At 44.5% G+C, this 115343-nt stretch carries 95 protein-coding genes, 2 pseudogenes and 1 riboswitch (1 of these 98 running past the window's edge); of the genes and pseudogenes, 21 read left to right on the top strand and 76 right to left on the bottom strand.

The genetic code is table 11. The features are described 5' to 3' along the window. From HFE01_RS22490 to HFE01_RS22480, 3 genes are all read right to left on the bottom strand, one after another. Positions 1–4246 carry the 5' end (the start) of a non-ribosomal peptide synthetase gene (locus HFE01_RS22490; protein WP_167438527.1) on the bottom strand. It extends 11510 nt beyond the left edge of the window, so the window shows 4246 of its 15756 coding nt (coding positions 1–4246); the start codon lies at positions 4244–4246; its stop codon lies beyond the left edge, outside the window. A gap of 81 nt (positions 4247–4327) precedes the next feature. Next, complete coding sequence (fabD, locus tag HFE01_RS22485; RefSeq protein WP_167438526.1) at positions 4328–5539, bottom strand: ACP S-malonyltransferase; 1212 nt, start codon at positions 5537–5539, stop codon at positions 4328–4330. Between the two features lie 798 nt (positions 5540–6337). Beyond that, positions 6338–7357 (bottom strand): WXG100 family type VII secretion target, encoded by a 1020-nt coding sequence (locus tag HFE01_RS22480; RefSeq protein WP_167438525.1) that lies wholly within the window; start codon positions 7355–7357, stop codon positions 6338–6340. 198 nt (positions 7358–7555) lie between these two features. On the opposite strand from HFE01_RS22480, the gene HFE01_RS22475 reads away from it, so the two are divergent. Both HFE01_RS22475 and HFE01_RS22470 read left to right on the top strand, forming a co-directional pair. Further along, entirely contained in the window at positions 7556–8338 is a 783-nt protein-coding gene (locus tag HFE01_RS22475) for a Cof-type HAD-IIB family hydrolase (protein ID WP_025364129.1), read from the top strand. A gap of 90 nt (positions 8339–8428) precedes the next feature. Beyond that, positions 8429–9217: a formate/nitrite transporter family protein gene (locus HFE01_RS22470; RefSeq protein ID WP_016819917.1), complete on the top strand. Its 789-nt coding sequence runs from the start codon at positions 8429–8431 to the stop codon at positions 9215–9217. 89 nt (positions 9218–9306) lie between these two features. Here HFE01_RS22470 and HFE01_RS22465 read toward each other — a convergent pair whose 3' ends face one another. From HFE01_RS22465 to HFE01_RS22335, 28 genes are all read right to left on the bottom strand, one after another. Continuing rightward, positions 9307–9552 (bottom strand): HPr family phosphocarrier protein, encoded by a 246-nt coding sequence (locus tag HFE01_RS22465; RefSeq protein WP_016819915.1) that lies wholly within the window; start codon positions 9550–9552, stop codon positions 9307–9309. A gap of 92 nt (positions 9553–9644) precedes the next feature. Beyond that, entirely contained in the window at positions 9645–10502 is an 858-nt protein-coding gene (locus HFE01_RS27710; protein ID WP_167438524.1) for a DL-endopeptidase inhibitor IseA family protein, read from the bottom strand. 111 nt (positions 10503–10613) lie between these two features. Continuing rightward, a complete protein-coding gene (locus HFE01_RS22455; protein ID WP_013369600.1) occupies positions 10614–10847 on the bottom strand; it encodes a hypothetical protein in 234 nt (77 codons plus the stop codon). A 175-nt stretch (positions 10848–11022) separates the two neighbouring features. Continuing rightward, complete coding sequence (locus HFE01_RS22450) at positions 11023–12888, bottom strand: rhamnogalacturonan lyase (RefSeq protein ID WP_481856255.1); 1866 nt, start codon at positions 12886–12888, stop codon at positions 11023–11025. Between the two features lie 156 nt (positions 12889–13044). Then, positions 13045–13602: an SLOG family protein gene (locus HFE01_RS22445; RefSeq protein WP_025364125.1), complete on the bottom strand. Its 558-nt coding sequence runs from the start codon at positions 13600–13602 to the stop codon at positions 13045–13047. A gap of 145 nt (positions 13603–13747) precedes the next feature. Then, the gene (locus HFE01_RS22440; RefSeq protein WP_025364124.1) at positions 13748–14089 is read right to left on the bottom strand and encodes an iron-sulfur cluster biosynthesis family protein; all 342 of its coding nucleotides are present in this window, start codon (positions 14087–14089) and stop codon (positions 13748–13750) included. 482 nt (positions 14090–14571) lie between these two features. Further along, complete coding sequence (locus tag HFE01_RS22435; RefSeq protein ID WP_025364123.1) at positions 14572–15021, bottom strand: hypothetical protein; 450 nt, start codon at positions 15019–15021, stop codon at positions 14572–14574. Between the two features lie 35 nt (positions 15022–15056). Then, positions 15057–15365, bottom strand: a complete 309-nt coding sequence (locus tag HFE01_RS22430; protein WP_225164846.1) for a hypothetical protein — start codon at positions 15363–15365, stop codon at positions 15057–15059. Positions 15366–16732: 1367 nt separating this feature from the next. Beyond that, on the bottom strand, positions 16733–17221 hold the full coding sequence (locus tag HFE01_RS22425) for a hypothetical protein (RefSeq protein WP_025364121.1): 489 nt from the start codon (positions 17219–17221) through the stop codon (positions 16733–16735). A 100-nt stretch (positions 17222–17321) separates the two neighbouring features. Beyond that, positions 17322–18020: an S-layer homology domain-containing protein gene (locus tag HFE01_RS22420; RefSeq protein ID WP_243208235.1), complete on the bottom strand. Its 699-nt coding sequence runs from the start codon at positions 18018–18020 to the stop codon at positions 17322–17324. Between the two features lie 274 nt (positions 18021–18294). Further along, positions 18295–19812, bottom strand: a complete 1518-nt coding sequence (locus HFE01_RS22415) for a glycoside hydrolase family 30 protein (protein ID WP_107734973.1) — start codon at positions 19810–19812, stop codon at positions 18295–18297. 188 nt (positions 19813–20000) lie between these two features. Then, complete coding sequence (locus HFE01_RS22410) at positions 20001–22730, bottom strand: beta-glucosidase (protein WP_107734974.1); 2730 nt, start codon at positions 22728–22730, stop codon at positions 20001–20003. Between the two features lie 497 nt (positions 22731–23227). Then, positions 23228–24211: a Gfo/Idh/MocA family protein gene (locus tag HFE01_RS22405; RefSeq protein ID WP_017426283.1), complete on the bottom strand. Its 984-nt coding sequence runs from the start codon at positions 24209–24211 to the stop codon at positions 23228–23230. A 193-nt stretch (positions 24212–24404) separates the two neighbouring features. Further along, the gene (locus HFE01_RS22400; protein ID WP_107734975.1) at positions 24405–24899 is read right to left on the bottom strand and encodes a GNAT family N-acetyltransferase; all 495 of its coding nucleotides are present in this window, start codon (positions 24897–24899) and stop codon (positions 24405–24407) included. A gap of 229 nt (positions 24900–25128) precedes the next feature. Further along, positions 25129–30096, bottom strand: a complete 4968-nt coding sequence (locus HFE01_RS22395; protein ID WP_107734976.1) for a DUF4132 domain-containing protein — start codon at positions 30094–30096, stop codon at positions 25129–25131. Between the two features lie 15 nt (positions 30097–30111). Further along, positions 30112–30531 (bottom strand): hypothetical protein, encoded by a 420-nt coding sequence (locus HFE01_RS22390; RefSeq protein WP_107734977.1) that lies wholly within the window; start codon positions 30529–30531, stop codon positions 30112–30114. A 468-nt stretch (positions 30532–30999) separates the two neighbouring features. After that, positions 31000–31857: a MetQ/NlpA family ABC transporter substrate-binding protein gene (locus HFE01_RS22385; protein WP_167438523.1), complete on the bottom strand. Its 858-nt coding sequence runs from the start codon at positions 31855–31857 to the stop codon at positions 31000–31002. Between the two features lie 271 nt (positions 31858–32128). Further along, complete coding sequence (locus HFE01_RS22380; protein ID WP_016819897.1) at positions 32129–32800, bottom strand: methionine ABC transporter permease; 672 nt, start codon at positions 32798–32800, stop codon at positions 32129–32131. Continuing rightward, positions 32793–33518: a methionine ABC transporter ATP-binding protein gene (locus tag HFE01_RS22375; protein WP_107734978.1), complete on the bottom strand. Its 726-nt coding sequence runs from the start codon at positions 33516–33518 to the stop codon at positions 32793–32795. The genes HFE01_RS22380 and HFE01_RS22375 overlap by 8 nt, the downstream gene beginning before the upstream one ends. Before the next feature lie 139 nt (positions 33519–33657). Further along, entirely contained in the window at positions 33658–34449 is a 792-nt protein-coding gene (locus tag HFE01_RS22370) for an energy-coupling factor transporter transmembrane component T family protein (protein WP_107734979.1), read from the bottom strand. After that, positions 34424–35908 carry an ABC transporter ATP-binding protein gene (locus HFE01_RS22365; protein WP_107734980.1) on the bottom strand — a complete coding sequence of 495 codons (1485 nt, stop codon included), beginning with the start codon at positions 35906–35908 and terminating at the stop codon, positions 34424–34426. Before HFE01_RS22365 ends, HFE01_RS22370 begins: the two co-directional genes overlap by 26 nt. Continuing rightward, positions 35908–36504 (bottom strand): ECF transporter S component, encoded by a 597-nt coding sequence (locus HFE01_RS22360; RefSeq protein ID WP_016819893.1) that lies wholly within the window; start codon positions 36502–36504, stop codon positions 35908–35910. Before HFE01_RS22360 ends, HFE01_RS22365 begins: the two co-directional genes overlap by 1 nt. A 217-nt stretch (positions 36505–36721) precedes the next feature. Next, positions 36722–36859 (bottom strand): hypothetical protein, encoded by a 138-nt coding sequence (locus HFE01_RS27780; RefSeq protein ID WP_481856254.1) that lies wholly within the window; start codon positions 36857–36859, stop codon positions 36722–36724. Positions 36860–36960: 101 nt separating this feature from the next. Then, the gene (locus tag HFE01_RS22355) at positions 36961–37758 is read right to left on the bottom strand and encodes a TatD family hydrolase (protein ID WP_107734981.1); all 798 of its coding nucleotides are present in this window, start codon (positions 37756–37758) and stop codon (positions 36961–36963) included. 20 nt (positions 37759–37778) lie between these two features. Beyond that, entirely contained in the window at positions 37779–40388 is a 2610-nt protein-coding gene (locus tag HFE01_RS22350; RefSeq protein ID WP_167438522.1) for a polynucleotide kinase-phosphatase, read from the bottom strand. Continuing rightward, entirely contained in the window at positions 40385–41824 is a 1440-nt protein-coding gene (locus HFE01_RS22345; RefSeq protein ID WP_044787132.1) for a 3' terminal RNA ribose 2'-O-methyltransferase Hen1, read from the bottom strand. Before HFE01_RS22345 ends, HFE01_RS22350 begins: the two co-directional genes overlap by 4 nt. 21 nt (positions 41825–41845) lie before the next feature. Next, positions 41846–42664 carry a nucleotidyltransferase domain-containing protein gene (locus tag HFE01_RS22340; RefSeq protein ID WP_044787133.1) on the bottom strand — a complete coding sequence of 273 codons (819 nt, stop codon included), beginning with the start codon at positions 42662–42664 and terminating at the stop codon, positions 41846–41848. 19 nt (positions 42665–42683) lie between these two features. Next, positions 42684–44252, bottom strand: a complete 1569-nt coding sequence (locus HFE01_RS22335) for a limonene hydroxylase (RefSeq protein ID WP_167438521.1) — start codon at positions 44250–44252, stop codon at positions 42684–42686. Between the two features lie 198 nt (positions 44253–44450). Between HFE01_RS22335 and HFE01_RS22330 the strand changes: the two genes are divergently transcribed. Together HFE01_RS22330 and HFE01_RS22325 are read left to right on the top strand one after the other, a co-directional pair. Continuing rightward, positions 44451–45776 (top strand): helix-turn-helix transcriptional regulator, encoded by a 1326-nt coding sequence (locus HFE01_RS22330; protein ID WP_038978103.1) that lies wholly within the window; start codon positions 44451–44453, stop codon positions 45774–45776. Continuing rightward, on the top strand, positions 45751–46551 hold the full coding sequence (locus tag HFE01_RS22325) for a WYL domain-containing protein (protein WP_167438520.1): 801 nt from the start codon (positions 45751–45753) through the stop codon (positions 46549–46551). Before HFE01_RS22330 ends, HFE01_RS22325 begins: the two co-directional genes overlap by 26 nt. A 159-nt stretch (positions 46552–46710) precedes the next feature. Here HFE01_RS22325 and HFE01_RS22320 read toward each other — a convergent pair whose 3' ends face one another. The 11 genes from HFE01_RS22320 to HFE01_RS27110 form a co-directional block, all read right to left on the bottom strand. Next, a complete protein-coding gene (locus HFE01_RS22320) occupies positions 46711–47688 on the bottom strand; it encodes an aldo/keto reductase (protein WP_167438519.1) in 978 nt (325 codons plus the stop codon). A gap of 137 nt (positions 47689–47825) precedes the next feature. Beyond that, a complete protein-coding gene (locus tag HFE01_RS22315) occupies positions 47826–48584 on the bottom strand; it encodes a TraX family protein (protein ID WP_102998723.1) in 759 nt (252 codons plus the stop codon). A 46-nt stretch (positions 48585–48630) separates the two neighbouring features. Next, positions 48631–49410, bottom strand: a complete 780-nt coding sequence (locus HFE01_RS22310) for a LytR/AlgR family response regulator transcription factor (RefSeq protein WP_117288407.1) — start codon at positions 49408–49410, stop codon at positions 48631–48633. Next, positions 49407–50753 carry a sensor histidine kinase gene (locus tag HFE01_RS22305; protein WP_243208234.1) on the bottom strand — a complete coding sequence of 449 codons (1347 nt, stop codon included), beginning with the start codon at positions 50751–50753 and terminating at the stop codon, positions 49407–49409. Before HFE01_RS22305 ends, HFE01_RS22310 begins: the two co-directional genes overlap by 4 nt. A gap of 120 nt (positions 50754–50873) precedes the next feature. Then, the gene (locus HFE01_RS22300) at positions 50874–51470 is read right to left on the bottom strand and encodes an accessory gene regulator AgrB (protein ID WP_242210537.1); all 597 of its coding nucleotides are present in this window, start codon (positions 51468–51470) and stop codon (positions 50874–50876) included. Between the two features lie 9 nt (positions 51471–51479). Then, a complete protein-coding gene (locus HFE01_RS22295; protein ID WP_167438518.1) occupies positions 51480–53273 on the bottom strand; it encodes an ABC transporter ATP-binding protein in 1794 nt (597 codons plus the stop codon). A gap of 14 nt (positions 53274–53287) precedes the next feature. Further along, the gene (locus tag HFE01_RS22290) at positions 53288–53845 is read right to left on the bottom strand and encodes a DUF5823 family protein (protein ID WP_016819877.1); all 558 of its coding nucleotides are present in this window, start codon (positions 53843–53845) and stop codon (positions 53288–53290) included. A gap of 15 nt (positions 53846–53860) precedes the next feature. Beyond that, positions 53861–55132, bottom strand: a complete 1272-nt coding sequence (locus HFE01_RS22285; protein WP_167438517.1) for a lanthionine synthetase C family protein — start codon at positions 55130–55132, stop codon at positions 53861–53863. A gap of 10 nt (positions 55133–55142) precedes the next feature. Then, entirely contained in the window at positions 55143–58226 is a 3084-nt protein-coding gene (locus HFE01_RS22280) for a lantibiotic dehydratase (RefSeq protein ID WP_167438516.1), read from the bottom strand. 4 nt (positions 58227–58230) lie between these two features. Further along, positions 58231–59172, bottom strand: a complete 942-nt coding sequence (locus HFE01_RS22275) for a S8 family serine peptidase (protein WP_243208233.1) — start codon at positions 59170–59172, stop codon at positions 58231–58233. Positions 59173–59238: 66 nt separating this feature from the next. Further along, a complete protein-coding gene (locus tag HFE01_RS27110; protein WP_080561132.1) occupies positions 59239–59400 on the bottom strand; it encodes an epilancin family lantibiotic in 162 nt (53 codons plus the stop codon). Positions 59401–59646: 246 nt separating this feature from the next. Here HFE01_RS27110 and HFE01_RS22270 point away from each other — a divergent pair, with 246 nt between their 5' ends. Then, positions 59647–59862, top strand: coding sequence for a hypothetical protein (locus tag HFE01_RS22270; RefSeq protein ID WP_016819873.1), 216 nt, complete (start codon positions 59647–59649; stop codon positions 59860–59862). Beyond that, entirely contained in the window at positions 59859–60005 is a 147-nt protein-coding gene (locus HFE01_RS27105; protein ID WP_169050236.1) for a hypothetical protein, read from the top strand. Before HFE01_RS22270 ends, HFE01_RS27105 begins: the two co-directional genes overlap by 4 nt. Before the next feature lie 145 nt (positions 60006–60150). Here HFE01_RS27105 and cysK read toward each other — a convergent pair whose 3' ends face one another. Further along, the gene (gene cysK / locus HFE01_RS22265; RefSeq protein WP_117288403.1) at positions 60151–61074 is read right to left on the bottom strand and encodes a cysteine synthase A; all 924 of its coding nucleotides are present in this window, start codon (positions 61072–61074) and stop codon (positions 60151–60153) included. Positions 61075–61290: 216 nt separating this feature from the next. On the opposite strand from cysK, the gene HFE01_RS22260 reads away from it, so the two are divergent. Continuing rightward, complete coding sequence (locus HFE01_RS22260; protein WP_016819870.1) at positions 61291–62499, top strand: MFS transporter; 1209 nt, start codon at positions 61291–61293, stop codon at positions 62497–62499. Between the two features lie 73 nt (positions 62500–62572). On the opposite strand, the gene HFE01_RS22255 is transcribed toward HFE01_RS22260, so the two are convergent. The 3 genes from HFE01_RS22255 to HFE01_RS22245 all read right to left on the bottom strand — a co-directional run bounded on the left by HFE01_RS22255 (position 62573) and on the right by HFE01_RS22245 (position 65495). After that, complete coding sequence (locus HFE01_RS22255) at positions 62573–63571, bottom strand: glycosyltransferase (RefSeq protein WP_019686235.1); 999 nt, start codon at positions 63569–63571, stop codon at positions 62573–62575. A 55-nt stretch (positions 63572–63626) separates the two neighbouring features. Continuing rightward, entirely contained in the window at positions 63627–64664 is a 1038-nt protein-coding gene (locus HFE01_RS22250; RefSeq protein ID WP_181955935.1) for a phosphotransferase family protein, read from the bottom strand. A 138-nt stretch (positions 64665–64802) separates the two neighbouring features. Then, positions 64803–65495, bottom strand: coding sequence for a pectate lyase (locus tag HFE01_RS22245; protein WP_016819868.1), 693 nt, complete (start codon positions 65493–65495; stop codon positions 64803–64805). Between the two features lie 564 nt (positions 65496–66059). Here HFE01_RS22245 and HFE01_RS22240 point away from each other — a divergent pair. Continuing rightward, a complete protein-coding gene (locus HFE01_RS22240; protein ID WP_016819867.1) occupies positions 66060–66632 on the top strand; it encodes a shikimate kinase in 573 nt (190 codons plus the stop codon). 100 nt (positions 66633–66732) lie between these two features. Here HFE01_RS22240 and aroD read toward each other — a convergent pair whose 3' ends face one another. The 3 genes from aroD to HFE01_RS22225 form a co-directional block, all read right to left on the bottom strand. Next, a complete protein-coding gene (gene aroD / locus HFE01_RS22235) occupies positions 66733–67497 on the bottom strand; it encodes a type I 3-dehydroquinate dehydratase (RefSeq protein WP_167438515.1) in 765 nt (254 codons plus the stop codon). 103 nt (positions 67498–67600) lie between these two features. Next, positions 67601–68860, bottom strand: a complete 1260-nt coding sequence (locus tag HFE01_RS22230; protein WP_243208232.1) for an MFS transporter — start codon at positions 68858–68860, stop codon at positions 67601–67603. Positions 68861–68992: 132 nt separating this feature from the next. Further along, entirely contained in the window at positions 68993–69904 is a 912-nt protein-coding gene (locus HFE01_RS22225; RefSeq protein ID WP_016819864.1) for a LysR family transcriptional regulator, read from the bottom strand. A gap of 216 nt (positions 69905–70120) precedes the next feature. On the opposite strand from HFE01_RS22225, the gene HFE01_RS22220 reads away from it, so the two are divergent. Beyond that, positions 70121–71311, top strand: coding sequence for an MFS transporter (locus HFE01_RS22220; protein WP_016819863.1), 1191 nt, complete (start codon positions 70121–70123; stop codon positions 71309–71311). A gap of 27 nt (positions 71312–71338) precedes the next feature. Then, positions 71339–72229 (top strand): shikimate dehydrogenase, encoded by an 891-nt coding sequence (locus HFE01_RS22215; RefSeq protein ID WP_044787142.1) that lies wholly within the window; start codon positions 71339–71341, stop codon positions 72227–72229. Positions 72230–72321: 92 nt separating this feature from the next. On the opposite strand, the gene HFE01_RS22210 is transcribed toward HFE01_RS22215, so the two are convergent. The 12 genes from HFE01_RS22210 to desA all read right to left on the bottom strand — a co-directional run bounded on the left by HFE01_RS22210 (position 72322) and on the right by desA (position 85128). Further along, positions 72322–73548: an RtcB family protein gene (locus HFE01_RS22210; protein ID WP_167438513.1), complete on the bottom strand. Its 1227-nt coding sequence runs from the start codon at positions 73546–73548 to the stop codon at positions 72322–72324. Positions 73549–73818: 270 nt separating this feature from the next. Further along, positions 73819–75252: a purple acid phosphatase family protein gene (locus tag HFE01_RS22205; protein ID WP_167438512.1), complete on the bottom strand. Its 1434-nt coding sequence runs from the start codon at positions 75250–75252 to the stop codon at positions 73819–73821. A gap of 185 nt (positions 75253–75437) precedes the next feature. Then, positions 75438–76646: a M20 family metallopeptidase gene (locus HFE01_RS22200; RefSeq protein WP_167438511.1), complete on the bottom strand. Its 1209-nt coding sequence runs from the start codon at positions 76644–76646 to the stop codon at positions 75438–75440. Positions 76647–76714: 68 nt separating this feature from the next. Then, on the bottom strand, positions 76715–77602 hold the full coding sequence (locus tag HFE01_RS22195) for a MetQ/NlpA family ABC transporter substrate-binding protein (RefSeq protein ID WP_016819858.1): 888 nt from the start codon (positions 77600–77602) through the stop codon (positions 76715–76717). 43 nt (positions 77603–77645) lie between these two features. Then, positions 77646–78308 carry a methionine ABC transporter permease gene (locus HFE01_RS22190; protein WP_016819857.1) on the bottom strand — a complete coding sequence of 221 codons (663 nt, stop codon included), beginning with the start codon at positions 78306–78308 and terminating at the stop codon, positions 77646–77648. After that, positions 78298–79323 (bottom strand): methionine ABC transporter ATP-binding protein, encoded by a 1026-nt coding sequence (locus HFE01_RS22185; protein ID WP_167438510.1) that lies wholly within the window; start codon positions 79321–79323, stop codon positions 78298–78300. Before HFE01_RS22185 ends, HFE01_RS22190 begins: the two co-directional genes overlap by 11 nt. 331 nt (positions 79324–79654) lie before the next feature. After that, positions 79655–80656: a Gfo/Idh/MocA family protein gene (locus HFE01_RS22180; RefSeq protein WP_016819855.1), complete on the bottom strand. Its 1002-nt coding sequence runs from the start codon at positions 80654–80656 to the stop codon at positions 79655–79657. Between the two features lie 191 nt (positions 80657–80847). Further along, a complete protein-coding gene (locus HFE01_RS22175) occupies positions 80848–81489 on the bottom strand; it encodes a deoxynucleoside kinase (RefSeq protein ID WP_017426248.1) in 642 nt (213 codons plus the stop codon). Further along, positions 81489–82109, bottom strand: coding sequence for a deoxynucleoside kinase (locus HFE01_RS22170; protein ID WP_016819853.1), 621 nt, complete (start codon positions 82107–82109; stop codon positions 81489–81491). The genes HFE01_RS22175 and HFE01_RS22170 overlap by 1 nt, the downstream gene beginning before the upstream one ends. A gap of 167 nt (positions 82110–82276) precedes the next feature. Then, positions 82277–82876 (bottom strand): response regulator transcription factor, encoded by a 600-nt coding sequence (locus tag HFE01_RS22165; protein ID WP_017426246.1) that lies wholly within the window; start codon positions 82874–82876, stop codon positions 82277–82279. Then, a complete protein-coding gene (locus HFE01_RS22160; RefSeq protein WP_016819851.1) occupies positions 82873–84006 on the bottom strand; it encodes a sensor histidine kinase in 1134 nt (377 codons plus the stop codon). The genes HFE01_RS22165 and HFE01_RS22160 overlap by 4 nt, the downstream gene beginning before the upstream one ends. Positions 84007–84066: 60 nt before the next feature. Next, complete coding sequence (gene desA / locus HFE01_RS22155) at positions 84067–85128, bottom strand: Delta(5) desaturase DesA (RefSeq protein WP_167438509.1); 1062 nt, start codon at positions 85126–85128, stop codon at positions 84067–84069. Between the two features lie 212 nt (positions 85129–85340). After that, a riboswitch (ZMP/ZTP riboswitch) is annotated at positions 85341–85424 on the top strand. Positions 85425–85537: 113 nt separating this feature from the next. On the opposite strand from desA, the gene HFE01_RS22150 reads away from it, so the two are divergent. The 3 genes from HFE01_RS22150 to HFE01_RS22140 all read left to right on the top strand — a co-directional run bounded on the left by HFE01_RS22150 (position 85538) and on the right by HFE01_RS22140 (position 88761). Continuing rightward, a complete protein-coding gene (locus tag HFE01_RS22150; RefSeq protein WP_167438508.1) occupies positions 85538–86404 on the top strand; it encodes a bifunctional 5,10-methylenetetrahydrofolate dehydrogenase/5,10-methenyltetrahydrofolate cyclohydrolase in 867 nt (288 codons plus the stop codon). Beyond that, positions 86401–87039, top strand: a complete 639-nt coding sequence (locus HFE01_RS22145; protein ID WP_167438507.1) for a cyclodeaminase/cyclohydrolase family protein — start codon at positions 86401–86403, stop codon at positions 87037–87039. The genes HFE01_RS22150 and HFE01_RS22145 overlap by 4 nt, the downstream gene beginning before the upstream one ends. A 219-nt stretch (positions 87040–87258) precedes the next feature. After that, a complete protein-coding gene (locus tag HFE01_RS22140; protein WP_167438506.1) occupies positions 87259–88761 on the top strand; it encodes a stalk domain-containing protein in 1503 nt (500 codons plus the stop codon). Positions 88762–88879: 118 nt separating this feature from the next. Here the strand turns inward: HFE01_RS22140 and HFE01_RS22135 are convergent, their stop codons facing one another. Continuing rightward, a complete protein-coding gene (locus HFE01_RS22135) occupies positions 88880–89872 on the bottom strand; it encodes an ABC transporter substrate-binding protein (protein ID WP_167438505.1) in 993 nt (330 codons plus the stop codon). Between the two features lie 191 nt (positions 89873–90063). Continuing rightward, positions 90064–90456: a winged helix-turn-helix transcriptional regulator gene (locus HFE01_RS22130; RefSeq protein WP_167438504.1), complete on the bottom strand. Its 393-nt coding sequence runs from the start codon at positions 90454–90456 to the stop codon at positions 90064–90066. A gap of 142 nt (positions 90457–90598) precedes the next feature. Between HFE01_RS22130 and HFE01_RS22125 the strand changes: the two genes are divergently transcribed. Next, positions 90599–91273, top strand: coding sequence for an NAD(P)H-dependent oxidoreductase (locus tag HFE01_RS22125; protein ID WP_167438503.1), 675 nt, complete (start codon positions 90599–90601; stop codon positions 91271–91273). Between the two features lie 112 nt (positions 91274–91385). Here the strand turns inward: HFE01_RS22125 and HFE01_RS22120 are convergent, their stop codons facing one another. The 3 genes and pseudogenes from HFE01_RS22120 to HFE01_RS22110 form a co-directional block, all read right to left on the bottom strand. After that, on the bottom strand, positions 91386–94253 hold the full coding sequence (locus HFE01_RS22120; protein WP_167438502.1) for an S-layer homology domain-containing protein: 2868 nt from the start codon (positions 94251–94253) through the stop codon (positions 91386–91388). 421 nt (positions 94254–94674) lie between these two features. Further along, the gene (locus tag HFE01_RS22115; RefSeq protein ID WP_167438501.1) at positions 94675–95382 is read right to left on the bottom strand and encodes a hypothetical protein; all 708 of its coding nucleotides are present in this window, start codon (positions 95380–95382) and stop codon (positions 94675–94677) included. A gap of 116 nt (positions 95383–95498) precedes the next feature. After that, positions 95499–95893 (bottom strand): annotated as a pseudogene (locus HFE01_RS22110) (MerR family transcriptional regulator). Positions 95894–96153: 260 nt separating this feature from the next. Between HFE01_RS22110 and HFE01_RS22105 the strand changes: the two are divergent. Beyond that, positions 96154–97194: an NAD(P)-dependent alcohol dehydrogenase gene (locus HFE01_RS22105; protein WP_167438500.1), complete on the top strand. Its 1041-nt coding sequence runs from the start codon at positions 96154–96156 to the stop codon at positions 97192–97194. 213 nt (positions 97195–97407) lie between these two features. Here the strand turns inward: HFE01_RS22105 and HFE01_RS22100 are convergent, their stop codons facing one another. After that, positions 97408–98790 (bottom strand): amino acid permease, encoded by a 1383-nt coding sequence (locus tag HFE01_RS22100; RefSeq protein ID WP_019686214.1) that lies wholly within the window; start codon positions 98788–98790, stop codon positions 97408–97410. 487 nt (positions 98791–99277) lie between these two features. On the opposite strand from HFE01_RS22100, the gene HFE01_RS22095 reads away from it, so the two are divergent. Continuing rightward, positions 99278–100042: an SDR family oxidoreductase gene (locus HFE01_RS22095; protein ID WP_064962559.1), complete on the top strand. Its 765-nt coding sequence runs from the start codon at positions 99278–99280 to the stop codon at positions 100040–100042. Between the two features lie 109 nt (positions 100043–100151). Here HFE01_RS22095 and HFE01_RS22090 read toward each other — a convergent pair whose 3' ends face one another. Both HFE01_RS22090 and HFE01_RS22085 read right to left on the bottom strand, forming a co-directional pair. After that, positions 100152–101630, bottom strand: a complete 1479-nt coding sequence (locus HFE01_RS22090; protein ID WP_167438499.1) for a protein adenylyltransferase SelO — start codon at positions 101628–101630, stop codon at positions 100152–100154. A gap of 109 nt (positions 101631–101739) precedes the next feature. Beyond that, complete coding sequence (locus HFE01_RS22085; RefSeq protein ID WP_013369536.1) at positions 101740–102189, bottom strand: VOC family protein; 450 nt, start codon at positions 102187–102189, stop codon at positions 101740–101742. A 124-nt stretch (positions 102190–102313) separates the two neighbouring features. Here HFE01_RS22085 and HFE01_RS22080 point away from each other — a divergent pair, with 124 nt between their 5' ends. After that, entirely contained in the window at positions 102314–103252 is a 939-nt protein-coding gene (locus HFE01_RS22080) for a helix-turn-helix transcriptional regulator (RefSeq protein WP_040102084.1), read from the top strand. Between the two features lie 91 nt (positions 103253–103343). Here HFE01_RS22080 and HFE01_RS22075 read toward each other — a convergent pair whose 3' ends face one another. From HFE01_RS22075 to HFE01_RS22065, 3 genes are all read right to left on the bottom strand, one after another. After that, the gene (locus tag HFE01_RS22075) at positions 103344–103724 is read right to left on the bottom strand and encodes a hypothetical protein (protein ID WP_230493825.1); all 381 of its coding nucleotides are present in this window, start codon (positions 103722–103724) and stop codon (positions 103344–103346) included. Positions 103725–103865: 141 nt separating this feature from the next. Then, a complete protein-coding gene (gnpA, locus tag HFE01_RS22070; protein WP_167438498.1) occupies positions 103866–106040 on the bottom strand; it encodes a 1,3-beta-galactosyl-N-acetylhexosamine phosphorylase in 2175 nt (724 codons plus the stop codon). A gap of 12 nt (positions 106041–106052) precedes the next feature. Continuing rightward, positions 106053–107072, bottom strand: a complete 1020-nt coding sequence (locus tag HFE01_RS22065; protein ID WP_167438497.1) for a glycoside hydrolase family 88/105 protein — start codon at positions 107070–107072, stop codon at positions 106053–106055. A 252-nt stretch (positions 107073–107324) separates the two neighbouring features. Here HFE01_RS22065 and HFE01_RS22060 point away from each other — a divergent pair, with 252 nt between their 5' ends. Then, entirely contained in the window at positions 107325–108266 is a 942-nt protein-coding gene (locus HFE01_RS22060; RefSeq protein WP_167438496.1) for an AraC family transcriptional regulator, read from the top strand. Positions 108267–108408: 142 nt separating this feature from the next. Here HFE01_RS22060 and HFE01_RS22055 read toward each other — a convergent pair whose 3' ends face one another. From HFE01_RS22055 to HFE01_RS22040, 4 genes and pseudogenes are all read right to left on the bottom strand, one after another. Continuing rightward, positions 108409–108822, bottom strand: coding sequence for an amidohydrolase family protein (locus HFE01_RS22055; RefSeq protein WP_231124534.1), 414 nt, complete (start codon positions 108820–108822; stop codon positions 108409–108411). 89 nt (positions 108823–108911) lie between these two features. Then, positions 108912–109481, bottom strand: a complete 570-nt coding sequence (locus tag HFE01_RS22050; protein ID WP_167438495.1) for an SF0329 family protein — start codon at positions 109479–109481, stop codon at positions 108912–108914. A gap of 53 nt (positions 109482–109534) precedes the next feature. After that, on the bottom strand, positions 109535–110524 hold the full coding sequence (locus HFE01_RS22045; protein WP_045244193.1) for a tRNA dihydrouridine synthase: 990 nt from the start codon (positions 110522–110524) through the stop codon (positions 109535–109537). A 378-nt stretch (positions 110525–110902) separates the two neighbouring features. Next, a pseudogene (locus tag HFE01_RS22040) lies at positions 110903–111016 on the bottom strand (N-6 DNA methylase); the annotation flags it as partial. 632 nt (positions 111017–111648) lie between these two features. On the opposite strand from HFE01_RS22040, the gene HFE01_RS22035 reads away from it, so the two are divergent. The 3 genes from HFE01_RS22035 to HFE01_RS22025 form a co-directional block, all read left to right on the top strand. Continuing rightward, positions 111649–112251: a zinc metalloprotease gene (locus HFE01_RS22035; RefSeq protein WP_107735008.1), complete on the top strand. Its 603-nt coding sequence runs from the start codon at positions 111649–111651 to the stop codon at positions 112249–112251. 21 nt (positions 112252–112272) lie between these two features. After that, the gene (locus HFE01_RS22030; protein ID WP_107735009.1) at positions 112273–112914 is read left to right on the top strand and encodes a hypothetical protein; all 642 of its coding nucleotides are present in this window, start codon (positions 112273–112275) and stop codon (positions 112912–112914) included. A gap of 536 nt (positions 112915–113450) precedes the next feature. Then, positions 113451–115343, top strand: a 1893-nt coding sequence (locus HFE01_RS22025; RefSeq protein ID WP_221421534.1) for a contractile injection system protein, VgrG/Pvc8 family, incomplete at its 3' end; no start/stop codon positions are given.

Raw genomic sequence — 115343 nt, 5'->3', positions numbered from 1 at the left:
ACTCGGACGAAGGCTTTGCAGCAACCGTATTTTCCGGATTGACTTCTGTCCGATCATCGACCGTATTTAGAGCATCCGCAGCCGCAACTGATTGGGTGGTATATGTCAAATCTGAAATAAACGTTGTTAGACGATCCAGGTTTGTGACACTTTCAAAAAAGTGGTTCATGGGAACATCCACATTAAATTGTTCTCTAATTTCTTTTTGAACTTGAACTAGCATAATTGAATCCAAGCCCATTTCTAGAAAATGCATCTGCTCATCCAGTTGTTCCACCGTAAAACCAGAAACTTTACTGATTACATCTTTTAATACTTTGGAAATCTTCGCTGTGTAGTCGATCTGATCTGTAGCTTGCAGCTCTTTTGGATACGCGGACTCCATACGTCTCTCCTCCCTGCCTACGTTACTTATCTGCACTACTTTTGGAGTAAACCAGCAACGATTTCGTTCAAAAGGGTACAAAGGCAGCGACTGGATTATTTTGATCTCATCCGCATAAAGCGCTTGCCACGGAATAGCCATACCTTTGACATACAGTTCACCCAATTGACGTAGAGCGTGAATATCTGTATGTGCACTTGCTCTGATAGCTGTAATCAATCGACCTACCGTATCATCTTTTTCCCGTTTATGATCAACGCTCTGTTTATGAGAACCTATATACATATCAGGTACATTCTCTTGTTGGTTCCCGGAAGTCCATCGCTCCAACTTGTGTAATAAATCTTCTAAGCTGGAAGTGATAACTGCTAATTTATGTTCCATATGAGCTCTGCCGATATGTGTGGTATAGCACATCTGCTCCAAGGAAACCGCTGGATTTAGGCGTAAATAGTCCACATATTCCTCAACCAAATGATGCAGGCTTCGCTCATTTTTTGCAGAAACCGTAAAAAGATGAACACCATCCGGCGTGTTTACAGATTCCTCATGTGTTCGCGTTTCTATAAACTCCTCCATAACAACATGAGCATTGGTTCCACTGAAACCAAAAGAACTTACTCCGCAGCGAAGTGGGGCATCATTTGAACTTAAATCGGCTACTTCTGTTGTCAAATAAAACGGCGACAATTCAAAATTAATACGGGAACTAGGTTTCTTAAAATGAACCAACGGAGGATTCTTCCTCGTTTGCAGCATCAGAACTGCTTTAATAAGACTGGATATTCCTGCTGCTTCAAATAAGTGACCAATATTGGGTTTGACGGAACCGATTGCACAAAATTGTTTTTTGTCCGTATATTTTTCAAAAGCTTGTGTCAATCCCGCAATCTCAATAGGGTCCCCCAGTTTAGTTCCCGTTCCATGGGCTTCGATAAATGACAGAGTTTCCGGGTGAATAGCCGCATCATTCCAAGCCGCCTCCACCACTTCTGCCTGTGCGGAAGGACTAGGCGCAGTAATTCCTACCGTTGTACCATCCTGATTCACCGCACTTCCTTTTATTACTGCATAAATACGGTCTCCGTCTTGCAAAGCTTGATCGAGAGGCTTCAACAGAACCGCTGCAACCCCTTCTCCTACACCTGTTCCATCCGCTTCCGCATCAAAGGTACGAGCTCTGTAATTTGGCGATTCCATATCTAGTCCCAGCTTCACTGGTAATAGCATCGTTCGGATTCCTCCGGCAATCGCCATCTTGCAATCCCCTGTCGCTAACGCCTTGCAAGCCATATGAATCGCGACAAGTGAAGAGGAGCACGCCGTATCCACTGTTACTGCTGGACCTTTTAAATTAAGAAAGTAAGAAATTCGACTTGCCAGCACTGACGGTAAATTTCCAACAATATACTGGTGAAATTTGTCCGGTTCTCCTTTAGAGAGCATCCGCTCATAATCGTAGCCCACTTTTGAGAAGCCGACGTAAACTCCTACCTTTTGTCCATGAATCCGATCTCCTGCATAACCCCCATCTTCAAGTGCATGCCATGCGGTCTGAAGGAACAATCTCTGATTAGGGTCCATATAGCTAGCTTCCACAGGACTCAGCTTGAAGAACGCATAATCAAATTTATCAATTTCTTCTAGGAAGCCGCCTTCTATAAACTCTTCTTCTCCCTTCCTTTGATCCACAACTGATAAATAATCGATGGCGTCTTGCTTACGTTGAGAGCCTAAGTTCCCGATACAGTCATCGCCTTGGACAATATGATCCCAATACTGTGACACAGATGAAGAACCAGGTAAGTCCAAAGAGAGCCCAATAATAGCCACGTCCTTGCTATGATTGTGATCCGTATCATCCGTAGGAATATGCTGTTGTTCAGAATCAGTAGGGCTCGCTAAAAATTCTGCCAAGTGAGCTATTGAGGGATGATCAAACAAATCGGTAACTGCAAGCTTAATCCCCAGCTGATTTTCAATTTTGTCTGTAATCTGAACCAGTTGTAGGGAATTGGCTCCTAAATCAAAATAGCTGTCTCTCGTATCAACCTCTTCCCTAAGTAATACCTCGCAGCAAATATCGTGAAGTACTTTTTCGATCTCAAACGAAAGTGTAGGCAATTTTTGATTTTTGTTTTCTTGCTCCATAATCCCTTTTAAAACTAATGAAGTCTCCTGATAATGTCCCGCTTCATACTGAGCCGCAAGCTTATACCTCTGCAACTTTCCACTAGTCGTTTTGGGCATTTGCTTAATAGGTATAATATCGTGAACCGCCCATCCTCCATGACGATACAAATGTTTTTTTAATTGAGTTGCAATTGGAGAAAATTTTCCTATCGTCTTTTTGGATACGACAAATACCACAATTTCCTCTGATTCCATCCCATTAACACGAACTCCACACGCCGCCACACGATTAAGTTCGACTCCTTCTACTTCCTCAGCGATACGCTCGATGTCATGAGGGTAAACGTTCTGTCCATTTACAAATATGATATCCTTTGCTCTCCCTGTGACGACTAATTGACCTTCACGGAAGAACCCCAGATCGCCAGTTCTCACCCATCCGTCTAGCGTCAAAAGTTTGGATGTCGAATTCTCGTTGTTATAGTATCCCTTTGTAACATTTTCACCTTTGATTTGTATATGCCCAATAACGCGATCTGCGACTTCCTCATCCTCGTCATTGCATATTCTGATTTCACAATAATCTAACGACTGACCGACTACAACAAATGGCAGAGCATTATGAAAAGTCTTGTCTACCTCCAAGACAAACTCTCCAATGTTTAAGTGCTTACGATCAACATAAACGGTTATATAGTCAGCATCAATTGGCGGGATAGCAACTCCAACCGATGCTTCTGCTAAACCATATGATGCTCGCATACTCGTTCTTTTTAATCCAAAAGGAGCTAATGTCTCAAGAAATGCGTCACATAATTCAGTAGAGATAGGTTCAGCACCATTGATGATGGTACGGATCTTGGACAGATTCCAGTTCATTGCTTTTTCGGGTTTGTAAAATTGCATGAAATACTTATATCCAAAGTTCGGCGAGGATATAATGCTTACTTGATGTTCACTAGCTTTTTTTATCCAAAGTACTGGCTGACGAATGAACAGCGAAGTCGGCATAATGTACTGATTCACTCCAGCAACTAATGGGGTAATATGATTGTAAATTAAACCCATATCATGGGTTAGAGGCATCCACTGCAAGAACGAATCTTGCTCTGTGACGACCGTCCTATTTATAATTCCACTTGTGTTATGAATGAGATTATGATGTGTAAGGATGACTCCCTTAGGATCACCTGTGGAACCGGAGGAAAACTGAATAAATGCTATATCCTCCAATTGAGGGGTGTGTATCTTTGCAAAGGATTGCTTAGGTTGTTCATGGTCTTGAAGAAGTAATTGATGACGATGGCGGATATTTTCGAATAGATTATTCTGATTGGTTTTCAGGGTATATTTCTCAAGGTCTTTTAATATTTTAGGCTCAATGAGTAAAAAAGGATCGTTAAGAACATCCCAGATTTTAAAAAGCTTCATTCTATGCTCATCATTGTTACCGATGCTGACAGGTACCGGGATCATACCACCAAGAATGCAAGCCCAAAACGCTTTCACAAAATGACGATTATTTTCTATTTGAAATACGATTTCCTGTCCCTGCTTCACTCCTGCATTCTGAAGATTCTCCAGAAACGCTAGAGCTTCCCAATATAAATCTTTATAAGTAAGTGTTGTTTCGTTTTGATCCGACTCAATAAAGGTTATAAATTTATGGTCACTCTTTCCCCGTTCTGTAATAACATCAACCAGGGTTTTGAACCTATTTGTATACATGCTATTCCCCCCGTATATCGTAAGATTTATTAGCTTCCAGTTAATAAATTTACAATTTCCAACATCATTGATGAATCTTATTTAGATCATATTAAGAATCGTCTGTTGTTCTTGCTCGGGCACTTGCTTGGTAGTGAGAATAGTACGAATGAGCTCTAACACCTCTGTATTAACCGCATTATAAACGGTGTCATTTTTATGATTTTGAAGTTGATTGATCCTATTTCGGATCTGCTGACTAGGGTAAACAACTCCCTCCATATGTTGTTTGTAATCCCCGTTTCGATTTCGTGCAATAAGCGCTGCTGCAAAGCCTTCCTCCAGACGCTCAAGTGTAAATTTGCGTGTAGTTTGCTGCTTACTTAGCCACTTGTCCGCTTCTTTTAAAGAAGAACTGGTATTAATAGAAAAAGTAGAGATACTAGGATATCTTTCTTTCATTAGCTGTCCAAGTACTTTTCTCGGACCTAATTCTAGCGCAACAGTAATACCGTTCTGGTATAAATAATCCATCGTATCTGTCCAACGTACAGGGCTTATCATTTGCTTGTACAGCAAGTCATAAATTGAGAATTCATCATGTGGTAAGGCTGTTACATTGGAAACAACCGGCCACCTTCCCTTGCGTAGCGGGATTTTTTTTAGTTCTGCGGCAAGCTTATCTGCTGCAGGCTTCATCAGAATACTGTGAAAAGGCCCGCTTACTGTTAAATAGTTAACCTTACTATGTTCTAGACGTTTGATTTTCTCCACTATTCGAGCCATAGGTTCTGTATGTCCCGATAGCACGTACTGATTGTTTGAATTGTGACAGGCAATAGATATAACATCACGATCCGTAGATATCTCTTGACATAAGCTCTCCAGAATAGAAGCAGAAACATTCGCAACAGCAACCATAGTCCCTACCCCGTTGGCTGTAGCCTGCTGCATGAACATTCCTCGTTTTCTCACGATTTGAAGTCCATCTTGAAGGGAGAAAAAACCGCTGCACACCAATGCTGAGTATTCTCCTAAACTATGACCGGCCAACAGTTGAGGTTCCAGTTCCAGTATTTCTCTGCTAGCATAGTATGCAGCAAGACTGGCAGTAAGTAAGGCTGGTTGGGCATTCATGGTCTGAAGAAGCTCTTGGGAATCTCCTTCAAAGCAAAGTTTTGAGAGTTTTACACCTAAGATATCATCCGCTTCATCGAATAAACGCTTTACCACAGTAAAATTATCCCATAGTTCTTTACTCATTCCTACATATTGCGAACCCTGCCCAGGAAAAATAAAAGATACTTTATTCATCTGAAAACCTCTTCTCCAGTGAGCTTCCTGAATATGTGTACTTTTCAAATTTAACTTCTGTTGCAAGTTATAACCTTTATAGTATTAAAGCAGAAATTTATGATCGACATAATTAATGAAAAAAAGAATCATTTAAAAACAAATTAAATCATATGTAATTACCGTGCACTAGCATTTAATAAGCTTGTATTAATAATTTATCAATCGTTATTCCAACCCAGGTTTTACTCCTTTTACGAATTAAAATAACGATTTATTTCAACAAAGTCAATGAATAAGTCAACCTTCGAATGTTACATTTTTGTAAATAAAAGGTCGCAAAATGTAGAAATTTGTTGATTATCATTAGATAAAGTCGTTTTCTTGAAAGAATAGCTTTTTTCATTATTTTCACTACATAAAAATAAATAAAATTAAATTATGCAATTGTTAAATATTTTTAAAAGATAAACAAATATACACGTTTATTATATTATTATATTTATCCAAATTATGATATTAAACTCTTTTTTTGAACCTTGCTCTTAAGCTCAGATTGCTCTAAGTTTGAAAACATAAATTAAAGACACTACATGAGTCAGATGTCCTTTACCCCATGAAATTGCTGCTTAAATCATAAATACTATGTAACAATTAAATAACTCTAATAGAATTTTAGAAATATGCGCACGAAAAAATCTACAGATTTTACCAACTGATGAGTTTCGCAGTCTTCCACTGCCGCTCGCTTAGTCTTGAAAAAGTCTGTAGATTTTATAGATACTCGTATTCACGTTATTATCTCTCACTGCTCAAGACCTAGTTATAATCCTCCCAATAGCGATACTTCATTTCATTCTCACCTTTGGTGACGATGATCATGTTCTCGACATGCCCAGTTTCTTTATTTGTCCGGTAGATCATGGTACGGGTTTCTCCCTCATCGGGAACAGAGAACAGCACCTTGTCACTGATCATACCGCCACCAACGCCGACAACGTGTTCCCCCCAGCCGGAGGCTGCGCCCGAACCTGCTCCACTGACGCCAGTCCCGCGCGACAAAATAAGACCCATTCCATATCCGGTAACGGTCTGGGCCGTTTTACCTAGAGCATGTTCTCCGGCTGATTGAGTATGCTTTTGGACCCAGTAATCGTATTTGTCCGTATTTTGCTCATAACTTATAATATTTCCTTTTTTATCTATAGATATATCTGTTTTGCTTCCGTCTTTACCTGTCAGTTCAGTGACGGCAACAAGCGAATCGGATGTGATCTTGGAAGTCTCTCCTGTATTGTAATCTGTACGAGTAACCGAGTCCTCGTATTGCAGCCGCAGGACATTCATCTGGTCGTGGATTTTCTGTATGACTTGCTTGTCGCCGATGGTCTCCGCGTTTTTCAATAGTTCCTCATATTGATGATATTTATCCGCGTCTGCCTGCTCCCACTCGTCTATATTTTTGGGTGAATTCACGATATCTTCAGCATGATTTCCAGCCTCTCCGCTACCCGCCAGCGCTGCACTAGCGTTCATCGCTGCTGCCAAGGCTGACCAGAAGCCACGTGTGCTCCCAGCATCCGCATTTTTAAACTTCAAAGCAATGCTTTTCAGCTCAATTTCAATGGATTGAACCTTATTTAATATAGAAGAAAGCGTATATTTAGCTGTACGAAAGTCATTATAAAAACGATTTCTCTCCATACCATCCCACTGGCTGTGAAGGCGGTTCATTGTGCTATCCAGACCGTTTAGCTGGTTATACAGTATGCCGTGGGCATTGGCAAATTGGGAGGCCACGTTATCCAGCTGCTCCGGTGTGACTTGGATTTTTGTCATGGTGATCACATCCCATCTTCGAAAATAGGAGATAGACATTAAAGTTTACAGTAATCCTTATTTCATATTGTAAGCTATAGAGGTCGGACATTCATGAGGATTTATACGTATTTGTGTATCCAGAAGCAGTTCCTTTGATATAATGAATCCATATGAGTTTATTTCGACAATATATTATTGAAAGTCAGGTGTAAGGACATGTCAGACAAAAAAATTATTTTTTTTGATATCGACGGTACATTACTGGACGATGAAAAGAAGATGCCGTTAACGGCAGAAAAAGCAGTCTTTGCTTTGAAAGAGCAAGGACATGAGGTAGCCATCGCAACAGGACGTGCGCCTTTTATGTTCAAGGATATCCGCGAGCAGTTAGAAATTGATTCCTACGTTAGCTTTAACGGGCAATATGTGGTGCTCCGTGGGGAAGCCGTCGCTACCAATCCGCTGAATCGAGAAGCCTTGCAAGCGATGACTGATCTGGCACTCACACATAATCATGCTCTCGTATATATGGATCATATGGACATGAAGGCCAATATTCCTAACGATGAGCTTGTGGAGAAATCGGTCCAAACGCTTAAGGCCAAGATTTCGGTTGGGTACGATCCGCTCTATTTCCAAGGGAGAGATATTTATCAGACGCTGTTAATGTGTACAGCCGAAGAAGAGCCTTACTATGAAGCGGTATTCAAAGCATTTGACTTTGTACGCTGGCATCCAAGTTCAGTGGACGTTGTTCCTCACGCTGGCTCCAAAGCAAAGGGAATTCGCGAAATTACGTCCAGACTGGGCATTGCCGATGAGAATCAATACGCTTTTGGCGATGGATTAAACGATGTGGAGATGCTGACAACTATACATAACAGTGTCGCGATGGGGAACGGTTGTGATGAAGCCAAAGCCGCTGCTAAAATGGTCACAAAACGCGCAGATGAAGACGGTATTTTATACGGACTGCAAAAGCTTGGTTTGTTAAGCTAACAGAATTTGTTTGACATGCTGAGCATGTTTCGGGAAAAATCAAGTCGGTTTAATGACTTAGATATGAGAAAATAGGAGGTTGTCGTTGGTATGGAAACGGAAGGCTTACGCAATGTCGAACAGCTAGCCCTGAAGAAGTACAAAATTTACAAGCAAAGCCTGCTCCGGTATTTGGCGCGTTCCATGCTGGCGAGTATGTTTATCGGATTCGGCGTTATTGTCGCCTTCAAGACGGGTAACTTTTTTTACATGGAGCATTCTCCATTCACTTATCCCATGGCGGCGCTCACCTTTGGGGCAGCCATCATTCTGATCGCGTACGGCGGCGGTGATTTGTTTACTGGCAACACCTTCTATTACACCTATGCTGCGCTCCGTAAAAAGCTGCGCTGGGGTCAGGTGCTTCGATTGTGGACTGCCAGCTATGGAGGTAACTTGTTAGGTGCGGGGGTATTCGCACTCCTTATATACCTGACAGGGCTGTTTGACTCCTCCAGCGTGAACAGCTTTCTGCTGAACGTAGTTGAGCATAAAATGGAAGCGCCTGCAATGCAGCTATTCTTCCGCGCTATTTTGTGTAATTGGCTGGTCTGCCTCGCCTTTTTTGTGCCGATGTTTATGAAGGAAAATGGCGCAAAGATGTTCGCTATGATGCTGTTTGTATTCTGCTTTTTCATTTCGGGATATGAGCATAGTGTAGCTAACATGTGTACTTTCGCCATTGCGCTCGTGCTGGACCATCCGGGTACGGTCTCTGTCGCTGGCGTCATCCATAATCTCGTTCCGGTTACGCTTGGGAATCTGGTGGGTGGCGTGCTGCTTATGGGGGTTATGTACTATTCGGTGAATCTCCCGTTTTTGGACGAGGAGGAACATTAAAAAAGAAGCCGTGGAACCTGAGTTCCATGGCTTCTTTGCATTCATTTTGAAAATAGCGTATGCAGTGTCTGCAGGTGCTTCTTTGCTGTTTATTCTGCTTGAGCAGGAAAATGAATAAATTCCTCCAACTCCTTGAACAGCTTTTTGGGATTGACGTTGTCAGGTACAACCAGAGTTAGCGGCTCATCCAGCTTGAGCACATACATGCCTAAAATGGATTTGGCATCTGCCATGCCGCTTTTGCCATGAATCCAGATGTCATACGTATAATTGGATACGATTTGATTGATCTTCTCAATATCCTTAACGTTTTTTACCTTGATCGGTGTCATCATTGCACAGCACTCCCCTGCGTTGAATTAGGGCTTACGAAACAAGCCTTAACATCACTTTACCCTATTTATAAAGAACGTTGCAAAATCTTAATTTAGAAAATAACATGCGGCGCGGAGCTAACCTTCCAGTAGCTGCCGACCTTTTCAAAATTCACGGTGATTTTCTCGTTTGGCTGTTTGGCTTCTGCCGGATAAGGCACGGTCAGCAGGTAGCTGCGCTTCACCGGAGTCATGGTTACCATTTTCGCCGTAGCCCGGCTGAACTCTAGCAAATTGCCGCCATCTGCGTTCAACTGAGCTAGTCTGCCGTTAACTTCAACGAAAAATTTACCGACAAATTGCTCACTGGCCTGTTTCGTATAAGCCTGCGTTAGATAGTTGATCAATTTGGTCTTCGTACCGATGTCCTCGGACAAATAGCGGTAGCTTTTACCGTTCAATTGGAACGCTTGGCCCAACGATTTGCCACCGCTGATGGCATACTGATAACGAGACTGCGCCTCCAGCACAAGCGGAATCGCACTCTCATGGTTCAGCTTGTCCAGCTGGGTTGGATTCACGCTAGTAGCTGTAGCTGCGGCTGGCGCCGAAGTAGACGGCTGCTGCGGCTTGGCAGTCGATGGTACAGACGGAGCTGCCGCTGGTGCTACCGACGCGGATGGGCGCGGTGCTGGTGCAGACGGAGCTGCTGGTGTGGCCGCTTGGACGGAACCTGCGGCTGGGGCAGTTGTTGCTGGAACTGACGGCGCTTGCGCAGGGGCTGGCGTCGCAACAGACGCTGATGCTGCTGGTGCAGGCACCTGGGTCGGTACAGTTGCTGACGGACTAGCAACGTTCGGTTGCGCCGCATTCGCGGGACTGGTCACAGCGGGTGCAGCAGCGGCGATCTGTGCCGCGCTCAAAAGTGTGGCCGCAACACATAGTGCGGATAGTTTCGTATTTATTTTCATACTCAAATACACCTCCATAATCATATGTCTGCATAAACTGCACACGTTTCTATTATAAGAATTTCGGTGCTCGATTAGGTTGCTAAATTGTTTCTATTTGCCTTTTTTTGTTCATTCTGCACGAAGTTTGTCCGTATTTGCCGGGAGCGTAGGTTCTGACCGTTTCTTCTGCTTTGCCTCGATCTCTTCCAAGGATCGTGACATTTGCTTCACAGAACGGTCCAGCTGCTCCAATCTACGGTTAAGGGTGACGAGAATGTATTTTAACAGAATCAGGCTTAATGCTGCAGGGAATCCGACATTAGTTACGAGCTCGATCATGCTTTCAGTCGTTAAAGAACTCACAGATCCCGCCTCCTTTATCATACACATATATTACCTTTGTAGGAACTAGCGTTCCCATTTATATGGAAAACATACGTTCCCCTCTGCACCCATAACAAAAAGAGCCCCGATTAGCATGGAGCCCTTTCTGATTATATTCATTTAACCAGCATTCAACCCACTACCGAGCTGCATATCAAGGAGTGTATATGTTCGGCTGCGGGGGCTTGGACATCCCTTCTCCCAGATAAAATCCGGTGTGCGGGGGCTGATTATAGGCTACGTTCTGCCAGGCCACACTCAGGCGATACACCGGATCATGCATAAGCGTGTAGAATCGGTGTTCTGACTCGTAAGGTGTTGTGTAGATACGCAGCGCCGAATTATCACTTTTGCGCCAAATGACTTCCTCCCGCCAGTCACCGAACAGATCAGCCTGCAACGACGGTGTTCCTTTGGTTCCGTTATTGGAACTCGTCCCTGTGGCCGTAAGCAAGTTGGAAGTCGTCGAGTTCGCATAGTTCCACTTGTCAATTTTACCAGCGCTTGAGGAGGTATGATCCAGCAGTTCACGCAGCAGATCCCCATCCCACCAGATACCAAAATTAATAGAAGACGGCGTCGTGTTGGTAATGAGCTGCCCCTGGGCTGAACGTAATCCGATGCCTGGTGCCCATTGCTCATTCCCCTTCGTACGCGGATCAATGTCTGCCGACATGCCTCGTCCGGTATCCTTGCCTGTTTTTACGCCCCATAAAATGTTGCCATTGCGCGGATCGTACATGGCTGCTCCGTAGGTGGCATTTTTATCCTCGTTTACCTTAAATACTTCATATCCTGAACGGTCCGGGTCCAAATCCCCGACATGAAGCGCATCTCCATGTCCCATTCCCGTGTTAGCCAGCTTCGCTCCGTTATCGTCTACAACCAGTGAGCCATACACGATCTCATCCTTATCATCTCCATCCACATCTGCCACACTCAAACTGTGATTCCCCTGTCCAGCCGTCCCGGCATTGGTGGAGCTGTTGCTGTCAAAGGTCCAGCGGCGGCTTAGATTGCCGTTCCGCCAATCATATGCGACTAGAACAGTACGCGTGTAGTAACCACGTGCCATCACTATGCTGGGTCTCACGCCATCCAGATAAGCAACCCCGGCGAGAAAACGATCCACACGGTTACCATAGTTATCTCCCCAGCTGGACACCGTTCCGCGCGGTGGCACATAGTCAATCGTACTAAGAGCCTTGCCTGTATCACCTGAGAACACAGTTAGAAACTCGGGGCCTTTCAAAATATATCCACTCGTGTTGCGATGATCAGCCGAAGCGTCGCCAATCTTTACACCTGTACCATCTACCGTGCCGTCTGCTGTCTTGCATACGACCTCTGCTTTACCATCTCCATCAAAATCATAGACGAGAAATTGCGTATAGTGTGCACCAGCCCGAATGTTCCGTCCCAGATCAATTCGCCATTTGCGTGTTCCATCGAGCTCATATCCGTCCAAAAATACATTTCCCGTATACCCGGATTGCGAATTATCCTTAGAATTGGAAGGGTCCCATTTCAGCACAATCTCATACTCGCCATCCCCATCAAGATCCCCCACACTGGCATCATTGGCATTGTACGTGTAGTTCACATGATCCGGGGTTGTGCCTCCTGCAGGCTGCTGGATGGGAACGTCCAGATAGTTGTTGTTCCATACCTTTACCGCTGGAGAAGCGGCCTGCTCTGCTCCATTGACCACGGCACGAACGGTATACGAAGATGATGTCGTACCTGCCTTGTCCAGAAAGTTGGTTCTCGATGTAATCGGCGCATCATTCACCTTGCTTGACCCTCTGTACAGATTGAAGCCAACCGAATCCGCTTCCGTACCCAATAAACGCCAGCTCACCAGTATACCCTCTGGTACCTTCACTGCGACAGTTCCCCTGTTCAGCTTCTCCATTTGCCTCGTAGACGCAGCTGAGATTGGGCTATCCATTGGAGTGACCACTCCACACAACATGACACCGAGACAGAGCAACACAGTATGCCGAAATCTTTTGTTCATCTGATCATTAGCTCCTTTCATGGTTTGTATTTTCAATAAATTTATTTTATATGACTGATAAGTTATGGTTGTTTAAATCTTATGATAGCGCTTACATAAATGTAAAGGGACGATTCCGTCCTTTTTGTTCAAAAATCCGGGCTAATGCTTTAAAAATCAGAGGTCCATGAATAATCGTTCTTCGTCAGCTATGCTTTGGATATCCTCTGAGCTAATACTGATATATTGATAGCCTTCTGCCTGTTGCTTTTTCAATGCCAGTTCCTTCATAAAACGTGGGCTGCCCTCTCCGGCATCCTCATCGTACACAAGCAATAAACCGTCTGTTTTGCGGAAAAGGAGTTCATCCCGTGCCTTGAGTTGCCATATTCCCTGATACGGCTGGCGGCTAACCACTCCCACATAGTCAACTTCGGCACAAATCTGCTGAAAATATTCCTTTTTATCCTCTTTCCATTTTTCCTCCATATTTTGATAAGCCATCATAATAGAGCATTTTAAGTGAGGATATTGCTCCTTTAATGCAATGACGACCTCGCAAGCCCACAAGTCCACCCCGTATTGACCAGGGGTAATTACCCATTCCAGCCCTTCTTCGATCAGGGGAATCAGTCTGCCTGCAATCGCCTTTTTAATGTATGGAATACCTTCGTGCTTTTGACTAAAAATATTCAGCTCATGGGCACGATAGCCAGAAACGAGCAAGTTTTTCATCATCTCATCGTCCTTCTGAAATTATCATAAAGATTATTGTAAAAACGAACCTCTGCCCTATGGGCTTAACAAGGTTCGTTTTTGGGAAGCTGGTGTTAATTTAGCATTGCTTTTTGGTGCTTAATATTTTTATTACCTCCGCATATCACGCCTTGGACGAGTTTACACGCCGATCTTGAATTCTAACATTGCTGCTCAATATACCAGCATCGCTACTTACTTTGAACGATGGGTAACTTGGATCTGCCTCAAGCCGCATTTGGCTATCGAACTGCTGCTCCTGCTGCCGATCTACCCAAAAAGAATACGAATCGGACTGAATTGCTGTGTCGGTTGCATTCGGTGCATCGATCACCAAAACGGTAAGTACGCCGTTGCATCCACAATCCTCTGTATCATAAAACAACTTGAACATGCCTGGCCGTCCTGAAAGGACCATTGCTAGCCTTTCAACCGACAAGGAATCCAACTCTAAATGTATACTCATGAAATGAATTCTCTCCTTTGTAATTGAAGTGTTTGGATATATTAGGACTCTACAACTTCAAAAAGTCTAAATATAAACTATATTTTCATTATAATCATCTAAAAACTTTAAGTACAAGGAGATCATTAATGATCGCATTTACAAAAGGATACACTGCACCTAGCTTGGCAGCAGGTATTGCCTCTCTCCTGTTAGGTATGGTTCCTAGTGAAAAAGAAGCTCTCAAAAGTAGGATTATTAATGGTTAGTGGGAGATGGGATATCTTCAAGACTTTTTGGAGGACAACCGAGGGAAATATGATTTGATTGATGTCAAATTTTTATTTATTAAATATGAAACAGAGGGAGTCGCTCTCTTACTTGTCGATCAGTCAGTCTACTTGCTACAGATACCCCGGCTGGTTAAAACCAGCCTTTAGTTTCAACCATGTATTAAAAAGGGCTCTCCTGGATTTCTCCAGAACCCCCTACTTCTCAATCAATCAGCATTGCAGCTTCAAATGTAGCGTTCGTTTTTTTGAATGAAAACAATTCAAAATTCTGATATGATATCCACTACCTGCCGGGATACCATCAAAAGATCTACTGTACCAGGTACTAGAATCTTTTTCAGAACTGTTTCCAGATACCTTCTGTGGAACACTCCATTCTTTCCATCCATTCCATACATCTTGCACAATCTCATATCTATTAACAGCTTTTACGTCACTAATACCTGTGTCTTGCCATCCTTTGATTGTCGCCGAATGGGATGAACCAACAGAAAATGCGTCGCCCCCAATTAGTACAGTTCCATATTGAACCCCACTAAGTCTATAATAGTCTACAGCCGCATTTGTAGAAATTTCAGATGGATTCAGTGCTTTAACGGTTGCAGGATTGCCATCACCAAGAACTAACTTCCACTCTTCACCATCTTTGATTACTTTCAAATTTTGTTTTTCCCCATCCTCTTTGACTGTAACTGCTACACTCGAATTGGACTCTTTTTGGGCACCAACAACTTCAATTTTGTCAAAATCAGTTCTATTACTGCATCCGAAAAATTCTTTTCGTGCATAGCAGTTAAGTATTTTGTGACAACTTTTTGAGCCTCTTGCTCGGATTGATCGACAGCAGTTTCGGATGTAGCTTGATCTTTTGTTAAAGCTTCAGAAGCAGAAACCGAAACTGAAGTATCAGCCGACGGAACAACAGGTGCAGCGGATACAGAAGTACCTAATGCAGCCACCATTGTAAGTGTAGCAAGTAGCGTAAACCATTTTTCTTCATTCAAAATTCCCTCTTACCATTATTTTTTGATCTTTAGAAATTTAGGAAAACAGTTATACATCGTTTAGGGTCTTAATAAGGAGGAAATAAAAATGGAATTTTTAATCTTAGTACCACAGTTTTTAATCCAGGTGTTTACTATTTTCATCGCTTTAGTGATATAGATACATTTTTCATATGTATTGTATGCCTCCATAATGTCGTAGACTCTCGAATGGTCATTGTTTTCTTCTTTACGCCCTCTGCTAACCATCCCATGATATATCCCCCGATATGTTTTTTATTGTGGTTTTATAACCTTAAAAGCCCCCTCTTGTATTAACAGAGAAGGCTTTTAAGCGCTAACAGATGTTTTTGATTACTTATCGTTTTCCACATTTGCAAGTTTTCTTGATTTTTTTCACTTTCTTCACAACGCTGCTTTTACCACTATTTTTGCGCGAGCTGTTGTTGTTTCCGTTATGGTCTACTCTGCATTCCTCGCAAAGATCCCAGTGGTCACCATACCAGCAAGCTCTGCGACATCTTCTGTGACATCTGTGTTCTGGAGAGTTATATTGCGTTATTTTCTTTTTTACTGGACGACGTGTATTAGCCAATTGGATTCACCTCCCCTCATGCTCTATTACATGCTAAGAGGATGAAAAATGCTTGTACTAATAACAGAAGACAAATCAATCAAAATTGATAACGGATCGCTACTTCAATTGCATTGAGGACACGAGGGAAGTTAACAGAGGCAAAAACGATTTGGTTACAAATATAGGAAAACTACATCATAAAAAATACCTGGCATAAGCATAAGTAAGTAAAATATTTGGAACTGTATATCTAGTCTAGCGTCTTTTCAATTTTCAAAATCGGCAAACTCGATAAAATAAGTATCCGATTGTCCCCCAAAAAAAAGACAGCAGCAGCCTTGGACGAGAAAATAAAGTCCTAGACTACCGCTGTTTGATTAAACAAACGTTTCCCTTTAGCTTAATGCCAAAAGGAGTAGAGACCGCGACGGAAAACTACTCCTTGGAGTGTTGAACTTTCATTCAAGGATACTATAATTCTCGCTCATCGAAGTCTTAATCTTTTGTTACAATTCTTCCACTCTTGTGTTAGCCGGAAAATATGACCCGGTGGATTGATGGGAAACGTTGAAAAGCAAGCTACTGCCAAGCATCACTCATGCATAACTACACATCTTTCTCCATTAGAAGCATCCCAACCAAATCTGTATGGAAATCTCTAATTTTTTACCAAGCAATCCTTATAAACTAATTTCGCAAAAGTAAGTCTGCCAAATATTGTAAGATACATGCAGTGAAAACCTTCAGCTTTTCTGTTCGAAGTTTTTTTGCCTCCCCCCAATATACACAATTAAGGTGTATGCCTTCCCACATATTGATAAGTACCTTTCGGGTATGCAATCCACTCATTCTGCTGATTAAAAACGGGCGATCCGCATGTTATACCTTGTTTACGAACAAATGTCCCACCTTGAGGAAACAATTGATCCTGCGAATGAGGCTCTCCAAGCACATCTACCACAGTTCCATGATATTTTAGTACATATGCGACCGTATTAAATTCGCTTGGGTTATAAAAATGACCCTCTTGATTAAAATAGGAAACATTTGTAACATCTATAAAATCGTAAAAGATGCTGTTTATGATCAGATACGGTATTAATGGGTTAACCGGATATAGCGCTATGCTGGACACGTTCATGCGGTTCGTATTTTTCATGAATTGGTGAACCTCCAGCTCATATCCTTCTATTTTATGAGAGAAGTCACATTCTCGGTTGTAAAACAATTGCAGCACGATGCGACCGTCTCCACCATCGACATATTGTGAAAAGAACAAAAAAAATGCCTCCTGTGGTTCCTAATGAACCTGAAATATAGTCGCTCTGCCAGGCGGTACCACTAAATACAACGTGAACGTCCAGCTTTGTAACATCTAATTAGATCAAAGTTGAGCTATAAGTAGAGCCAGTGACTGTATAGGTGAAAAACACGCTCGCTCTACCACCTTTCCCATCCTCTGCTGTCACAAACACCTGTGTGCTTCCTGCTGATTTGGGCTTTAACGTAAGCTGTTGACTTGCTACTTCTGCTTTTACTACGTTTACATCTGAAGTGATCGCACGATACGATAGCTCATCCTGATCAGCACCAAAAAATACATTTTTTAAATCTACTAGTGTATCTTCAGAACCTACAATGCCATATTGATCGGGAGGAACTGTGGCTGTAACAGGTACATGGTTAGGTGTGGGTGTTGGATTCGTTATAGAACTGCCACATTCCTCATGACTCACCGGAGCACCCGGGTGGAAAGCTCCCGTTGGGTCCTCAGTCATTAGACCTGCCGCACGCACCGCCTCTATATAAGGAAGGGCCCAACTCCCCTGTGTGTCATTAAAAGTTACTGCTTTCGCCGTTACGGCAAGCTTAAGTACATTAGCCAGCAAAGCGGCCATTTCCTTACCCGTCAGTGGTTGATCTGGCTGAAATGAGCCATCTGGATAACCGGTGATCAGCCCTTGCTTCACAGCCTCCTGTACCACCTGCAACGCTTGGGATGACATATTGGATTGATCGGTAAAAGATACTGTATTCGCTTTACTCACAATTACTGACGTGTCCCCTTTCTTTTCCACATGAACAAAGCTGTGGTCTTCATGCCATACCTGCCAGCAACGTCACAATTAGCGCCTTCTGCCATTCTTTATTGGTTCTTGATCACCAGTTTTTCCTCGTTCACGGTTCATTCTTTTGTTAGTGAAAAGATCTTATCATCCGCTTCTGAACCGATTCTGAACAATATTAAAATTTTATTTATTCACAATTGGAACTTGGTAGAAAAAAAAGAGCACTTAGCCAGTTAGGGCTAAGCACTCTAAAATTTTTATAAACATTGATGTAGAGACCGTATCAGGAAGTTGTAGGCTCCCATTGAAAGGTAGCTGCTGACTTGGATGGAAGGGTTGATTTGAAAACTTGATTTCCCTGCCGAACCTTAAATGTCTTGGTGTTCTCTCCCGTATTGGCGGCAATCAGGACCAGCGTACCGTCGGGGTTACGATAAGCGACTGTTTCGATACTTCCACTATAGTGGGTAGAATCAATACGTACCGCACCTGGACGAACAAATTTGCTGGCATGTCCAATCGCATAGTATTCTACATTTTTTGTAACGGCACCGCTTAACGGGTCGATGGTCACTACACCTCTGCAGTTGGTACATCCACCATTGGTCGGACCGCCGGATGGATCAAGTGCAATATTCCAAAAGAGGACGTTTTGCGACCAGTTTCGAGGTGCGCCAATAATCAGCTTGGACATATCCCAGCTTAAATCATCTCCAAAGCCCGGGCTCCATGCTCCTCCGCTGCATTCTGTCATATAAACAGGCTTATCCGGAAAAGCATCGTGCACGTCTGTCATCGCTGTCGGCTCTCCTTGGTAGCAATGAAAGGCTGTTCCGTGCGTATAGCTTCGAGCCTGTTCGTCTCCCAGCACGGTCTTGGCATATTCACTCCCTGTATCCCAGTTATGGTCAAAGGCAATAATGTGGGTAGACAATTCGTTTCGACTTAAAGCAGGGCCTAAGTATTGCTTGATAAATTTCGCCTGCTCCACTGCTCCCATACTCATGCTGGGATACTTGGACGTGGTGAATTCCGGTTCATTTTGAATGGAAATCGCCTGAATTGGGACTCCCTCGTTCGCATAGGCTTGTATATAACGAACAAAATAGTCAGCATACGCCTGATAGACACGCGGATCGGTATAGTCCAAATACCAGCCGTTATATATCTGCTCACCATATTTCATCCAGGGCGGGGCCGTCCATGGAGTCCCCATAATCCGTAGATCCTGGTTTCTTCTCAGAATTTGCTTCAGCACATCGATCACATCCCGATCCTTGGCAATGGAAAAATGATTTAGCTCATAGTCCTTGCCCGTTGCCACATCATCGTAAGTATAGCTGCTAGGTTGTCCCTGTTCATCCACTGAATAATCTGATGCTCCTATGGTATGGCGAATATAGCTTAATTGAATGCCGCCAGCTGTAAACAAATCATTGAGCAACTGGTCACGCTGATTGGCAGACATGCCATGATTCATCAGATATGCGGACGAACCGGACACGGCTGCACCAAACCCTTCCATCGTCTGGTAACGAATATTGGGCCTAATCTCAACCGTCAGTGTATCCGCACTCGCTGCAGCTTCGTTACTGTCGTCTATTCTCCATGGAATTGGGGCTTGCTGTGTTAGACGATTCGCGGGGTCCGGTGTGGTTAGCCACATACTGACATTCTTTTCGCCTGCCGTGTTCATACCATTCTGCATAGCCAGACTGACCAGAATAGCACCAATCAAGATGATAGCTGCAACTATAAGCAGCAAGAAGTCAGAACGTCGTTGTTTGTGGAGTTTCTTCATCTAATGTCCTCCTCTCTCATATAATCAGATTGTCCCCATCGTTCCTCTATTACAGCTTTCACTCGGTTGTCCCTTTGCATACCTATTAGATTCTATTAGAATGGTTGCCTACTTACAGCAAAAAGAGAGCCGGTGCTAGTGCCCGTGCTCTCTTGAAATTTAACCACTTTAAAAGGAATATAACGGGATTACTTTTTTGCCTTTTCTGTAGAGGTTGCCGGAATCGTAACACTTCCTGTCAGTCTTGTATCCTGAGAGGAGCTGCCTACATAAATCGGAACTTCCCCAGATGGCATAACCCATGCTTTGGATTTTTCATCCCAATAAGAGAGAACTTTCGTGTCGAGCTCAATGCGAACCTTCTTCTCTTGGCCCGGCTTTAACTCTACCTTGGCCCAACCTGCCAGTTGACGGGATGGGGTCTCTACATTGGTCGGAAGCTTACCGCTGTATACCTGTACAACCTCAGCTCCAGCCTTTTTCCCAGTGTTTTTCAATTTAAGCGAAACCTCGACTGAACTTGTACGAACGGATTTTTTTCCACTCGCATGCTGTTTTACCTTCAAATCACTGTATCCGAAAGTCGTGTAGGATAAACCGTGTCCAAAGGAGAACGTAGGTTGCATACCCGATTTTTCATATCCACGGTAGCCTACAAAAATACCATCTGAATAGTCACCCACTCCATTGACACCCGGAAATTTCTCCGGTGAGGATACAGGTGTAGACTGCTCGTTAACCGGGAAGGTTACCGGTAGCTTGCCAGAAGGATTTACATCCCCAAACAAGACGCGCGCGATGGCATGCCCTTGTTCTTGACCAGCAAACCATGCCTGTACGATCGCAGGAACTTTGTCCTGCCAGGTGTCCATTTGCACAGCTCTGCCGCTCATTTGTACCACAATGGTTTTCGGATTGGCAGCGGCAACCGCACGGATCAGCCGATCCTGATTGTTTGGCAGCTCCATATCGGAACGCTCCACATAGCCTTCACTCTCATACGTACGCGTGACCACAATCGCAACATCCGATTTTTTGGCCAGCTTTACAGCATTGTCAATCAGCTTGTCTGTCGTATCTGCTGGAGGCTCCCAGCCCAGACGAACCATACCGCCAGAATCGCGACCATTTGTCGGATAATCGGCACGATATTCAATACGTATCTTATGTTTTTCTCCCGCTTTGAACGAGATGTTTTTCTTCGTTGTTTCCAGCTTCGTACCCTGATTATCTACAAATAGCTTGTCATCAATATACAACTTGCTTGATCCCAGACTGGTTAATGACAATGCATAGTCACCATCCTTGGGAGCTGCAATAGCCCCTGTCCAGCGTGCAGATATCAAACCATTCAGGGTCGTGGGTGTATTGGGAACTTTAGGAGACTTCGCATTGAAACCCTGATAATTATAAAAGCCAAGGTTCATATTGACTTGATCATCATTGCGCACAAGAATCGGATTGCCTTCCATCTTGTTATTCTTCCAGTATTCGCCTCGCAGTCCCTGCTCAGCATCGCCATAAGTCGCATATCCAACACTGATATTCTCTTTCTGATCGGATGTGGTCAGCAACGAAGACGGAACAGCTGATGGACCTGGCATAATGTCTCCCGCAGAAATAGGATCCGTGCCCGGTGCATACTGGACGGTAACTCCTTTGCCTACACGATTACGAATGCCCTCCAGCGGACTCACCGTGTACGTCGGATTCACCAACGAACTGCCTCCGCCTGCCACGGTGCCGTTATCTGCATCTGGACCAATAACAGCAATGGATTTGAGTTTATCTTGAGACAACGGTAATACGTTGTTTTTATTTTGAAGCAGCACCATACTTTCCTCAGCCAATTGACGGGCTGTTTTACCATGGTCCCGGGCATCAATTTGATTATTTTGAGCCGGGTGATCAAACAAACCTTTACTGAACATCTGCACAAGAATACGCTTAGCCTTATCATCAATCGTTTGTTCACTTACTTTACCAGTCTTGACCGCATCCAGCAGCTGATCTCCCCATTTACCATAAGGGGTTCCCGGTGTTTCCAGGTCCAAGCCGCTATTTGCCGATTCGACTGTACTCAGATTCGCGCCATAATCACTCATCACGAAGCCCTTGAATTGTATTTCCTTTTTCAAAAGGTCTGTCAGGATGGTCTTGTTCTCACATGCCGATTCGCCGTTGACCTTGTTAAAGGAGCACATAGCTCCGCCCAAATCTGCCTTGGCAATAGCCTCCTCAAACGGGCGTATGTAAATTTCATGCAGCGCACGGTCACTGACTTTGACATTTGTCGTGAAACGCTCCGTCTCCTGATTATTCATAAGGTAATGTTTCGCAGTCGCCAAGACAGGGTGGCTTTGTACACCTTTGACATAAGCGGTCACCATTTGCGATTGCAGTAGCGGGTCCTCGCCCATAGATTCAAAGTTCCTCGATCCCCATGGAATACGGGCAATATCCATCCCCGGTCCAAGCACCACATTATGAGTTGTATTAAAAGCCTCGTCTCCAAGCAAATCTCCATACTGTTTGGCAGCCTGAGTATCCCACGTTGCAGCCAGTGCAATAGGGGCCGGCAACGCAGTTGATTGCTTGTCCTGCACATCCGGATTGGCGATCCGCACACCCGCAGGTCCATCTGCCATCTTTAACGCTGGAATACCCAACCGTTCCATCGAATTATTATAAAATCCATAATAATTGTTGACCTTACCAGTCACCAGATCTATTTTTTCTTCCAACGTCATTTCTTGTAACAGCAATGCTGTCCGTTTCTCAGCCGACAGGGACGTGTTCATCCAAGGCCGATCTGTCCGGCTTCCTGCCGCTCCTGCAATATGCATAGGTCCGATCACAACAGCCGCAATGACTGTCATCATCACCATACGGAACACCCATGTTGATTTTACTTTCACGTTTGTAATTCCTCCTTGATGTTTGGTCATGAGGTGAATGCTTATTCAACGCTCACAGGCTTGCAAAGGCTCTCGACCCTGCGAGCTCCAACAAAAATCCAGAGCCACGGGGTAAGCAAGCAAATCAGCAAAAGCCGCAATGGCTCAAGTGACACGTTTACCACCCTACCGCACATTTCCGGAAATTTCATTGAAAGTTTTTGGAAGAAGAACACTAGGACCTTCATTCTTTCTCATAAAAAGAGAACGCTAACAATTCAGTTAACCGATCATAAGATTACACTTTTGTAACTTTTTAATGACGTATTTTTAACTATTTATAATCATAAAAAATGATTCATATGTCCCACACTTTGACATGCTTCTATGGTCTTTTTTAGCGTGCGACCAAAGCCTCTATTTTAGGAAATTGGGAATACTTATGTATAAAAAAGTTCAGATAACAAAAAAATCCAGGAACCTGAACGGTCCCTGGAAGCACTGTGGATTCAATGTGATTATTCAAACGGATACCGAAGTCCCCACTGTGAACGAATCTGATCCATCAATTTCATAATTCCTAATGATTCATCCAAAGAAATAGTAGAGCTTTCGAGCAAACCTTCGTTCAAGCAGCGCCCAACTTCTTCTGCCTCAAAAGCATAGCCTGTAGAGGAACGATTATCCTGAAAGTTTTGCGCCTCTTCACCGTCCACAACTAAAGTAGCCGATGTACCATTCAGGAACGACGGAATGTGAATATAGCCCTTGGTTCCATGGATATAAGCTTCATTCGTCAGTCCGAGACGAACTGCCCCATTAAGCATAGCTGTACGTCCTTTTCCATAATCCAACATGATTGAAAATGTCTCATCAACGCCCGTTTCCCCGATATAAGCAGTACTCCATACATGCTCTGGTTCAGGGCCAAACACCATCGAAGCAAAAGAAACGGGGTAAATTCCCGCATCTAATAATGCCCCTCCGCCCAGCTCGGGATTCAATAATCTTCCCTCTGGGTTCCAATCTATGCGAAAACCGAATTCCGCCTTCACCAACTTCACTTCACCAATACGTCCCGCATGTAGCCACTCCTGCACTTGGCGTATCGGAGGCAAAAAACGCGTCCACATTGCTTCCATCAGGAATAGCTTATGGTCACGGGCGTAACGGATTAGTTCCTCCAACTCTTTGCTGTTGACGGTGAAGGGTTTCTCACACAAGACGGCTTTGCCCGCTCGTAGAGCTGCTAGAACATTTTCTTTATGAAAAGGATGAGGAGTCCCTATGTAAATAGCATCGACCTCGGAATCTTGCACTAATTCCTCATAGCTACCGTAAGCCTGTGCCATTTGATGCTTGGCTGCAAATTCGGTAGCGCTTTCAATATTGCGTGATCCAACGGCGTATCCTTCTCCATTCGTAACATGTTGCAGATCGGCAACAAACTGATCTGAGATCCATCCCGTACCGACAATTCCCCATTTAATCTTTTTGCTCATACTTGTATCCCTCCCAGTTGTATAGTTAACATTGGCTTACACGGTCTTCTTCATTCTAGCAAACACCTGTCCTAAACAAAAGAAATTCCTGCTCGGCGGCAGTTTGTATTGCAGCTCGGCAGAAGGCAGCGAGGCGAGCACGAAGTCAGTTTTGAGCAGGAATTTCCTTTAGGATCGTCTTGGTTCAGGCCATTTATTGAATGGTGTATTTGTAAAACTTTTTATCTACTTTCATAACTGGAAAGCCCATTGGCAATTCATCAAGAGCTATACTAACAAATCCATTCTTCTCATAAAAACGATGAGCGGCTACGAATTGCGGTGTTGTTCCAAGATAGATTCCCTCAACAGACCGTTCCTTGGCCCATCCTATGGCATGCTGAAGTAATTGATTTGAAACATTAAAGGCTTTGCCTCTATAGTTTTGTTTTACAAACATCTTTCTGAGCGCCGTCTTATGGTTTCCGATATCTAGTAAGGCAACCGTCCCTACTACGATTCCTTCGTGAAGAGCCACCCAGAAGTTGCCGTTACCATGCTGATAAAAGTTTTCAATATCAAGCAGATCAGGCTGATCTTCTTTAGTGATGGCGATATTATATTCATTTTGTTGAATATGTAGAATTAAATCGACTACTTGCGATTGATACTCAGTTGCGTACTCTTGTAAAAGGATGCTATTTACCATCGCTGTATTCTCCTATTATCGTCAATTGTGATGTCGTAAGCTTCCCTTCAAAACCAGGAACAACTTTTTACGCATAACTCCTTATTCGAGCTCGATTCATACCTGATATTAAATAACTCAACCTCCGCAGCTAAACTGAGCTTCCAATCTATACAGACGATGATTTGGAACCTTGTCTAGGTGCGAACGTTGAGTTAATTATGAATTTCTCTATATTACAATTTCTATCCTACGCTTGAAGCTGTTCAAGAATTTGTGGGTCCTTGATTTTCTGATCATCAGCCAGCAACGCTATTTTGGATAGAATCTCGGCTGTTCTTGGATCCTCATCCAGAAACGGCAGGAAGATGCGACCACAATGCTGCGAATGCACCGGAATAATGTGCAGTGCTCCCTTCGCTTGCTTGTAGACCCCACCGCTTCCGAGGTGCACCGCATACTCGCCAAGATTCCCATCTATACGTGCGTAATTCCCATCTAAGCGTACATTGCTAATTTTCAGCAGACGAAGGGATTCCTGTACAATGACCTTACGCATTTCAACGGTTGTCAGACTAGCCTCTGGATCAACGCCGCCTACATGAGCAACACTGACAACCAGATCCACGTCCCGCATAACTTCAGAGAACAGAACAGGTGGAACCTCCTCCAAAGGCACACTCTTATATGTTGTCCGATCAAAGAACTGCACGGTCTCCAGTGTAGGAGCCTCAGTATCCGCTGGTGAGAACCAATCGGCCATGGCATACAGGTTCGCAATCAGATTCTCGGCATAGTACACCTTCTGGAGTCCATCCTCATAGCTGACCGTCCATTGTCGACCTTTTAGTAAGGATACCGTTTTATTCGGCTGTACCTGATGTCCCGCATACCGACGGGAAACTGTCGCGTTGGCACGTTCATCAGCATTCAGCAGATACAGCTCACGGAACACCTGCTTAAATGGCTGGCGTATCTGGCGGTCGAATAAGTCCTTCTGGAATTCGCTCCAACGACCACTTTCGTACAAATGAAGTGGATGTGCAATAACCAACTTATCCTCTTCTCCAATAGTATGCTGTTCAGCAGAAGGAGCAGTCAACACCAACGTATCCTCATTAAAATAACCGAGGTGATCACCAGCTTTGAAAACCAGTGTCCTCACCAGCGGAGCAAGCACAGGATTGCCTAACAATCCTCTTAATTCCTTCACCATAAAGGTCGTACCAGACTCCATAGAGCGTTCCAATTCTTTGCGAGCTCTGCGATATTGGTCTACCAGATCTCCTTTAAGCTCTTTCAACGCCGTAACATACTCATCCTTCTTAAAACGAGCCGGAATGGATTTCAGCGTCTTCTCTTTGCTGACAATTTCAATATCTGCCGTTCCTTCATCATCAATGACCAGTTGTATCGTTGTAGCCTCATCTAAGGCATGGGGCTCAAAATAAGAGCGGAGATCATCCAGCTTGCGAGCTTCCATGTCCCAGACGAGACGGGTTACGTCATCATAACCTGCATTACGTGCCAAATTCCCGAGCGCAATCCGTGAAACCAGTGCCTCACTAGCCTTACGCTGTGCCCCGAATTTCTTACTTTGTTCCAGAAACTTCTGGATAAAATCATAACGTTCGCGGACATCTGGTTCAGGCGGCTCGGCAAGTGGAATCAAACTGTAGGTCAACAAATGGTCTTTGTTTCGCTTGTCTTCCACTGATTTTTCCATTTCACTTCGTTTCAGCTTACCCAACGTCGCATCCGCAAACAATTGGGATCGACGATGATTGGCTCCAGCCGAAATATACTTGGCACAGTCGTACAGCAGATCAAATCGTTCCTCGCCCAGCGTCTCATAGGCCTCATGAAACCAGTGAATATCAAAGGCACCATCATTAAAATCCTGCGGAGCTATCGGTGAATAATGAGCTACAATCGTTTCCTTCTCAGCCGAAAAGCCTTCATTGATATGCGCATGGAAGTACCATGCTGCACTGCGAAGTCCTTCCCACCCGAGATAGCCTGCTACAATCTCAATCCATTGTGGGGCATACATTGCCGCCTCCAACAAACGTTTATCTGTAATTTTAGTGTTCTTCAGCTTCTCCTTGAGTAATGCAGCATCCTCGCCATCACTTGGATAACATGCCTTGAGCAAGTGGCTGAACGATTCTTTTTTGGTAATACGATCACCGTAGCCATACACATAACCACGCACGAACGTTTCCTTGTCGAGCCCCTCCAGAATACGGATAAAATAATCCATGCCTTCAATCCGGCTCAGACCCATCACCTTTGACGTGGCTTCGGTAGGCAAATCGCCTCGAACCAATTCAACCTCTAGCAGTCGATCAATAACCGTACGACGTATCTCCAAAAATTCTGGCTTGCTGGAAATCCATGTATTACGAGCATTGGTTAAGGTGCTCATATGCCTTCTGCTTTCACTACCGGCCAGCAGCTCCCGATACACTTCACCTACACTGATCAGTCCTTTTTCATAGGCTTTGAAGTGATCCTCCAGATCCAGCGGAGAATAAAAACGATTTTCCATGCCTGGCCATTCTGCGTAGTTCACAAAGGTATGGAAAAAGCGCTTAAAGGACTCATTATCATGGACTCGCCCTTTCTCCAATGCCAACCACGGGCCGGACAATAAATGAAACATTCCCATATCCTCTACAGGTCTATCCTTAGGCATGCTTTGCATTAGTGAATTGAAGGCAAGGTCGATTACGTCAAATGTTTCGGAACCGGCTGTGTCCATAAAATAAGCATTAATTAATGTGCTTACCTGATCGGAATAGGTCAGCTCTGCCATCCACTTTTGAACCTCGTTAATCCGCTCTAAAGGATACATTTGTTCGGCGAAGTCTTTACGCCATCCTTCTAGCAGCTTTTGCTTGCTTTGTTCTGAATAGCCAAAGTTAAATGAGAAATATCGATAGTAGCGATCCAACGTTTGGTCCATTGGCTCCAATCGATCATAAAAAACAAGCTCCAGCAGATCACGTGCTTCTATGCCGCTCTCCTGCAAATAACGTTCCCATTCCTCATAAAGAGGATATAAAGACAGCCTGGAATCTACTTCTTCATCGACCTGAACCAGTCGTAGAGGGCGAAGATTCGTCCCAATAAGCAATGTATCTTTGTAGCCTGAATAATACTCCGCAGTATATTCCACATCACGATGATGATGAACAAGCTCATCCAGTCCACTCAAGAACTGCTTGAGCTTCTCCAATGGACTAGCAAAAACATCGGCCATTCGGAAATCACCCAGATCAACCTTCTCTTCCAACCAAGCTTCCTTGACATTCGGATCGTACAAGCCAAAGCCGTTTGTCCCTGTATAAGCATCCTCCTGTCCCAGCTTGGACAGCAGTTGCTCCTCTTTGGCGGTGGGTTGCTGAATGATATCCGCTAAAGCCCGCAGGCTTTCATACTGCTCGGCACGATCCGGGTCTGCATATATCTTCGTCAATATTTCCAGTCCACCCAATCGTTGCAGTTCCGCCTTCGCACGAAGCAAGCGTTCCAATGAGCCAGCGAGCGGATCTTCCGATTGTGAAAGCAACACACCAATGACACTTTGTCGCAACGAGCCTGTCTTGAGCTTTAATAAGGCTTCCATTTGCTGCATTTCTGGTTCCGACAGCGTCAGCTTGCGCGCCTTGGCCACAGCGAACTCACGGATACTCATACTTTTGTCAGACAAGCTGGAAAAAATAAAATCACGCTGTACCGCATCCTCAGGGTTCTGCACAAAATGATTCAATATCTCGCCGCGCAGATTAGGGCTAATCTGATCCTTTAAGGCTATAATTTCCCCAATCCAGGAAGCATCCATATCATAACCAGCGAGATACAGCATTTTTTGAATAGGTGCATCCGAGCGGTGATACAGGTTTACATAATCCAGCACCTTGGAAGGCTCGGTAGACTCACCCTTTTTCATATGTACAAACAGGTTATGAAGTCGTTCAAAATCCTTACGACGCTCCTCTTTGCTATCCAGCAAAGGAGTGCGCGCCACTTTAACGATTCGATCCGCGACCGTCCCGCCTTCTACCCATTCATAAAAATAATCAGTTGTATAGTTCGTCAGTATCCAATAGCGAAGCTCCGGGTCCGTCTCATCCAGATATTCTCTCGCAATTCCGAGGCGCAGATCCTTGTTTTTAGTATTAGACAGTACATACTGTGCTACAATCTTCTGGTATGCTGCTCCCTGCTCCATAAGTTGGCGAACCTGTCCATATAAATCACGTTCCTCATGTACTGCCGTAGCCCACAAGCTCATATACAGTTCGTTAGCATTTGAACTGGTCAGCCATTCCTGGCGCAGTTCAGTGCGAGTTAATGCTTCATATGCCTGCTCGATCAGCTGGCGAACGACCCGCTGATTGGCAGATTCCAAGCCCATGCCCGTCCACACTGCAAGTGCCCGCACTACCGAACTGTATCGAATGAAGCCTTGGTCGATGATCACCTTTAACAGATAAATGAGAGCCTGAGGAGTTCCTTCATCCATTTGCTCCACAATGCTTTGGCGTAATCCCTCTTGAAGCCTGGCCGCTGCCAGCAGCTCGCCAATCATGTGATAATTCTCATCTTGATGGCTTAGCAGCATGCCTTTAATCATATTGCGCGTAAGTAGCGCCGCCTGATTATCCCCATAAATAATAGCTTTTAGCGCCTCTAGCACCTGTGAATTGCCGTTGTCTAGCTCGTAAGCAATCCATTCCCCAATCGTTTCCTGAATCCGGTAATCCCTGCCTGGTTCGTAATCCTTTTTCGTTAAATAATCCATTATAGAGAATCCGATACAGTCCATTCGGATCAACTGCACCATTTTTTTATAAACCCGGGAAGTATGAGCGGTAATATCCGAAGTGCGAAACGGTCTGCGCTCATACCCAGTGCTGTAAGGATATTCGGTCACATGCTCGGTTAGATGTGCAAACACATCGCCAGCTGTTTGTCCAATTAGAGAACGCAACACTTCTGCCAGTGGCTTGAACAGCGGTTCTCCGCTTTCTGCCGCCCGTTCTTTCAGTATTTGCTGACATTTGATAAATGGCTCCTCAACCTCTTGTATGTAATGAAGCTTACCCAGTTCCACAACATACTGAGCCAACTCCTGCTGTTGTCCACCCAGTTGCGCCGCGCGCTCTTTCAGTGTGGCGAAATATTCTTGCTCATTGTTCTCCTGATGCATATTTCGTCTCCTCCTCTACCATAGGCCTCCAGCCAACATTGTGAAGCGTATAAATACAATCTCATCCCCTGCATGAAGTGACAAAGGAGCGTCCAGTTCAATCGCTTCCTCATCACATACAAAAACCCTGTATAAACCATCCTCAAAGGCCTGCATCGCCGTGTTCACGGCAGCCTCAATATTAGGAACACCATCATTATATATGGAACCGAATCCAACTTTGCCTGTCTCGCCTTGTGCCTGAATTTCCTCTCCCGTGAGGAACGGAATCAGCGCGACACTCTTCTGCTTTTCCCGTAGCTTTTGAACATTCAGGGCAACGGTTGCTGTAATCAAATCTCGCAATGTTTCTGGAGTAGGGCTCAACTCTATTTCCTGTTGTGCGAGTGCGGGTTTACGCTTTCCCAAACTTTTTACAGTTACAAACAGCTTCATATTGTTTCCCTTCCTTTTTATTGACGCTTTTGAACCGTTGTCAGCTGAATTTCTCGACCCTCCTACAAACATCGTTAACAAAACATGAAACGAATGTTTGTTCGTATATTTATTTTAATAGGTTCCTTATCATTACTCTATCACCCTTTATGACCAAAATTCACAGTGCTGTAATACACTAAAATCTTAAAAAATAAGACTTTGTACCCTGATTTCGATGAACTTTACCCATATTAAGGATGAAAAAGAAAAAGACCTGCACAAGGGAGTCCATCTGCTCTTCACAGACTGCACTCCATTATACAGGTCAAATATCATCAAAAATAATGTTTCAATACTTATTTCAGGATTTTGCAAAATTCGATTCCAGTCGCTCCAAAGTGCAAGATATAGACGAACTAAACCATTTCGATCTATATCTTATTCATTGGAAGTCGCTTATTGGATTTTTGCAAAATCCTCATTTATTTAAAATGCTGGAACCACGCTATCCTTGTAATTGTCCTCAAAAAATTTGCGTACTTCCGGTCCGGTCATTCGTTTTGCCAGCTTTTGAATGGCATCGGAATCTGCATTATCCTTACGCGCTACCAAATTAATGGCGAAGTGCGCATCATCTTTTTCGGTAATCAGCGCGTCCTTCTTCGGTGTCAGACCGAGCGGCTTGGCATATGCGGGATACATGGCAGCCATGTCCACATCATCCAGCGACCGCGCCAGCATCAACAAATCCACTTCTTTAAACACAAACTTTTTCTTATTCTCAATAATATCAGCCTGTGTAGCATTATAGCCTACACCTTCTTTAAGCTTGATTAGACCGTTTTGCTCCATCATTACCAAAGAACGTCCGGTATTGGCCGGATCATTGGCAATGGCAATCGTCGCACCTTCGGGCAGGTCTTTAATGTTCTTGTATTTTTTGGAGTACGCGCCATAAATGGCGTTGTAAATCGGTTTTACCGCTACCAAATCAGATTTGTTGCTTTCATTATATTGTTGCATAAACGGAGCATGCTGAAAGAAGTTAGCATCCACTTCACGGCTTGCCAATGCGTTGTTCGGTTGGATATTGTCTGACAGCACAACAATTTCCAGATTGACTCCGTCCTGTTTAAGCAGTGGCTTCACGATATCCAGCACATCTGTCATCGGTGGGATCAGCGTGGCTACTTTCAAGGTCACTTCTTTTTGGGATGTTGCTTCTTTAGTTGTTGTTTCTTGTGTAGCCTGCTTCTGACCACCGCATCCGGCAACCAGCAGCATAACCACTGCAAATAGTGTAAGTAATTTCAAGTTCGTTTTCATGTTGTTTTTCCGACTCATTCGATGATGAACCTCCAAATTAGTTGTGATTGGGAAGATAAAAAATGAGTTACAGTGGGAGGTCGAGCCGCTTCGCGTGCAGATTGTTCTTCCGATCGCTGTTGAAATGGGATTCTCTCATTTAAAGTGATGATAGGTTAGAATCCCATTTCAAAGGCGAACGCTAACGCTTCTCCAGATTCAAATCCTTCTCTCCGCTTTTGAGGTACTGTAAAGTTATTTTTATTTCCCATAGTGGGTGGTGCAAGTGTAATGCCATACAACTTACCATTTACCGCTTGTCGATCCGGCGGGATATGGTGCTTCCGGTGAACTGGATCGTTTGTACGAAAATAATCATAACGACGATGGTGAACGCCATCAAGCCTGTTTCAAACCGCTGGTAACCATAGCGAATGGCAAAATCGCCTACCCCGCCGCCGCCCACTATGCCCATCACCGTGGAGTAGGAGATGAAGCTAATGGTGGACGTGGTCAAACCCAGTACAAGTCCGGAACGGGCTTCCACGTATAGAAATTTAAAAATAAGCTGGAGGGTGGATGCTCCCATAGACGTAGCGGCTTCAATCACACCCTTGGGCACCTCAAGCAACGATTGTTCCACCAGCCTCGAATAATAGGCGATGGCTACCACTGACAAGGGAACCGTAGCTGCCATCGTGCCCAGCGCCGTGCCTACCACCAAACGTGTAAATGGAATCATAAACACCACGAGCAGCAAAAACGGAAACGAGCGGATAACATTGACCAGACTGTTCAGTATGGTGAAGAGCAGTCGATTTTCATATTTTTGCCCTTTACCACACAAATATAAAATCGTTCCTGCCGGAAGCCCTAACAGTACAGCTGCTGCGATAGAAATCCCCACCATGATAAACGTCTCCCCGATGGCTTTCCATATCTCTGACTGATACTGTGCAATGATGTTCAACATGTCATTCATCAGCTTCACCTGCTTCCAAGGTTGAACCTACCGTAGGGTCAGCTACATGTTTCGTTGAAAGTAAATGCCCGTCCCGCATTTCGGATACACGGGTACAAATATTGCGTACCACGTCCATATCGTGTGTGACGATTACAATGGTAACTCCCAGTTCACGGTTGATCTCCCTTAACACGCCCAGAATATCAGCGGTCGTCTGCGGGTCAAGGGCTGAGGTCGGCTCATCACAAAGCAGCACCGCAGGACGATTCGCCAATGCTCTGGCAATCGCCACACGTTGCTTTTGGCCTCCGCTCAGCTGTGCCGGATACTGTTCTGCCTTATCCGCTAAACCAACGAATTGCAGGCATTCGCGCACGCGTTCCGCTCGCTCTTTTTTCGCGACACCTGCCAGCTCCAACGGCATTGCTACATTTCCACTTACCGTCCGATTATGAACAAGATGATAATGCTGAAAAATCATCCCTATGGATCGCCGCGCTTCACGGAGACGTTTTTCCGGCATGCGAGTCAGATCTTCCCCGTTCACAACCACGTTTCCCTCATCCGGCCTTTCCAATACATTCATCAACCGGAGCAACGTAGACTTGCCGGCACCGCTGGCACCTATGATACCGTGAATTTCCCCTTCCTCCACTTGAAGAGACACGGATTGAACCGCATGAAATGGGCCGCTTGAGGTGGTATAATGCTTGTTTACCTGATGCAGCGTAATCATGAAACTTGGCCTCCTGATGATCCATTACTGCGGGAAAATGTAATAAGCCCGCCAGCCCAGGCGGGTCTGTACGAGCCGTCAATTCCCATTGCATTAATATACCACAGAGCAGAAATCGGGCAAAGCCTTTTGACAACAATTAACGTACATCCCATACCCCCACATAAGGAAAGCAGATACCAAGTCCCCAAGCCAGCATCAGCAACACCACAAAATAAAAAATAAATATAATATCTACAGCCGAATAGCCGATCGCATAATAATACGTACGCTTGGTTTCATTAGCAAAGCCCTTGGCTTCCATGGCTATAGCAATGCGCTGCGCACGCCGGATACTTTGAGCGAGCAGCGGAATGGCGTACCTGCGCAGCGTGGCATACATATTCCATTTGGACACATGCTGGTGCAAACCTCGAATACGGTGGGCATGTCTCAAAGCCTGAAATTCCTCCAGCATCATCGGCATCAACCGCATAGCTGCCAAAAAGCTGTACGCATACTTGGGAGGGAGCTTCCATTGCTGCATCAGTGAATAAAAAAGGCTCACCGGACGAGTCGTTAAACCAAACAGCAACCCTGCTGCGGCCATACTCAGTGCACGAAATCCCAGATGCATCCCTCGGTAAAAGCTTTCCTGCGTAATATGGATCAGGCCCCATGTCCACCAGGTCGTCACTCCTTTGCCAAACATCATCATGCCTGTTGAGGTTGAAATAAACACCAATATAAAGGGAGATCCGTACAGCAGCAGCCGCTTCCATGGATGGCCTGACCAGACAAGCAACAGCAGCATAGTACATGTAACATTAAACATAACGTTCGGATCATGGATGACTATAACGATCACAAACAGCAGAGAAAACATCACAAGCTTTAGGCCCGGATTCACACGATGTAGCCATGTTTCATGATGAGGAAAGGACAGACTCATACTGTAGTTCCCCTTTCTGAATCCGCCATATATCAGTACAATATCGACGGACAATTTCCGGGTCATGCGTAACCATCACAATGGCCGTGCCTGCCGCTCTTAGCTGTTCCAACATATCCAGCATGACAAAGGTATTACGCGCATCCTGCCCAAAGGTCGGTTCGTCCAGCAGCAGCACTTCCGGCTCCCGGATCATTGCCGTAGCAATACTCAGCCGCCTTTTTTGGCCCAGCGAGAGCTGATACGGATGGCGTTCATCCAGTCGCTCCAATCCGAACTGCATAAGCATTCGATCCACTCGTTCTCTGCACTGTTTAGCGGTAAACAAACTCTTGGGTAACGAATACTCCAGTTCACTTCGCACGGTGTTCGCTACAAATTGCAGCTCTGGATTTTGAAACGCGAACCCAATGCGCTCAGCCAGTTGCTCCGTATTGCCTGCCTCAGCTCCGTACACGCGATAACGCCCCTGCGTGTGAAGTAAGCGCATCATAGAGAGCAGAAGCGAGCTTTTGCCAGCCCCGTTTTCACCGACCACACCAATCCAGTCGCCAGGCTTCACCTGCGCTTGCTCCACATAAATGACTGAGCTCCCTCCCCGAAGTCCGCTAAAATGTTCCAACTCCAGCAAATTTGTTGTACATGCTGAAGTGGACGGACTATCCGCAAGCAACGCATCATTCTGCTGCGTCATAGAATCATTCCAACGTGGTGAAGACGATTCATCCCATACTCCCGGATACCACACGCCATACTCGGATAATGCTTGTCGGTGTATATGAAATACTTCTTCCGCCCTTCCGTCCGCAATAATCTCCCCTTGAGCAGAAAGCACCACAATCCGATCCACATCCTGGACAATTTCATTAATTTTATGCTCTACAATCACCAGCGTCTGGTCTGCCGAAATGTTGCGAATGGTATCCCACACCTGTGTAGTACCTTCCTCGTCCAACAAGGCTGTCGGCTCATCCAAAAAAAGCACTTCCGGTTCCATAGCCAGCACCGATGCAATCGCCAGCCGCTGTTTCATTCCTTGTGACATGCTGGCAATGGGCAGATGTATATCATCCGTTGGAAGACCAACCTGCATTAGCAGCTCGCGAATACGGGATGGCATCTGCTCCCTTGGAACCTGCTTATTTTCCAATACAAAAGCCAGTTCCTCGTCTGCATATGACATACAAAACTGTGTGTCGGGATCTTGAAATACAATACCAGAGAGACTCGGGATCACGGCAGCATCGCATTTCATAGGCACTTCTATCGTGCGTGGAATCAGACCGCTCAGCACCTGAAGCAGCGTTGATTTGCCGCATCCGCTCGGCCCCAGTAGCAGCAGCTTTTCCCCTTTGCGAACAGATAAGGACATATTGTGAAAAAGCAGCCCTTGCTCACCGGGGAATTTCAACCGAAGACGGGTGATCGAAGCCACCACATCTTCGTTGGTCGGACTCATCAATCCAGCCCCTTATAATCTTGTTCCGTTGCCGGTCTCAAACTGCGTGTAACGCCGGTTACTTCCAATGCCTTAGCCAGATAGAAAGCGAATATTCCAGCAATCACAATACTGCCAATCATCCGAAATCCAATATACAAAACATAGTTCCAGGTCGATAGCTGATCAATATACCCATAGCTGAAGTCTAAAATCAGAGAAGTGACAGCCGCTCCTGCCGCAGCTAGTGAAGCAACCCACAGGTTGGCGTTCCGATACAGAAAAATCGCAAAGAACAGCTCCGCTCCCAAGCCTTGCAGCAAACCGTAGTACAAGGTGGACATGCCCCATTCACTTCCCAAAAAAGCACTGACGGTTGCCGCGGCCACCTCTGCCAAAATCGCAACACCCGGTTTGCGAATGATGAGATAAGCGAACGTGCCAGCCATAAACCACATGCCATACATTAGTTGTTCGGCGTGCAGACCGAATGGTTTCATCAAATCATAGGCAGGTCCCCATATTTTGTAGACCAGCCCAAACACCACGGAGATTACAATCGTGACCAAAATATCAGTCAGCTTCAGCCCTTTGGACGCTCTTACATTCGTATTCATTGTTGATACGCTCCCCTTTTTCTTTAAAATAGGCCATTTGGCCATAAAAAAAAGCCTGTCCGGAGCTGAATCTCCAGGCAAGCTTTATGCGCAGTCATAAAATGATCACCATACATTATCAGTTGTCGACATATCTCATATAGCACAGCAGTCTACTGCACTAAAACCAAGCCAAAGTCAGGTACAGAACAAGACACGCTTGTCCGTCTGCAACTTTTTACAGACTGTAGCTCATTAACTTGATATAGGATATGAAACGTATCCATCGACTAGCCGCCGCTAATCGGCGGTATTCCTGTTTCTTGTAAGGTGTTCTAGGTTTCTCTACGCTGGCATTACCCAGATCAGATTTCACGGTCGGCGGCAAGGGCCACCCTCTCAGCCTGACTATCTCAAGCTCCCGACAATGCTTTTTAATTCACTATAATATATACCACATCCATGGCTTTGACAATCCTATAATCCGAAGAAACGTTTGGCCGTTTCCGTCGTCGCAATTTCGATCTCCATCATGCTGCGGCCTGTGCACTCGGCAATCGTAGCGGCGATGTGAGCGAGATACACCGGCTCATTACGCCCTTCTTTGGGCTTCACGGGCAAATTACGCGGGGTCAAAAATGGAGCGTCCGTTTCAATCATCAACCGGTCCAATGGAATATCCCTGACCAGCTCCCGCAGATGCTTGCCGCGCCGTTCATCACAGATCCAGCCCGTAATACCGATATACAGTCCCATCTCCACATACGTATGCAATTCCTGTGCAGTACCGGTAAAACAATGCACCACCGCTTTATCAACAAGCCCCTGATGCTCTCGCAACATAGCGACAAAGTCCTCATGCGCATCTCGTTCATGCAGGAATAAAGGCATATGCAGCTCCCCCGCCAGTTGAATCTGCTCTCCGAACCATCGGCGCTGTACATCACGCGGAGAAAAATCACGGTTATAATCCAACCCGCATTCCCCTATGGATACGACCTGCGGCTGAGCCACAAGTTGGCGGAGCTGCTGAATCGTATCTGTGCTGCAACTTTTGGCATCATGGGGATGCACGCCAGCCGTCGTGTACAGTTTACCCGGATAACGAGCCGCATACTGAGCAGCCTCCCGACTGCTCCGGACACTGGTTCCGGTAATAATTAACGGTGTAATTCCTGCAGCCGCTGCTCTCTCTACCACCTGTTCCCGATCTCCATGAAACGAACGGTGCATCAAGTTCACACCAATATCAATTAACGGTGTACTCCTATCCATCTCAATCCCTCCTTCGCAAACTACAATCTCGGATCAATCGGCTCCGATTCCAGAGATAGCGCGGCAAGGACGCATTCATGAATACGATCCACCGTATCCTTGCGGACAAAACGTTCTACGCCCTCCATACCAAGCGCTCCTTCCATCAGGGCATGACGCTCCTTTTTGTTCGTTCGGCGCTGCTTCAGACGCTTTAAATTCTCAGGGGCAAGATAATCCATACCGTAAATGATATGCAAATACTTCCGGCCTCTCACCTTGATTGCAGGCTGAATCATCTTGTCCCGATTTTTCATCAAAAAGCGTTCCGGCTTGATCACAATGCCCTCATGACCATCCTCTGTCATCTCGTTCCACCAGCGGATAACCTCTTCCTCGCTTGCTTCGTCCGTGATGACCCGATACTCTGTCTCCATAAACAGCGAGGACAGTCCTGCTAGCTCCCGGTTGTGCTCCATATGCCAAAGATGAGATTGGTCAAAAAACGTCCGGCCGCTGTGGGCCAGTGTATGAAACGGTGCAATACGAATTTCATCCAGCCCGTCTACATCCCAGCAATATTTTTGAAAAGCTTCTTGGAACGTTACGGCATTGCCATATTTCCGTTCCATTTCCTCCAGCCAGTCTCCAACCTCCCGGCCTGCACCCTTCGCTTGCTTCAGCTTGTCTACCAGCTTACTGCGATCCAGCAGAGCTGCTTCACCCACATGCGCATACTGTGCGGCAATCAGTTCCCGAGCCTTGAGATTCCACGGTACTATTTCTGCATCCAGCAACACGAAATCCGTCTGATTCCGCTCAAAATACCCGGCAGTCTGTAGATCGGCATTCAGCTTTTCCAAGACCTGCTTCGCAAGGCCTGGTCCAAAGAAAGGGCGGCCGCTGCGGCTGTAGATCGTGCCTAATGTCGGGTATCCTACATATTCGACAGCAGCCTGTTCGTTTTTGAATAATAGCAAAATTGCCCGGCTACCCATATGCTTTTTCTCCGCTACCATCGTTTGTACGCCTTGACCACGATAATAAGCCAGCGCCTCACGCGGATGCTCCAGATATCCTTCTTCTGCGGAAACCGTGGGAGCAGGACTCATAGTTGGTGGAATGTACACCAGTTCCTCCATCGGTACTGTCACATGTGACACGGTATCTATAGCGGATTTGACCCATTCTCCTTGTACTCGCACTTCGCCATACGATTCCGTTAGTACGCTGTAACCAGCGATGAGCTTACGTAAATTCGGCGGGGAAAACCGTTTTTTCTGCCACCTGACAAGTGGGCTATCGGGGTCATTCGCATAATTCTCATGAGCCGGAACGCTGACAAATTCCTTTTCCGGATAACGATAAGCGGTCAGCATACCGCCAAATACCACACCCTGATCAATATTCACCGTCTGGTTCACAATCGTAGGCTGCGGTCTCGGATCATGTCCCCATACTACTATTTCTCCCGATTCATGGTCTACGAACCAATCTTTGCGGATTGGTTTTCCGTCTGCATCCTGACCATCCGTATCTCCATAACGACAGTAATCAGAAATACGTGCCGACTGTTTGCCAATAAAATGATCCTTAATCCCCGCATGAGTCACAACCAGGTGTCGCAACCCATTTCTGCCGAAAATTAGATGAGAGGGCGCATTTAGCAGAAAATCCCTCAGCTCGCCTCTAAGCTGTTCCGCTGCTGCCTTGCCCACCTTTTGTTCATATTGAACCAGTTCCTCTGCGAATCGTTCATCTCCATGATTGAGAGTTACTTTTCTTCCATCAAGATAACGACCGATTTTCCAGCCATGATTGCTATCAATCATGTAGGCGAGTCCGGCATCCACGTGCTTTTTCCAAAACTGCACCGCTAGTAACGATTCTGGGCCACGGCTCATCACATCCCCAACGGATACCAGTCTTCTGCCTTCTGGATGATGGTATAGTCCTTCCGTATCTTCCATATATCCGAGCCGCTCTAACACCTCCAGCATCTCCCGGTAGCACCCGTGGATGTCACCAATGATATCAATGCCTGCACCTATATCATGAAACAGCGGCTGAGCACGGCGGGCGAAGTTAAGCTTTTCTACATCCTTGAGGACATAACAAGCGTTAAAACCTTCTTCCCGAATACCGCGCAGGTTCCGCTTTAACAGCTGTGCCTGCTGCTTGACCCGTTGGCGACCACGCGGATGCGCCCTACCTGCATCACGTTCCAGCAGCACAGATTCGGGTACATCCAGCACCAGAGCCATCACAGGTACATGCGCCTTGGCTGCCAGCTGTACATATTTCTGGCGATCCTCAGCATACAGATGGGTGGCATCCACAACCGTCAGCTTATTCAGACGACAGCGCATAGCCAGAATGGTATCCATCGCCTCAAACGCCTTGGCTGACATTTGCTGGTACTCATAAAACAGCACGTCCGATTCCAGCCTTGGAAGTCCGCTCCAGTCTATAAATTCCGTATCTCCGACCAGCTGGCGAAAATGATCTGAGGATACCACTTCCGTTTTCAATAGAATCCCTTCGCTCACCAACCTGTCCAGTAAAGTGGTTTTGCCACTATTCGAGGCCCCTACCAACACAACCAGTCCAGCATGCGGTAGATTAATCGTTCGTTCGGATGAAATGCTCATGAATTCTTCGGCTCCTTTCTGCGCGTAAATACAGCCATTTGGGTCGGTTGTCCAAAGCCTTCGACCTCTTCTCCGATCCCTTCCAGCGCTAATGAATAGGGAGCTTCCTCAATCCATTGCTCGCATCGTTCACGAAACTCGCTTCTGCTCCATTCAAAACGGTGATCGCCATGCCGCAGCTCTTGCTGATCCATACGATACACCTCATTATATTCTCGATTGGGAGTCGTCACGATCAGCACACCCGGCTGATATTCTGTCACAATCGTATCCATCACCCGGTTCAGACGATGCTCATCCACATGCTCAATGACCTCACACAGGATCATCACATCTTTTCCCCGCAATTGTTCATCATAATAAAAGAGAGAGCCCATCATAGGTGTAGGGCGAATTGCATCGGCATGCCTTTCCAGCTTGGCAAAACGCTCCACAGCCCTCACCTGTGCATATGCAGACGGCTCCACAGCCCAAATCTCTTCAATGCCCTTGATTCGAGCCATCCGAGCCGAAAGCTTCCCTTCCCCAGATCCAAAATCTACGATTTTCTGTCTTCGGGGCAGCTTGCGAATCACATCCATAATGGCTTGATACCGCAGCTCATTTAGCCGCATTACAGGCTGTTGCTTTCCTTCCTCCAGTGACTGATCTTGCTGCTGATCCTGTTCGTGATTATGGTTTTGTTCTTGGACCGCATGTTTTTCAGTCTGTGTAGCAGCAGAATCAGATTGCTCAAATTGCTCAATCAGATTGGTAAAATGAAGCGTGCGTCGAATGATGAGCTCGCGCATCGGATGCTCTTGCAGCCAGCCTTCACCGTAACGTTTCAGCTTATCAAACTCTTCTTCGCTAATATAGTAGTGCTTATAATTATCCAACACTGGAATCAACAGCAATAACTGACGCAGCGCATATTGCACCGTCTGATGACCACTTAGCGTGACATATCTGACGGTGCTTCGATTTTTCAGCTGAAAAGAATAATCCGCTTTCCCTCGTTCGATGGTCACTTGATAGCCCAGCGGCGCAAATAGTCCCTCCACCACAGCATCTGGCAAATCTGACGCAACAGGCCCAAACGATAACTCCAGCGCAAAAGGATGCGTCACCCACGCTGTATAGTCTTCCTTGGGTTTGCCGTTCAGGGCTGTGCCAAGCGCGCCGCGAATATAGGTACAGAACAAGCTGCTGGTTACAAACTCCCGGTCATTAATATATTGTGTAATGTCATAGCTATCCGGACTGTTTTTGACCAAATCTATTGAATCTGGTGAAGCCTGAATGGCGATTTCTGCCTCTTCCTCTGTAAAAGTGGTGTACACCATGCGTACACGTGCACCCTTTTCCGTGCGATCATACGTATTGTAAGGGTTCTTGGCGAGCAAATGCGAAATCATCCCAGCATTGTTTCCGGTTGCTTTTAGCGTGATGTGCATACTCCACTTCTCCTTCCCTGCTTATGTTTTCCATACTTCATTCACCGCAGCGCGGAACATCTCGTCCAATTGCTGATCCCGTCCGCCCTCCATATGCTGAAGCAAAGGCGCCTTCTGTTCAAAATAAGCAATTTGCTGTTCAATAAAGTCATTCACCACCGAAAGCTGCGGCTCCATATCCAGCTCCTCACCCGCTTTTTTACGCTCCAGCAAATGCTCGATCACCTGATAAAGTTCGGTACCTACCGGAATGAATTCCGCTAGCAAGTCTACGAATTTGATAGGAGGCATACTGTTGTAACGTTCAATCCAGCCACAGGCCAGCAGCGGACGCAGCACGTAAAAATATTTTTTAATTTTCACCTGTTCACTTTGCAAATAGTCCCGATAGTTTCCCCGTGCCATATTCAGATAGTGATACATACAGGACTTCGGAGAGAAGGTTAACGGCGAGATTGCACGGATCTGATCGGCCACTGAATATTGCTCCAGATAGGGAATCGGAGATTGCAGCCATTCCAGCAAAGGCGGATTGGATTTGCGAAATAAATGGAGCGCCTTTTTCAAATCCCAACCGTTTATATCCAGCATATTGCTGATTGGCCGCTCAATCACATCCCGCTTATCAAAAATAGATAAATACCATTCTATGGGTCTTACATAAATAAATCGTACATCATAGTCACTGTCCTGTGAAGGAAACCCCCATGCCCGACTGCCTGATTCACAGGCGTACACAATGCGCACCTGCTCTTCCTGCTCCAACGCGCGCAGCTCACGCAAAATCGTGTCGCGCATTTCCGGTTGAATGAAACCCTGCCCATGCTTCACATCTGTCATGTTGTTCCCTCCCTTATCCTTAAAGTATTTCCCGAATCTGTTCTCTGATCGACTCCTCCGTTTCAGCTTCCGATAAGCAGCGAAGGCGCTCTATCGTTGCCTCTCCCAACATCTCAGAAGGCCATTCCTTGAGTACATGAAGCGCTGCACGGCGATTGGAGGTCACCGGGCTCCAAAGTCCGGTAGCAACTAGCTTTTGTCCCATTCCTTCGTAAGAAGACAATAGTTGCAGCAGCATCCCTAGACATTGATGCGCTTCATACTCCGGTCCAAAGCCCGGTACATCAGCAGGACCGGAAGCTATCTCTCCCAGAGGCAAGTGCTTTTCTGCAAAAGCCACCAGCTTATATGCCCGCTGTTCATCCTCTGTCTTGCTAAGTTCAAAGTAAAGATTAGGCTTGACTGGGTGTTTGCTTAATTGATCAAATAGCACGGGCCATACATCTAGTGCTAGCATTCGAGCTGCGCGAATGGCACAGTGAAGATGCGGTGAATCTGCATGATGTAGTTCCTGCTCTACCAGCTTCATCCACTGCGGATCGTCCATCATCTGCTGGCATATCGACGCGTAACGTTTACGTAATTCCGGCGTCCATTCATGCTCATAACGTGCCTCCCATGAATCGTCTTCTTCATCGAGGAAGTCCGCAATATCCATGATGATCGTAAGATGCTTCACAGTCGTACACATAGTCTTAGCATGACGAAGGTAGTTGCCTATGACCATAGCGGCATGCTCATAATCGTCTATACTTTCCGCAGGTCCGCCTGCTGCCAGCAAAGCCGACAGTATATCGCCTGCTCCGTCAAACAACTCCCGATCAATATGCGGTACAGCGATGGCTGTATGCAGCTCGCCTTTATGAGCGCATTCATAAGCAAGGTACTCATACATGACATTGTTACGGAATCCTTCCCGTAATAACCAATCACGTATTTCCTGCCGCGCCGGCTCCAGTCGTTCCACGACGTGAATACGTCCCCAACCATGTACCTGTAAGGCTAAATTATACAACTGCTCATTGGCCTGATCCGAAATATTACGGATAGCTACAGCCGCATATAGCGTGAATTCATCATGCTTGGCTAGCGTTAAAATAAGCTCGTGGTGCTGCTCTGTCTCCAGCAATCCGAGCAGCGCAATACCGACCTTCACCACATTGCGATGTGCTCCGTGTTCGGCCAGCCAACGCGCTTCCTCATACAATCGATCCGGCTGAATTGCTGGATGTTCGCGCACCGCATCTAGCAGCGGATCAATCAGGCTGAGCGCATTTTCCTCCATCAAGCGTACATATGTCTCACGTCTTGTTTTCATCCCTGGCTTGCGGCATTGTCTGGACAACAAGTGTGCTAGCTCCTTAATTTTCTCAGTCTCTCCATCTCCGCCAGCGCCGTGATGCCCAAACGCTCCATCCAGCCCCCCTGCCACCCAACGCATCGTATGACCTGCCCAGTATTCTTCATCATCCGGCAAATGATCATCCGTAAGCCTTCCCTGAGGGTCCAGTCCCTGCTTAATCGTTTCATAAATCGAAAGCTTACCTACCCATGGATATAACACTTCATTTTTGAATCGTCCAAACATGTTGCATCACCCTTCTGTTATGTATTGCTTCTTACTTATCGTGCTACCTTATATCCCTATAATCCTTTATTTTGGAAGTCATGAACATGGTGAAAGTATTACAAAGATGAATAAATTACCTTTTTCCTGCATCCCTTCCCTGTTAGAATAAAGGGATACTTGTTTTCGGAGAACGGCTACAGAAACGGGGAATGCATCATGGCGAGAGAGAGTTTTGATAAAGAAATTCAATTCCTGCGTATGCTCACACTAACCAGCGGCGCTTATAATCGGCAGCAATTTGCAGACAGACTTGGCATTTCGGTACATACCTTTGATAAGACGATCCGGCGCCTCAAGGAAATCGTCCAATCCGTACAACAGCAGCTTCCTGCGGAACAGGGACATGATTTTAATGAGATGCTGCGCTTTAATTATTACGAATCCGCTGACCCATTATTGTTATTCCTGTTTCGGGCCAAATCGCTCAAGGAATCGGAAAGCGTCCGCTTATCCCTTCTGCTGACAGCGCTGCAATCACAGCCTATGACCACCATGGAACTGCTGGACGCTTGCTGCAATGGGCTGCCTTCCGACAGTGCACTGCCGGATGAAAAAACAATCCGTTCTGATCTGAAATATCTGGTCGAAGTCGGCGTAGTTCGTAAGGAGCCTGGCGGCAGACCCTATCGCTATGCTGTCCGTAACGATCTGGTGACAGAACTGACGGACGAGGAATTACTGGACTTATATGATTTTGTGGACATTATGGCCAACACTCAGCTCCCCTCTGTGCAGGGATATCTGTTGCGAGATCATCTTAAAAAGGCCATGCGCCGTCAGCTCGGAGATCGGGAGATGGCAGAGCCTTTTTTATATAAATACCATTATTATTCACGCATTCTGGACGAAGCCCATATTCATCCGCTTCTGCATGCCATTCGGCAACGCCGCTGCGTAAACTTTTTATATTTTTCGGCATCCAAACGAAGCATGTACGGGTCACAGAACACCAACCCACGATTTGAAAAAGAGACTGAAGGCCGTGAACATACCATTCTGCCCTTGCAAGTCATCTATGATCATCAATATGGACGTTGGTACGTGCTTGGTCATGTGGGCGGCAAAGGAATCATGAAGTTTCGTATGGAGGGCATGACCCAATTGGTGGAGGGCAAGCCTGTCCCAGAACAGCTTTATGCCGACCTGTTAGCCGTGTTGGAGGAAAAAATGCGATACAGCTGGCTTGTTGATACGGGTCGTCCCGTGAAGGTAAGGGTACGTTTTTTTAATCCCGAAGGGGCAAAACGCAACTTTATTCGGGAACGTGTGCTGTCACAAGGACAATGGGGTACGATTACGGAGGAAGAAAGTGAATCCTTTATCTATGAAATCACAGTGAATGGAATCACTGAGATTAAACCGTGGATTCGCAGCTTCGGATCAAGCTGTGAGGTATTGGAGCCCCAGCGGCTGCGTAAGGAATTCAGACAGGAATGGAAGGAGCTGCAAGCCTATTATGAGCCTGTTCGAGAAAATATTTAACTATCAGATCGTCTCACGGCTGGATGAATCGGGCGCTTTTGCTACCACATCGCAGGAAAGAGTCTGGCTCAAGTCCATGCTTACAGACTCGGCAGCGACAGCGGCTTTTACCCCGCCTACACTTGATAAGCTTTGGCAATTACTTGCAGACGACGAGCCTCTGGAGGCCGATGGCAGCCTGCGCGAAAAGGCAGGAGTTCCTGCTGCTTCGGTTTATCATCCGCTCCTGCGTGAATTGCGTTCCATTCTGCGATCCCGTTCAGGCATCTGTATGACCTACAAACTGCGCAACGGACGCCTACATGAGCGAATGTCCGGATTTCCCTATAAGCTGGAGTTTTCCATGGTCAAAAAAGAATGGAGTCTGCTATGGTATAATCGCCGACATCGCGCATTCATGTCTACTAAACTATCCAACATTGTAACCATTACGGAGGATGAGATTCTTCCTGAAGAAGCCGAGAAGTTTACCCAACGAATACTCGGTATACTGGAGTCGCGCAAAGAACAGGGCATCATTGAAATTATTCCTGTATACAACGGTGAAATGTCTCGTATTTTATATGCTTTTTCCTGTTTTGAAAAAGAGGTCGAATATGTACAGGAAGCTGATACCTATCGTATTACGCTCACCTTCCAGGCAGACGAATGTGAATATGTGCTATCCAAAATCCGTTTCCTTGGCAAACGTGTCAAGGTCGTCCAAGGCTCACGGCTGATCTCACGAATGAAAGAAACAACAGCCAAAGCCCTCGCACGATACGAAGAGGAATAGCTGCTGCAGAAATTAGGATCTATCCATGTAAAGGCCCTCCCTCCGTCTGTTAATGAGACGAAAGGAGGGCCGTATTAACCTACAGTACGTATAAACGAAACGAGGTCATGTACTTACATCCGCACACGTCTGCTGTAACAAGCTAGTCCGCAGTACCAGTTACGGCAAGGCTTGTCCGCGCGCACTTACATACAATTGATACCATTCTTCACGGGTCATCAGTTCGCTCTGGCGTTCTGCATCCTGACATGCTTGGATTCGTTCAGGATTGGCGCTGCCAATGACAGGCTGAATCCGTGCCGGATGCTTCATAATCCAGCCCAAGACGATCGCTTCGCGTGTCGTTCCCTTTTCAGAGGCCAGCTTCTGCACCAGTTCTGCCGTCTTATGGATATGCTCAGGTTTTCCTTCCAGAGAACCTCCGCTAAAACGCCCCTGCGCCAGCGGTCCCCAAGCCTGGAGCTGAATATCCTCGGTTTGGCAATATTCCAGCAAACCTTCGCCAAAATGTACATTCGTCCCTGCCTGCTGGTTCACGTGTACGGTCTGATCTATAAAATGCAGATGTGCCAGGCTCATCTCCAGCTGATTAGCAATCAGCGGCTCCGTTAGGCTGCGCTCCAGAAAACGAATTTGGCTTACATTCATATTGGAAACGCCAAAATGCCGTACTTTGCCGGATGTCTTAAGCTCGCTGAACGCCTTTGCTACTTCTTCCGGCTCTACCAGCGGATCGGGACGGTGTAGCAGCAGGATGTCCAAATATTCAGTACCCAGACGCTTCAGGATACCGTCCACGGACTCCATAATATGATCATATGAGAAATCAAAACGACCCGGGAGCGTACCATCCGGCATAAAAATGCCGCATTTGGATTGAATGACGATTTGTTCACGCAAGCCTGGCTGTTCCTTTAAAATCCGACCGAAAATTTCTTCCGCTTTTCCCATACGATAGATATCCGCATGATCAAACATCGTAATTCCGATGGATTGTGCAGCATCTACAGCTCTCTCCGCTTCAACGACATGCTCCTGTGTAAACGGTGCATGGCTCCATTCTCCACCAAAAGGCATGCAACCGAGCACCAGCCGACTATCGGAGATCCCTCGTTTCTGTATAGGCATAATCTTCATGCTGCTCCTCCTTTAATCCTCAAAGTATTCCTTGCTTCATCAACATTCGAATAGTTCGTCAAACCGCAAAAATTAGACGGAAAACATGTCGTCTCCCGTCCAATTTTTTATTTTAGTTACTTATTAGACAGCCTTTCTTATATGTAATAATCAATAGCCAACTTCAGCAGATAGAGCGCGAGCAAATGCAGAGGATAAAACAAATAGAAGAAGGCTCGTGAGCCTTTTCCCCTCTCTCCATTATATCGGGATAGCAGAGGGAGGGCAAAAATACAGGCCCCGCCGATCGCAAACGGATAAAGATATTCGTTCATTGTGCTGGCGTTGATGCCCATGATGCTGAGCGAATCGGGAACAGCCCATATAATGATGACTCCGAAAATGAACATAAGCGCAATTATTGCAATAATCCATCCGTTATAAATCTTCTGTTGTTTGCGAGCCACATAGAAAGCCAGAACCAAGAACACTCCAATTACACTCCAGTCTCCCAAAAAAGAGACTACGCAAAGAGCCGAAATCGCCAAGTATTTAAGTACAGGATTGGTCGTGTTGTCATAGAACCATATTGCCAGTAGACCCATCAACAACGTTAGCATGATGTTTCCCGAAGTATACCAATCTTTAAATACCAATCCGTAAGGCACCACACTGGCTAGCCCGGTTAGAGCAAGGCGCATTGTATATTTTTTGAAGCTTCTGGTATGGATATATCCTTCGGCTACAAAAAAAGCCATGATAGGCAATGTAATTCTGCCTACCACCTGAAAGCCCAAAAAATCGGCAAAAAATAGCCCTCCAATATGATCAATTAGCATTGCCAATACTGCAATTAATTTTAAACTGGTGGCATCAATGCCTTTCACCTCTGCTTGAACGGATAATCTTTGTTCCATATTCCTCCCCTTTTCTTCCCGAAGGACTATGCCCTCCGTATCTATTCTATTCGTAAACAGGTCTGTTCAGGAGGCTCCGGTCTCCCATCTTATCTAAGAGGTGCTTCAACAATTGGCGGGAAACGGGAATAATGCGCCTTGCTTCTCCGGAATTCTGATTGGTTTGAAAAATGATCTCCTTCTTGCTCTTATCTATAGATTCCACCTTCATCAGGTTTACGATAAATGCCCGATGACACCGGAACAACCTTGGATCCTTAGCCTCAATATCTTTCAGATCGCCGTAAAACTCAAGAGTTCTGTTTTCGGAAACCAGACGAATTTTGTGGGGAACACCGGTTGTTTCAAAGTAATAAATGCTGGAGAAGGAAATTTGAAATTTCGTAAATTTATTGTCGAGTATAAACCAATCATCGACATCCAACACAGGCTTTCTTTGATGGGCAACAACAAGAACTTCTCTGACCTTTTTTTCCATTTCATCCTGACTAGCATCCTTGATAATGAAATCAAGAGCTGCTACCTTATATTGGAAGGTGATCGGAGACAGATGACCGTGGGTAGTTACAAAGACAATATGCCCATACATATCATATTTTCTGATTTCCTGAGCAACTTCCAGTCCCTTCATCTGACAACCAGAGATTTCAATATCAAGGAAATACAAGTTATTCGCACAAGCTTTAGATTCAAAAAGCAGGAGATCCGGCTTACTGGTGACAATGAGATTACTGCAGCAGATGCCAAGTTCCTCGCAGCTTTTACGGACCATCTTTTCCATTATGCGCTGCTGGATAAACTGATCTTCCAGGATAAAAATATTCATGATGTCGCTCTCTTTATAATTAATGTTTGCGTGAAAAAATCCGGTTCCTTTTTGGTATCCAAAGTGACATACTTGTTGCTGCGCAGCACCTTTGCTATATTGTACAAGCCAAGACCCCGATTGTCCGCTTTCGTTGAAAAGTTCCGTTTGTAGAGATCATTCACCTTAATCCCGTCAAGTGCAGAATGATTATAAGAGTTTCGTATCGTCACCGTCTGAATATCGTCTTCATGGATCAGTACAATATTTATGGACGGATTGCAGGTCTCTAATGCCGCATCGATTGCATTGTCCAGGAAACAAGAGATTACTCTGCAAAGGTCTATAATATCCATATACATTTCACTGATACCGCTATCAATTTCCAATTTTACGTCAACTCCACGCTTCTTTGCCACCAGCACCTTGGATGTAATAATACTCTTGAGCTCACTCACGTCCAGATTAATCAGGTTATCCAGACTATAGGAATATCCGTTCAACTGTGAAGCAGTAGGTTGGATAGAACTCTCATATATCCGCTTGATCATCGCCAAATCCCCAGTTCTGATCCCCTCATCCAGCATTAACAGGATATTGGTATAGTCATGTCTGAAGCCGCGGATGTCTTCGTACATTTTTTCAATCTCCATAATATAAGCCTCCAGCTGCAAGTATTGTTCCGTCTTGTTCTTCTCTAGCTCACGTTCACGCAGGAAGCGATACAGCCAATTGATCGTCATCAGGAAGATGGAGGTCAAGCCGATCAGCATCAACACAATCTTTAATCTGCTTGGATACGGATTGTTGCTCTCACACTCCGAATAGATAATGAGTCCGAGTCCGATGATCCCCAAGACTAAGATTAAAGAAGCTCCGACGATAAGCTTAATCCGATATAGCTTCAAAAGCCTGACCGCCGGAGTAGGAAACAAATAAGACACAAGCTTTCGGAGCGCCAAGTAGATCAGCGGAGGTGAACAAGCGGTTAGGAAGGGCGCCGTCCATTTGTTTTTATATTCATAAGGAACCGCATAGCTGATTACCGTTATGAAATAACCCAGCAGTGTCGTAATAAAGATGGTAAGGATGGCGTAGAAGCCTATGACCCACAAGGATTCATATTTGTCGGTCAACCACCCGTATAATGCCAGTAGCACAAATAGAAATAGGTAAACAATCAGTCCGAAGTTATTCAGAGCTGTTATTCCGATAAAATAATACATGACTAAAAACAGCAGCAGCTTATAATTCATACGGAAAACGCTTAGACCATTGCCGCTGACCATATGATATATTACAAGATAGCTGGTGTATTGCAAAAAATAAATGCCGGATGTAATCATTTTTTGTTCAATTTCCAAACTTTTGGGTTGAATGGTTCATAGAACAATCCGAAACAAATCCCTCCTCCTTCACCTCTTTTACTCATATGCTCCAGTAGCTTAGCCTTGAGTCTCTGGGTATGGTTGTTTCTGTGTTCTTTAATATTCTTGATATTGTTCATAATTGGCATAACTCCTTCTCATTATGGAATAGAATACTGGTGTGATGACGACTGCTTCAAGAAACAGCCCAAATATTAACCAAGGATAAAAATCTAGTGCGATGGCCACGAAAACAAACACTATACTTAAAAAGATAGCTTGTAATCTGCATGCTCTTCTGAACTTCGGATCTACCAATGGATTGCACTCCGTATCTGCCGGAGCGTATCTGGCAATTAGAATGATAGAAAGCAGACAGAGCGTCGCCAAAAAAAAGCGGTTCCATTCTACTTCCTTTAAGAGCCAGGGAACAAACACAAAGGTCAGTAGACTGACCCAGGTGCAATGATGCGACTTGCGAGCATGCCAGCCAAAGGACTTTCGCCGGACCACTGTATAGGAAAGCAGCATCGCAGCCGTTTCGGCTAATACACCGAGCAAACAGGCACTGACCAATACAAGAAGTATTTTTTCTGTGCCAGCCAGTATGTTCTCTAGATAATAAAGCACATAAGCACGCTTCTCCGCTTCCAATTCTTCGTCTTGAAAGTATTTATCAATGATCCACGTTGACAATTGATGATACAACGCCACCGCCCCTCCCTAACTTAATTGTGTGGGAAGCTGGAATTGAACATAATCACGATATTTATCATGCCAACTCATTAATTCGTGATGCGTGCCTACCCCCGTTACTTCTCCTTTATCCAAAAAGATTATCTGGTCCGCTTTGTAGATGGTTGACAAACGATGAGCGATAACAATGGTCATTTTATTCTTGGAGAGAAGCCTGATTACATCATGTACAAGCTGCTCTGACTCGCTATCCAGATTGGCGGTAGCTTCATCAAACAGCAGAATCTCATGGTCTGAAAGCAAGCATCTGGCAATCTGGATTCGCTGCTTCTGTCCCCCCGATAATTTGACTCCCCTTTCTCCAACAAAGGTATCCAAACCATCCGGTAATTGATAAATTACCTCCTTCAAGCCTACTGTATCAAGAGCCGCATAAATCTCATGGTCATCCGCGTCTCTGTTTAGGCCATATACCAGATTGTCTCTCACTGATCCTACCAGTAAGTCACTATCCTGCATAACATAGGATATTTTGCGACGCCATTCTTCCGTCCTAATCTTATCCAAATATACATTATTGTAATAGATTTCTCCATTATATTCTAAGTAAAATTTCTCTATTAAAGAAAATATTGTTGTTTTTCCCGAGCCGGAAGGCCCTACGATCGCTGTAGTGGTACCGCCTCTGAAGGTTAACTCTACGTTGGATAATACCGGTTGGCCCTGGTTGTACGAGAAAGAAACATTGGCAAAATGCAGGATATCCGAATTCTGATCATGACTTTTCATGTCCGGCACACTGCCTAACTTTTCTTGCTTCTCATCCTGCTGGTTATATATGATATAAATTTCCTTGCTTGCTCCCTTGGCCTTCTGATACTGCGAGAAAAAACTGCTGAGCTGGGTCAGAGGCGAAACCATTGTAAACAAATAAAAGATCATGGATACCAAAGTACCTGTAGTGATATGTCCAGCGGCAATGCCGGCGCTTCCATACCAAAACATTCCTACCAAAGCTAGCATGATGATAATTGTGACAATCGGCTCAATGACAGCCGACAATATTCCCTCTTTGATGTTCAAGCGAAAGATACGTCCAAGTATCTCCCGAGTATATTTCATTTCAAGCTTTTCCGACGTCGTCGCTTTAATGAATCTGATGTTATAGAGAATTTTGGATAACTCACCAGAAAAATCTGCGGCTGCATCCTGTGCCTCAACCGCTACTCTATTCATCCTTCTTCCAATGGGATAGATTAGTAGCGCCGTTATAGGAATCAGAGCAACGAGTACACTCATTAATCTCCAATCCAATACAAATAACATGATGATGCAACCAGTGACCATCAGGACATCAGCCAGAATAGAAGGCAGAGTGATAGCCAGAAAATTACTTACAATAGCAAGGTCGTTCGTCATTCTGCTGATGATTTTGCCGTTCTCGTTGTTATCAAAATAATTAACCGGCAAATGGATAATTTTTTCCCAAATTTTCAGTCGCAGTTCCTGAAAAAACTTGCTCCCCACATATCTGAGGAGCAGAGAAGACACGGCGTTTAAAATCCCTCCGGCCAGAAACAGCGAAATAAGCACAGCTGCGGTCTGGATCGTCAGCTCCATAGCTGAGATCTTATCGACAAGCTTGCCTGTAATGATCGGCAATACTAATGAAAAAGCGGCGGAAATCAGTGTAAATACGATGCTCCAAGCAAGTGCAAGCTTGGGCCATCTCGCAATTTTGATTAACTCCAGCAAGGAATGGGCCGTTTGTTTTTCTTCACCGATCTTTTTATATGCCGTGCTCTCCATATTCAATTCCATTATGGCTTAATCACCTATTTCTCTTTGTGATTTTCGTATTCTAGCAAAAACTTCATTGCCATTGTATAGACACCTGCGGCTATCGCTACCATGACAATATAGGAGAGCGACAGCTTAGTTCCTATCCAGTCCGTTTGGTTGCTTAATTGAAACAGTAAGAAGCACACGGCGCTTCCGGCAAGAAACTCCAAAGAGTAGGAGAATTTCCGCCCTCTCTTCAACCTATCTAGTATAATATCCACTATAATTACAGCGGATGTAAGCATAAAAGAAATTTTATACAGCATAATCTTATCTCCAGCAACAATCTGCTGATCCTCAAAACTTGCAAAGTATCTGGCCAAAATTGTACCGATTACTAGGTATAATACGACAACTAGCACATTTATTCCGACACATTCGGCTGTGCTGTAGGTAATAGTCCCTTCGCTTCGTTGAACCAGGGTCGCCGCCAAGCTTGAAATAAACAGGACCAGAAACCAAATATAAAAATATGCATCCAGTTGAAAAGAGAGAAAATCGGTAATCAGTCCCACCATGACTGTAATAATTTCTTTTAATAAAATGAACATTACCGTCTCCTCCTTTTAGCTAAATACCAGCATCTGCTTCCATGTACTCAAGTTCTCATTATCACAGGTCAGCAGTGTCAGCAATACACCTGCACATCCATCGAGCAGGCCTACTTTATCGAGAGATAACGGATCATCGACGCTTCCCTCAAGGTCTGTAAAGGATACTGCTTCTTGAGTATTCCGGTATGATAACATACGATGCAAAAAATCATTCTTGAACGGTATGGCTGCCGTACGGCTGAAATGGTGCTGAATCAGGAGCAAGCCTGCATAGCCGTGACAGATCGTCGGTGAAATTACCTTTCTTAGCGAATCTGGTCTGGAGTAGACGGTATTGAACAATTGCAGAGCCTGCTGCTGCAGCGCTTTGTCCTCCAGGGCCAATCCCAGCCGGAACATAGCCACAGAAGCTCCCGGTGTGCCGTAACACCATGCATCTCTGTGATAACCTGGATTCCGACTAGTCTCTGCGGATTCATCCGGTGTGAACATATTAGGTATGACAAGGGTGCCGTTCCACTCTCTGATATTTCCGAGTAGAAAAGTCTTGGCAACTTCCAGTACTTCTCTCAATCCTGTTAACGGGTAGCGGCGGAGATGTGCAACAGCCAGCAAATTAATGGCTCCTGTAATTCCGTGCGCCATACCAAGATTATAGTAAATGGTCTGTTCGGGAAGTTCCCCGAAATGTCTCAGCTTGCCTACAGCATCCGTAATCAGTTGAAGGATCTTAAGGAGCACCGCATCCAGCTTCCCAGCGTATCTGTCTTGGCGTTCCTTAACCTCCATTAATGCAGCTGCAATCCCCGTCCATCCTGAAATCAAATCCAAGTCGCTATCCTCAATCAAGGAGTCTTCCAATTTCCCCCTTGTCTCCTCATAGAATTCCCCATAGCTGCTAAGAAACATATCCAGCGTCTGTGAGAGCACATTCGTATATCTTGTTGAACCTCTTGAACACTCGTTGAACAGATAAATAACACCTGCCAATCCGGTATACAGTGACAATGAATGGAACGGTATATTGCCGATTAAGCGCACAATCTCCTGATTGTACTTGAAAGCAAGCGCATCCCACCCTTCCCCCGGGTAGACTTCATCTAGTTTATCCAGAAGAAGGCTGATCCCGGGGTATCCTGAAGCCAGCGATATCAGCTCCATTTCAGGGTAATCATGCATGGCGTGCTTCTTGATTAGCAGGGTTACAGTATCTATATCTTTGTAAATTTCTGCGCTTTGCCTGACTATTTCAGATAAATTTCCCGGGACTTGTTTGACCGCCATAAGCTCCTCCTCAATAGGCAACATGATATTTGCTTACCTGTAAATAATCTTCCAAACTGAAGTAGCATAGGTGTAGGGCAAGCTCTTCTTTTTCCCGGTCCAGGCCGAACACTCTGTTGCAGAACATGTGCATGATGCTGAACATAATATCATCGTAGTAATTGGTTCTGTCGTCAGCTTCCCGGATAGCCGTGAAATATGCAGCGTATTGCCGCAACCTGTCGCCTGTATCGCTTGCTGGCAAGGATATGGAACGGGTCTGTTGAATCCTTTGGAATAGCGCTTCTTTGTGTTCCCGGTACTCCTGTCTGAATTTCTTTGGATCAATAATCGCAGCCATAGCCTTCAATTGATCTTCTACCAGCGGATACGCGCAGTTCACAACCTCAAAAAGTCCGGTGCAGCAAAATAACATCTGATCGGTTGCATTAATTGACCTCTTCCCTGCATAATAGCCTGAAACTAGATAAGAATCGATAGCAAATAACCTCTCCGCTTGTTCAATGAAGGCTGTGCCGCCATACCGCAAAATTTCAGGCCGGTAAGGAACAACCGAATAGGAACTAACCAATCCGGACGAGGTTACAGTATTCAGGAAATCAAAAACATAGTTCAAGGCCGTGAAACGCTGATGCTCTACGCTTCCCGACATTTTGCACCTTAGCCTGATATGCGGCTCCTTATCTGCATACTGGACAAAAAAAACCTGGTCAATGAAGTACTCGGCGCTATTGTCCATGAATGTCTTAAATGCACTGCCCAGCAAATCGGTTAGCAGTTCCTGATTGTAATATACCTGCAGGGATATCCAATCCGAACCTGGATAATAAACGGCATTCACCGAAGAACTCAGCACTTTATTTAAGCTTTTATCGGTAGCCTGTGCAGACAATCTGTCTATCGGCAAGTACTGAAACATCGGGCTTTTGCAAAAAAATACGCACTCCTCCATATATCGGTTAGCGGAAGCGAACAATTCTTTCTCCGTTTCCATAATAACGGCCGCCTTGCCTTCCGGATTCCGGGTATATTCTTTGTGCAAAAGCTTTCGATGATGATGGCGATCCAAATCCAGCAACAGCTTATTGTCCAGCTCCACCAAATATACATATCGCGGAATGTTATACTTTATGATCCAATCCTCCAGAAAGGCCAGAAACTGTTCTTCGCTCTGGAGCTGTTTATCCGCATATAATGTCCATTTTTTGGGGCAGATGATGATATTTTTATAGGTTACTCTCGGTGTAAAAGAAGAATCATAGAGATACTCCTCCAGATGGGACCATCCGGTCTGATACTGCAGATTAATATCATTCAGAAACCGGATCAGATAAGGCGCCAGCTCTGTATTGTACATGCTGCTGAGTTTGGGAAATACCAGTTCGCCTGTTTCCCTGTGCTTCAGATAAAAGTATCCCGAATCCTCCACCCCTACCAGCAGCTGGGAAACATCTAATTTCCGATTCTCGGGAAACGTGGCCATATCCATAGATTGGTCTGGTGTCGGGCCTGCCGTCATAATATTAGTTATTTTGGGACTGAATGGGTAAAATGAGATTTCAGCGGCGCTCTCCCCTGCTTTCTGATCCTTCGGGTTCCTGACAAAATTGAAGATTTCATCACGGCTATCCTTGTCAAACATGTAGGCAAATCTTCCGAAGCTCTGACACGCTTCCAATGATCCGGCTCTGTTGTTTAAATAAAACGTAACTTCACCTTGCTCATTCTCCATGCAGGAATAATACAAATCGAACGAGACATGGACATTCTCCAGACTCAATTCAGACAGCTGTTGGATTTTGACCTCGTCAAGCACGATATCCGAATGATTGACAAGCGCTTCGGTCTGCCACTCCGCAATTAGCGCCTTAAGCTGTCGGAACCTGCCTTCATCCTTGTACCTGTACTTATCTCCGTTCTGGTAGTGGCTCTTGTACTCTTCAGGTTTGCCGAGCCCCAAGGTCTTACTGAACAACTGCAATAAGGGCACTTCTTCATATACTCCGTACTTCTCAGTAAATTGCTGACGATAGTCGGAAAGTGTATCCTCTTTCCTGTACGTAGAAAGCATGCTCAATATTGAAGCTATTTGGGACAACGATTGCCTATCGCTGTCCGACAATAGAATTTCATTTACCTGATTCAGTCTTACGTCTATTTTGACCAAGTCGCCCTGATAATCGGGAAGGATAAGCTGGACTAGTTTTCGGACAGCCTCAATGCCTTCGCGTTTGACCGCAGCAACTGTAATGTCCTGAATGGCTTGTCCAACTCTCTCCAAAATATCTGAGTAATATGCTGCCTTGGGAGCAGCAAGCAGCTTTAGTGTACGTATCAGATGCTCCAGAGGAGCGCTATCCCGAGGATTGGGAATCATCTCACTTACTAAAAAGCCTTGTTCTATCAATTGCTGCAAAAAATCTGTGCTGATCGTGTCATCCACACCGAAGGCGTCTTTTATAGCTTGCATAAGCTGCAGAAAAGTCTGCTGCTCTTTATCAAGGATCTTCATGATGAAATCTATGACCGGGGTTTTGAGAATAGATATATTTTCAGTGCTTCGTTCCTCCTGATCTGCTGCAAACAGAGTCTGATAAGAGATGACGAGCCTGTGATGGTCAATGTAAGAGGTGTTATTTACACTCAGTCTCAATTCATTGCGGACATCCGCATCCCCATGGAAAAGCCCTATTAAGCGGTAAATTAGGCTATAATCCGGAGTTGCCCAGACGACATGTTCCCCGGCGCCTCCCGTTTTTCCAAATCGGGAAATGCCTACTCCCGCGAACAGTCCAAACGGTGTTGGTCTACAAATTGCCCGCGAAATGAACTTGCTTAGACTTAGGATAAGATTCCGCTTTTTTTTGGACTTCAATGTTCTGCCTTGTTCCAGGCTTTGCAGTGCAGCGTAGGTCGAGGGGCTGGAGACATAAATGGAATCTATCAACCCCTGCTGCTGAACGAACCGTACAAGTCTGTCAAGGTATTCATCATCATCTAGTTGTTCATGATCAAATATCTGCGTATAATGCTCCATGCCAAGCAACGTTTTCCGGTACATGTAATTTTCCGAGATTTCAAAGTTCTCCAACATGCAATCAACCTCTCATCTGTCTTAAAGCACGAATTGAACCGGCAAGGCTTACTTCATAATAATTCCGCTGAACATCAATCAGTCTCGCGCCTTGACGGAGCAGACACTCCATTTCTGTGCGTCCGGCATTCATCCCCTGCGCGATAAGCTCTCCGCTAAGAGAGGCAACAACTCCGCTGAATAAGGCGCTGGCAATACTCGTACCGATACCCACTGTGTATGCTTTGTCAAATCCCAGCACTTCGTATAAGTAATCCTCTGTGTCGAAGCTCGATTTGGCAACCATTACCCAATCATTGTTGTAATTGATTTCATACTCATCACCACTCGGCGCAAAAAATTGATCGTTGAGCGTATTGCTGAACCCGGAGATATCCCCGTTCTTATTAGTTGATCCAATTGGGTATACTCCCTTTAAATTCGCAGGTACTCTGTACTCCTGCGTAATATCGCGTCCATCGTTTCCTGCGGAACAGACTACCCATATGCCTTGCGCATTGGCGCAGTCAACCAAAGCCTGAAACCTATTGAACTCGAATAAGTCGACCTCATATTCTGTACGATAGCTGACGTTGATAATTGGATATCCTTTAGCAATACCCTCTTCCAGCGCTCTATACAACCATTCAAGCTTGCTTATTCCTTTTTTGTCCGTAATTTTGTAGACAACAACCCGAGCGAAAGGGCATATCCCCTTCAATATATATTTGCCGGTAACAGAGCTAACCATTTGTGTACCATGCCCGACGTAATCGCTTATACAAGGCTCATAAGGTACAAATGACTTGCATTCTGCCTCAACTAGATTACCTTGGATCTCTGAGTGGGATTTATCGACGCCTGTATCAATAAACAGGATAGTAAGCGGCTGACCAACAGTTGCACCACAACTAAAATGATCGGTTAGCCGGACTACATGCCAATTGTATATATTAGGTTTTATCATGCAATCTCCATAATGTAAGTAGGGGTAGCCCATTTCACTACCCCTGACTTACGAATCGCTTATGAATTATTTACAATTGGAACAAGAACCGGTACAGATACAGGTAAGAGTTTTACATACTGCTTTGGATACCTTAATGGTTGTCTTGATGATTGAAGCTTGTGGGCTAAGCTCACTGGCCTCATAGCTCTTTCTTAAATCAAGGTCAAACATTTGATCTACTTTCATTTTCCTCTTCCTCTCTGAATTAAATTCTAATAAACATGATTTCAGTGGTACCCCTAAATCACGTTCATTGTGAGTAACCGTATGTAATATCTTGCTGTCGATGAATAAAGAATATATCTAATTCTCCCGTTTTTTATACTTTATTCCTGAAAGGTATTCCAAACCTCCTAAATTGCAGTCATTTTGCTGCCCATGTGGCATGGCATAAAAAATACCGACACGGAGCGGAACGATGACGCTTGGAGCATGGCATATGCTTGCAAGAATCCGGTATGTTCCTATACGGGTGTCTCGTATAAATCAGGTGAAGAAGAGTTGCTTAGCATAGAGCGCTCGTCCTATGGCTACGATGTGCTGGATCATGTGGACCAACTGCGCTTCAAACAGGACATGACTGCAAAGGAACTGACTGATGACACTACATGCACGCGACATCCCAAACAAGCACCCAAAATCTGTTGAGATATCAAGTTCCTATGGCTGCCAATCTCGATGACCATATTCATACGATACTGGCCGAAACGACAGAACAAAACGGTGGCGTTCTCTTGTCTATGGATGGAATCCAGCCGGAAAAAGATAATGAAGCATTGTACGTCTTATGAATTAGGGAAGAATGTATTCAATGTTTATGTTCCTCCATTGAAAAAGAATCTACCATATCGCCAATTCACTTATGTTACTTCGATTAATGAGGCTGGATCTTACATATAAATGAGTCGAATCACTTTGGTCCCGATTCGCATCTTTTTATCCGAATATCCCCATGCTCAGATAACGCTCTCCGGTATCCGGGGCAATACAGAGTACCCGTTTGCCTGCTCCCAAACGCCGAGCTTCCTGAATGGCCGTCCATATTGTAGCTCCGCTGGAGGGCCCGACGAGAATCCCTTCCTGAGCAGCAATTGCTCGTGTCACAGCAATCGCATCCTCATCGGAAACCTGGATGATTTCGTCATACACCTCCGTATTCAGCACGGTAGGAACAAAGCCCGGACTCGTTCCCACCAGCTTATGCGGACCGGGCTTTCCCCCGGACAGTACGGGCGAACCCTTAGGCTCGACCACAACAATCCGCAGATCCGGCAAATGCTGGCGCAGCACTTCACCTGTTCCCGTAATGGTCCCACCCGTTCCCGAAGAAGCGACGAACACATCCAACTTTCCTTCCGTCTGCTCTAAAATTTCAAGTGCTGTGGTTGTACGGTGGATATCGGGGTTGGCCTCATTTTCAAACTGATGCGGGATAAAACTCCCTTCAATTTCTGTCCCCAGTTCAAGAGCTTTACGAATCGCTCCTGGCATCCGTTCTTCCGCTGGTGTCAGTACGACCTCAGCCCCGTAGGCTTTTAAAATATTGATCCGTTCCTTCGTCATATTCGAAGGCATCACCAAAATTGCGCGGTAACCTCGGGCTGCCGCATTCATCGCAAGACCAATTCCCGTGTTGCCACTGGTCGGTTCAATAATGGTGCCTCCGGGCTTTAGATGCCCCGCCTTTTCCGCCTCGGCAATCAGGTTGCCCGCGGCCCGATCTTTAACACTACCACTTGGATTAAAATACTCCAGCTTCACATATACTTCCGCATCCTGCAGTCCTGTGAGCCGTTGCAGCCGCACACAAGGCGTATCTCCGATTAAGTCCGTAATACTATGTACCACTTTAAGTGTCATCGTTATATCCTCCCCGGATTATTCCTTACAACGTCATTCCCTATCTTCATATCATACTACCAAAATAACATAATTGGCTCCTTCCAACCTGTCGCATTTATAAATTACACAAACCTTATCAGCTTAGTATGTAAAATTCTTGCAAAATGGGTCGCCAGATGTCGCCTGGAATGATATACTCGCATTACTATTTTTTCAGGAGGATACAAGAAACTTATGAGTACTCAAGAAAATATGACAGCTAATCGCTTTCCCCCCTCCTTGCTATGGTTAACCCTTGGTGCCTTCGCCATCGGCATGACCGAATTCGTCATTATGGGACTTCTGCCCAATGTAGCCCATGATCTTCATGTTACGATTCCGCAAGCCGGGCAATTAATCACCAGTTACGCGCTTGGTGTAGCCATTGGTGCACCTGTGCTTACTGTATTAACCCATAAGGTTCCACAAAAGAAGCTACTGTGTCTGCTGATGTCCATATTCATTCTAGGAAATCTTTTTTCCGTCATTGCTCCTAACTACGAGCTTCTGATTGCGGCCCGTATGGCTACTGCGTTATCGCACGGAACCTTCCTGGGTGCCGGTTCCCTGATCGCTGCCCGGCTGGTCCGTCCTGATAAGCGGGCAGGGGCCATCTCTATGGTGCTAACCGGATTGACGGTAGCGAACATTATTGGCGTGCCCTTCGGCACCTTTATCGGACAGCAGCTCGGCTGGCGCGCTTCCTTTGGAGCCATTGTTGTGATCGGCTTGATTTCTCTCTTCGGTATTATTCGTTACATTCCGGTGATTCAGCAGGACAAGCCTTCCAGTCTCAAGCAAGAAGTCAAGAGCTTATTTAATCCAAAAGTGCTGCTGATGCTGCTGACAGGTGCAGTTGGCTGTGGTAGCTTGTTCACTGTCTTTACGTACATTACGCCCATGCTTACGGATATTAGTGGCTTTGCCGAACACAGCATTACCTGGATTCTCGTCCTGTTCGGCCTAGGTGTCACGATTGGCAACATCGTTGGCGGCAAGCTCGCAGATTGGAAGCTGCTTCCGTCCTTGGTTGCAAACTATGCTGTACTGGCCATTATTCTGGCCATTCTGACGTTTACGCTTCAAAACAAGGTACTGGCCGTGATCACTGTCTTTATCTGGGGGATTGCCGCATTCGGCATCATGCCGGGGATTCAGGTTCGTATCATGAATCTGGCCTATGAGGCTCCTTTGCTAGCCTCTACCTCCAGCCATTCCGCATTGAATCTGGGCAACGCAGGCGGTGCTTTTATCGGAGGAGTCGTGATTAACCAAATGGGGCTACCCGCCATTCCATGGGTTGCATCACTCATTACTGTCGGCGGTCTGCTACTGATGCTGGTCAGCTACATGATGGATCGCAAGACCGCTCATACTGAAGCGATAGCAGAGATACAGTCATAAGAAAAAGGACTTTCGTTCATTAGAGCGAAAGTCCCTTTTTTATGGTCTACATCCACGCATCCTGCCTCGTCGTTCAGCTTAACCAATCATCAAAAAAGTCTCGGTATCCCTGCTTCATCACCTGACTCGAAAACTGTTCCATGGCGTATGTCTGATTCTCCGCAGAAACCCGGCGAGGTGAAGCCGCAGCCATATTGACCAGCTCGAACCAGTTTTTCTCATTTCCTGAAAAAGAATGCGTAGAGCTGATGTGCCCATAGCAAGGGTGCTCGGGTTTCACCACGATTTTCCCCATCGCGAGCGCTTCGGTCAGCGGCATTGCGAACGTATCGAATTTGGAGCAGCTCCAATACACCTTCGCTGTGTTCATCAGTGCAAACACCTCGTCTTGCGTCAATGCAAATTGAAGTTTTACATTGTCCGGGATGTCGTACTTCTTCATGCTCTCCTTGTAGCGTTCACCACCAAACACCATATAGACATCCTTGTCAGGATTATGCCGCGCATACTCCAGCACCAGATCCGGACGCCGATTTTCTTCATCTCTACCAATCCACATCACCCGGTTCTCCACCACTTGTGAGGGATCAAAATGCTTTTCCACCAGCCGCTCATTAAATCCGATCGGGATGACTGTCACATCGGTTACGCCAAACTTCGAGGCCATCTCCTGCTTGAGAAAGGCAGTCTGTACGATAGCCTTGTCCACAATCTGATAAAAAGGCTTCATCATCTCATAGCCTGTCAGTGCCGGATCTGGAAAACTATGTGGAAAGAGTACGCTGTTTTTAAAAAACATGTTCAAATAAGTAAAGCCAGATACCGTATAAATAACGTGCTCAATCTGCTGCTCATGCAGTTGATCCAGTACAATGTCATAATTGACCAGGTCACTCTTTTCATGCTCATAGCCTGGAAGCCAGTCATGGCTACTTACGTGGCGCTCCGGCGATACAAATACGATATCTACCCCCAGTTCCAATCCGATCTGCTTCAGACGTTCTGCAAAAATACGAGGCCCTTGTGCTTCAGCAAATTGTATTTTTCTCATGACCAAACCGACTTTTTTCATGGATTTATTTCCCTACCTTCTTTGGCTGACTATATAGAATCTGTGCCTTAAGCCACTACTTGCATGGTTGGACTTGTACCCCATCCATCATCGCTGTACATTGGTTTAAACAAGCTAACGTTGCATCCAATTGGGACTCTAATTGCTCTTTTGACCATTTGTCGCTATTTCTATGCAGTTCTGTACCCATCCTTTGCAAATCACTTGTGATTAGCAATAGCATCCAGAGCGAAAATACCACAGCAAACATACCATACTCCTGTATAAATGCCGTTCGATCACCCTTTATCCCCAACAGCTCCAGCTGTTCCAGATAGGTGTCCAGCATACGAATACGCAATTCAGACGTCATACGTCGAGGGAACAACGGATGCGACATGTCGATTAGGTGATATACATCCCACAGCGGTGTGTTTAGATGAGCATGCTCCCAATCCAGCACCCTTAGCCTCTCCCCACTCAACGCATAGTTCCCCGGATGAAGATCACCATGAGACAGTACAAGCTGGTGTGAAAAAGATAGATGCTCCAGCTGTGCATAAATACGCTGCATCTGCTGCTTCGAAAAACCGAGTGAGCTGCCAAGCTCTAACATATCTGGCTTGCGTGTGTGCAGCTCGGAAACCATCTCCTGGATGAGCGGCTTCGGTCCCCGTAGTGGCATCCCGGCAAAACGACCCGGCGGCAAAGCATGCCACCTTGCGACAAGTCCAACAGCTTGCAATAGGGTTTCGTCTGCATGTAGATGATGTAACGGACCAAGATCCTCAAACACCATCCATTCTCCTCCGCCATCTGCGTCTGTATCGGAACAAGCTAGCAATTGGGGATATATGGGTGATAATGCTGGAAGCACATGCTCATACACCCATCTCTCCCGTCCCTTCTGATCATCATTGGTCAGGGGTTTAAATATATAACTTTCAGAGGAGGACACGTAAAAACGTTCCACATGTCGGCCATTCGTACCTGTATATAAAATTTCACGACTGCGCACCATCATATCATTTAAAGTACCATCATGATTCACATATTGATGAAATAGATTCATAGCCACCCAACTTTTTTGTATAAAATGTAATAGCACGATCATAACATAGTCCTCGTTCTGAACGAAGCCCAGATCATCTCAGGGTTAACTTAACATACCAAAAAAGGGGCATGTCCTATCAGATCATACGACCTGTTGGACAGCCCCTTTCCTATCCGTACTCCTATCCTACGCTAACGATTAGTATTTAGTATTGCCGGACTCGCTCGTATTGCCAGATTTAAAACCTTTAAACAATTGTTTTACATTATGATAACGAGTATTCGTAATTTTAGCTTTGCTGTTAGGACCGTCCGATCTGAGGATCGAATCCTTGACATTGGAAATATCCGAGTTATCCAAAGTCATATTCACTCTAAACGTAGAGCCCCCAAGTTGGCGAACCAGCTTACCGATATCATCGGCTCTAAAGTTTTTAATGTTAATCGTGCCTTCGGCATTGATTTGGAATACTTTATCATATGCATGGAACGCTCCACCACCTGTAATATTCACCGTGCCTGGTTCTTTAAGCGTCAATGCATCTTCACCGACATCCTCCCACGTTACGTTGGAAATGGTGCCATTGCCATATACATGCACACCATCCGCAGCAGGCGCAGCGATGATCACATTTTTCAGCGTTGCATTATTTTCTAGCTTAAAGATAGGCTTTTGAGCCTCTTTCTGGCTTCCATCTCCCAAGGTATCGGGGTCAGCCACTACGGTCTTGCCTTTACCATCGTATACTTCTCCAGCTTTTACAAGTATGGTCTTGTGAACGACCTCTGGAGCTGCATGGGCAGAGTAATTGCCGACAAATAACGCGATTAACATACCGGATAAAGCGATACTCATTCCCTTTTTCAATACTTTAGCTGTGTTTGTTTTCATTTCAATTCATCCCTCTCCTAGATCATTTTTTATTCTTATCTCCAATTCTTCGTTGACTAGAGCGCAAGCGCGTAGACCGTATCACCACCTTCGTACAATGAACCCATTGACCGATACATGTCCGTAAAGTGATATTTAACTATTTGCATATGTATACTTGGTTTTCGGTTCAAAGTAGCTTCTTTTTTATAAATTAAATCAATCACAAATTGTAAATAGAGCGATTACATTTACAATTTGCATAACTCTATTATATTCCTACTTCCAATAATTTCAATACGTTTTTCGGCAAAATATGTCCTTTTTTTCAATTAAGTACACAATATTGCCTCTTTTATACTTGTACAAGTTTGTTTTTCTTCCATTTACGCATTACATAACACTTGAATACCTAGTTTTTTATCTGCTGTTCTATCACTCCATTGGTAATCAGAGTCTCTTTTATCGTATACCTCATTGCTGATGTGCTCTATACTATTGAATGACACGGTTGATGAACGTATAATGTATTTAGTGCTTTGAAGCGTTACATCTCAACATTACTGGTGAGAAAAGAGTGGTTATGTGCAAAACAATAGTGAGATTCCATTAAAAGAACAAAATATTGTGCTCATCGGCTTTATGGGCGTGGGCAAAACAACGATCGGTTCCCATCTAGCGCGCAAGCTTTATCGCGATTTCGTGGATATTGATCAGGAGATTGAACAAGAGTACAACATGCCTACAACAGAAATTTTCAAAACTTACGGAGAGAAGCGTTTCCGTGAGATTGAAAAAGAGCATATTTTGAAGTTGTGCAGCAATACGCGTCTTAAAATCATTTCTGTTGGCGGTGGCGCGTTTCTACAGGAAGAGGTGAAGCAGGCTTGTTTGGCTTCCTCCATTGTGTTCTTCTTGGATTTAAATTGGGATTCCTGGAAAGATCGGCTCAAGATGCTGATTGACACCCGCCCTAATCTGCAAAACAAGACGTTAGAGGAAATTGAAGATCTTTTCCGTTCCAGACAGGACATTTACGCGGTGAATCACTCCAAGATCGATACCGATCAGTTGGATGCGGAAGAAGTCGCAGACTATATTATTCAAACACTGAATCTGGGTTGGGAATTGTATGAACCTACTCGGGGATTGAATTAAGCATTACAAAAAGGAGGACCCCAGCATGCTTATCGCATGGGGTCCTCCTTTTGTGTTCACTATGAATTCCTTGCTCGCTAGTGGGTAGTAATTGCATCTTTTAAGAGTGGCTATGCAGCACCTGCAATATTTCTCTCAGTTCAGTGACAGGAATCTGTCCCGGTGCAGAAGCCTTCTTGGCAGCACCAAAAGTCAACGCTGAACCAAATAGCTCTCCGGTCAGACGGCTCACGACACCTTTTCCCGCCATCGACATCGTGATAATCGGCCGATCCGCATACTCCTCTGCCATGGTGCGTGTGGCGTCCAACAAGGTCAATACGTCGGCCGTATTGGTTGGCATCACCGCTACTTTAGGCAGATCGCCGCCCAATTCCTGTGCCTTACGCAACCGGGACACAATTTCCTCCTTCGGCGGTGTCTTTTGAAAATCATGGTTTGAAATAATAACATACACGTTATGCTTATGTGCCGCTTCTATCAGCATCTTCACATCAGCTTCCTCATTAAAAAGCTCTACATCAATCATATCTACTTGTCCCGTTTCGGCTATTGTACGATTCAATTCTACATAGCTTGCCGCACTGATTTCCTTTTCTCCACCTTCTCGGGCGCTACGGAACGTAAATACGAGTGGAATATTGGCTAAAATAGACCGAATCTCATGTAAGGCAGCCTTTACCTTTTCCAGCTCCTCCACATGCTCGAAAAAATCGACTCTCCACTCTACGATATCCAGGTCGAGTGTACGTAAATGGGCAGCCTCTTCCTTCAACTGCTCCAACGTTTCTCCCACCATGGGGACACATATTTTAGGCGCTCCTTCACCGATCCGTACATCTTTTACCTTTACGATTTTTGCCATATCTATCTCACTCCCCAATTACAGTTTCAAGTCGAACATTCACAATAATTCATAGTATAACGCATTCTGAATAAGCATGCAGATGATTAGGTTCAGTCGCTAGTTATTTCGTATCCAGTACAATTTGAGGAGACAATTCTCGTTTTGCAGGAAAAACGGCACTGTAACGAAAGTTAACAAACACCGCCAGTACGATCCCGAGCACATTCACGATAATAGCCAGCATAAACACACTGGAAATTTGAGAATGCTTCAAAAGAAAGCCTGTAAACACGGGAATAAGCGTATAGGACAGCGAAGTTGCGGTGTAAATAAACCCGGTAATCTGTCCTTTTCGTTGACTAAAAAATTCGCTCATTACAGTTAACGTCAACTGAAGTACACCCGATATAGAAAACCCGATGACACTCGCACAGATAATGGCGGCGGCCCCTGATTTGAAAAGAAGAAGCGCTCCAAAAGCCAACAAGGAAATACAAGGATAAATAAGGATGATATGAACAGGTTTAACCCATTTTCCCAATACAATGACCAATACAAACACGGAAACCAGCGAACCCATATTGTAATAAACTAATAGTCTGAGAGACTCTGATTCCGTCATGCCGATAAACTGTTGTCCAAACGTAGGCAGCCATAACTGCACAATATACAGCAAAGTAGGTCCCGTAAATCCAAGCAGAATAAGACATACACCTTCCTGCCAAAACCGCGGTTTACTCGCATCATTAGCCTTTAAATTTCCTGTCTGCTCGGCGCCAGATACAGTAGTACCGCCACTTTGCTCCTTGGTGGGCTGTACCCGCATGTCTGGAAACTTCATTCTGAACAAGTAGACCGCATTTAATGCAAATATCAATGCTGGTATAAAGAAAGAGAACCCGTAAAAAATATCGTGATTCATAAAAAAGATAATCATTAGCGGTAAAAATGCCGCCCCAATGGATATAAAACCTCTCACCAACACTGTAGCCGAACCAGAGGATTGGGGGAAAGCCTCGATCAGAGCCGGATAAGTACCTGAATCAAGAAAAGAATTCGCTACACCTGCCAGCACAGCCAGTACCATCGCCATCTCAAAGGTGGGACTCAGCGGTATACCGACCAAAAATACGGCCATCAGCAGCCCTGCGGCCACAATGAACGGTTTGCGACCATAGCGGTCGGAGAGCACGCCGGATATGTACAGCGTAAATAGTCTGCCAAACCCCATCGCGGAAACCAAAAGGCTAATGCCCGCCTGATCTGTATGCAAATGCTCTGTTAAAAAGGACATGTGCGACGCCAGCATAATATTAAACATGCCAAACAAAAGATAGTTCACATACAAACCTGTCGCCACTGGAATAGAAGAACGTTTCATCATGAAATCACCTGCTTTTGTAAGTAAGTCTTGTAGTATCAAAACGTGAATCATTTCACATTGCTTGTGTCGATGATGAAGTATAGAACACAATTTAAAATTTATCAAGTTTAAATATTGCGAGACTCCAGCTTAGACACGCTGATGCGTTTTTAGATAAAACTCCTTGCCATAACTTAGGGCAAAGTTCCGAAACTCTACTACTGCCGGGGATAAATATCTATTTTTAATGCTGGCTAGGTAGATAAAACGTTCGTATTCTGGATTTACAATAGGCAATGTTTTGACGTTAAAATAATCTAACGATGAAATGCGGGGCATAACTCCGATCCCGTAATTAATAGACACCAGCCCAGCCATTGCCGTATCTTCTTCAATCTCGCAAATAATCTGTGGCGTAACGCCTGCCTTGGCGAACAAATTTTCAATAATGGGCCGAACCCCACTCTTTTTGTTAAAGAAGATCACCGGGTAATCCGCTGTATCTTTGAGGTCGATTTGGTCCAGAGAAGCCAGCGGATGATCAGGAGAAACAATGACCACCAATTCCTGCTGAGCCAGCGGAATAAACTCTACATCTGGTTCATTTTCCACGTGAGAGCAGAACGCCACGTCATAGTGTTCCTGCTTCAGGCCTTGAATAATATCGTTCGTATTCCCTTGGTGAAACGAAAAGGAAATGTCTTTACGGGCATCCAGAGCTGAAAAGGCTTGGATTATCGCTGGAATGAAGTGTGAACCTAACGTGTAAATGAACGCCAAATCTATATTCCCATGGCTTGGACTCACTAATTCCCGTAAGTTATACTCCCCCTTTTCCAATTCATCCATCGCGTGCTCCACATACTTCAGAAAAAATCGCCCGTATTTGTTTAGTCGAATATTCCTCCCCTGCTTTTCAAACAGATGAACGCCCAAATCCTTTTCTAATTCTGAAATCGCATGACTTAAACTGGGTTGAGTGATACATAGCCGCGCAGCTGCCTGGGTAAAATGCTCCATCTCTGCAAGTACACGAAAATATTGTAAGTGCTTCAGGTTCATAAGGATGTACGCTCCCTCTTTAATTCATATTTTAAATTATAGATTCAAACTATGAAAAACGATAAAAATATGCATTGGAATTATAATAACACCCCTTATATAATTAAGACATAGACATTATGTGAATATTTTCACTTGTTTGTGAGCGCACTTTAATAGACCTGGACGATGCCTATCTAGGCCATTGATCTAAAATTTAAGTTGGGAGTTACACTTATGAAAAATCCTTATATCAGAATGGCAACAGGGCTTTATATCAACTATTTTCTTCTGGGTATGATTAATGTTATTCTCTCGTCGAATATGAGCTTTCTGACCGTGCAATTGAACACGGATAAAGCGGCCATCGGCTATCTGGTGTCAGCGATTGGAATCGGTAAACTGCTTGCTCTCGGAGTAGCCGGAAAAATGTCAGATAAATACGGAAGGAAACCACTCATTGTTATTGCATCATTTGCTTATTTAATCTTCCTGATCGGCATTCCGCTTGCACCTAACTACACGTTGGCATTCGTGTTTGCCATTATCGCAGGGCTCTGCAACTCTATGATGGATGCGGGGACTTATCCCGCACTCATTGAAGGGTTCGGAAAAAAAGCCGGGTCTGCAACCGTCCTGGTCAAAGCATCCATCTCGATCGGTGCCATTGTTATTCCGTTCATGATTGCATTTTTTATTAACCACGATATGTTCTATGGATATTCCTTCTTTATTCCTGCAGGAATTTATCTGCTGAACGGGATCTTCTTGTCGATGACCGGTTTCCCCAACCACAAAGCAGAGGAACAAAAGGCTCCAACCGAGACTGGTCAATCAACGGATTCGTTCCACAGCGAGCCCAAGTTTTGGCAAGAAGGTTTGTCTCTGATTATTATCGGTTTTACTTCCACTGTATTGTTCATGATCGTGCAGCTATGGCTTCCTACATTTGGACAAGAGGCTCTGGGCATGGACAAAGCCAGCGCCATTAAGCTGCTTAGCTACTATAGTATAGGTTCACTAGTTTCCGTTATTTTGTTGGCTGTGGTACTTGGTAGATTCATTAAGCCCATTACCGTCATGATTGTGTACCCGCTTATTGCCCTGCTTTCTTTGCTGGCTTTAATTGTATGGCACAATCCTGTCGCTACTTTGATCAGTTCATTCTTAATCGGTTTGTCCACCGCAGGCATATTCCAAATTGCCCTCACGGTTATGACGGAATTTTTCCGCAAGAACAAAGGAACTACGACTTCTCTCGTGAACATAGCAGCCAGCCTATCGTTCATCCTGATGCCTTTGGCTACCGGGAGCATGTCCAAAAGTCTGGGAATTACCTCGGTATTCATTCTGGATATTGCGATTGCCGTAGTCAGTATTTTGCTGGCCGTGTTTGTTGCTTATCGATATAAAAAAGTGTTTCATTAAACTACACAGATCACTTGGAGGCTTATTATGAAAAATGCTGGACGTATTGACGGAAGAACACAATTAATCGGACTGCTTGCTACACCGATCGGACATTCTTTGTCCCCGGCTATGCATAATCTTGCGTTTGAAAAACTGGGGCTGAACAACGCATATATGGCCTTTGAAGTAGGCAATGAACAACTCGAAGAAGTAGTACGGGGAATGCGCGCTCTAAACATACGCGGCTACAACGTGTCCATGCCTAACAAAACAGCGATCTTACAGTACCTTGACGAGCTGGACGACAGCGCTAAATTTACAGGTGCCGTCAATACCGTCGTGAATACGGATGGTAAGCTGAAAGGCTACAGTACAGATGGATCTGGTTATGTTCGCAACTTGCAGGAGCACGGCATTGATCTGAAAGGTAAGAAAATGACACTCGTCGGTTCAGGCGGTGCTGCAACGCCGATTGCTATTGAAGCCGCTCGGGCTGGTCTCGCTGAAATTTCAATTTTCGCTCGTAATGACCAGTTCTTTGCCCGGGCGGAAGAGAATGTTCGTATTATTAATGAAGAGATGAAACATACCCAAGTCAAAGCGAATATCTATGCATTAGAGAATCAAGAGAAGCTACGTGAAGAGATTCTTACAAGTCATATTTTCGCTAACGGTACAGGTGTCGGTATGAAACCGCTGGAAGGTAAAAGTGTCATTGAGGATGTGTCCATGCTTCGTTCCGATCTGATCGTGACCGATGTTGTATACAGCCCAGCCAAATCCAAGCTGATTGAACAAGCTGAGTCTGTAGGTGCAACCGCCATTAACGGTCTGGGCATGATGCTGTGGCAGGGCGCACTTGCCTTCGAATTATGGACAGGACAAGAAATGCCTGTCGCTTATATTAAAGAACAGCTTTTTGCTGATCAACTGTAAGATTGAGAGGCACTACATAACTCAGAAGGACTATGCCCGACGAATGATCATTCCTGTCGGGTATAGTCCCTTTTTATTGTTAAATCATTTCATTAATCCTTATAAGGGTCAAACTCATTGGCCCCAGCCATGCATACCCCGATCGGCTTCAGCACATGCATAACTTCCACGGTCTCGGAATGAGCGTCCAGCACCTCACGCAGTTTGCGGTAGACGAACGGACTCTCATCAGTACCTGCTCCGCGCAGCTCGACACCGTAGTTTCGAACGGCCTCCTTCATCTGTAGGTCCGTAATCTGCCCACCGCTACGCGTACGGGTCTTCCAATTCATTTTACCAGCTGCCTGGGTACGACTCATAATACGCCCTGCACCATGAACTGTACTATAGTAGGAATCCCGATTTTCTACCGAATCTTTTCCACGTACAATCACCGAGATATCGCCCATGCTTCCTCCAATAAAGCCCATTTGACCAGGGGCCGAGGGGGTTGCACCTTTGCGGACCACAATGGTGTCGCGTCCATCATGCTGTTCTTTCCACGCGTAATTATGGTGGTTATGCACCGTAAAGTCCGCTTCAGTCCCCATAATACCAAGCACTTGTTCTATCACATAGTCACGTCCGGCATAAGCATAACGTCCGGCAAGGCGCATCGCACGGTAGTACATGTCCCCCAGCTCACTGTTCATATCCAGCAGCACAGGCGGCTGATCCATATGTTCTCCTGGCGCCTTTCCGAGGAACTCCCGTCCTGCGGCCAAATTTAGAAACCCGCTTGCTGTTTTGTGACCAAAGCCCCGGCTGCCGAAATGATTGGCAATCCAGACCTGTCCTGTCGCTTCCTCCACAAATACATCAACAAAATGATTGCCACTTCCTACTGTACCCAGCTGTTCTCTCGCCAAGGTCTTCAGTTTGTCATGCTCTTGCTTCCCAATCGCTGCATATACCGCCCAATCCGGGTCATCGAACAGCTCATGGTCTACCTGAACCTCATTCACACGACCTACGCCAAACGAAATCTGACGTGCAATCTCATTCATCACGGTTGAAATACGCGGCATAATATCTGCTGCAGACAGCTTGGTTCTTACCGCCTTATTTCCACAGCCGATATCATACCCCACACCTGAAGGTGAAATTTGTCCGTCATATACCACCACACCACCAATCGGCTGACTGTAGCCTTTATGATGATCTGCCATCAGCAGCGCCTGAATCACATTGCCATTTTCGGCACATGTGCGGGCTTGAGATAGTGCCCCCGGATCAGGTGCTCCCCATACGCGTACTCCATTCATTTCTTGATAAGCCATCGTTGTATCCTCCCTTATTTTGCAAAAAAATTATCTATGTAAAATTGAATACTCTACTTTTAAACTTTGGATCTGTTAATAGCATTATGTACGATGTACCCGCTTCCGAACAGGGCGTAAGTATTACAAGCACCACTTCAGACGTCTCTCTATAAGAAAGTCCCGGCCCTATAAGGAAATGAAAAAGGATATCCTTGCAGCCAAACAGACTGTAGGATATCCTTGTATGATCATTTAGAGATCATTTAGAGACCATTAAATCAATATATACTAATATTTTTTGATGATTCCGAACTGATCCACAATAAAAGGTTTGGCATCATTTTTGTTTTGATCAATTTCATACGTTACGGCTGTAAGTTTATTTTCGTCTACGGTGATGCCCACAAAATTTTGTACCTGTCCTCGTACAGGTCTACGATTGTCACTCGGATCTGGGCCATAGACTGCCGCATGATTCTCTTCAGCTAGTTCAAAGAGATTATAATACTTATCTCCAAGTTTTTCGCTTGGGTTTTTGTAGTAGACCTTGGGGCCAGCGGTTGCCGGGATGACATAGATACTTCCATCCGGATTCACACTATATTCAATCGTCTTTTCATTTAATCTATCTTTTAATTTGGTTGGCGTTGTTGCTTTACCCTCTTGGTTGATTGGTTTCGTCCGAGCATAAATATGATCGTGCCCCTGCACGACAAAGTCGATATCAAGTTTGTCCATGAGTGGAGCGATTTGGTTACGAACTCCATTGTTATCCATGATGTCAGCATCTGTTGCATGGTTAGAGGTAGTGTAAGGACCTTTATGAATATTCACAATGATCCACTTTGCACCTGCCTTTTTGGCTGCCGCAGCATCTTTCTTTAACCATTCAACTTGGTCTTCAGAAAAATTGGCATATTTCTCTGAGTCCTCATTGGAGTTCAGTACGATAAAGTGAGCATTGCTGTAATCAAAGGAGTAGTACGCTCCTGTTTTAGTAGCTGAACCAGCTGGTTGGCTAATATTAAAGTGATCATAAAAAGCATAGTTCTCATCCTCATGATTACCTGCTGAAGGAACAATGGTTGTATTCAAAAGGCTTTTTTGTGAATGCCCCAACAACCAGTTCCACTGCTCTTCTTTGGTACCGGTATCTACGATATCCCCGTTGTGAACTACAAACTGAGCATTACCTACGGTTTGAAGTGCTTTTTCGAGCGTCTGTGAAGACAATATGGCTTCATCTTCGCTTTTTGCTTGTGTATCAGCTAGATCAATGAAGGTAAATTCACCGCTCTTAGGAGCTGTTTGGAACGTACCTGTTTCGCTCCATATCCCACGCGCTGCATCACCCACACGATAATAATAAGCTGTGTCCGCTTGAAGACCTGTTGCTACGGCTTTATGGACAAGCTCTTCTGGAGAATTGGTTGATGGAGAGGAAGTACCTTCAAATGTAAGAGCACTCGTAAAATCAGCTTCAGAAGCGGTTTTCTTGGTTACTTGAACCGTGCTCTTCGTGAAAAGTTTTGAAGTATACCAGGTAAATCCTTTGGAGGCTTTGGTGTCTCCATAAAATGTAGCTGTAACTTTACTAATACCTTGATCTGTGTTCACTGGTGACTCAGCATGAACAGGCAAAGCTGACATGCCCGTAATCAAACCTAGCGCAAGAGCAACAGACATAGATGTTGCTGACCACTTTTGAAACTTCTTAAACATGTGTACACTCCTCTGTGCAGTTAATATGTAAAAGTTATAAATATGATCATAACAATCAATTGTTAATACGTTATTTGCTGGGATGCAGTGCTTTGTAAAAATAAAAAAGGATATCTTTACAGTCAACAAGACAGTAAGATATCCTCTTTATGCTATTAGGATAGAAGCTATCAAAGCGCTGATGCTTACTGCGCCGCTGGATGCGTACGCTTAAAATCCTCCTTCACCGCAACCAGCAGGGTTTCATTCACCAGTAGCTCCAAGCCTGACAAGGCTAACGCTTTGGCTCCAGTCACCAAGGCTTCCTCTCCCTTGACAGAACCCGCTGCTTCCCGGAACTCTATCGTATGAGCGATGAGATCATCCGGGCCGATTTTAATGTAAGCATGTGCAGTCGGGACAACATGGCTCACATTTCCCGCATCTGTCGAACCCAGCCCGGCACGAGGGCCACGATCCAGCTGTTCTCCCAGCGCTTCCAGTTCACGACCGACGACCTCGTCCAGCGTATCGTTCAGTATGAAGTCGCGCACTTCATTTTGAAAACGTTCGATTTTCACAGTGGCTCCCGTTGCCAAAGCAGCAGCGTCAGCTATGTGGCGAACTTTCGTGGAAACCTCCTCTGTGCGCTGCCAAGTGCTTGCCCGAATGAAAAAGCGCGCCGACGCATAATCCGGAATGATATTGGGTGCGTCACCTCCATGCGTAATGATGCCATGAATACGCACATCGGTCGGCAGTTGCTGGCGCAAAGCATTGATCCCGCTGAACAATTGCAGCACCGCATCGAGCGCATTGATTCCCTGCTCTGGTGATCCTGCGGCATGAGCCGCTTTGCCGTAAAAATGAAAGTCTAGCGGGTCAACTGCCAGGCTCGGTGAGGTCAGCCGGGTCATACCTGATGGATGAACCATCAGTGCAGCATCAATTCCTTCGAACAGCCCATGCTTCACGAAGCTGCCTTTTGCACTTCCATTAGGACCGCCTTCTTCCGCAGGAGTACCGAACACATACACCTCGCCCCCCGTCTCATCAATCACCTGTGCCAAAGCGATAGCTGCTGCCGTACTTGCGGTCCCGATAATATTGTGGCCGCAAGCATGGCCCAGACCGGGCAGTGCATCATATTCAGCCAGATATCCAATTTTCGGACCTGGTCTAGCCGAAGTCTTGCGAGCAACAAATCCGGTTTCGTGTCCCGCTACATTACGGGTTACCTCAAATCCCGCTTGCTCCAAAATACCCGTCAGTGCCTTGGAAGCTTGAAATTCCTGATTGCCGATTTCGGGATTAGCGTGAATAAACCGGCTCGTCTCCGTGTAGAGCTGACGAGACTCCTCAATTTTCTCAATAATCCGCTGTCTTTGGGTATCCACCGTATTCGCTGTACTCATCGCAATCTCTCCTCATTTCAATAATAGTAGTTTTTATATGCTTCCAAGTTAACTTCTATCAGATATCCTTATTTCTTTTGCGCTTTAACATCCGCCACCAGCTTATCCAATGTAGCCTGCAGCTCCTCGGCAGACTGGTCTACTACGACATTAGCTCCTTTGGAATCCTGCTTTACAGCCTCGGCTACATCAGCGTCATGGTACAAATCCACGATCGTCTTGTAGGTCGCATTATCTTTATCCTCTGCACGGGCAGCAAACACGTTCACATATGGCTTCGCTTCTTCACTGCTTGCATCATCCTTGTAAATGGCTCCATCCAGCTTGAGCCCGGCATCCGTAGCAACACCGCTGTTCACAGCTGAGGCAGCTACATCAGACAAGACGCGCGGCGTCTGTTGGGCGACAACAGGAACAATCTCTAGCTTTTTGGGATTCCCTTCGATCTCATCTGGGGTCGGATACAGGCCTGAGCCTTGCTTCAATGTAATCAATCCGGCAGACTGGAGCAATTTCAAAGCCCGTCCCTGGTTGGAGGGGTCATCCGGTATAGCAATTTTGGAGCCAGCAGGAATATCCGATACGTTTTTGAATTTTTCGGAGTACAGCGCCATGGGAGCGATAATCGTTGCACCAATAGGGACGAGATTCACATCATTTTCTACATTAAATTGGCTGAGAAAGGCCAAATGCTGAAAGGAATTCAAATCCACCTCTTTATTCGCAAGTGCCTTATTGGGTAAGGTATAATCCGAAAAGCTGATCAGCTCAATTTCAATGTTTTTGGCTTCTGCTTTCTTCTTAAGCACATCCCAATACGTATCCTCTGATCCTGAAACCCCAATTTTAACATGTACTTTTTCATTACCATTGGAGCCTGAACCATTAGCTGAGCAAGCAGAAAGAACCGAGACACTAAGAATAGCCAGCAAACCTAAGCGAAATATTTTTTTCATTTTCATTTCTCCTTTATCATTATGTATAATCCTTGTTTTCCAATTAACGACGTAGGAATTTACGAGACAAGTAGTTCCCCGCATATTGGGCGACCTGTACAAAGACGATCAGCAAAACAATCGTGACGATCATAACCGAAGTATCGAATCGTTGATAACCATAGGTCATGGCCAGATTCCCGAGACCCCCTCCGCCCACAGTGCCAGCCATAGCAGAGAAATCGATCAAGGCCACCGTAATAAACGTCAAACCAAGAATTAAAGGTCCCAGTGCTTCCCGAATCAGCACACCCGTGATGATCTGAAAGGGAGTTGCCCCCAGCGCCTTGGCTGCTTCGATCATCCCTGGATCAATGGAGACCAGATTGTTTTCTACAATTCTTGCAACTGCAAAGGCTGCTACAATAGTCATTGGAAAAATAGCTGCCGAGGTGCCAATCGTAGTTCCTATGACTAAACGTGTAACCGGACTAATCGCCACTAAAAAAATAATAAACGGAATCGGGCGAATGATATTAATCAGCAGGTTTAGAGACATAAACACAAATTTGTTTTCAAACAAGCTCCCTTTTCGTGTCACATACAGCACTAAACCAATCATAAGTCCCAGAATACTAGCAAAAATCAGCGTGACAACAACCATCAAAAGCGTTTCCCCTGTAGCCTCCACGATCTTAAGCCAAAACGTATCCCAATTAACTCTCATGATCGACCACCTCCCTGACTTCCACCGTCGTTCGCAGTTCCTCCACGACCTTGTTAACTTCATCCTCTGCACCGATTAATTCAACAATTAAACTTCCAAACAGCGCCCCCTGCAGCTCATTAATGCTTCCATATACAATGTTGTAATCCAGATTATACTTACGTGTCGCTCTTGAGAGCACTGGTTCACTTGTCGCCCCATCTCGAAAAACAAGTCTGTACAATCGGCCGGCGTGATGCTCCCGAATCTTGTTCAGCAGCTTGGGTGAGAGTTGGTCATTCAGTACAGAACGAATAAAATTTTTCGTCGTCTTCGTCTGTGGATTGGCAAATACATCGAATACACTCCCTTGCTCAATCACCCTACCATTCTCCATTACTGCCACACGATCACAAATACTACGAATCACATTCATTTCATGGGTAATGAGCAAAATGGTAATCTGATAATCCTCATTTACTTTTTTCAGCAGCTTCAATATGTCTTCTGTCGTTTCCGGATCGAGTGCTGAGGTCGCTTCATCACAGATCAGAATATCAGGCGAATTCGCCAGTGCTCTGGCAATGCCGACCCGCTGCTTTTGCCCACCAGATAGCTGCTCTGGATAGGAATCCGCTTTGTCCTCCAATCCAACAAATTGTAGCAATTCCTTAACACGGGCATCGATCTGAGCCTTAGGAAGTTTAGCCAGTTTTAGCGGATAAGCCAAATTCCCGTACACAGTACGAGAGTTAAACAGATTAAAGGTTTGGAATACCATCCCGATCCGCCTTCTTAAATTCCTCAGCTCCTTGGGACGTATCTGGGTAATATCCTGATCATTAACGACAATCCGTCCCTCTGAGGGACGCTCCAGTAAATTGACAAGCCTCAGCAGCGTACTTTTGCCCGCACCACTAAAGCCAATCACGCCGAAAATTTCTCCCTTTCCAACCGATAGCGATACCTCTTCCAGTGCATTTACCTTGCGATTGGGTAAGGAAAATATTTTGCTAACTTGCTCAAACTTTATCAAACCGCTTCCCCCTTGCGCCTACAATTGATGTATTCCTCCATCTTATTTAGTAATCCGGTTGATTTAATCGGATTTAAAACTTAAAAAAAACTCCCTAATCTTCGTGGACAAAAATGGGATAATTTAACTGATGTTGATCATGTATTGTTAACACCTTAAGACATGAAAGAGAATCTGTCAATAAAAAAAGAATACAATCTGCTTACTCTCGTCATCACCATGGATTACCTTTTTAGACCTACAAAGCCAAATAAGGCTAACCGTATATTTGCAAAGTTATGCAAAATCGGCAGCCTTTTGTGCATTGTTAATCTTGATTATGCGCCACAGACTAATGTGCAGAAGTATTTTTCAAATCCGCTTCATAACGAAGGCCAAATTGTTGTCTTGCCTCCTCCATAACTTCAGCGACTGCCAGTGAACACTCCAAAGAGTTAATAGAACTATTGCGTTCCCCACTCTTGATCAGATCCATAAATTCCTGAATTTCATAATACATGGGCTCACGCGTCTGAGCCTTGGTCAAATCCTCAATCGTGCCGTCCCGATAATGAATTTTCACCTCATAGGGCTGGCTGATTTTGTCGATCACCATCGTTCCATACTCACCCTGAATTTCGGCAGGCAAATAGGAATCTGTAATTTTGGAATGCATGACGATCGCATCCATATCCGGATACTTCATCACGATGCTGCCCTCGCCGTCCACACCAGAGGATAACAGCACACCCACCGCTCGGATCTCATCCGGTTTGCCGAACAATGCCACCATCGGATACAAACAATACACTCCCAGATCCATCAAGGAACCATTTGAAAAAGCCGGATTAAAGGCATTCAGCACCTTACCCTGCTTAAAAGCATCAAAGCGTGAAGAGTATTGACAGTAGCTTGCAAAATAACGCCGAACCCGGCCTATTTTATACATATGATCCTTTATAATTTTAAAGTTGGGCATAAGCGTGGATTTAACAGCCTCCATCAACAGAACATCGTTGTTGCGCGCGGCTTCGATCATGCTCTGCACCTCTGCTGCATTAGAAGCAAAAGGCTTCTCACACAGCACATGCTTTCCATGGTTCATACATAAGATCGCTTGCTCTGCATGTAAGGAATTAGGACTGGCAATGTATACGGCATCCACCTGATCACTTGCAGCCATTTGCGCCAGATCTGTAAAAACCTCCGGCTGGCTGCTATATTTATCAGCAAAGGCTTGGCCTTTCTCCTCTGTTCGTGAGTACACCGCGGTCAGGGAAAATTCGTCTGTCTCTATCGCAGCTTGAATAAATCTTTCCGTTATCCAGTTCGTTCCAACGATACCAAAACGCATCACAGTATCCCATCCTTTCCCGTGAGTCATTACAATTAATATATGTTCCTATTCTCGCATTCCAGCCAAGACTTGTCCACTATACTGCCTGTCATCCCTCATACTTCCACATATTAAAAAAGACTGCGGTCTATCAGCTTAATTTATACTGATTGTACCACAGTCCTTGTATGCTTTTTGGGGTTATAACTCTACTTTGTGGAGATTACCTTGCCCACTTCTGTCAAAATGGCATCCATGGAGGCAGGGTCGTGTACATCGTACTCATCAATGTTGAGACGCAGTACAGGACAGGCATCAAATTCGTTGATCCAATTGGAATATCTGCGATGCATTTGCTCCCAATAGGATCGCTCGGTCTGGATTTCCATTTCGCGGCCGCGTTCTTCGATCCGACTCAGTATGGAGGGCAAGCTGCCTTCCAGATAGATCAGCACATCAGGGTGCGGAAAGAACGGGGTCATGACCATCGCCTCAAACAGGCTAGTATATGTTTCGTAATCGGTAGGGTTCATTGTTCCCTGATCAGCATGCATTTTCGCAAAAATACCTGTATCCTCATAAATGGAACGATCCTGCACAAAACCTCCACCAGACAAGAAAATGTTCTTTTGCTCCTTGAAGCGTTCCGCGAGAAAATAGATTTGCAGATGAAAGCTCCATCGTTCGAAGTCGTGATAAAACTTCTCCAGATACGGATTATGATCGACTTGCTCTAACGAGGTTTTAAAACCAAGACGACTGGCCAAAGCACCTGTTAACGTGGATTTACCTACACCTACCGTACCCGCTACCGTAATCAGGGCATTTGCAGGAATGTTGTAATTATTCACTATATAAGCTCCTTTACATCGGAAACAATTTGTTCAAATTGTGCCTGGTTTTCTACAAAATCAATTTCATTCCCGTTCACGGTCAATATACGCGGGGCAGGTGACTGTTCGGCGAGAAACTGAATGCCTTTATCATAATCCGTAATCAATTGCTCCAGATAGGCAGGGTCCATCTCCTGTTCAAAGGAGCGTCCGCGCTTACGGATTCTGCTCAGCAACGTATCCAAATCTGCTCTAATATAAACGATAATGTCCGGCTTAGGCATATCATCGGTGAGCAAATGATAGATTTGGCGATATTTTTCGAGTTTTACACCTTTAAGTGTACGTTCAGCAAAAATCAGATTTTTATAGATATGGTAATCTGAAATCACAGGCTGAGCTTTCTCGATATATTGCAGGCCAGTATCCTCTAGCTGCTTATACCGATTGCAGAGAAAGAACATTTCCAGCTGAAAGCTCCACTCATCTATATTTTGATAGAATTTATCGAGAAACGGGTTTTCCTCGACAATCTCTTTGATCATCGGCAAATGTAGCTCGGTTGAAAGCATCGAAGCCAACGTCGTCTTGCCGGCTCCAATCGGCCCTTCAACGGCTATAAACGGGGCTTGTTTCATGCGGTTCTGCTCCTCCTTGTACTCCGGGTCCATCCTGTGGACAACTATCCTATTGTATCACAAGGAAGTACGCTAGAGGCATAGCAAATCTATGGATAAAACAAAAAAACAGAGCAGCTATGTTTGGATTCATAACGCCCTGTCCTGCTTAATATTTTGTCTGTCTCTCATTTAAACCAACCTTTTTCATTAAAACGTGTAATGGCCTCAATCCGGTTGCTGACACCCAGCTTATCGAGAATGACTGAAATATAATTCCGCACTGTCCCTGTTGTTAAATACAGTTCACCAGCAATTTCTTTGGTGTTCTTTCCGTCAGCAATAAGGGCCAAAACGGTCTTTTCACGCTCAGTCAGCGGGTTGACCTCGGCATAAGCATCATCAACCAGTTCTGGAGCGTAAATACGTCGACCTGCCATAATACTGCGAATGGAGGAAGCCAGTTCTTCACTGGGACTGTCCTTGAGTAAATAACCGTGTGTACCCGCCTTGATTGCCCGTTCAAAATATCCTGGGCGAGCAAATGTTGTTAAAATAAGCACTTTGCAATTCAAGCCTTTGAGTTCCTCTGCCGCATCCAATCCGCTCTTGATCGGCATTTCGATGTCCATAATGCATATATCTGGCTGATGCAGCTTTACCAGTTCTATAGCTTCTTCCCCGTTGCTTGCTTTTCCGACTACTTTCATGTCTTCCTCCAAGTCCAACAGGGAGGCTAGAGCACCCAGCAGCATACGCTGGTCTTCTGCGATGACGATTCGAATCATGGCCCCACCTCCTCATTCGGCTTTTCAGTGATGTTAGGCACTTTAATGACCAGGGTCGTTCCCTGATCTGAACGCAGTTCCATACATCCGTTCACGAATTCGAGCCTTTCCTTCATGCCTTGCAGACCATGTCCCCGAAAGACTGCATTTTCTCCCATAATACCAACTCCATTATCCTGAATCCGCAGGGTCAATTCCTTACGAGACGGCTCAATGGTGATGGAGCAAGCGGTAGCTCCACTGTGTTTCACTACATTGGTTACGGCTTCCTTCATACACATACTCAGCACATTTTCATTCATTAATGACGTATGCTCCAGCTTCGGGTCGCCTTCCAAGGTCAGTTCGATGTGAGCAGCCTTTAAAATTTGCCGAATACGCAGCAGTTCATCCTCTAGTCTCATGCCGCGCATTTGAGTAACCATTTCTCGTACTTCTTTTAACGCACTTCTCGCCGTAAGACGAACATCGTTAATTTCGGCATGAGCCCGTTCCGGGTACTGGTCCAGCAGCTTGCCCGCCAAATCGCTCTTCAGTCCAATGAGTGACAGCTTCTGACCCAAGGTATCGTGCAGGTCACGCGCGATTCTTTGCCGTTCCTCCAACTTAATCAATTCCGATATTTTTTTATTGGCATCCTCCAATTGGACCTGAAGCCGATCACTTTTGTTGCGATTAAAGTTCGTAATCGGCAGGAGGATCACACCAATCAGATTGAGCAGGATAAAAGGAATCTGCTTAATGAATACAGGATTTTGAGAAACAAACCCATAATTAATTAATCCAATCGTAATCACCATTAAAATAATATACAGCGTCGTAAATGCAGCCTTACTTTTCATATTACCAATCAGATAAGCGATAAATATGGAAAAGTACATATAGCTAAATAGCAGCGTCATCGTAATCGATATAGCAATCTGCACACTGGTCCAAAAGTATATGAGCCAGCCTTGAGAGACAAAAGCCAGTACATAACAAGCAAAAAACACCAAAATAATAGCAGTTCCCAGAATAATATGACTTGTAGATGAAGAGCTAAAATAGTAAAAGGGCAGGATATAAAAGACAACCCACACATAAGGGCTAAGTCCCGTATTTCTTTGGAAAATCTGATACCACTTTTGCATCCTGCCACCCTTTTCTACTTTAGATACCCCTTATTTTATCATACCAATTTCCGTACAACGTTATTTTCGTTCCGTGCCTACAACAGGCGTAGGGATGGGCTTTGAAGTGCCAACACGTTTGCTAAGCAGCGGCTTTACTTGTTTAAAGGTCAGAAAGGTCTTGGTACTTTCATCCCATAGTCGGAACTTCAAAGATTCCAGACTGCTACTCACCGTAATCGTGGTCGCCTTTTGCAGCAACGGTGTCGCTTCATGCGCTTTCTCCAAATTGTAATTTGGTACTTTCGGGCTCAAGTGGTGAACATGATGAAAACCAATATTACCTGTAATCCATTGCAATACTTTAGGAAGCTTGTAGTAAGAACTGCCCTCGACGGCCGCATTAATATAACTCCACTCTTCATCATGCTCAAAATACGAATCCTCAAACTGGTGTTGCACATAGAACAGCCAGATTCCCAACATACCAGAGACAAAAAAGATAGGCGTCTGTACCAGAAGGAATGCCTGCCAACCAATAGCCCAGCACAACAGTGCATACAATGCAACAATGGATATATTCGTCACATAAGTGTTTATCTTTTCCTTACGTTTGGCTGTCTTGACATTAAACCGATAGGAAATCAAAAAAGTATAGATTGGACCTAGGCCGAACATAACCCAAGGATTTCGATATATACGATAGGCCAGCCGTGTCCATGTGGAAGCTGCTGTGTACTCTTCTACTGTGAGCACCCACATATCACCTGTGCCTCTTTTATCCAGATTACTGCTGGTTGCATGGTGGATCGCGTGACTATTTTTCCATTGGTGATAAGGGCAGAGCGTAATAATACCTGTAATCGTTCCCACAAAATCGTTCAGCTTGCGACTTTTGAAAAAAGATTGATGACCACAATCATGAAAAATAATAAACGTCCGTACCACAAACCCTGCCGCAATAATGGTAATGGGAAGCGTCAGCCAGTAAGAAACCGCTAGGCTAAGATAAGCGGCATACCACAATAGGATCAGCGGTCCCAAGGTATTGAACAGTTGCAGAACGCTGGATTTCGTGTTTATTTTCTCGTAGGGAGCCATATTTTTTTTCAATTGAGCTAACGGGAGTTGTGTCATACCCATTATGATCCTCCTTTAAAATGCAGCCCATACCTTAATCCTGTCAGGCGTACATGTTGATCTAAGCTCAGTATAAGGAGACCGCTGTGTCTGCTGTAGTCATAAACGTCAGTTCGGGTATATGACATTTGTCATATAGACAACTAACCAAACCTGTTTGGCAAATGTTCACGGGTTTCTTTTCTGCTGTTATTTTGTTAAAATATAAGATATATAACGCTGTATGTGACTGGCGAAGTCAGTGGAATGAACCACGAGGGAGCATACAATCAAGCGTACCGTTCGCCTGGGAGAAGTATTTGCAGAGGATTCGTCTGTCTTGACGACCTTGTGCAAATACTTTTTTTCGTTTTCGAAGACCATGACACCCTGTTGATTCCATTATGCGATAAATTCAGAGGAGGCTCGGACTATGGCTATTATCATGAAATCCAAAGAAGCAGCTGAGCAAGTGTATGCAACGATCCGTTCCCAAGTAGAGCAAATGAAACAGCAAGGACACCGTCCCCATCTGGCAACCCTGTTGATAGAGGGTGATCCGGCATCTGCATACTATGCACGGACCAAGCAAAAAATAGCAGAGAAGCTGGGCATCTCATTTCATCTCCATACTTTTAATCGTCATGTAAGCGAAGCCGAACTTCTGCACGTGATCGGTACCCTAAATGATGCATCCCATGTACATGGCATTATGCTGGAACTCCCGCTTCCTCAACATCTTTCTGCCTCCGTTATTAAACAGTCCATCGCCCCCTACAAGGATATTGATGGAATTACACCTGATAACAAACTGGCTACCGTTACGGGTGACGCAGGACTATACCCCGCTACACCTCAAGCCTGTATTGAACTGCTCAAGCATTACGGCCACTCCTTGGCAGGCAAAAATGTCACGCTCGTGGGCATCGGGCAAACAGTGGGACTTCCCCTTTTCCACATGCTGCAAAGAGAAAATGCCACCGTCACCGCCTGCCATGCAGGTACGCGTGATATTGCAGAGCATCTGAGCCATGCAGACATTGCCTTCGTCGCAGTCGGATGCCCTAATGTGATTACGCAGGATATGGTTCATCCAGGTCTGATTCTCGTGGATGCAGGAATTAATGAGACGCTGGAGGGTAAAATTGTGGGGGACGCTGCTCAGGACGTTGTAGAAAAGGTACATGCCATTTCTCCCGTTCCCGGCGGTGTAGGCACCTTAACGACCGCAATTTTGTACAAAAACTTGCTCAAAGCGATACATCTGCAACATTACTCCAGAGAGGTGGTTTATTCATGAGTGAACTGTCGTGGAACCAGTCCATCGGACATTTTCTGAAAGAAGCTGCAAGTGCAGCACCTACCCCTGGTGGAGGAAGTGTATCCGCGCTGGCTGCGGCACTAGGCGCAGCGATGACCTCCATGACCGCCAACCTTTCTCAAGGAGAAAAATACACGCAATTCCGTGAACAAATGGTGCAAGTCATTAGCAGTATGGAAAGATTGTCTACGCATTGTGAGGAACTGATGGCCGCAGACATCCAATCCTTTGAACAATACATGACCGCGCTGCGTTTGCCCAAAGAAACAGACGAAGAAAAGCGCTATCGTACCCATTCCTTACAAACAGCCGTGATTGCTGCCATTGAGGTACCTATGCGCCTGCTGGAAGTATGCCGGGACGGACTATCACAAGCCTACAATATTGTGGAAATATCCAATAAAAATGTGATCTCTGATCTGGGCATCGGTGCGATTTTGTTTGAAGCAGCCGCTCAATCCGCCCTGCTCACCATTGATATTAACCTTGCCTCGCTAGAAGACTTGGATGTCAAACAATCCTACGAAGCCAAAACAGCCACACTCCTCCGTGAAATCGGACAAATTAAAGAGCAAACCTTGTTGACCGTACGCAGTCGAATCGCAAGTAGTTAGCTCATACTGCGCTCTAGCTGTGCTAACCCATATATTCTACCTACTTGCTAACAGAAATAACCTCCAAATCCATCTTTATTTGTTGGATTTGGAGGTTATTTTATTTTGATTCATTATATTTGGAAAACTTTTCTATACTTTCTTCGTCTATGGATTAGGGATATTCTTTAAGATTACTTTTTCTCTTATACACATTGATCAAGAAATGAGGAAAATCGTATGAAAAGACGTGGTCTATTACTCAGTATAATTACGTTATTACTGATCAGTCCCAGGGTGTGGGCGGCCGGAAATGATTCTACATCGCATATTCGCTCCTATGATTCCGGAAGTCTGATCCAATCCGATGGAAGCTTGTGGCTGTGGGGCTATAATCAATCCGTACCGACTTGTGTAGAGGGTAAGCCAAACGTAATAAAAACATTCTCTAATATCATCAACGAAGGTGATCTGGTATTTACCTTGCAAGACCACTCTGCTTGGTATGTGCCTAGAAACAACATTTCTGAATCTGTGAAGTTTGTTCCTCTGGAAGGACTACAGAACCTCGCTGCTGTAAGTAGTTTGAATGATCATGTACTCGCTCTGACCAACGAAGGCAGCATATTTCTCGCTGATCAACTCGACAATAGAAACATCTCCAGTCCTTTTCAAACCCTATCTGGCATCGACGAGGTTGCCGATATAGTCAGTTACTATGAAGAAAGACCGGATTATGAGGAACGCTGGATATTTCTTAAGAAAGACGGCAGTGTATGGAAAAACACAACAGCCTTACAGGGCTTCGAACCTATTTCACCATTAAAAGACATTACGGCAATTGCTAAAAATATAGCCTTAAAAAAGGATGGTACCGTGTGGACGTGGCCCAAAGAATTTGATAAAAATGCAGCTCCGTCCGAAACGCTATCCGTATCGCAAATTCAAGCCTTATCGGGCATCAAGACCATCAAGGCTAATAGGTATTCCAATCTCGCCATTGATCAGCAAGGTCGGCTATGGTTCTGGGGGGCTACAGTTACAGGTGCCTTAGACAATACGACCTATCACAACACTAATACCCCTGTACTGCTAACAGGAGTAAAGGACGTTAAAGACGCCTTTCTCGTTGAGCGCTCCCTTCTTGCTCTAACCACTGCTGGTAATGTATATGTTGCATCTCTAGATGGCGAAAAATTATCCTCCAATGTCCCTTTTACATTACTTGCTCAAAATATTCAAAGCATCAAGGCAGGACCACGGCACGTCATCATGCAAAAGGCAAACGGCGCACTGTGGGGCTGGGGTGTTAACAAACACGCACAACTCGGTATCGGCGACTATGAATTTCTTTATAGTACGCCAGTTCCTGTGCAAAAGCCGATTCTCGTCCGTCTCAATGGTACACCTGTCCCTCTAAGTAACGGTGTAATTACCCGCAACGGCCAGGCATTTATTCCCCTCCGCTCCGTATTTGACAAACTAGGGGCAGAGGTCACATATGATTACAACAGCAAAATAGCGAAAATGAATCAGTCCAAGGCAGGAGACCATCCCGTCTCTCTAGAAATAAATTTTAAAACCAGCCAAACAAAAGTGAACAGTAAATCTGTAGAACTCACCAATCCGCCCTTCATGGTGAACGGTATTGGTTATCTTCCATTGAGGCTCAACAGCGAGACACTGGGAGCCAAGGTAGATTGGATACAAAAAGAAGATACTATCGTAATTACGACGAAATAATATATAAAAGACCAGTCCAAACATGATTTATGTTGGACTGGTCTTTTATTGCTATATACTGCGTGTAGTATGCAACTTCCTATCTGCCTTCGACATTTCGTTACAACACAAAATTCACCTATTTTTTAGCTTTATTTTCTTTCTCTCTTTCAACCAGCATATCCACAATCATATCAATCTGTCCGGTAATAGCGATCGGATCATAGCGATAGTACGTATCAAAATCATTAAAGAACACTCTATTATTCTTCACCGCAGGCAGATTGGCCCACACAGCGGACGATTTCAGTTGCTTAAGCGCGGTTCCCTTTTTGTCTGGATCATAGGTTGTCAGGAACATGTAATCTGCGTCATACTGCGGCAGTACCTCCATTGAAAGCTGTACGGTTTGTTCCTTGGAATTAGCTGTCTTCTTCGGCATGTTCAGTTTGAGCGCATTGTATACGGCTTGTCCGCCTCGTCCTGCATTGTCGCCAAAGATCCAAAGTGCGTTTTTGTCCGTCAGCTCATACAACCCGAAAGTTGCCTTTTCGTCAATAACACCTTTCAGACGAGCGCGGCCTTCAGCAGCCTTTTTGTCAAAGGCGGCAATAAATTGCTCAGCCTTCTCCTTTTCCCCAGTGATATCGCCGAACAGCTTGACCGTATCATAGATATTAGTCGTGGTGCCGTACGGAATGTACAGGGTAGGTGCAATTTTAGACAAAGCTTCATAATTCGTATCCTTCATAACCACGATCAGATCGGGTTTGAGTTCCAGCGTCTTTTCCAAATTGGTCGGATCACCCACCTCTTTGGTTCCTTTTTCCTTTAGCAAATCAGTCAGAAAAGGATTTTGAAACGCAGTCGGCTCCACCCCCACCACGTTAGCACCTACGGATAGCAGTTCTCCGCCGTAAAAATCCGTTACAATACGCTGTGGCTTAGCGGGAATCTGAATATCCCCTTTAACCGTTTTAAAGCTTCTCGTCTCTCCAGTAGCAGTGGATTCTTGTTTATCTCCTGAAGTTGAAGCAGGATTACCTCCAGTGTTATTTCCGCCGCATGCGCTGACAAATACAGCCAATACAAGCATCAAAGTAGCCAGCATAAATATCGATTTTTTCCTCAACCTATTAGCCCCCTATGTAATATGGTAATAGCCTTATACCATCATGATAATGATTATCAATATCGTAAGAAATATATCAAGCGTCATCCTTGCTGTCAACTGCAAAGCGAACTTTTTAATATTTCACTTTTAAAATAAAAAGACCTTCCAAAATGATGGCCAGGTCTTTTGGATGCGGCTGCTTCTTAAACCTACAAATTGGGGCTAGGTTGCTGGAGGCTGCTTTCGGGTGATCGCTGTTTTGTTTTATATGCTTCTCCCCAATCCTTCATCAAGTTAATAATTGGGGTCAGTGTTTCTCCAAATTCGGTGAGAGAGTATTCGACCTTAGGCGGAACCTGCTGGTAGACTTCACGGTGAACGACACCATCCTCTTCCAGCTCGCGCAATTGAAGTGTCAACATACGCTGGGTAATTCCAGGACAGATCCGCCGAAAATCACTGAATCGCTTAGTCCCATACATGAGATGGTATAAAATAATCCCTTTCCACTTGCCCCCAATCACGTCCAACGTGTACTCCACAGGACACGCCTGATCATTCCCAGCGAGACATTCGCCAAATCCGCCTTTCCGATTGCGCATTAGTCTTTCTCCTCCTTAGTATCATTTTATATACTACAGCACATTAATGTGCGTACTTCAAATACGATCATATATATTCTAATATTAGTCATGCACTTAGTAAGCGTCAATTTCAATCACATCCATAAGGAGTGGAATTACGATGGAAACCTTAACAACCACTAAAGATCAAATCTTAGCTGCATACAAGTTCAGACATGCTACAAAAGAATTTGATAGTCATAAGAAAATTAGCGATTCCGATTTTGAATTTATTCTTGAGACGGGTCGCTTATCCCCTAGCTCGTTCGGCTTTGAACCTTGGAAATTTGTTGTCGTTCAAAGTAAAGATATGCGTGAGAAGCTGCTGCTCTACTCTTGGGGGGCCACCAAACAACTGCCAACAGCAAGCCATTTCGTGCTTATTCTCTCCAGATTGCCTAAAGATATGGTAGCTTCATCCGATTATATCAAGAGTATGATGGAGAACGTGCAGCAATTACCTGCTGAAGTGATGCAAGGCAAAGAGAAGGTATATGACGCCTTCCTAAAATCAGATTTTGCGCTTGAGGAAAATGAAAGAGCTATGTTCGAGTGGGCATGCCGACAAACCTATATCGCACTGGGCAATATGATGACTGCCGCAGCTCAAATCGGCATTGATTCCTGCCCGATTGAAGGTTTTAGTAAACAAGATATTGAACGCATCCTTTCCGAAGAAGGCATTATGGATGCCGAGCATTTTGGTATTTCCTGCATGGTGGCTTTTGGATACCGTCTGAACGAGCCGCGCGACAAAACTCGGCGACCTGTAGATCAGATTGTGGAGTGGGTGTAAAACGCGGAATATCCTTCTTTAAAGCAAAGGGCGCTCCACAGCCATTTCCATGGCTATGGGGCGCCCTCTTTTCATAAAACTCAGGTCCTACAAGTTTTATCACTTCATACGCTTACTGATAATTCACTTCTTCCACGAAATAGATTTCCTTCAAACGAGTTTTCACACGCTGAATTTCATCTACTGTTAAAGGAGCCGTTGGACATAGCTTGAAGTTCCTTCCGGTGACATAGCTTACGTCCGTGTGACCATCCAAGTTGTAGGCCAGCTTCGGAACTGGTTTTCGGGTATAATCGGTAAAGTCAATAATGGACCATGCCGCGTCTCCATCCTCTTTGGATAAAATAATCCGTTGTGAGGCATTTTCAGTCCACAAATAGCGCAGATTTGCTGGTGAATTATTGGAATCCATAGCCGTCTTAATACCTGAGCCCCTAAACATGAGCGTAAACTCGGTATGATCATTATTGGGTCCTACTACCGATTCATAAATTTGTTTCAGCCCGTCCACACCCACAATCTCAACCTTGCGATCAACAGGGAAGTGATTCACAAAATTCTCCCATATTGGAGCCATGTTATGGGTGTTAGCAAGTGCGTTGATGTCCAAAATAATGGACAAGTAGTTTACCGTATTTATACGTTGATAAGGGTTATCCAAATATTGCTGTACTATATACAGTTGTGGTGCTGCATCCGTCTCCGTCACATATGGGTCAAGCGGATGGAGAGTCCAGCGTGAGGAATCTTTCGTATAGCGTGACCCAATCGGATCAATCGTAACCGAGTTCATGAATACGGTACCGCTATTATCAGCGATTCCTTGTGCGGGAACAATTGGATTGTCCTTATGAGACCAGTAAGGCATCAAAGGTGAGCCCTCACCATACATGCCGTTGACATTATATTGTGTAGCCGACCATCCCATCGCGGATGTAATTCGATAGTGATCTTTAAGCCATTGAGTCTGTTCAGGATTCACCGTAAAGCTCGTCAGTGATTTCGGCAGATACTTCCGATATTGGTCTGTATCCATGCTTTCAAACACGGATGGTGATCCCATCGAACCAGATTGGTGCAGCTCATTGAATGCATTATAACGATACATATACAGCCACTCATCCATCTTTGCTTCCCAAACAGGAAGCCCGGGCTCGGACTGGTTCGGGTACCCCGCCAGAATCCCAACTTCATCTCCATACTGATCGACGAATGCCAGAACCTGTTCAAGCTGCGGCCGATTCGCTTCTACAAAAACAAATCCGTTTTGCATCGCCCATGTCACTTTAATGTTGGGACCAAAGTGATCCATCAGCAATTGACGAGATTGCTTGATTTGATCTACGGTAGTCGCGCTTCCCTGCAGCATGATGGAGACAGCAAAGTATTGTTTTTTACGTTCCCCGGGTTCTACCGTTAATTCCGCATCGGATGTGAAGAGAATCCCTTGGGATGGAGACTCAACTGTGATTTTTAATGGAATAACCGAGTTCACTGCTGGAATCAAATGCAGGTTGGCAATCTTTCCATCCTCTTCAAATATTCCTCTGGAATCCTTTATCCGAAGTATCAAGTCTGATGGCAGCATTTCAGGAGCTATAATCTCTCCTTTAGCATTACGAAATACGTAGGACATTTTCCAAGCAGCCGGATCTAAAGCTGCCGCCTCTGAAATGGTATACGTGGCCAAGTATACAGACCTGATTACGTTCGGTGGCTCTGCCGGCGGAGTCTTCCCTTTCACGATCAGCTTGGTCTGAGCTGTAAGAACCCGATAAGGTTTGGCAATGGTGACCTTCATTTCTACCGGAATGAAGCTGTCCGCAGCCGGTATATTTTCGGGATGTGCGATTTTCCCTTGTACATCAAAGACACCTAACCCATCACTAAATGTGTACGTAACACTTGTGACACTGGCAGCAGGAATACTTACTGGTCGTCCTTCATTGTATAGCTGAAAGGATAGCTGATACGAAGGGTACGTTTCCGGCTGATTTACTAGCTCCTGCGCCTTGATTACGACTTCATCGACCAAAAAATCCGAAGAGTGGTCCGGTGGAATCACCGATGGGTCAACCGGAATTATTGGTGGTTTGGGATTAGGCACCGGTGGTGTGATTGGCGGTTCCGGTTTCGGCTCTATTGGTGTCACCGGGGAGACTGGTGAATCAGGTCTTGGGCGATGCCTTTTAGGCTCCTCAATTTCCGAATTCACAGGTTGTTGCCTAATTTCCGGTGTCAAATCGGCCTCGATCTTCTGCGATTCTTGTTGGCTGGCCGTCTGAGGCAGCGTTGCAGCTCCATTTCCTAATGACTCCAGCAAACGCTTGGCACGTTCTTTCAGAACGTCACCGCCTAACCATATCCGATAAGCAACCAGCGTGGCGTCCTGCCGACTCACAGACTCTTTAGGGTGGAAATAATGATTTGTATCCCCCTCAATCAGTTCCAACCGTTCCATCAGCCATACGCTCGTTTGTGCATAATTTGATATATTAGGTTGATCCACAAAACTGGATATACCAGCAGATCGGGTATCATCAGTAACACCAAAATACCGGGCATACCAAACGGCCATATCCTGACGAGTCATATTGTGCTTGGCACCGAATAATTGATCACTAACCCCTTTCGTAATGCTTTCTTCCTGCAAGGCCTGTACATAAGGTAAAGCCCATGGTGACACATCCCGAAAAGAAGTTACGCCTCTGTTATTCGATGTTCGCTTTAAGGTTTTAGCGAAAATGCTTGCCCATTCCTGACGCGAGATAAAATGTAAAGGTCGAAAGCTCCCATCCTGATAACCCGTAACATAACCTTGAGCAGCCATGGCCTCAATCGCATCAGCTGCATAGGAATGTTCGATATCGTTAAAGGCTCTGTCCGCAAAAACAGGCGCACTATGTATACAGAACAACCAGACAGCCAGTAAACCAGCCATGTAATGCCTAATTTGTTTTAACTTTTTTTCATAATTCATTATTTGAGATCATTACACCTCCTTTACGAGATAGCACTGGGCCACTTTCACCTGTACCTTCATATCAATTTTGAAAATCATCCTCTTTTGTTTTCAAACGGTTTTTCATTACTGTTAACACCAAACTGTATATACTTGAATTATCGGAATAATCTCCCTAGGATTGAATAAAGCCAGCAAAAAAAGTGGTTTGAGCAATCTGTTGTCCTGCTCTTTCACCATATTTTTTTAAGCCTTAATTCCCTATCACTAAACAATGGTTTTCATTGGCAATTAAATACTTATCACCTTTTGGGCCTATCATTTTAATCATGTTCACAAAAAAAGAAGAGATAACATCTTGTATCCGCATTCGCTTGGAGAATACAAAATGTTATCTCATTTTTTGTGTAAGATACACTTATTAAGTCCTGGCTGCTCGTTAATCCTTTTTCAACTCAGAACCCTTATAAATATAAAAGTAGCCCTTTAGAGTTCCGTTTTGCGGATAAGCAGCAGGATCTTTGTCTTTTATTTGACTTACCCACTCTCGATTTATAAGCGTAGAGGGGCCTTCCTCAACTAGTGCTTCAGCAGACATTCCCGTGATTGATTGTGCTGTGCTGGACCAGAATGTAACTAAGTAGACATCGTTAGCATTAAAATGATAGCGTCCTTCACTTGGAGTTCCCTCATAAAACAGCTCAGCCAAAGAAGCAGCCTCAGATCCTCTCATAAAAATTCGAATCTCATCAGTTCCGTTCCATGTATGAGGAATTCCGCCTTTTGGATTCACGTATTCTACAATTGCTGGCTCCTTATCGGTATTAAAATCAACAATCGCATAATGATAAACCTCATCCGTTACACTCTTGGTTGCAAATTCAGTTGTTTTATCTGTTTGATAGCCACTGAACTTTCCATACACATTTGGAGTTTTGCCAATAGCAGCAAGGGCCTTTTCCTGATCCATAGATCCGGCTCTACCAGCTACTGGTGTCAGCCTGTAGGTCTTGATTTCAGTCCCCTTGTACTGATCCCAAGTGTATTCGTAATAATATTTTGCATAAGATATTCCACTGTTCCAGCCTACAGATACCAGCATGATAATACCTAGCATGAATACTACTGGCCATTTTTTCAACTTCATACCCACAACCTCTTTTCTTCATATACACTCAAATCATCATTAGAATTATAGCTTTTCAATAATTCTACTAACAGTTAAATATTAGAAGGAAGTGTGGATAAATTATGTCTTTTCTGTTAGTTAGTCATGTGACTCCCTATAATATTGTTTTTATGAATATTTTCCGTTCCGGCATCCAATGCAGTTTTGTAATATAAGCATTTATGTTTAATAACCTCCATTGTTTTTTTTAGTTCCTCCATTTGTGCTTCTACAGTCGCTTTTCGTTCCAAAAACATGTCATATCTTTGTTGTAGTGTGGAATCTCCCCCAGAACACCAATCAATGAAATTTTTAATTTCTTTGATCGGCATTCCGGTGGATTTTAGACATTCAATTATTTTTAAAGCAATCTTGTTCCGCTAGATGTCCGTTCTACAAAAGGCATAAGTCCCTCCTTGTCGTAGTAACGCAAGGCATATGCTGTAAGATTCAATTCTTTAGCAACTTCGCTGATCGAATATGTCTTCATCATGTATCTCCTATCCTTAATGATATAGACTTCGAGTTAACTCTAGGTATAAAGGGATTCTATCAAGCTATTGGTTGAGTGTCAAAGTCCCCTAGCATAATTTTTTAAAAGGAATATAGGTAGTTGCTTGACTTAGAGTTAACTATAAGGATTAACATTGATCTGCAAGAGGAAAACTTCAATCGACTTCACTTAGTTTTCACTTTGTATTCAATACAATTACTTTCTCTTGAAAAATATAAGTAATTAGGAGGCTATTTATGATTACTGCTAAAGCACGAGCTGTCGACGGCCCAGACAAACCGTTTCGAGCGGCTGAAATTAAACGACGGGATCTTGATTCACATGATGTATTGATTGAAATTAAATATGCTGGCATATGCCATTCTGACATCCACACTGCTCACGGCGAATGGGGACCCGTGAACTATCCTCTTGTACCTGGACATGAAATTGCAGGGATTGTTACGGATGTAGGAGCTGAAGTTACAAAGTACACAGTTGGTGACCGGGTAGGAGTTGGCTGTATGGTTGATTCCTGTGGCGAATGTGAGAACTGTCGTAAAGGAGAGGAACAATACTGCCTTAAAGGAAACGTCCCTACCTACGCTGGTGTTGACAAATACGGCGAGCCTACACAAGGCGGGTATTCTACCCACATTGTCGTAACTGAGGATTTTGTAGTAAGAATTCCAGATAATATTGAGCTTGACGTGGCTGCTCCATTACTTTGCGCAGGTATTACGACTTATTCGCCGTTAAACCACTGGGGAGCTGGCCCAGATAAGAAAGTGGCAGTTGTGGGTATGGGAGGCCTTGGCCATATGGCTATCAAGATCGCACATGCTATGGGTGCTGAGGTAACCGTTCTATCACAAACATTAAAGAAAAAAGAAGATGGCTTGCAATTTGGCGCGGATCACTATTATGCCACAAGCGAGCCAGAAACATTTGAAAAACTGGCTGGACGCTTTGACTTGATTATTAATACGGTAAGTGCCAACATCGATCTGAACGCTTATTTTTCACTACTCACTCTTGACGGAACTTTGGTGAACGTCGGTGCCCCTGGCGAGCCGATGTCACTCAATGTGATGTCCCTTATCGGGCATCGCCGTTCATTTGCAGGATCAATGATAGGAGGCATCCGCGAGACACAGGAAATGCTGGATTTCTGTGCGAAACACAATATTGTTCCTAAAATTGAAGTGGTATCAGCTGACCAGATTGACGAAGCTTACAAACGAGTATTAGCATCTGATGTGAAGTACAGATTCGTGATTGACATTAGCACAATGTAAGCTAGGTAAATCAATAAGTTGTAAAAGCAATTTTAATTTGAAGGTGTCTCCAAGTATAGCTTGGGGATACCTTCGCTTTATTTTGCAATGATCACACCTTTTTACCTCACTCACAGCCTTTCCATTGCTCTATTCCTCTTCATATAAAAAGAAAAGCCGAGTGCAACTCAGGACATCTGAATTACACTCGGCAAATAGTACATCTTGAGCAGCCTATTCGTGTTTCTCTAACTCTTCAATTCTCTGCCGCTTTCCTATACCAAAGACAAAATATCCAACAACGACGATCGCCATGAATGTTGCCCCGACAATCAACGACAAGCGTGTATCCGGATTAAACCACATTCCAACGATTACCAGCAACAAAAAGATAATGGTGATGTAATTACTGATCGGGAAAAAACGAGACTTAAAATTATGATCTTCCATTTCGTTTTTCCACTTTTTCCGGAATTTAAATTGACTGATGGCTAATGCAAACCACGGTACCATACCCGGGAGAACACTAGCGCTGTAAATATACAAAAACAGTTTGGAATCAGGCATTAGGTAGTTAAATAACACGCCTACCAGTAGCAAGGAAATGGTCGTTATTATACTATTTCTAGGGACACCGCTTGCGGAAACCTTCCCGAAGAACTTAGGAGCTTGTCCGTTCTTAGCCAATGTATATAACATTCTGCCCGCGCTATAAATACCACTGTTGCAACCTGACATCGCAGCTGTAAGTACAACAAAGTTAATAATACCCGCAGCAGCTACAATTCCTACCTTGGCAAAAGTCAGAACAAACGGGCTGCCAATCTCGCCAATTTGGTTCCAAGGATAAATCGTAACAATGACAAAGATTGCCCCCACGTAAAAAATCAGAATACGCCAGATGATGTTTTTAATAGCTTTTCGCAGGGTCATTTTCGGATTTTCTGCTTCACCCGCTGTAATGCCTACCATCTCAATCCCCTGGTAAGCCGCCGTTACAATACATAGTGCAAATAGGAACCCTTTTAACCCTCCTGCAAAAAAACCACCATGGCTGACTAGATTGGATAGACCTATCGGTTGTCCGCCGTTACCGAGGCCAAAGAAGATCATCCCCGTACCAACTACTAGCATGAAGATAATAGCGATAATCTTAATCATCGCAAACCAAAACTCAAATTCTCCATAGAATTTCACAGCCGCTAAATTGGCCAGCGCAATAATAATTACACCTGCCAAAGCCGGCAACCATTGCGGGATATCCGGGAACCAGTAGCCCACATATACCCCAATCGCAGTGACCTCCGCCATTCCTACAGTAACCCATAAGAACCAATAGCTCCAAGCGGTCAAGAAACCGGCCAAAGGGCTGATGTATTTATGAGCAAAGGTAGCAAATGAGCCCGTCACCGGTTCAAGAATCAGCATTTCCCCCATGATCCGCATGACAAAAAACATAATAATCCCAGCTAAGAGATAAGCCAACAGCACCGAAGGACCTGCCCATTTTATCGTACTTGCCGATCCCATAAACAAGCCAACGCCAATCGTGCCTCCAAGCGCAATCAACTCAACGTGTCGTGGCTTCAGCCCTCTCGTTAATTGTTTCGATTCCAAAAGAACGCTCCCCTTCGTATATGTTCGTCATCAAATGCTAATGATCCGGAAAACTGCCCCCAAACATTATTAATTTTCAGACTGACGTGGTTGATCGAACGACTACACAGTAGCTCCACGATTCATAAATATACAAAGTCAACCACGTCCTATTTGCCGTCCAAACCTTACTGTTTCTAAGACCGAGTCCGTAGCATTAGATGCATTGTATGACAAAAAACGTCTAAATACAACTGCTAATTAGCAGACATTTTTAGACATGAAATGGAAAGGAAGGAGATTCATTTTACTGAACATTGGTCAATTCAATGTAATGCATTAGAGCGTTGAAGATACGTGTTTTTTCAATGATAAATATCACGATATTAAGCTTATTTAAAGCCTATATCCCTACAGTGTAAAACATAAGCTCCGAATGAAAGAGCAACATTTCAAACATTACCTTGTGCTATAACTATGCATGAATTCCAAACAAGGAGATGAAGACATGAGTAAGTTAAAAGGTCAAATCGCTTTAGTAACAGGTGCAAGTCGAGGAATCGGTCGTGGCATTGCATTACGTCTGGCTCGGGAGGGGGCCATTGTCGCAGTGCATTACAGAAGAAGGCATAAAGAAGCAGATGAGGTGGTTCATCAAATTGAGCAACTTGGAGGGGCTGCATTTACGATCGGTGCTGACTTCAGTGCCCTGAACGGCGTTTATGATTTATATGCTAAATTGGATAAAGCGCTTCGGGAACGTACAGGCGATAATCGGTTTGATATTCTCGTCAATAACGCTGGAATGGGTCAAATTGTCCCCCTAGAAGAGACAACAGAAGAATCTTTTGACGAAGTCATGAACATGAATGTCAAAGCACCTCTTTTTGTTACCCAGCAAGCTTTGCCGCGTCTAAAAAATGGAGGCCGCATTATCAATCTCTCATCGTTTGTTACACGCGTGGCCTCCCCTAGTGTTTTCGCATATAGCATGTCAAAGGGGGCAATCGACACACTGACACGCGTTTTGGCTCATCAACTTGGGAGCCGTCATATTACAGTCAACGCCATCCAACCTGGCATTATCAATACAGAGATGAATAGCGGAACCTTACAAGATCCCAACGGGCAGAAATTTGCCGCTGGCCTTTCGACCTTTAAACGCTGGGGCGAGCCTGAGGATGTTGCAGATATAGCTGCCTTTCTTGCCTCATCGGATAGCCGTTGGATCACTGGTCAATTGATTGATGCAAGTGGTGGATCTCATCTGTAAATGAACAGGTTCAAAATAAAAGCAAAATGCGTTGGTGAGAGAAAGTCGTTCTTCTCCACCAACGCATGAAATAGATTATCAGCCAGTTGTTCAACATGACTACTACAGATCAGGTACCACAGAAGGTTCGGTAAGGACAAGTGGGTTCCTCAGGCAATGTAGAGTAAACCTCCTGTTCAGTAGAATAAGCATAAGGGTCCGAAAGAACTTCAAGAAGATTCTCCATCACACTGTAATCTTCTCGTTCCACCGCAGCTTCCAGTGCTTCTTCTACCCGATGGTTGCGCGGGATGATTGCAGGATTGCTGCTGCGCATCAGCTGATGCGAGGAGGCTTCGGATTCCTGTTGTCTGTCCAGCCTCGCCTGCCACTGCTTGTTCCACTGGGTAAAATCCGCAGTGCTGAACAAATCCGCATCCTCCAGCTTGTTTAAAGTTAGAGCACGGAAGGTATTGGTGTAGTCCGCGCGATGCTTCTGCATGATTTTAAGAAGATCCTCAATAAGGGATTCATCCTCTAGCTCCTCGTTAAAAATCCCCAACTTGGCCCGCATTCCCGTAAGCCAATGATGGCGAAACATGTTTGCAAAATCTGAAATTGCATCCTCGGCCAGTTGGACAGCCTGCTCTCTGTTGTCATGTAGCAGCGGCAAGAGGGTCTCTGCAAATCTCGCGAGATTCCACGCAGCAATATGCGGCTGATTGACATAAGCATAGCGGCCCTGCATGTCGATGGAACTGAACACCGTCTCAGGATTATAGGTATCCATAAAGGCGCAAGGACCATAATCAATGGTTTCTCCGCTAAGGGTCATATTGTCGGTGTTCATCACACCATGAATAAAACCCACTAGCTGCCATTGGGCGATCAGCTTCGCCTGACGCTTAATCACTTCCTGAAGCAGTGAAAGGTAACGGTTTTCGTCATTGGCAACCTCCGGATAGTGTCGTTCCAATGTGTAATCAGCCAGAGTACGCAGATCTTGGGACGTGCCCCATGCTGAGACATATTGAAAGGTGCCGACACGAAGATGACTGGCAGCCACACGAGTCAGAATGGCGCCGGGCTGCTCAGTTTCCCGGATGATCGCCTCACCTGTAGTTACCACCGCCAAGCTGCGGGTGGTAGCGATACCTAGCGCATGCATCGCTTCACTGATGATGTATTCGCGGAGCATCGGCCCAAGTGCCGCTCGGCCATCACCACGACGAGAGTACGGCGTTCTGCCTGAGCCCTTGAGCTGAATATCAACCCGTTTACCCAAGGGAGTGATCTGCTCGCCAAGCAGTAGAGCACGACCGTCTCCTAGCATGTTAAAATGCCCGAATTGATGCCCTGCATAAGCTTGAGCAAGAGGCATAGCACCTTCGGGAATCTGATTGCCGGCCAACATTGCTACGGCATCATCTTTTTGCAGCTCTATTTCGTTCAAACCCAGTGAGACTGCCAACGGATGATTTAAAATGATCAGCTTTGGTGAACGGACAGGATTTGGATTGAGCTTCGTAAACATGGATTCCGGGAGACGAGAATAACTGTTGTCGAAGTTCCACCCTATTTTATCTGCTATTTCTTTTTTCTCTGTCATAGTGTCTCCTTTTCTGCTGTGGTATCTTGGATTTTTCCATTTTAGTTTTTACTTCTATCCATTTATTATCCACATTTCACCATGCTGTTGTACCTTTCAGCCTACTTTTTTATTGTAACCGATGATCAAACATGAATTGTATTTGAATACCGAATGGGTCTTCAATAATACCATAGGCTTGGCTAAACACGTTACTTGATAAAGGTACAATGATTTTCACTCGATCATCTGTTATTAGACTATGATAAAAATGTTCAATTTCTTCTATGTCAGCACTTTGAATACATAATGAAGTATTATTCCCTACGGTATATTCCTCATTGGGATTCATGGGTTCTTCTGCTATCATAACCTTTGTTCTTTCGATCGATAAGACAGAATGAGAAATATAATCTTTATTTTCAGCAGTAAGCTGTATTGAACTGTCACGTTTGGCCATGTCTTGATAAGTAACGAGAAATCGTTCCTCGGCGTTAAAATGTTTTTTGTAAAAAGCTATAGCTTCCTTTGCTTTTCCGTTCATGGATAAGAAAATAGCTATTTCCAGTGTTGTACTCATGGGTTCAATCTCCTTTTATATCATGCTTGTAGGTAGATATCTTATAGATTTGATATATCACCTTGAACCTATTATCATATGTAAAGGGTTCAAAACATGACACCTTTTATAAGGAGATTTATGTATGAAGAAATCCGAAAGATTAAATGACATGATTAGGTACTTAAACAGTCGAGAGTACTTTAATTTAAATGATCTCATGGATAAATACCATATTTCAAAAAGTACAGCCTTACGTGATATTAGTTCATTAGAACAATTAGGTATGCCTATTTATTCGGAACATGGCCGACATGGACGATATGGTATCTTAAAAAATAGATTGTTATCCCCTATTATTTTTACGATGGATGAAGTATATGCTCTGTACTTTGCAATGTTGACGTTAGAAGCTTATCAATCTACACCATTTCATTTAAGTGTTAATAAACTCAATGAAAAGTTTGAACACTGTCTTTCTAAAATACAAATAAACCAGATTCATAAAATGAAAAAGGTTCTACAATTTGAAATATATCAACATAATCATGTTAGTCTCTATTTGGACAAAATACTAACCAGTATTCTTAATGAGACGTACTGTAAGGTTCAATATTCAAAAAATAACCAGAATAAAAGTTACCATGTTCAATTTTTCAAGATTTCCGCTAAGTTTGGCCAATGGTACGCTACTGGAATAGAGTTAAATACGAATAAGTATAGGGTTTTCCGATGTGATCGAATCACCTTTGTAGAAGAAGAGGACATCCATTCTCACTTTTCGATAGATGAACTCCTTAGTCGTTCATTAGAAATGTATCAATCTGAGAAGAGCATTGACTTTGAAGTAGAGATTGTAGAACAAGCCAAGGATATTTTTTATAAAGAACATTATCCCTCTATGAAAATACAGCAGGGTCATAAAACAGTCATTAAAGGATTCTATAATCCTGGAGAGGAGGAGTTTATCGCTCATTATTTTATGAGATATGGTCATTATGTACGATCAGTAAAGCCTGAATCTTTAAAACAGATTATTAAGGAGAGAGTTGAGCACCTCTTAAACCACTATCAAAAATTATAAAATCATCGAAGGTTTGTTCCAAAGATTCTCTACATTTTAGCAAGAAAAAGAAGCCTCAAGCTCCTTTTCCCTGCCAACAATGACATTGAAATTATGGCTTCCGTTTGGCGATAACAGCATAGGATACCGTTCTTGTGAATCCACTTGGATTCCATGCAGTAAATACCCATCTGTCTTCGGCTGCGGAATAATTATTGAGAAGAAAACCTTGTTCATTTCCAGAGAAAGTCCATGAGCCGCTAATCAGGTTGTAGTCGTTACCGTTAATCGTAGTGCTTCTAAAGCTATTGGGAGAAAGAGTGACCGGAGCGAAAGTGAAACGTGCGAATCCATCTCCAAGTTGAGTTACACGAATGGCTTTTCTAACATTCATAACCACATGGCTTCTTTTTTTCAGTTTTTTCCCCAATTTTGCTTCCGCTTTTCTAATTTTCACTAAAGTTGCCTTTCGCAAAAAAATCATCTCCTTCATTGTTATACTTATAGTTAATGAAGGACTAAATGCTTTTGAATGGACAAAATCCCCGGTAAATTGGCTGGATTTTTTGGAGATGTTGAAACAAAAAGCCCTTCCTTAAAAAAAGGAGGGCTTGATACCGCTACTTCTTATTTCCTATACCGATTTTGTTAAGCCGATATGGGTTATCATGGTGTCATATGGCTCTAATTCCATGGTTTGTTTGCCATAGTCCGTTTCAATCGTTGTTCTTTGCAGTTGATCACTATTGTTAATAACAACCAACATTTTACTTTCTGGATAATAAGCACACTCCGTGTATAGGTTATCCGTAATGTACTTCGTTTCATTTAACTCATTGTCCGCAAAACGGATTATATTCAGCAGCAGTCTTGTGTTTTCCCAGCTGAATTCGAATGAAGGAAGGTAAATTCCCTTTCCTTTACCGAAGGCATGAGTGGATAGTGTTATCATTCCATTCGTTTCACCCGCTATTGCAGCTGACCCATCCGTAAGATAAATCCTATTCTTTGGCGTTATACTTGCCCCTTCAGGCACCAAACCATGCTCATCCCTAACCTCATATGTCCATCTTCCATGACCTACCCTGGAGCCTGTATCCTCATCCAAACCGAGAACATGTGCCATTCTAAAAAAGCTGTCGTGACCTTCTACCGCCGAAGGCTGATTGATGCCAATAAAGGTACCACCTTCATAAACCCATTGGGTCAGTAAGTCCACACACTGGTTGTCATTCCAATGCTGTCCACCACTCCATGCTGTACCGGCAGAGCCTGCATTGATGACTACATCACAATCCTGTAGTATACCCTGACGGATATCTTCAAAATCAATGAACTGAACTTCAACCGGCAATCCGGATAAAGCCTCATTGATATGAATCAAATCATGCATATACGTTTCGTGGAAATGGCCGGACAAGGTCCACGATCTCAATTTTCCCCAGCTGTGCAGAATAGCTACCTTCGTCTTCATATGATAGGGTTTGCCTTCATGATGCAGTTCTTTGATTTCTCTGAACTCATTGGCAATCTTTTCGATGTAATCACAAAAATCCGGGTAAGGCTCTACAAGATGCAAATATCCACCCAGTCCAATCCGGTCAATAGGCTCCCTCAACAGGGCGCGCCGGATATTAATCCAATACTTTTTGGCATCCAGCGTGGGGTCGCCCCCCTCCATAAAGGTAGGAAGCCCGCCTAAGCCAACCGGAAATAAGTATGGATGCAGCCGTATCTCATGCGTATTCACTTTTACACCTGAACACAGCCTCGCCTCATAACCTGAGAACACACATTTAATCAACCCGTCAAATCCAAACTCTTGAAAACGGTCATTATAAGGCTCCATCCCAACCCAACTGTCATCATAAAACACGTAGGCCAGCTTATCGTGCTGATGCACAATATCAATTAATTTCTTGCCAAATTCGATTACAAAATCATTGATAAATGTCATCCAGTCCAGCTTGCGTTGCTCAGCCGGGATATGTGTGACGCGATACTTTCCGCCATTCACAAAATCCTCGGCAGTCATCGAATACCCATATCTCTTCGCAAATAGATCAAGCGCTCTTGAGCTTACCGTAAAATCGTATGACCCCCAATCAGAGAACAGATGGCGATTGCGCTCATTGCTGCCCCAAATCCAGGCGAAGTTATAAAATAAGGAGGTAAACCGGACAACCGTGGTTTCCTTATGCTGGAGACACCAATCCTCCATCCAATCCAGCAGATACTGTTGCGTTTCTGTATACATGGGATCAATCTGCATTAAATGCTCTTTGTCCCAATGATTCGTGGTGTGATTGTACATGGAAATCTCTTCCCAGATCCGGTAGACCATGAAGCTTACCGTGTATTTATGCCAAGGAGCAATTCCGGTAATGACCACATTTCCGGATTCCCTTTCATAATTCCACTGTTCTCTTGGAACTTCCTCTCCGGTCGTTCTGTCAAAAACCTGCCAATAGTTAAACGCTTCTTTGGAATCATTCACTTTGAACTGTTCAGCAAAAAAATCCTCCATCAGATAGATGGATACATAATCTTGTACAGCTACCTTCGGATTCGTCATTAAAAAACACTGTTGCAGCTTATCCAGATTGCGGGACGCCCACTCGTTATGATCTCTGATGATACAGATTGTAGAATAAATGCCGTATCCAGCGTTTATAATCTCATCGGACAACTGCGTGCCGTCACTGTCACGGATGACATCAGCGCCCCATCGTTCAGCTAATTTCAGGGTCAGCGCCTCATAACCAGATTCTCCTGGTAGCGTAAAGGCCCCCGTTGTTTGTTCAGACAACTTCGATCCCTCCTAATTCAACATATCGGATAGAAAAGCCAACGCCAAGCCTTGTCCCCAGCCCTGAATCCAGTCTTTTGGAATATTGCGATACCCTTCACGATCTTTCATAACCGCCGTGCCGCCCGATACACCCAATACCCGTCCGTCTTCGCTAATATGGTTTAAGATGCCCTCCAATGCCTTTTGCACGTATTTGGTGTGCAGTGGATTGCCGTTATTGATCATGGCCGCCGCAATACCGCAAGATGCAGATACTTCTTCATAGGACTCCTCGTCATCCAGTACCGTCCGCCATAAGCCGTTCTCTGTTTGGACACCTTTCAGTGCCGCCAGTTGATCCCGAAGGGAACATTCCACGTCCATACACGGCGGATACAAATACCAGTCTTTCAAATGAATTTTGACTTGCGACATGGTATATGCTCCCCAAGCATTCGCTCTTCCCCAGAAAAATCCGGACATATGATCCTGTTTGACATTGTTGTAGCCATGGTACCAGAGACCGCTACTAGGGTCTTGCAGGTATTTGATATGCCAGTAATATTGATTTAAGGCATCCTGGATCATTTTCTCGTCCTTTAATTTGGTTCCTACTCGAAGCAGAAAAAATGCCGCCATAAACAACGTATCTGCCCATGCCTGTTCTGGAAAGTCATTAGCAACGGATACTGTATGCTGCAGAACATGGTCTCCGAACCTGAGAGCATTGTTTTGGATGTAATCCACCTTACTCATCACAATATCCCAATATTTCTGGTCCCCTGTTTCTTCATACAATGTGATCAGCATATGACCCATGGCACATGTGTTAACCGTCCAGTGCGGCAGACCCAGCTCGATGTATTCATCTGCCCACTGGGCAAGCATATTTAGATACTCTTTATTCCCTGTTTGGGTATAGGCTCTGGATACACCATAATAAGCCACACCGCAGGGCCAATCCCATGTTAAATCCATCGCCATCGTTTTTCTGACGACTTTATCGATGACTTTTAATATCTCTTCCTTGTCATAATTTAATTGAAGCATCGTTATTCCCCTCTCATTAGCGCACACGCCCCCAAAGGCGCTTGAGAGCGGTTCGTCACTGTTTTGGAAACGCTTTACTTATTCCATTGTACGCAGTAAAATAGTCTCAATCTAAGCACATTCGCAACAAAACTGCGCAATTTCAATCATTTATATGAGGGTTTTGCAAAATCCTGATGTATATCTGCTGGCTAAACTTGACATAGCGTTCACCTATAATCTACTCAAATCCAAGTTATGGGAGTATCGAATATGCCCAGAAAAAAGAAGCCCGTTATAGAATACCGACATTACAGCTTGCCTATAAACTTCCCTGTCTTGCTGTTAAGCGGTGAACGTTGGAAGATTTCGGATATTAAAAGTGAGCATCTCCATTTTCATAACCATTTGGAGATTGGTATTTGCTATTCGGATGGCGGTTTCATGGAGATCAAAGGAGAAACTGTCCCCTTCAAAGCCGGGGATGTAACTTTCATTCCCAGGTATCTTCCTCACACCACGTATAGTTCGCCAAATACAGCCAGCCTTTGGTCTTATATCTTTTTTTCGCCAGAGGACCTTTTCCAATATTCCTTTAAAAGCGCTTACAGAAACTTTGAGCCCAATTTGTGGGTGATGAAGGGAACGAACTGTATATTAAACAAGGAGCAGCATCCCAAGGTGTATACACTTGCGACTTCGATCGTAGAGGAATTACAACAACAGAATCCTTACTACCAGGAAAGCGCCTACGGCTTATTGCTATCCCTTTATATAGAACTTCTCAGAATTCACTCCAGGAATGAATCATTGAAAGATGCAGAAACAGTACATAGCCGGAAAAGCGATTTTGCCATTTCTCCGGCTTTGGAATACATCACTAAAAATTATATGATACCTGTTAACATTGATTTTTTGGCTGACCTATGCCATTTAAGTACAACTCATTTTCGCCGAAAATTTCATGAGATTATGGGAACGTCGCCTCTTGATTTCCTAAACAGCACCCGAATCGAAGAAGCCTGCAAGCAGTTAAAAAGCACAGATGACTCCATTCTTTCCATCTCCGAGCAAGTCGGTTATCGTTCCATTTCCAGCTTCAATCGATGCTTCTCCAAGCTTATGGGAGAGCCGCCTAAAGAATGGCGTAAAGGAGCGCAATCCGAAGCACAATCAGCGAAAGCGTCTATACTGGAATTTACGGGGTGGGTTTAATTTTACCTAACTGAATCAAGCAGCGCGTTCACTTCCTGAATTCGGGTTACCGATGGTGTTGGTATAAGATTGCCTCTCACCATAACCATTGCTACATTCGACAAAGCTTTTATGTCGTCCAAAGGGTTGTGCTCCAGCACGATTAAATCTGCCTGTTTTCCGATATCATGCTCCCTGTAAGATGATCAATGCCTAGGATCTCCGCATTATACTTTGTTACCCGTTCGATGACCTGACCCGCATTCAGTTTCGTTTGTCTCATAAAGTGGTCTAGTTCCCGCCACATATCATAGTGAGTGACGTAAGACATTGCGGCATCCGTTCCAATTCCAATCTTGATCTCATGTTCTACAGCCTGACGCAGCCCCTTCAGCATGGAGTCGTACACAAGCCGCGAATTTCCCTTAACCGTTTCATTCACCTTCGTTAGGCTCGTATCCAATTTCGCAATGGGATACCCAGCCTGCAAAGTAGGAATCAATGCAGTATAGCCCGATATAAAAAACAGGGAAAAGACATGATAATGGAAGCCGGTTTGCCCTGTTTTCCACTCCACTTTTCCCCGATTTCTTTCAAGTCTTCATTCATGTTTTCAGTGAGAACAACCCTGACACGAAGTGTCCCCATTATTGAAAGTTATTTTTTTCATAACGTACTGCGCCGTAACTCATAAAAATACTGCACAATCGGATGCTTTAACTTCATCTTCTCGGTCATGTTTAATATTCGCTTTTTCCCTACTCGTCTGTCCACTAAAGCTAGAATATTCAATAAGATATCATTACTCTCTAAGCTGTCCTCTATAGAAGTAGTTAAAAACTTATTAGCTACAACATTAAAATTAGACTTGCTTAATGAGGCCTGTGCTGACAAAAGCTCCTTTGCATGTTCTGAGATTTTTCTACCTCTTGCAATTACTTGTAGACGATCCTCCGGAACATTCCCATTAGTGTCTTTTCTGACCGTTTCAATTTCTTCATTGCTGATAGGAACTTGGATATTGGGATCATTCTTGATTTCCTGCTCCGTCTGATACCATCTGATTGGGTTAGTTACATCACTCATATTGAGTACGTTCTTTTTATCTACAGTTATATAACAAATTCCAGATTTATCAGGTAAATAACGGTAACTGGTAGCTCGGTATTCGACTCTTCCGTCTAACGCAGGACAGAGGAAACTCTCCAGTTGTTGCTTCAATTTACTCCAGGACATATATCCTCCTATGTTTTCAATGCCTACTAACAGCCCATCCCCAACTTGGCAATTTAATTTCCACGTTCCTCTACCTCATCATGATCCTTGCTTCCAAACTCATCAAGCAATGTACGCACTTCACTTGTTGATTTGGCGTTCATTAAGCTGTTTCTGAGTTCACTTGCCCCTCGGAATCCACGGACATATATTTTGAAGAAGCGGGCGAGAGGGCTGAACGAACGTGGCTCCTGCGCTGAATAATGATCATGGAGATCTAGATGAAGCCGCAGCAGTTCAAGCAATTCCTCACTGCTGTGTTCCTTCGGCTCCTTTTCAAACGCAAATGGATTCTGGAAAATACCACGCCCAATCATAATGCCATCCACTCCATATTGCTCAGCGAGCTTCAAGCCGGTCTGACGGTCCGGAATATCTCCGTTAATGGTCAGCAGTGTATTTGGTGCCACTTCATCACGAAGTTTCTTAATCTCCGGAATCAGTTCCCAGTGAGCGTCTACTTTGCTCATTTCCTCTCTTGTCCGCAGATGAATGGACAAATTCACAATGTCTTGTTTCAGAATATGGGTCAACCAGTCGCGCCATTCGTCTACGGCAGTGAAACCGAGCCTTGTTTTTACACTCACGGGCAGTCCCCCGGCTTTCGCGGCTTGGATAATATCCGCTGCGATTTCGGGACGGCAGATCAGGCCGCTTCCCTTCCCATTCTCGGCTACATTCGCTACAGGACAACCCATATTAATATCGATGCCCTTGAAGCCTTCTTTCGCCATACCGATGCTCATTTCACGGAAATATTCCGGCTTATCTCCCCAGATATGGGCCACCATGGGCTGTTCATCCTCTGTAAAAGTCAAACGCCCGCGTACACTTTTGTTCCCCTCCGGGTGACAATAACTCTCTGTATTCGCAAACTCCGTAAAAAACACATCCGGTCTAGCTGCTTCACTTACGACATGGCGAAACACAACATCCGTCACATCTTCCATCGGTGCCAGTATAAAAAAAGGTCGTGGCAAATCACGCCAAAAATTATTCATCATATCAAAAACTCCTCTATAAATACCAGGACAAATCTTTGGTCCCAAAATGGTAAAGCTAACCTGTTCATGTCCTTGCTTCTTCTTCACATATAATATGTTTAAGCAACGTAGTTCAAACGGCAGTATATGTTAAGCATAGACATCTAAATGAGTATACCATACCCAATAGAGGAGCATACTCCCCAAAAGAATCACAAAAAAAGGAAGAGCACCGCCCCTCCTTGCCATCTTCTATAACGTACTGCGCCGCAGTTCATAAGAATACTGCACGGCATAACTTCCCCCAGTCTACGCCGTTCCCAAGAGATTTTAAAAAAGAGCCGAGGAATAATATCCTTGGCCCTTTTCATCAAATTCTACACATGAATACCCAAAATTTTCAACTGATGCCACATGAGCATATTTATCAACATCTACACGATTTCGGTACGTTTCGATAATCTTATTGATGTTTTTATCAGTAAATTTATTTTGATTTTTACCTTTTTCAAACGCCAATACACCTTAACTATTAGTCTTTTCTGACCTATAGTGAACAACACTCCACATGTGTCGAGACGATGGAAAGGATATAGTTAGATCAGTAAATAGCATGTCTATCCAAAAAATATAATTATTGACAAATCGGGACTGTTCTCTTAACATATGCGGTCGATAACTACAATCAGAGGCAATCAGATAACGTGAGTCTCTGACAAGCGAGCATAAATCCATTGGTTGCTCTTCTGTAGCGAACTCATCATGTTCACCAGCGATAAAAAACAGAGTTGTGAGCAGACCAATGCATTGAACTGACAATTTTACCAGCAACGACAAGCGTTAAATCGTTGTTGGTCGAATATGCATCTACATAGCAACAAAAGAATATTCATGGCTCGTATGATAGCATTTTATTTTACTATATTTAGTACTTTTGACAAGATTGACTCCCTATAGTGGGATATTATACCATTGGAGTTGGGCCAAAAGCTGTTGTGCAGTACTGGAAGAAAGACGTGAGGCGAGCCATAGGGACGAAACAAGTTCCGTACAACGCAAAAGATGTTTTAGGCTACAAGTCAATGGCTGAAAACCTAAGAATGAGTGAGAAAACATTAATTTAAATTGGGAGGATAGAATATCGTATGAGAAAATGGTTTATAAAGATAATTGCTCTTGCTTTGCCGCTTACGTTTGCGGTATCGAGCCAGGCTGACGCTGCTGCTCTCTATGATGGTAACGCTTTTTACAAGAGTCAAGGATTTTCCTCTTCTCGTGTTGCTTCGATGCCATGGTGGGAGGATTCTAGTGTAACAACTTATGGTTATGCAGGTATTCTAAGTACTGCTAGAAATTCTTGGGATGCCGCACCATCTGCTAATATCGGATATAATAAAACCTCTTCTGAATCATCTGCATATCTCCGTTTCTACGTAATTGACGATCCTTACGCAGGTTACGATGGGCGATTTAAACCCTTTGATTCAAATGGTAATGCCTTCTCTGATAGTGATGCAGATAATCCTAATAAATCATTCTATAAATCAAATCTTATTCTTAATGATTATAACTTAAGAACATATTACGAATCTCGTGCTCAACGAGTAGATATAGCAGTGCATGAATTAGGGCATTCATTTAATTTAAAACATCAAGATAATGATGTTCAATCTATTATGAATTCACGTACACCTGGAAGAGAAGCACCTTACCCTCTTGATTATAGAAATGTAGGTTGGAAATATTAATTGAGTAGGAGTGTACTGAAAATGAAAAAATTAAAAATTATTGTGCCTTCATTAATTGTCATAATAGCTTTAGGATTTATTATAGTATCTAGTATTCATGGACTAACAGATACTAACTTAGCCAAAAAGCAGCCTAGTAGCGATCAAAAATATAAGATAGCTGTTTCTAAAGCACACATGCCTTATTTCGAAGATGTAGAGGCGTTAGAAAAACAATCAACTGCTATAGTCATAGGGCATGTTACTGGTGAACAACAACCTGTTGAAATTAAGGCAGACTCAGGTACAGTCATTGATCGCAGGGCCTTCGTTCCCTTTACAATAGACAAAACATTTAAAGGAGATTACTCTGAAGGAAAACAGATTACAGTTTCGGAAGATGGATTGATTCATAATGGTACTTATGAGTCTCTGGAAGGGTATGTAAAAATGAATAATACTGATCCTTACTTATTATTTTTACAAGAAGTAGAACCTTCAAAGTTTAAGATTGTTGGCTCTTATCAAGGTAAATTTAATACAAAACCAACAAACACTTTTAAAACTCAATCTACCGAAATTTCTAGCTTAGAATTAGAAAAAACTGATTTTGTAGGAGATCCAGTTGAAAGTGAGCATTTTGAGAAGCTTAAAAATTCTGCCTTGAGTAAATTTTCAGAATAGAGATAACTTTTATAATAAAAAACAACACCTCAAAACGATTAGATTTGAAGTGTTGTTTTTTTATTTTTTTGAATGCTAAGAATATAGATATACGGTACTTTAGTTGATCATAGTAATCTTCTCCTCACACCACCTCTCCATATAAAATCGCAATCTCTTTTACCCATGTCGAGTACGAAGAGGCGTATTTAATTTACCTGAATCCATAATCACAATTAATTAGCCCAGTTCCTGACTTTGAAAGGCAATTGCTCAAAATTGCTGTCAGCATTCTCTCTTCCAAAAATAAACATAGTAAATCCCCCAACCAATGGGTCATTTTGTAAACTAAATCTCTCTTTTAACCGATAAATACATATGCTGGGTTGTTTATTAAATATCACCTCTAAACCTGTATAGCGCACAAACCTTGTAATACATATCTATCTTGGCACACTGTTGTACTCATCTGCGGCTTCTTTAATCAAAAGCAATTTCAAGAAGACGTGCTCTACTTGGAAATACCCATCGCATCTAGAAAGGAGTCATGAACTCACTTGAGCGTATTATCAGATGGGATCGGATATGAAAGCCTACGCTTTTATGGTCCCTTTCAGCCCCTACACATCGATCAACTTCAAATAACACGTACCATTAACGATCATGTCTATTTACGTATCAGTGGCATGCTCTCTGAAGAACAGGGAGCCGCTTGTATCGGTCAAAGTATGGAGCAAGAGTCGATTGTGATTCGTCAGTTGAATGATCAGGGAGAATCGCTGAGAAGGCTGTTCCATGGGATTGTTACACGTATGTCCGTACACTGTGTACGAGGCGTGTATACATTTGAACTGGAGGCCGCTTCCCATTCATACCAGATGGATATCAAACGTAAAAGACGCTCCTATCAAGATATTCACCGGACCTATGATAATCTGGTCACAGCACTGGTTCGAAAATATCAGTACGGAGATGCCATTGACACGGTAAGCAACCATGCCAAATTGGAGACATTTGTTTTACAATATGATGAGACCGATTGGGCGTTTTTAAAACGTCTCGCTTCTCGCTTTGGCTCCGTACTTGTGCCAGAGGTAACCGCAGCCTCGCCCAAGGTTTTCTTCGGGATACCAGAAGGCAAACAGTACAAGGTGGAACGGGATGTATTTTATCGGGTACGGAAAACGTTTCATGAATTGGATGCGGAAAAGCCGGGAGAACGTGCTGGCTCGTATGTCACCTATATGATTGAAAGTCTGCAATACTATGCGCTCGGCGACCTCATTACGTTACCCATTGGACAAGGTAAAGAGTTGGTCGTGGTTCGAGCAGTGACTACGCTAGCGGATGGCCTACTGCGCACCCGTTATGATCTTCAAGCTGAACAAGATATCCGCAATGCGCGGTATGAAAACGATCAGGCTACTGGAATTTCGCTGATAGGAACGGTACTGAAGGTACAGCAGGATTTCGTCCAGCTTCAACTCGACATTGATCCCAAGCAAGACCCGGCTAAAGCCTGCTGGTTCCCTGTAGCCACCCGTTATGTTGCCGAAGAACATAGCGGCTGGTACGATATGCCTGAGATCGGGGAACAGGTGGAATTGTATCTGCCAACACACCGCGAACAGGATGCCTATGTAACGGATTCGCTGCGACAACAACGCCACACCAAGGGACAGCCGAATGTGAAGGTATGGCAACATATCCAAGGTAGCGGCGTAGAAATGTCTGAACATGAACTGACCCTATCCACCTCCGGTGAATTTTCCATTACACTGCATGAAAGTAGCGGCATTACCATCGACAGTCCGGGGAATGTGCAGATTCAGGGTGGTCATGTGAAGCTGGGTGCAGGCGAGGAACTATCACTCGAAGCTGGCACGGCGCTATACTTAAAAGGTGGAGCCAGCAGCATGGTACTAGATGGTGAGACGGATACCAAAGCTCCAGTGATTTATCAGGAAGGAACGGTAAAAGCACCTGTTTTCGTTGCTGACCTCCCTCCTGTGCCCGAGCCGCCACTCATGAGCATCAAAGCCTATGAAGCAGCTCAATCAGCAGCCAAGGATTCATCTAGCAGCCAAGCCTCTACCCCTAAAGCAAAAGTCACCAGTCCAGCAGAGCTTAAACAGGCGAATGCCTTGATGGGTACGGTGTCCAAGCTATTAGGCTCCATTCCAGTGATGGGAAAAGTGGCTGGCGTTGTTGCAGGAGCGCTAAGTGGACCTGCAGGAGGTGTGATTCTGAGAGCAACCGCAGCGATCCCAGTTCGGAGCAAAGGGACCCCTACCGTTGGAGGAGGCGGTAAGGGGAACGGCATTCATCCGTTGAAACACTTGGCTGGTCTAGCATTACAAGGGTTAATTACTGAGTATGAACATGAGCAAGCGAGACATGCCTACTATAGCAAATGGATTCTGGGGAAAGTGTATACAAGCGCACGTCAA

This window comes from Paenibacillus sp. EKM10P (assembly GCF_011800655.1).
Taxonomy (GTDB): domain Bacteria; phylum Bacillota; class Bacilli; order Paenibacillales; family Paenibacillaceae; genus Paenibacillus; species Paenibacillus polymyxa.
This window is presented reverse-complemented; position numbering and strand designations above follow the sequence as displayed.

Coding starts and splice junctions, on each gene's coding strand:
- fabD (WP_167438526.1), bottom strand. CDS start 5,539: ATGAATAAAGTATCTTTTATTTTTCCTGGGCAGGGTTCGCAATATGTA.
- HFE01_RS22480 (WP_167438525.1), bottom strand. CDS start 7,357: ATGACAAAAATCCAAGTCACACCGGAGCAGCTGGATAACGTGGCCTCC.
- HFE01_RS22475 (WP_025364129.1), top strand. CDS start 7,556: ATGTCAGACAAAAAAATTATTTTTTTTGATATCGACGGTACATTACTG.
- HFE01_RS22470 (WP_016819917.1), top strand. CDS start 8,429: ATGGAAACGGAAGGCTTACGCAATGTCGAACAGCTAGCCCTGAAGAAG.
- HFE01_RS22465 (WP_016819915.1), bottom strand. CDS start 9,552: ATGATGACACCGATCAAGGTAAAAAACGTTAAGGATATTGAGAAGATC.
- HFE01_RS27710 (WP_167438524.1), bottom strand. CDS start 10,502: ATGAAAATAAATACGAAACTATCCGCACTATGTGTTGCGGCCACACTT.
- HFE01_RS22450 (WP_481856255.1), bottom strand. CDS start 12,888: ATGAACAAAAGATTTCGGCATACTGTGTTGCTCTGTCTCGGTGTCATG.
- HFE01_RS22445 (WP_025364125.1), bottom strand. CDS start 13,602: ATGAAAAACTTGCTCGTTTCTGGCTATCGTGCCCATGAGCTGAATATT.
- HFE01_RS22440 (WP_025364124.1), bottom strand. CDS start 14,089: ATGAGTATACATTTAGAGTTGGATTCCTTGTCGGTTGAAAGGCTAGCA.
- HFE01_RS22415 (WP_107734973.1), bottom strand. CDS start 19,812: ATGAAGAAACTCCACAAACAACGACGTTCTGACTTCTTGCTGCTTATA.
- HFE01_RS22405 (WP_017426283.1), bottom strand. CDS start 24,211: ATGAGCAAAAAGATTAAATGGGGAATTGTCGGTACGGGATGGATCTCA.
- HFE01_RS22400 (WP_107734975.1), bottom strand. CDS start 24,899: ATGGTAAATAGCATCCTTTTACAAGAGTACGCAACTGAGTATCAATCG.
- HFE01_RS22395 (WP_107734976.1), bottom strand. CDS start 30,096: ATGCATCAGGAGAACAATGAGCAAGAATATTTCGCCACACTGAAAGAG.
- HFE01_RS22390 (WP_107734977.1), bottom strand. CDS start 30,531: ATGAAGCTGTTTGTAACTGTAAAAAGTTTGGGAAAGCGTAAACCCGCA.
- HFE01_RS22385 (WP_167438523.1), bottom strand. CDS start 31,857: ATGAGTCGGAAAAACAACATGAAAACGAACTTGAAATTACTTACACTA.
- HFE01_RS22380 (WP_016819897.1), bottom strand. CDS start 32,800: ATGAATGACATGTTGAACATCATTGCACAGTATCAGTCAGAGATATGG.
- HFE01_RS22375 (WP_107734978.1), bottom strand. CDS start 33,518: ATGATTACGCTGCATCAGGTAAACAAGCATTATACCACCTCAAGCGGC.
- HFE01_RS22370 (WP_107734979.1), bottom strand. CDS start 34,449: ATGAGTCTGTCCTTTCCTCATCATGAAACATGGCTACATCGTGTGAAT.
- HFE01_RS22365 (WP_107734980.1), bottom strand. CDS start 35,908: ATGAGTCCGACCAACGAAGATGTGGTGGCTTCGATCACCCGTCTTCGG.
- HFE01_RS22360 (WP_016819893.1), bottom strand. CDS start 36,504: ATGAATACGAATGTAAGAGCGTCCAAAGGGCTGAAGCTGACTGATATT.
- HFE01_RS22355 (WP_107734981.1), bottom strand. CDS start 37,758: ATGGATAGGAGTACACCGTTAATTGATATTGGTGTGAACTTGATGCAC.
- HFE01_RS22350 (WP_167438522.1), bottom strand. CDS start 40,388: ATGAGCATTTCATCCGAACGAACGATTAATCTACCGCATGCTGGACTG.
- HFE01_RS22345 (WP_044787132.1), bottom strand. CDS start 41,824: ATGCACATCACGCTAAAAGCAACCGGAAACAATGCTGGGATGATTTCG.
- HFE01_RS22340 (WP_044787133.1), bottom strand. CDS start 42,664: ATGACAGATGTGAAGCATGGGCAGGGTTTCATTCAACCGGAAATGCGC.
- HFE01_RS22335 (WP_167438521.1), bottom strand. CDS start 44,252: ATGTTTGGACGATTCAAAAATGAAGTGTTATATCCATGGGTAGGTAAG.
- HFE01_RS22330 (WP_038978103.1), top strand. CDS start 44,451: ATGGCGAGAGAGAGTTTTGATAAAGAAATTCAATTCCTGCGTATGCTC.
- HFE01_RS22325 (WP_167438520.1), top strand. CDS start 45,751: ATGAGCCTGTTCGAGAAAATATTTAACTATCAGATCGTCTCACGGCTG.
- HFE01_RS22320 (WP_167438519.1), bottom strand. CDS start 47,688: ATGAAGATTATGCCTATACAGAAACGAGGGATCTCCGATAGTCGGCTG.
- HFE01_RS22315 (WP_102998723.1), bottom strand. CDS start 48,584: ATGGAACAAAGATTATCCGTTCAAGCAGAGGTGAAAGGCATTGATGCC.
- HFE01_RS22310 (WP_117288407.1), bottom strand. CDS start 49,410: ATGAATATTTTTATCCTGGAAGATCAGTTTATCCAGCAGCGCATAATG.
- HFE01_RS22295 (WP_167438518.1), bottom strand. CDS start 53,273: ATGGAATTGAATATGGAGAGCACGGCATATAAAAAGATCGGTGAAGAA.
- HFE01_RS22290 (WP_016819877.1), bottom strand. CDS start 53,845: ATGTTCATTTTATTAAAAGAAATTATTACAGTCATGGTGGGACTGATT.
- HFE01_RS22285 (WP_167438517.1), bottom strand. CDS start 55,132: ATGGCGGTCAAACAAGTCCCGGGAAATTTATCTGAAATAGTCAGGCAA.
- HFE01_RS22280 (WP_167438516.1), bottom strand. CDS start 58,226: ATGTTGGAGAACTTTGAAATCTCGGAAAATTACATGTACCGGAAAACG.
- HFE01_RS22275 (WP_243208233.1), bottom strand. CDS start 59,172: ATGATAAAACCTAATATATACAATTGGCATGTAGTCCGGCTAACCGAT.
- HFE01_RS27110 (WP_080561132.1), bottom strand. CDS start 59,400: ATGAAAGTAGATCAAATGTTTGACCTTGATTTAAGAAAGAGCTATGAG.
- HFE01_RS22270 (WP_016819873.1), top strand. CDS start 59,647: ATGGCATATGCTTGCAAGAATCCGGTATGTTCCTATACGGGTGTCTCG.
- cysK (WP_117288403.1), bottom strand. CDS start 61,074: ATGACACTTAAAGTGGTACATAGTATTACGGACTTAATCGGAGATACG.
- HFE01_RS22260 (WP_016819870.1), top strand. CDS start 61,291: ATGAGTACTCAAGAAAATATGACAGCTAATCGCTTTCCCCCCTCCTTG.
- HFE01_RS22255 (WP_019686235.1), bottom strand. CDS start 63,571: ATGAAAAAAGTCGGTTTGGTCATGAGAAAAATACAATTTGCTGAAGCA.
- HFE01_RS22250 (WP_181955935.1), bottom strand. CDS start 64,664: ATGATCGTGCTATTACATTTTATACAAAAAAGTTGGGTGGCTATGAAT.
- HFE01_RS22245 (WP_016819868.1), bottom strand. CDS start 65,495: ATGAAAACAAACACAGCTAAAGTATTGAAAAAGGGAATGAGTATCGCT.
- aroD (WP_167438515.1), bottom strand. CDS start 67,497: ATGGCAAAAATCGTAAAGGTAAAAGATGTACGGATCGGTGAAGGAGCG.
- HFE01_RS22230 (WP_243208232.1), bottom strand. CDS start 68,860: ATGAAACGTTCTTCTATTCCAGTGGCGACAGGTTTGTATGTGAACTAT.
- HFE01_RS22225 (WP_016819864.1), bottom strand. CDS start 69,904: ATGAACCTGAAGCACTTACAATATTTTCGTGTACTTGCAGAGATGGAG.
- HFE01_RS22220 (WP_016819863.1), top strand. CDS start 70,121: ATGAAAAATCCTTATATCAGAATGGCAACAGGGCTTTATATCAACTAT.
- HFE01_RS22215 (WP_044787142.1), top strand. CDS start 71,339: ATGAAAAATGCTGGACGTATTGACGGAAGAACACAATTAATCGGACTG.
- HFE01_RS22210 (WP_167438513.1), bottom strand. CDS start 73,548: ATGGCTTATCAAGAAATGAATGGAGTACGCGTATGGGGAGCACCTGAT.
- HFE01_RS22205 (WP_167438512.1), bottom strand. CDS start 75,252: ATGTTTAAGAAGTTTCAAAAGTGGTCAGCAACATCTATGTCTGTTGCT.
- HFE01_RS22200 (WP_167438511.1), bottom strand. CDS start 76,646: ATGAGTACAGCGAATACGGTGGATACCCAAAGACAGCGGATTATTGAG.
- HFE01_RS22195 (WP_016819858.1), bottom strand. CDS start 77,602: ATGAAAAAAATATTTCGCTTAGGTTTGCTGGCTATTCTTAGTGTCTCG.
- HFE01_RS22190 (WP_016819857.1), bottom strand. CDS start 78,308: ATGAGAGTTAATTGGGATACGTTTTGGCTTAAGATCGTGGAGGCTACA.
- HFE01_RS22180 (WP_016819855.1), bottom strand. CDS start 80,656: ATGCGTTTTGGTATCGTTGGAACGAACTGGATAACGGAAAGATTTATT.
- HFE01_RS22170 (WP_016819853.1), bottom strand. CDS start 82,109: ATGAAACAAGCCCCGTTTATAGCCGTTGAAGGGCCGATTGGAGCCGGC.
- HFE01_RS22165 (WP_017426246.1), bottom strand. CDS start 82,876: ATGATTCGAATCGTCATCGCAGAAGACCAGCGTATGCTGCTGGGTGCT.
- HFE01_RS22160 (WP_016819851.1), bottom strand. CDS start 84,006: ATGCAAAAGTGGTATCAGATTTTCCAAAGAAATACGGGACTTAGCCCT.
- desA (WP_167438509.1), bottom strand. CDS start 85,128: ATGGGTATGACACAACTCCCGTTAGCTCAATTGAAAAAAAATATGGCT.
- HFE01_RS22150 (WP_167438508.1), top strand. CDS start 85,538: ATGGCTATTATCATGAAATCCAAAGAAGCAGCTGAGCAAGTGTATGCA.
- HFE01_RS22145 (WP_167438507.1), top strand. CDS start 86,401: ATGAGTGAACTGTCGTGGAACCAGTCCATCGGACATTTTCTGAAAGAA.
- HFE01_RS22140 (WP_167438506.1), top strand. CDS start 87,259: ATGAAAAGACGTGGTCTATTACTCAGTATAATTACGTTATTACTGATC.
- HFE01_RS22130 (WP_167438504.1), bottom strand. CDS start 90,456: ATGCGCAATCGGAAAGGCGGATTTGGCGAATGTCTCGCTGGGAATGAT.
- HFE01_RS22125 (WP_167438503.1), top strand. CDS start 90,599: ATGGAAACCTTAACAACCACTAAAGATCAAATCTTAGCTGCATACAAG.
- HFE01_RS22120 (WP_167438502.1), bottom strand. CDS start 94,253: ATGAATTATGAAAAAAAGTTAAAACAAATTAGGCATTACATGGCTGGT.
- HFE01_RS22115 (WP_167438501.1), bottom strand. CDS start 95,382: ATGAAGTTGAAAAAATGGCCAGTAGTATTCATGCTAGGTATTATCATG.
- HFE01_RS22105 (WP_167438500.1), top strand. CDS start 96,154: ATGATTACTGCTAAAGCACGAGCTGTCGACGGCCCAGACAAACCGTTT.
- HFE01_RS22095 (WP_064962559.1), top strand. CDS start 99,278: ATGAGTAAGTTAAAAGGTCAAATCGCTTTAGTAACAGGTGCAAGTCGA.
- HFE01_RS22090 (WP_167438499.1), bottom strand. CDS start 101,630: ATGACAGAGAAAAAAGAAATAGCAGATAAAATAGGGTGGAACTTCGAC.
- HFE01_RS22085 (WP_013369536.1), bottom strand. CDS start 102,189: ATGAGTACAACACTGGAAATAGCTATTTTCTTATCCATGAACGGAAAA.
- HFE01_RS22080 (WP_040102084.1), top strand. CDS start 102,314: ATGAAGAAATCCGAAAGATTAAATGACATGATTAGGTACTTAAACAGT.
- HFE01_RS22075 (WP_230493825.1), bottom strand. CDS start 103,724: ATGAAGGAGATGATTTTTTTGCGAAAGGCAACTTTAGTGAAAATTAGA.
- HFE01_RS22065 (WP_167438497.1), bottom strand. CDS start 107,072: ATGCTTCAATTAAATTATGACAAGGAAGAGATATTAAAAGTCATCGAT.
- HFE01_RS22060 (WP_167438496.1), top strand. CDS start 107,325: ATGCCCAGAAAAAAGAAGCCCGTTATAGAATACCGACATTACAGCTTG.
- HFE01_RS22050 (WP_167438495.1), bottom strand. CDS start 109,481: ATGTCCTGGAGTAAATTGAAGCAACAACTGGAGAGTTTCCTCTGTCCT.
- HFE01_RS22045 (WP_045244193.1), bottom strand. CDS start 110,524: ATGATGAATAATTTTTGGCGTGATTTGCCACGACCTTTTTTTATACTG.
- HFE01_RS22035 (WP_107735008.1), top strand. CDS start 111,649: ATGAGAAAATGGTTTATAAAGATAATTGCTCTTGCTTTGCCGCTTACG.
- HFE01_RS22030 (WP_107735009.1), top strand. CDS start 112,273: ATGAAAAAATTAAAAATTATTGTGCCTTCATTAATTGTCATAATAGCT.